Annotated in this window: 64 protein-coding genes, 1 tRNA gene and 1 pseudogene; 49 read left to right on the top strand and 17 right to left on the bottom strand. The window is 47.1% G+C overall.

What is annotated here, in order from left to right; translation table 11 throughout:
* The coding region (locus Q7V32_RS04890) for a hypothetical protein (protein ID WP_304895860.1) at window positions 1-296 on the bottom strand (296 nt) is incomplete at its 3' end.
* A 1,302-nt stretch (window positions 297-1,598) separates the two neighbouring features.
* Here Q7V32_RS04890 and Q7V32_RS04885 point away from each other — a divergent pair.
* From Q7V32_RS04885 to Q7V32_RS04805, 17 genes are all read left to right on the top strand, one after another.
* Complete coding sequence (locus tag Q7V32_RS04885) at window positions 1,599-2,255, top strand: ankyrin repeat domain-containing protein (RefSeq protein ID WP_304895859.1); 657 nt, start codon at window positions 1,599-1,601, stop codon at window positions 2,253-2,255.
* An 884-nt stretch (window positions 2,256-3,139) separates the two neighbouring features.
* Window positions 3,140-4,639, top strand: coding sequence for a type VI secretion system-associated FHA domain protein TagH (tagH, locus tag Q7V32_RS04880; protein WP_304895858.1), 1,500 nt, complete (start codon window positions 3,140-3,142; stop codon window positions 4,637-4,639).
* Between the two features lie 107 nt (window positions 4,640-4,746).
* Window positions 4,747-6,084: a type VI secretion system baseplate subunit TssK gene (gene tssK / locus Q7V32_RS04875; protein WP_304895857.1), complete on the top strand. Its 1,338-nt coding sequence runs from the start codon at window positions 4,747-4,749 to the stop codon at window positions 6,082-6,084.
* Entirely contained in the window at window positions 6,084-7,445 is a 1,362-nt protein-coding gene (icmH, locus tag Q7V32_RS04870) for a type IVB secretion system protein IcmH/DotU (protein WP_304895856.1), read from the top strand. The genes tssK and icmH overlap by 1 nt, the downstream gene beginning before the upstream one ends.
* 17 nt (window positions 7,446-7,462) lie before the next feature.
* On the top strand, window positions 7,463-11,029 hold the full coding sequence (gene tssM / locus Q7V32_RS04865; RefSeq protein WP_304895855.1) for a type VI secretion system membrane subunit TssM: 3,567 nt from the start codon (window positions 7,463-7,465) through the stop codon (window positions 11,027-11,029).
* Between the two features lie 8 nt (window positions 11,030-11,037).
* The gene (tagF, locus tag Q7V32_RS04860; protein ID WP_304895854.1) at window positions 11,038-12,615 is read left to right on the top strand and encodes a type VI secretion system-associated protein TagF; all 1,578 of its coding nucleotides are present in this window, start codon (window positions 11,038-11,040) and stop codon (window positions 12,613-12,615) included.
* Between the two features lie 54 nt (window positions 12,616-12,669).
* Window positions 12,670-13,716, top strand: a complete 1,047-nt coding sequence (tssA, locus tag Q7V32_RS04855) for a type VI secretion system protein TssA (RefSeq protein WP_304895853.1) — start codon at window positions 12,670-12,672, stop codon at window positions 13,714-13,716.
* A gap of 49 nt (window positions 13,717-13,765) precedes the next feature.
* Entirely contained in the window at window positions 13,766-14,284 is a 519-nt protein-coding gene (gene tssB / locus Q7V32_RS04850; protein ID WP_159653899.1) for a type VI secretion system contractile sheath small subunit, read from the top strand.
* Window positions 14,285-14,287: 3 nt separating this feature from the next.
* Window positions 14,288-15,784: a type VI secretion system contractile sheath large subunit gene (gene tssC / locus Q7V32_RS04845; RefSeq protein ID WP_304895852.1), complete on the top strand. Its 1,497-nt coding sequence runs from the start codon at window positions 14,288-14,290 to the stop codon at window positions 15,782-15,784.
* Between the two features lie 172 nt (window positions 15,785-15,956).
* Window positions 15,957-16,448, top strand: a complete 492-nt coding sequence (locus tag Q7V32_RS04840; RefSeq protein ID WP_304895851.1) for a type VI secretion system tube protein Hcp — start codon at window positions 15,957-15,959, stop codon at window positions 16,446-16,448.
* Between the two features lie 119 nt (window positions 16,449-16,567).
* Window positions 16,568-17,368, top strand: coding sequence for a type VI secretion system accessory protein TagJ (locus tag Q7V32_RS04835; protein ID WP_304895850.1), 801 nt, complete (start codon window positions 16,568-16,570; stop codon window positions 17,366-17,368).
* A 3-nt stretch (window positions 17,369-17,371) separates the two neighbouring features.
* Entirely contained in the window at window positions 17,372-17,872 is a 501-nt protein-coding gene (gene tssE / locus Q7V32_RS04830) for a type VI secretion system baseplate subunit TssE (protein ID WP_159653893.1), read from the top strand.
* 3 nt (window positions 17,873-17,875) lie between these two features.
* Window positions 17,876-19,756 (top strand): type VI secretion system baseplate subunit TssF, encoded by a 1,881-nt coding sequence (gene tssF, locus Q7V32_RS04825; RefSeq protein WP_304895849.1) that lies wholly within the window; start codon window positions 17,876-17,878, stop codon window positions 19,754-19,756.
* Window positions 19,720-20,739, top strand: a complete 1,020-nt coding sequence (tssG, locus tag Q7V32_RS04820) for a type VI secretion system baseplate subunit TssG (RefSeq protein WP_304895848.1) — start codon at window positions 19,720-19,722, stop codon at window positions 20,737-20,739. The genes tssF and tssG overlap by 37 nt, the downstream gene beginning before the upstream one ends.
* 28 nt (window positions 20,740-20,767) lie before the next feature.
* Complete coding sequence (gene tssH, locus Q7V32_RS04815) at window positions 20,768-23,485, top strand: type VI secretion system ATPase TssH (RefSeq protein WP_304895847.1); 2,718 nt, start codon at window positions 20,768-20,770, stop codon at window positions 23,483-23,485.
* Between the two features lie 100 nt (window positions 23,486-23,585).
* Window positions 23,586-24,233: a hypothetical protein gene (locus Q7V32_RS04810; protein WP_304895846.1), complete on the top strand. Its 648-nt coding sequence runs from the start codon at window positions 23,586-23,588 to the stop codon at window positions 24,231-24,233.
* Between the two features lie 242 nt (window positions 24,234-24,475).
* Window positions 24,476-26,416, top strand: a complete 1,941-nt coding sequence (locus Q7V32_RS04805) for a type VI secretion system Vgr family protein (protein ID WP_304895845.1) — start codon at window positions 24,476-24,478, stop codon at window positions 26,414-26,416.
* Between the two features lie 15 nt (window positions 26,417-26,431).
* On the opposite strand, the gene Q7V32_RS04800 is transcribed toward Q7V32_RS04805, so the two are convergent.
* Both Q7V32_RS04800 and Q7V32_RS04795 read right to left on the bottom strand, forming a co-directional pair.
* Window positions 26,432-26,641 carry a cation:dicarboxylate symporter family transporter gene (locus tag Q7V32_RS04800; RefSeq protein ID WP_304895844.1) on the bottom strand — a complete coding sequence of 70 codons (210 nt, stop codon included), beginning with the start codon at window positions 26,639-26,641 and terminating at the stop codon, window positions 26,432-26,434.
* A gap of 48 nt (window positions 26,642-26,689) precedes the next feature.
* Window positions 26,690-28,582 carry a serine/threonine-protein kinase gene (locus Q7V32_RS04795; protein WP_304895843.1) on the bottom strand — a complete coding sequence of 631 codons (1,893 nt, stop codon included), beginning with the start codon at window positions 28,580-28,582 and terminating at the stop codon, window positions 26,690-26,692.
* Between the two features lie 286 nt (window positions 28,583-28,868).
* Between Q7V32_RS04795 and Q7V32_RS04790 the strand changes: the two genes are divergently transcribed.
* Complete coding sequence (locus Q7V32_RS04790) at window positions 28,869-30,176, top strand: autotransporter outer membrane beta-barrel domain-containing protein (RefSeq protein ID WP_304895842.1); 1,308 nt, start codon at window positions 28,869-28,871, stop codon at window positions 30,174-30,176.
* A gap of 506 nt (window positions 30,177-30,682) precedes the next feature.
* Window positions 30,683-31,267, top strand: a complete 585-nt coding sequence (locus Q7V32_RS04785; protein ID WP_304895841.1) for a hypothetical protein — start codon at window positions 30,683-30,685, stop codon at window positions 31,265-31,267.
* Between the two features lie 58 nt (window positions 31,268-31,325).
* On the opposite strand, the gene Q7V32_RS04780 is transcribed toward Q7V32_RS04785, so the two are convergent.
* Complete coding sequence (locus Q7V32_RS04780; RefSeq protein WP_304895840.1) at window positions 31,326-31,448, bottom strand: hypothetical protein; 123 nt, start codon at window positions 31,446-31,448, stop codon at window positions 31,326-31,328.
* Window positions 31,449-31,484: 36 nt separating this feature from the next.
* Here Q7V32_RS04780 and Q7V32_RS04775 point away from each other — a divergent pair, with 36 nt between their 5' ends.
* The 3 genes from Q7V32_RS04775 (at window position 31,485) to Q7V32_RS04765 (ending at window position 36,085) form a co-directional block, all read left to right on the top strand.
* Complete coding sequence (locus Q7V32_RS04775) at window positions 31,485-31,778, top strand: PAAR domain-containing protein (RefSeq protein WP_304895839.1); 294 nt, start codon at window positions 31,485-31,487, stop codon at window positions 31,776-31,778.
* 477 nt (window positions 31,779-32,255) lie between these two features.
* The gene (locus tag Q7V32_RS04770) at window positions 32,256-34,805 is read left to right on the top strand and encodes a chemotaxis protein CheB (protein ID WP_304895838.1); all 2,550 of its coding nucleotides are present in this window, start codon (window positions 32,256-32,258) and stop codon (window positions 34,803-34,805) included.
* The gene (locus Q7V32_RS04765; protein WP_304895837.1) at window positions 34,802-36,085 is read left to right on the top strand and encodes a nitrogen regulation protein NR(II); all 1,284 of its coding nucleotides are present in this window, start codon (window positions 34,802-34,804) and stop codon (window positions 36,083-36,085) included. Before Q7V32_RS04770 ends, Q7V32_RS04765 begins: the two co-directional genes overlap by 4 nt.
* A gap of 364 nt (window positions 36,086-36,449) precedes the next feature.
* Here the strand turns inward: Q7V32_RS04765 and Q7V32_RS04760 are convergent, their stop codons facing one another.
* Together Q7V32_RS04760 and Q7V32_RS04755 are read right to left on the bottom strand one after the other, a co-directional pair.
* Window positions 36,450-37,061, bottom strand: a complete 612-nt coding sequence (locus tag Q7V32_RS04760) for a response regulator transcription factor (RefSeq protein WP_304895836.1) — start codon at window positions 37,059-37,061, stop codon at window positions 36,450-36,452.
* Window positions 37,058-38,896, bottom strand: coding sequence for a PAS domain S-box protein (locus tag Q7V32_RS04755; protein WP_304895835.1), 1,839 nt, complete (start codon window positions 38,894-38,896; stop codon window positions 37,058-37,060). Before Q7V32_RS04755 ends, Q7V32_RS04760 begins: the two co-directional genes overlap by 4 nt.
* A gap of 353 nt (window positions 38,897-39,249) precedes the next feature.
* Here Q7V32_RS04755 and Q7V32_RS04750 point away from each other — a divergent pair, with 353 nt between their 5' ends.
* Window positions 39,250-39,837, top strand: coding sequence for a hypothetical protein (locus tag Q7V32_RS04750; protein WP_304895834.1), 588 nt, complete (start codon window positions 39,250-39,252; stop codon window positions 39,835-39,837).
* Window positions 39,838-39,970: 133 nt separating this feature from the next.
* Window positions 39,971-40,810, top strand: a complete 840-nt coding sequence (locus tag Q7V32_RS04745) for a helix-turn-helix domain-containing protein (RefSeq protein WP_304895833.1) — start codon at window positions 39,971-39,973, stop codon at window positions 40,808-40,810.
* A 121-nt stretch (window positions 40,811-40,931) separates the two neighbouring features.
* On the opposite strand, the gene Q7V32_RS04740 is transcribed toward Q7V32_RS04745, so the two are convergent.
* On the bottom strand, window positions 40,932-42,584 hold the full coding sequence (locus Q7V32_RS04740; RefSeq protein WP_304895832.1) for a diguanylate cyclase: 1,653 nt from the start codon (window positions 42,582-42,584) through the stop codon (window positions 40,932-40,934).
* A gap of 744 nt (window positions 42,585-43,328) precedes the next feature.
* Window positions 43,329-43,415, bottom strand: a tRNA-Leu gene (locus Q7V32_RS04735).
* A gap of 162 nt (window positions 43,416-43,577) precedes the next feature.
* Here Q7V32_RS04735 and rnr point away from each other — a divergent pair.
* Together rnr and rlmB are read left to right on the top strand one after the other, a co-directional pair.
* On the top strand, window positions 43,578-45,818 hold the full coding sequence (gene rnr / locus Q7V32_RS04730; protein ID WP_304895831.1) for a ribonuclease R: 2,241 nt from the start codon (window positions 43,578-43,580) through the stop codon (window positions 45,816-45,818).
* On the top strand, window positions 45,815-46,555 hold the full coding sequence (gene rlmB, locus Q7V32_RS04725) for a 23S rRNA (guanosine(2251)-2'-O)-methyltransferase RlmB (protein WP_304895830.1): 741 nt from the start codon (window positions 45,815-45,817) through the stop codon (window positions 46,553-46,555). The genes rnr and rlmB overlap by 4 nt, the downstream gene beginning before the upstream one ends.
* A gap of 27 nt (window positions 46,556-46,582) precedes the next feature.
* Here the strand turns inward: rlmB and Q7V32_RS04720 are convergent, their stop codons facing one another.
* Window positions 46,583-46,777 carry a hypothetical protein gene (locus tag Q7V32_RS04720; RefSeq protein ID WP_304895829.1) on the bottom strand — a complete coding sequence of 65 codons (195 nt, stop codon included), beginning with the start codon at window positions 46,775-46,777 and terminating at the stop codon, window positions 46,583-46,585.
* A 659-nt stretch (window positions 46,778-47,436) separates the two neighbouring features.
* Here Q7V32_RS04720 and Q7V32_RS04715 point away from each other — a divergent pair.
* Together Q7V32_RS04715 and Q7V32_RS04710 are read left to right on the top strand one after the other, a co-directional pair.
* Window positions 47,437-48,081, top strand: a complete 645-nt coding sequence (locus tag Q7V32_RS04715; RefSeq protein WP_304895828.1) for a carbonic anhydrase — start codon at window positions 47,437-47,439, stop codon at window positions 48,079-48,081.
* Between the two features lie 205 nt (window positions 48,082-48,286).
* A pseudogene (locus tag Q7V32_RS04710) lies at window positions 48,287-48,592 on the top strand (ISNCY family transposase); the annotation flags it as partial.
* Window positions 48,593-48,839: 247 nt separating this feature from the next.
* Here Q7V32_RS04710 and Q7V32_RS04705 read toward each other — a convergent pair.
* From Q7V32_RS04705 to Q7V32_RS04690, 4 genes are read right to left on the bottom strand one after another with little or no spacing between them, the layout of a single operon-like run.
* Window positions 48,840-49,568, bottom strand: a complete 729-nt coding sequence (locus tag Q7V32_RS04705; RefSeq protein WP_304895827.1) for a response regulator transcription factor — start codon at window positions 49,566-49,568, stop codon at window positions 48,840-48,842.
* A complete protein-coding gene (locus Q7V32_RS04700; RefSeq protein ID WP_304895826.1) occupies window positions 49,549-51,168 on the bottom strand; it encodes a HAMP domain-containing sensor histidine kinase in 1,620 nt (539 codons plus the stop codon). Before Q7V32_RS04700 ends, Q7V32_RS04705 begins: the two co-directional genes overlap by 20 nt.
* A 3-nt stretch (window positions 51,169-51,171) precedes the next feature.
* On the bottom strand, window positions 51,172-51,765 hold the full coding sequence (locus Q7V32_RS04695; protein ID WP_304895825.1) for a hypothetical protein: 594 nt from the start codon (window positions 51,763-51,765) through the stop codon (window positions 51,172-51,174).
* A 22-nt stretch (window positions 51,766-51,787) separates the two neighbouring features.
* The gene (locus tag Q7V32_RS04690) at window positions 51,788-53,341 is read right to left on the bottom strand and encodes a sensor histidine kinase KdpD (RefSeq protein ID WP_304895824.1); all 1,554 of its coding nucleotides are present in this window, start codon (window positions 53,339-53,341) and stop codon (window positions 51,788-51,790) included.
* Between the two features lie 378 nt (window positions 53,342-53,719).
* On the opposite strand from Q7V32_RS04690, the gene Q7V32_RS04685 reads away from it, so the two are divergent.
* The 12 genes from Q7V32_RS04685 (at window position 53,720) to Q7V32_RS04630 (ending at window position 71,672) form a co-directional block, all read left to right on the top strand.
* Window positions 53,720-57,304, top strand: a complete 3,585-nt coding sequence (locus tag Q7V32_RS04685; RefSeq protein ID WP_304895823.1) for a hypothetical protein — start codon at window positions 53,720-53,722, stop codon at window positions 57,302-57,304.
* Window positions 57,305-57,627: 323 nt separating this feature from the next.
* On the top strand, window positions 57,628-58,350 hold the full coding sequence (locus Q7V32_RS04680; RefSeq protein WP_304895822.1) for a hypothetical protein: 723 nt from the start codon (window positions 57,628-57,630) through the stop codon (window positions 58,348-58,350).
* Window positions 58,351-58,945: 595 nt separating this feature from the next.
* On the top strand, window positions 58,946-60,367 hold the full coding sequence (locus tag Q7V32_RS04675; protein WP_304895821.1) for an undecaprenyl-phosphate glucose phosphotransferase: 1,422 nt from the start codon (window positions 58,946-58,948) through the stop codon (window positions 60,365-60,367).
* A gap of 12 nt (window positions 60,368-60,379) precedes the next feature.
* Complete coding sequence (locus tag Q7V32_RS04670) at window positions 60,380-61,480, top strand: polysaccharide biosynthesis/export family protein (protein ID WP_304895820.1); 1,101 nt, start codon at window positions 60,380-60,382, stop codon at window positions 61,478-61,480.
* Window positions 61,481-61,590: 110 nt separating this feature from the next.
* Window positions 61,591-63,963: a polysaccharide biosynthesis tyrosine autokinase gene (locus tag Q7V32_RS04665; RefSeq protein ID WP_304895819.1), complete on the top strand. Its 2,373-nt coding sequence runs from the start codon at window positions 61,591-61,593 to the stop codon at window positions 63,961-63,963.
* A 3-nt stretch (window positions 63,964-63,966) separates the two neighbouring features.
* Window positions 63,967-65,208, top strand: coding sequence for an O-antigen ligase family protein (locus Q7V32_RS04660; RefSeq protein WP_304895818.1), 1,242 nt, complete (start codon window positions 63,967-63,969; stop codon window positions 65,206-65,208).
* Window positions 65,209-65,227: 19 nt separating this feature from the next.
* On the top strand, window positions 65,228-66,565 hold the full coding sequence (locus Q7V32_RS04655; protein ID WP_304895817.1) for a lipopolysaccharide biosynthesis protein: 1,338 nt from the start codon (window positions 65,228-65,230) through the stop codon (window positions 66,563-66,565).
* A 316-nt stretch (window positions 66,566-66,881) separates the two neighbouring features.
* Entirely contained in the window at window positions 66,882-67,826 is a 945-nt protein-coding gene (locus tag Q7V32_RS04650; protein ID WP_304895816.1) for a class I SAM-dependent methyltransferase, read from the top strand.
* Window positions 67,827-67,830: 4 nt separating this feature from the next.
* A complete protein-coding gene (locus Q7V32_RS04645; RefSeq protein ID WP_304895815.1) occupies window positions 67,831-68,613 on the top strand; it encodes a glycosyltransferase family 2 protein in 783 nt (260 codons plus the stop codon).
* 5 nt (window positions 68,614-68,618) lie between these two features.
* Window positions 68,619-69,473, top strand: a complete 855-nt coding sequence (locus Q7V32_RS04640) for a glycosyltransferase family 2 protein (RefSeq protein WP_304895814.1) — start codon at window positions 68,619-68,621, stop codon at window positions 69,471-69,473.
* Between the two features lie 62 nt (window positions 69,474-69,535).
* Complete coding sequence (locus Q7V32_RS04635) at window positions 69,536-70,738, top strand: glycosyltransferase (protein ID WP_304895813.1); 1,203 nt, start codon at window positions 69,536-69,538, stop codon at window positions 70,736-70,738.
* The gene (locus tag Q7V32_RS04630; protein WP_304895812.1) at window positions 70,731-71,672 is read left to right on the top strand and encodes a glycosyltransferase family 2 protein; all 942 of its coding nucleotides are present in this window, start codon (window positions 70,731-70,733) and stop codon (window positions 71,670-71,672) included. Before Q7V32_RS04635 ends, Q7V32_RS04630 begins: the two co-directional genes overlap by 8 nt.
* A gap of 224 nt (window positions 71,673-71,896) precedes the next feature.
* Here the strand turns inward: Q7V32_RS04630 and Q7V32_RS04625 are convergent, their stop codons facing one another.
* Window positions 71,897-72,772, bottom strand: a complete 876-nt coding sequence (locus Q7V32_RS04625; protein ID WP_304895811.1) for a LysR substrate-binding domain-containing protein — start codon at window positions 72,770-72,772, stop codon at window positions 71,897-71,899.
* Between the two features lie 364 nt (window positions 72,773-73,136).
* Here Q7V32_RS04625 and katG point away from each other — a divergent pair, with 364 nt between their 5' ends.
* Window positions 73,137-75,359 carry a catalase/peroxidase HPI gene (katG, locus tag Q7V32_RS04620; protein WP_304895810.1) on the top strand — a complete coding sequence of 741 codons (2,223 nt, stop codon included), beginning with the start codon at window positions 73,137-73,139 and terminating at the stop codon, window positions 75,357-75,359.
* A 466-nt stretch (window positions 75,360-75,825) separates the two neighbouring features.
* Here the strand turns inward: katG and Q7V32_RS04615 are convergent, their stop codons facing one another.
* The 3 genes from Q7V32_RS04615 to Q7V32_RS04605 form a co-directional block, all read right to left on the bottom strand.
* Window positions 75,826-76,335, bottom strand: a complete 510-nt coding sequence (locus tag Q7V32_RS04615; RefSeq protein ID WP_304895809.1) for a hypothetical protein — start codon at window positions 76,333-76,335, stop codon at window positions 75,826-75,828.
* A 304-nt stretch (window positions 76,336-76,639) separates the two neighbouring features.
* Window positions 76,640-77,410 (bottom strand): hypothetical protein, encoded by a 771-nt coding sequence (locus Q7V32_RS04610; RefSeq protein WP_304895808.1) that lies wholly within the window; start codon window positions 77,408-77,410, stop codon window positions 76,640-76,642.
* 6 nt (window positions 77,411-77,416) lie between these two features.
* Window positions 77,417-78,145 (bottom strand): phenylacetate--CoA ligase family protein, encoded by a 729-nt coding sequence (locus Q7V32_RS04605; RefSeq protein ID WP_304895807.1) that lies wholly within the window; start codon window positions 78,143-78,145, stop codon window positions 77,417-77,419.
* Window positions 78,146-78,383: 238 nt separating this feature from the next.
* Here Q7V32_RS04605 and Q7V32_RS04600 point away from each other — a divergent pair, with 238 nt between their 5' ends.
* From Q7V32_RS04600 to Q7V32_RS04565, 8 genes are all read left to right on the top strand, one after another.
* Window positions 78,384-79,070 carry a HupE/UreJ family protein gene (locus Q7V32_RS04600; RefSeq protein ID WP_304895806.1) on the top strand — a complete coding sequence of 229 codons (687 nt, stop codon included), beginning with the start codon at window positions 78,384-78,386 and terminating at the stop codon, window positions 79,068-79,070.
* Window positions 79,063-79,611: a hypothetical protein gene (locus Q7V32_RS04595; protein ID WP_304895805.1), complete on the top strand. Its 549-nt coding sequence runs from the start codon at window positions 79,063-79,065 to the stop codon at window positions 79,609-79,611. Before Q7V32_RS04600 ends, Q7V32_RS04595 begins: the two co-directional genes overlap by 8 nt.
* Before the next feature lie 1,209 nt (window positions 79,612-80,820).
* Window positions 80,821-82,950 carry a hydrogenase 4 subunit B gene (gene hyfB / locus Q7V32_RS04590; RefSeq protein ID WP_304895804.1) on the top strand — a complete coding sequence of 710 codons (2,130 nt, stop codon included), beginning with the start codon at window positions 80,821-80,823 and terminating at the stop codon, window positions 82,948-82,950.
* Window positions 82,950-83,894 carry a respiratory chain complex I subunit 1 family protein gene (locus tag Q7V32_RS04585; RefSeq protein ID WP_304895803.1) on the top strand — a complete coding sequence of 315 codons (945 nt, stop codon included), beginning with the start codon at window positions 82,950-82,952 and terminating at the stop codon, window positions 83,892-83,894. Before hyfB ends, Q7V32_RS04585 begins: the two co-directional genes overlap by 1 nt.
* Entirely contained in the window at window positions 83,894-84,571 is a 678-nt protein-coding gene (locus Q7V32_RS04580) for a formate hydrogenlyase (RefSeq protein ID WP_304895802.1), read from the top strand. The genes Q7V32_RS04585 and Q7V32_RS04580 overlap by 1 nt, the downstream gene beginning before the upstream one ends.
* On the top strand, window positions 84,568-86,031 hold the full coding sequence (locus Q7V32_RS04575) for a hydrogenase 4 subunit F (RefSeq protein WP_304895801.1): 1,464 nt from the start codon (window positions 84,568-84,570) through the stop codon (window positions 86,029-86,031). Before Q7V32_RS04580 ends, Q7V32_RS04575 begins: the two co-directional genes overlap by 4 nt.
* Window positions 86,028-87,614 carry an NADH-quinone oxidoreductase subunit C gene (locus tag Q7V32_RS04570; protein WP_304895800.1) on the top strand — a complete coding sequence of 529 codons (1,587 nt, stop codon included), beginning with the start codon at window positions 86,028-86,030 and terminating at the stop codon, window positions 87,612-87,614. The genes Q7V32_RS04575 and Q7V32_RS04570 overlap by 4 nt, the downstream gene beginning before the upstream one ends.
* Before the next feature lie 9 nt (window positions 87,615-87,623).
* Complete coding sequence (locus Q7V32_RS04565; RefSeq protein ID WP_304895799.1) at window positions 87,624-88,136, top strand: NADH-quinone oxidoreductase subunit B family protein; 513 nt, start codon at window positions 87,624-87,626, stop codon at window positions 88,134-88,136.
* Window positions 88,137-88,365: the final 229 nt, after the last annotated feature.

Raw genomic sequence — 88,365 nt, 5'->3', positions numbered from 1 at the left:
TAATCGGGAATAACAACCAAGTAACCCCTGGCAGTCAAAGCCTGAGCGACAAAAACATAGTGTTCCTTGGTTAAGGTTTTACAACCACCCCAGCATCCACCATAAAAAAAAACGACGACCGGCAGCCTTTCTGGCTGACCGGACATCTTTTTGATTTCCGGCACATAAACATCCATGACATTCTGCTTTTCAGCGCCGTACGATAAATTTTCGTAAACATGATAATTATCAAAACGGGCTAGCAGGTTGACTACCAATAAGCCCGCACTGTTGCAACCAGGCAAAAGTGATAGCATGAAGAGTATTGCGAATGATCTGGTCGCCATTTTTATTGAATGAATGAGAAACGTTATTTATGTTAAAAAACAAGAAACAATTCAACTTATTTCTTTTATCGCTGGTGCGTTGGTGTTCAAGAAACTGCTGTTCGTGCTGCGCGATCAATGTTCTTAGTGAGAGAAAACCGTTAGGGTTCCCTAACCGGCATCTCATTTTACGAAGCAATTGACTGGTTTGGGACTGCTGAACTTAGCGACGAGTAGCCGCTTTCCGGAGAAGAATCTGAAGAGAAGACGGCCGCTTGGCGACTTCACCCTATCTATGACCCAGTCGACTGTCCGGTATTCGGCGAGCTAATTGACATTATCACTGAGTCATTACGGCCAAAACCGGCCACTGAGGATGCTAGCGAAACTTTTCATCCCTAAGTCCTGCGAATGGCAGCTTTTCGGCAATCAATTTTGCGTTTTTTTTTGCTAGACCCGGTCCAAAGCGCACGACTGCATTTCGGCCATCAGTGACAGCAGATGAATGCGTATCTGCTTGTCAGTTTAGCTATGGATGCTTGATTGTAAGACCTGGCCCTGGCTTTTACCGGTAACAGTCAACGCGGAGTAGGTTTCAACCGAAGATATCGACCCAAAGCTAGTTGAGCGCTATTCGGGCATGTGGTTTGCCCCAGGAAGCCTATACAAGAGCATGGAGAAAACGTTATGGGCTATTCGTTATGCTAGGGAAAACAATATCCACTGCTTTGGAACCTGAGGTGAGCTTCAACATCGTTATCGAATACGCCCGTAAGGTCCTCGGGTTCAAAGATGCTCAACATGCTGAGTACGACCCATACTCCTCAAAGCTATTCATTTCAAAACTGGGGGTGCTAATTAACAAAAGGCTCTAAAGTATCATGAGATTTATCCGCGAATTCAGCTATGATAACGACAACAACTGGCTGTACACTTGCCAACCGCGAAATGCAGCTAAGTTTTGTGCCGGGATCTCAGGTGGTTGCAATCTTCGGCGGTTTGTCCGCGACGGAACACTACTACTTCAATTTCGGTGTCAATCCAGCCTGCATTCGTGAGTTGAAGCGAGGACCACACTGAACGTTACCGGTGCAGGCATCGAAGGCGAAGTCCGTGTCTTGAGTATCCTCTCACCTGTTTTATTTGTACGTTGTTAGTGCCTCAGACACGCTCCAAACCTGAAATACTATCCGCGCTGGTTACTGCATTTCTTGGGGTTGTAGTTGGCCGTTTAGCCAACACTACGCTCGAGGCGCATCAACTTCATGTTAGTCACATCAAGGCAAATTTATTATGAAAAGCTGGAAAAACATAAAGCGCATGAATACACATCATAAATTGCAGATATTAATTTTCATGGTTGTGGGATTTAGCACTTTAACTACGACTGTGCAAAGCGATACAAACCCAGAAGAAAAAGAAAAAAAGCTTTTTATTGATGCTGTTGGAGAGGGCGATTGCAATGCTGTAAAAGCTTACCTTCATTCGGGAGTATCGGCAAACACAAAATTCTGTTCCTATGACGGTCGTGAAATTACTGTACTTATGTTCGCTGCATCCCAAGGGCATACGTGTACCGTTAGCTATTTGATTGCAGCGGGGGCAAATATAAATGTCATCAGCCATCCTTCAAATATCGAGTACGACACTCCACTGACTATGGCAATTAAGCGTGGTGGACTCGACACCGTTGATTTGCTCATCAAATCTAATTCTCGGATCGATGTTGCTGATGGCAAAGGACAGATTCTTGCGACTCAAGCACTAAATAATGCCGACGAATGGTCAGTGCTTCCTGGTCACCCTCCTAAGGAAGATGTGCAGAAAATGAGATCTTTGATTTTAGAAAAACTGGGTAAAAATCCACATACAGGTATCGAGTGGAACGCGATACAAGATGCGCAAGTACTAGGTCGTTGCGCCTCGTCTACACCTAAACAGGCTAGATAGTGGGGAAAGTCATTCGCTGAAAATAGTTGAAACGGAGCGTCAGCGAGTGAAGATTTTCCGCGTAGCTCCGATTAGCAATAGAGTAATCAGAGGAATGTCGACATTCGTAATGTGCTATTACATGAGCTAATCGCACCTACATCGGGAATGACCGCTTATATGCCGTTTCCTGTCACACCAAATTAAATTATATCTGTCAGCTCAGAGGCGATTGAACTAGGTGACAAATGGTCGCTTTCAGGAATCGGAATTCAATGACAGCTTTAAAATGGAATGAGTGGCAGCGTTCGTCTGGAATAGGTGGCAGCTTTGGACCGGAATACGCAGCCTGAAAAAAGACCTGCCTAAAGCATGGCATTTCGTTTTGGCATTATCTCCAGGATCGACTGCTGAGCGAAAACAAAATTCTACCCTTATCCGAGGTGATTCGGACTGCGGCTGCCTATGGCTAATGAGAAGTTACTCAGATGTGGGACTAACGTTCTGAATGTTCTATCAAATGCCTAAAGGACAAATTCATCCTGCGGTTGAGCTGAAGCATCTTGCTAATCAGGATTTAATATCGCATATCTTAAACGCATAACTCTTATACGCAAGTCAGTATCATGAGTTCCCAGTTGATTGCAATTCATTGATTTATAGCTCTTCCGCCACGATTTGAGTGGTATTATGATCCGAACCCTCCTAATATTACTATTGCCTCTTTTGAATTTTCCTTCCACATAAATCGATTGGCCTTTTTTTAAATAGTCTTGCACAGTTTCTATCTGTTCCAAGCGGGTAAGTCGCAGTAACCTCATAATAATATTTTTCTGGCAAAAGGTGAGTAAGCACATATAATCAATGCTTCTTAATCATCACGCTTTCAATAAGAGACGATTGTTATGGCTTTATCGCTGACCTTACTCTCGTATAAAGGACAACCTCTGGCTGAATCAGTCACCGTAACGGTGGACGAAAGAGGTGGGTCCATCGGACGATCGGAAGATAATGATTTAGTCCTCAGTGATCCTGAAAAATTTGTTTCCAGGCATCATGCACGTATTTCCTTTCAGCACGGTGCCTATTATCTGACGGACACCAGTCTCAGCGGCGTCTATTTCGACATGAACACCGCACCGCTGCAAAACGATACTCAACAGTTGTTTAACGGAACTCATTTACGTGTTGGGGAATATGAAATCAGTGTGGCCATTACTGCTACAGCGGTCTCAAAAGAGGCTGATTCGCCATTTTTAAATGAATTTTTGGAAACACCGGCACAGCTTCCGGTTCATGAACCGGATTTGTTTTCGCCGCTGCTTGATGACCCATTTGCTAACCGCTTATTGGTAAATAGCGATGATGCGTCTGTTGAGCATTCAGACCTGATCAATTCAGGTGAAAACTTCAAAGAGGTTGAATTTCAGAGTCATTTGCCGAATTCCGCTTCACCACTGTTTGACAGTTTTGTGGCGCCCGACATCTTGTCAGCTCCCGCTGAACCGGTTGACATGCCTGTTATTTCAAGCTTTGAAGATCTTTTTGGAGACGCATCCGCCCCTTCATGGGAGCCCTCAAAGCCGGCTGATCCAGGCCATCAACCCTTGGATGCCTTGTTTGATTTTAAAGATCCTTTCGAGGAAGAGTCGCTTGAACTCGCAAAAGAGGCTGAGCATTTAGATGAACAGCAGCAACCCATACCTGTTTTTGTTGCTCCGGAACCCGAAGTTCCCGGCAGTTTGCTGGATATTGTTGAAACGCCGGAAATTCAAGCCAAACCCGAACGGTTGGAAACACTCAAGCCGCCCGTTCAGGAACAAACTCAGACTTCAGATGCATTGTTCGATGCTTTTTTGTCCGGTGCGCAACTGGATCAAAGCATAAAAAGCGCCGAACCGGCTGAAGTTACTTTTAACCGAATCGGCCGGATGTTCAGAAAAATGGTCGATGGAACTGTCGCTGTATTAAGAAGCCGGGCAAAATTTAAAAGCCTGTTTCGCGTCAATATGACTGTCATCAGAGCAGCCAATAATAATCCGTTGAAATTTGCAGTGACAACGGATGATGTGCTCAAGCAATTGATTCAAAACAGGGAAGGCGGCTTTTTAGGATCAGTCGAAGCCATTGAGCAGGGCTTCGACGACATCATGAATCATCAATTGGCTATGCAGGCAGGCATCCAGGCCTCTTTGAATGAATTATTAAAAAAATTTGATCCAAAGACGATAGAAAAACAATTTGAGCAAGGCATCGTTTTACAAAAGAAAGCCAAGTGTTGGGACAAATACCAGGAGTCTTACGGTGTTGCCGCAGAAGAGGCCATAGAAAACTTTTTCGGTGACGCGTTCGTTGAAGCTTATGAAGCTCAAATGAGCGCACTGACTGCGGCGAGAAAAAAATAAAAACTTTTAGTCTATGCTGAAGGCTGGAATTTGATAATTCAGAGCATCCGCAATGCGGAGCTGTTTGAACGCACATTAATGACAGTGACGAGGAGGTGTTAGTTAACATGGCAGAAAACAACAGGACTGTCTGGTCGGAGGGTATGTTTCTTCGCCCGCAACATTTTCAGCAGCATGATCGTTATATTGAAACGTTGATCCGGGAGCGGTGTGGAGGTTTTAACCCCTATGACTGGGGTTTTAAAAAAATCAGGATAGACCCGCGTCTGTTGGCAATGGGGAAGTTTTCATTAACCGAATGTAGCGGAGTTTTTCCTGATGGAACCCCGTTCAATTTGCCTGAAGACGACGATCTTCCTTTGCCGGTTGATATTTCCGTCGATACTCAAAATACGATTATTTATCTGTCGTTGCCGACCCGTCAGCCCGGAAACGTTGAAGTGGATACCGATCAGGTCCGTAACAAACTGGCGCGCTATCACGCTGTTGAATACGATGTCAGAGACCATAACACCGGCACTAATGTCACTTCGCCGGTTACAGTCGGCAAACTCCATACTACGTTGATGCTTGAAACACAGGAACGCGCCGGCCATCTCTGTTTGGGGGTTGCCCGCATCATCGAATCGAGGATAGATAAAAATGTGATCCTTGATGAACAATTCATACCGCCATCGGTTGATTGTAATGCGCTACCGATATTAAAAAGCTTCATCAAGGAGTTGTCCGGTTTACTGCATACCCGGGGCGAAGCCTTGGGGGGCAGAGCAACCGAGGCGGGAAGGGGCGGCGTGGCCGAAATTGCTGATTTTATGCTCTTGCAAATGGTGAATCGTGTTGAGCCTTTGTTTGAACATCTTCAGAACATACCGGCCTTTCATCCCGAAAGTTTTTACCGGCTTGCCGTGCAACTTGCTGGCGAATTGTCTACCTTTTGTAAGCCGAATAAGCGGCCGGTAAGTTTTCCTCCCTATCAGCACGATGATTTACAGCTCACTTTTTCCCGGGTCATGAGCGAATTGCGCGATCTGCTAAGTTCGGTTTTGGAGCAAAATGCAATACCTATTCCGCTGACACCACCAAAATACGGAATTCGCGGGGCCAAAGTGCCCGATCCTCATTTATTGAAAGACGCTGTTTTTGTGCTGGCGGTCAATGCTCAAATCACAAAAGAGCAATTGCGCAGCGGATTTCCGACGCAAGTCAAAATCGGACCGGTTGAGCAAATTCAACAATTGGTTCGATCTGCGCTGCCGGGTATTACTATCCACCCTTTACCCGTCGCACCAAGACAAATCCCTTATCATGCCGGATTTGCCTATTTCGAACTGAACAAACAAGGCGAGCTGTGGAAGCAGATGTATCAGTCCGGCGGTTTTGCCATTCATATTGCCGGAGATTTTCCGGGCCTTGAACTAGAGTTTTGGGCAATCAAAAACGGGTAATGACAGTGAATCAAGACGATCCCTTCGGAAATTACATCGACGATGACAAAACCATACTCCGGCCTAACCCGGGCGGCCGAAAACCGAAACTGCAAGAACCGGTCAGTCCGAAACCGATTGATGTTAGAGCCTCTGAGCCTGTTGCACTTCCTGAAGGGCTGCACGAACAGTTAGGCCATTCGGACGCCAATCCGCTCACCCAATGTGCGTTGTCCTTGCTGTCTCTGGTTGCACAATTACGCAACACGTCATCACATCCTGATATAGCCGGGCTCAGAACCAGCATTATCAATGAAGTAAAACGTTTTGAAACCACTTCGCTACAGCGCGGTGTTCCGGCCGATCAAGTCCAGGCGGCTCGCTACTGTTTGTGTACATTACTGGATGAGACCGTGCTGAATACGCCGTGGGGTAATAACAGTCTTTGGAGCACGCAAAGTCTGTTAATCACCTTTCATAAAGAGGCGTGGGGCGGCGAGAAGTTTTTTCAAATATTAAAAAATATTATGCAACAACCCGGCACGCATTTGCATTTGCTGGAGTTATTGTATTTCTGCCTGTGTCTTGGCTTTGAAGGTAAGTACCGGGTACAAGAACACGGAATGACCCGTCTTGAAGAGGTTAGGGAAAATCTTTACCAAATCATTCAAAGACAACGCGGTGATTACGAACACGAATTATCGATCAGTTGGCAGGGGATCAAAGACAAACGCAATGCATTAAGCCGTTTGGTCCCGTTATGGGTGATTGGTTCAGTGGTCGGTGTGACGCTGATGCTGGTTTTTTTGGGGTTTCTTTACCTGATCAATGCCGCTTCCAGTCCCTTGCTGGCAAAGCTTTATAACATCAAAGACGGTTTAACCTTTCAGGCAAGTGTTACAGCGCCGGTCACTTCCCCGGCACCCGAGCCGCAAGCGTCAGAAGAACCGGCTTATTCACTGTATGACGATATCAATACGTTTCTTGCACCTGAGATAGCGCGAGGTGAAATTGCCCTGGATAGAAAAAACGGAAAACTCATACTGCGAATTATGGGCAAGGGATTTTTCGGCTCGGGCAGCGATAACATAACCACTCGGTATTTGCCTTTACTGGACAAAATCGGTAAGGCGCTCAGTAAAGTTACCGATAATATCCTGATCGTCGGGCATACCGACAGCGATCCGATTTTTTCGGCACGATTTCCATCGAATTGGGATTTATCGCAAGCGCGAGCTCAATCGGTTGCCAAGGTATTAAGCGGCAACGCAGGCATAAACGCGACCATTACATCAGAAGGCCGGGCGGAAACCCAGCCTTTGGTTCCGAATGACAGCGCCGAACACAAAGCCATGAACCGGCGGGTTGATATTATTTTTTGAGGATATAAGGGATAAGCGTGAAAAAAATCATCGATTTCTTCAAGAAACAATGGGTTATTCAATTATTAGGCATCATTGCGATTGCACTTTTACTCTGGTTTTTTGGGCCGCTGATTGCGATAGCGGGTCATACGCCGCTGGAATCGGAAGTGTCCAGACTCATCGCGCTGTTAATTGTGTTTGTGGTTTGGGGGCTGAATAATTCAAGAATTCAGATTAAAGCCAACCGTGCCAATAACAAAATGGTCAATGAACTGGCCGGATCAGGATTACCGGCGGATGCGGTTACTGATCAAACCGAAACCGAATCAAAGGAGGAAATCGGCGTTATCAGCCAGAATTTTGATGAGGCACTGAACACCCTAAAACAGATTAAAACCAAAACAGGCCAGGGCCGCCAGTATTTATACGAGTTGCCCTGGTACATCATTATCGGTCCTCCCGGTTCAGGTAAAACCACCGCATTGATTAATTCGGGTCTTGAATTTCCTCTGGCGGATAAATTCGGTAAAAATGCAATCCGGGGCGTTGGCGGCACGCGTAACTGTGATTGGTGGTTTACCGATCAGGCCGTCATGCTGGATACCGCCGGACGTTATACGACCCAGGACAGCCATGAAGCGGTCGATAAGGCCGCTTGGCTGGGTTTTTTGAATTTGCTCAAAAAACACCGTCCCCGCCGCCCTGTCAATGGTGTTTTGATTACGATGAGCTTGTCGGATTTGATCAAGCAAACCGAAGAGGAACGCTTGCAGCATGCACAAGCGATCAGACAAAGAATCCAGGAGTTACACGAACACTTCGGTATCCGTTTTCCGATTTATATGTTGTTTACCAAATGCGATTTGGTTGCAGGATTCAATGATTTTTTTGCCGACTTGGGTAAGGAAGAAAGAGCTCAAGTGTGGGGCGTTACTTTTCCCGAGGAAGATCAGACTAATCCGTCCGACGTCATTTCCAGAGTGGGCGATGATTTAGATGCCTTGTTGAATCGTCTGAATGAACGGCTTCCGAAAAGACTTCAGCAAGAACGGGATCTGCAAAGACGGCATCTTATTTTCGGTTTCCCGCAACGCATGGCCTTGTTAAAAGGCAACCTGTTTGAATTTTTGAAAGAATGTTATGGCGCCAACCGTTACCAGCAAGCGCCTTTTCTCCGGGGCGTCTATTTAACCAGCGGCACGCAGGAAGGCACGCCAATTGATCGGTTGATGGGTATATTGGCAAGCACTTTCAAGCTGGATCGTGTTTCGGTGCCGATGTTTAGCGGAAAAGGTAAAAGTTATTTTATTACCCGCCTACTGAAAGAAGTGATTTTTGAAGAAGCGCTGATTGTCGGCTTAAATCAACGGGTCGAACGCTATCAGGCTCTATTGCGACACGCCGCTTATGGTTCGGCCTTGGCTCTGACGCTGATAATGGCCGCTTTGTGGACGACCAGTTACACGCGCAACCAATCGGCGCTGACCGATCTGGATGATAAAATTCAACAATTTGACAAGACCGCGGCCAGTTATCCTATCCAAACCGATTTTTCTGCCTTATTGCAGCGGATGAATGCGATGCAGCAGATTGCTCAGGTTTACCCGGAAGTTACGCCTTGGTCCATGCGCTTCGGTCTTTACCAGGGCAGCAAGCTGCAACCGGTTATCAACGAAACTTACGAACAAGTGTTGCTCAAGCAATTTTTACCCTTGATAAAAGAGCGCCTTGAACAACGGATTACCGGCGAGGAAGCCAAAAGTCCGGATATATTGTATGAGCTGTTGAAAATTTATCTGATGCTGGGCGAGCCGGAGAGACTGGATTCCAGATTGGTGCGACCCTGGATTGCTGTCGATTGGGAAAAAAACTATTCCGATGATGTTCAAGTGAAGTTGCTTGAACATCTCGATAATCTGCTTAAATTGAAAATTGAGCCTCAGGAGCTTGACCCGCGCCTGGTCGCCTCAACCCGACAAATTCTAAATAGAGTACCGGTTGCTCAACAAGTCTATTTACGCATCAAAAGTGAGGCTTTGCAGGATAAGAGCCGTGATTACAAGGTGCTTGATGCCTTGGGTCCTAATGCCACGCGGGTGTTTACGTTGGCAAACGGCCGTCTGGAACAACAGATCATTCCTTATTTATTTACACATGACGGTTTCTATCAGGTTTTTTTAAAACAAAACCAGCAGCTCGCCAAGGAAACTGTCGATCAGAACTGGGTCTTGGGTGAAGCCGCCAAAGTTAGTGCGCCGGATCCGGAACGTCTTCAGCAGGATGTTCAGGGGTATTATGATAAAGACTTTATTCAATACTGGAATGATCTTCTGCAGAATATAAAAATCAGCAATATCAGCTCTATCCAGCAATCGATAGAAGTGCTTGAATTTGCGTCTGCACCCGATTCACCTATTCGTCTGCTGCTGTTGGCGCTGGATAATGAAACGTCACTGACTCGCAAACCACCCAGTCCATTGGATGCCTTGACTGCAGCCAAAGAGGGCGTGGAACAGGCAGTGGATGCACGGACTCAAAAGCTGTTGAAAACCGTTAAATCAGAAGACGCTGGTAATCTCCCCGCAGAACCGCCGGGAACTGTCGTTGAAAAGTATTTTCAACCTTTGACCTCCTTAGTCAGAAACGTCGGCGGAGCTGGCGCGCCGTTGGATCAGACCATCAATTTGCTCGGTCAGTTGTATGGCTTTATGATCGATTTGGGAAGTACCTCCGATAGCGGTGGGGCCGCAATCAAGATTGCCGCGCAACGTAGCGAAGGAGGCGGAGGCGGTGATGTGATGACGCGTATGAAGATGGAATCGGCCAGGCTGCCTGAGCCGCTAAAAAGTATGACTCAAACCCTATCCAGCGGTAATCTGAACATAATCATGGGCTCCAGCAAGGCTCAGCTCAATAAGCTTTGGCAGAGCGAAGTGTTGCCGCTTTATAAATCGGGTCTGGAAGGCCGTTACCCTTTCTCCAAACGCAGCAGCCGCGATACGGCATTGCAAGACTTTAGCCGTTTTTTTGCACCGAACGGTATTCTGGATCAGTTTTTCAATACCCATCTCAAGGCTTTTGTTGACACAAGTGGCAGAACCTGGAAGTTGATTGCTCAAAATAATCAATCGATCGGCATAGCGCCGGGCGTTCTGATTCAGTTCCAATATGCCGATAAGATTCGCGAGGTTTTCTTTCAAGGTGGAAGTCAGATGCCTTTGGTCAAGTTTAATCTCAAACCGGTTTCGCTAGATGCCAGTGCGTCCAGATTTTGGCTGAACCTGGAAGGCCAGCAATCGGATTACCGACACGGACCGACTCGAAGCACTCAGTTACAGTGGCCCGGAACAGACGGAAGCGGTTTGGTGCGATTCGGTTTTGACACATTGGACGGCAAGCAAGTCAGCCGGGCAGAGGAGGGGCCTTGGGCCTGGTTTAGAGTGCTCGATAAAGCCGGTATACAAATTACTGCCCAGGATAAATTTTTACTAACCTTTGATATTGATGGACTGCAAGCCGGTTATGAATTAAGCGCAACCAGTGTCGATAATCCTTTTGCACTGAGAGAATTGCAAAACTTTCAATTTCCGCTAAGTCTGTGATGACCGTTATGCAATTGGAACCCGGTTTCTACGGCAAACTGCCCATGTTGGGTGATTTTATTTCGCGCCGTTTACCACGTGACTTTTTGAATCCTTGGGACCATTGGCTTCAAAGTTCAATATCTGCCAGCCGGGAGGAGTTGGGTGATAACTGGTTAAATAGCTATATCAGCAGCCCCATTTGGCGATTCGTATTGAGTCAAGGTGTTTGCGGCCCATCGGCTTGGGCAGGCATTTTGATGCCCAGCGTTGATAAGGTCGGACGTTATTTTCCACTGACGGTTGCAGCCAAAATAATGAAGGAAGGTTATTTACCTGACTTGTTCTGTTCATCGGCCGGTTGGTTTGAGCATCTGGAAGCTGCTGCACTCAGCGGTCTGGAGGACAGCCTGGATACAGAGGAGTTCGATCGCCTTGTTCAAAACCTTCCTGCCGTTCCGGAAGTCAAAGCTATTCAAACTGGCGCACTTCAAGAGACCCAGCATCAATCGGGAAAAAATGCGTTTTATTTGACACTGGACCATCCAGACCAAATGTCTGAAGCCTTTACCGGCCTGAGTGAAGTGCTATTGGATCAGTCCATGCGGGGCTATAGTTTATGGAGTACTCTTGGTTCTGACGAACAGACTTCTGCATTGCTGGTGTGCGAGGGAATGCCTCCTCTTTCTGCGTTTTCAGGTTTGTTGACCGGGATAGTTGGTGAGCGTGGATGGAATATTCAAAAAAAGGTTATTCAGTCGAATCAGGATAAATCAGTTCGATTGCCAGGCAATGAACTCTTGCAAATGGGTTCAAACCAGGACGTCTCCGAATCGGAACAGGATACGGTGCCCCGGTTCCTGCACAACAACGAGTCGCCGGCAATCCTTTGTTCGGGTTGGGCGTCATGGGCGATCACCGATATCGGTAAACGACGAAAGTTTAACGAAGACGCCATACTTGACCGGCCTGACGCACGGTTGTGGGTGGTTGCTGACGGCATGGGCGGTCATACGGCTGGCGATGTGGCAAGTCAAATGATCGTCAATACCTTGCAAGACATTCCACCAGAAACCTCTTTGGAAGCTTATGTGGAAAGTGTTCGTAGCAGCCTGTTAAAGGTGAATGGTGCGTTACGTGACTATGCGGATAGTCATTATCAAGATCGGATTGTCGGCAGTACCGTTCTGGTTTTGATTGGTGATTTAAATCGCTGTGCTTATCTATGGGCCGGTGATAGCCGCTTGTACCGGTTAAGAAATAGCAAACTGGTGCAACTGACTCGAGATCATTGTTACAACGATGATGACTTAGCGCCGGGTTCGGTTTCATTGTCAGGCTGGGGTGTCAAACAGTCTAATATTATTACTCGAGCTGTAGGTGCAGATGATGAGTTGGACCTCGACTGCGAAGTAACGGATGTCTTGCCCGGCGATACGTTTTTATTGAGCAGTGATGGATTGGATAAAGAGCTCAGCAGGGAAGAGATTGAGTCTATACTCCTGACTCACAACTTAAAGGATAGTGTGAGCGCATTAATGGACCTTACTTTGGAACGGGGTGCTCGAGATAACGTCAGCGTGATTGTGGTGAATTTTAATCACTGAGTCTTGAAACATCAGGATCAGGTTAAAGCAATAATTTTAAAAGGAGTCAATTCATTGAGTATCGATATTGAAAAATATGTGCAGGATGTCGATCCGGATAATGTTTGTGGTGACGATCTTGAATATGATCCGGACTTTATAGCGCTGGAAAAAGATATAAAAGGTAAACCCGAACAGCAAATCGGCGATACCTTGGTAGAAGCTGAACCGCCTAATTGGCGAGAGATTAAAAAAAGCGCCGAAGCTTTGCTTGAGCGGACAAGGGATTTGCGAGTGCTGGTTTATTACCTTCGTTCGCTGATCGCTGTCGAGGGTGTTTCGGGGTTTCATACCGGACTTAAGCTGATCGAAACCCTAGTTCAGCAGCGATGGGATAGCCTTTATCCGCGACTGGATCCGGATGATGACAACGATCCCACCGAGCGCGTCAATATCCTGATGTCATTATGCGACCAGGAAACCATTTTGCGGCCATTACAGAGTGTGCCTTTAGTCGAATCCAAAGCCATTGGGCGATTCACACTCAGAGATGTGCTTATCGCAACCGAAAAACTGACTGTTTCGAAAATTGAAAACCCCGTCAGTTTGTCAACCATCGAGGCGGCTATACAAGACACCGATAGCGAAGCGCTTCAACAAAAACAAGCTTGGATTGCACAGGGTCTTGAAAGCCTCAATAGCCTGGAGAAATTTGTCACGCAAGAAGTTGGGATCAGTAATGCGCCAAATTTTGATGAGTTGAGGCATCTGTTAAAAGATATCAAAGGTCTTATGTCAAATTGGCTGGATACACTAGGCGTAAGTGATTCAGTCGATTCTGATGAGACAGAAGTCAGTGATTCCGACGATAAACCGAAGCAACAGGCCGCACAAAAATCCATTTCAGGCGCCATCAATAATAATCAGGATGTCATCAACACCCTCAAATTGATTTGCGACTATTACAAAAAAAACGAACCGTCCAGTCCGGTGCCGATTTTTCTGGAACGTGCTTTACGTCTGGTAGGTAAAAGTTTTATGGATGCGCTCAAGGATATTGCGCCTGACGGCGTTAGTCAGGCTAATTTAATCAGAGGCGTAAGAGATGAAGAGGATGAATAAAAGATTTGAGTAGCACCACTGTGTGTATTTTCAATTGAGGAGATAGTCAATGGCTGAAAGTAGTCAAAAATTTATTGCACGTAACCGCGCGCCCAGAGTTCAGATTGAATACGATGTTGAACTTTATGGGGCAGAGAAAAAAGTTCAGTTGCCTTTTGTAATGGGGGTTCTGGCTGATTTATCGGGAAAACCGGCTGATCCGCTGGCACCGGTTGCAGATCGAAAAATGCTTGAAATCGACGTCGACAACTTTGATGACAGACTGAAAGCAATGAAACCAAGAGTAGCTTTTACTGTGCCCAACACTTTGACCGGGGAAGGTAATCTGAATGTGGATATAACCTTCGATAGCATGGACGATTTTTCTCCGGCAGCCGTGGCAAGAAAAGTGGATGGACTCAACAAATTGCTGGAAGCGAGAACTCAACTGGCGAATCTGGTGACTTACATGGACGGTAAGGGTGGCGCAGAAGAATTAATTGCCAAAGTCATTAACGATCCGGCACTTTTGCAATCACTCACCGCAGCACCCAAACCGACTGATAAAACTGTCGAAGGGGGAGAATAAGCCATGGCAGAAACAGAAAAAGTTACAGAAGCGCAAGTCACTGAACAAGTCGGCGAAGTCAGCGATTTTTCATCGTTATTGAATAAGGAATTTAAACCCAAGTCTGACAGAGCCAAGCAAGAGGTTGAGAATGCGGTTCAAACCCTGGCCGAGTTCGTTTTAAAAGATACTTCGCTGGTGTCGGATGATGCGATTCAATCGATCCAATCGATTATTGCTCAAATTGACAAAAAGCTAACCGATCAAGTCAATTTGATCCTTCATCACGCGGATTATCAAAAGTTGGAAGGCACTTGGCGCGGGCTTCATTACATGGTGAACAACACTGAAACGGATGAGATGCTTAAAATCCGGGTGATGAATATTTCCAAGAATGAGCTGGGCAAGACGCTTAAAAAATTCAAGGGAACATCCTGGGATCAAAGCCCTTTGTTCAAAAAGCTTTATGAAGAGGAATTCGGACAATTTGGCGGCGAACCATTTGGTTGCTTGATGGGTGATTATTATTTTGATCATTCGCCGCAAGACGTGGACCTGTTGGGGCAAATTGCGCAAATCTCGGCGGCATCCCATGCCCCTTTCATAACCGGCGTGGCCCCTTCAACATTGCAAATGGATTCTTGGGGCGAGCTTGCCAATCCTCGTGACTTGACCAAAATATTTTCTACGCCGGATTATGCTGCATGGCGATCTTTGCGTGACTCTGATGATTCAAAATATCTGGGTTTGGCGATGCCGCGTTTTCTGTCCCGTTTACCCTACGGCGCCAAAACCGATCCAGTTGAAGATTTTGATTTCGAAGAAGATACCGAAGCCGCCAACAGCAATAACTACACTTGGTCTAATGCCGCTTATGCGATGGCGACCAACATCAACCGCTCATTTAAGCTCTACGGCTGGTGTTCAAGAATTCGCGGCATAGAGTCAGGCGGTGCAGTCGAAGGCTTACCTGTTCATACGTTTCCGACGGATGACGGTGGCGTCGACATGAAGTGCCCAACCGAAATTGCTATCAGTGATCGCCGTGAAGCCGAGCTGGCTAAATCCGGATTCATGCCGTTGATACATAAAAAGAATTCAGATTTTGCCGCCTTTATCGGGGCGCAATCGCTGCATAAACCGGCTGAATACGATGATCCCGATGCAACGGCCAATGCCAACCTGGCAGCGAGACTGCCTTATTTGTTCGCGACCTGCCGTTTTGCCCATTACCTTAAATGTATCGTGCGAGATAAAATCGGTTCATTCAAAGAGCGTGACGATATGGAAAGATGGCTGAATAGCTGGATCAGTAATTATGTATTAACCAATCCGGGATTAGCGACGGAAGAAGATAAAGCCATTCGTCCTTTGTCTGCCGCCGAAGTGGTGGTTGAAGAAGTCGAGGGTAATCCCGGCTACTATGCGTCAAAGTTTTATTTAAGGCCGCATTATCAGTTGGAAGGCTTAACCGTTTCTTTGCGATTAACCTCCAAACTACCTTCACAAAAAGGTGGCTAAGTTTCTGCTTAACAGTTTTTTTTGATAGAAGGCATAATCAGGGATTGCCTTATGGTTAGAGTGCAGCTTGAGTGTAAAAGGATAGATACTACATTTAAGTGAAATGGGTAAATACCGACTAGGATTTACCTAAAACAGTGATTTTCAGTCATATTATTTTGAGGAGAGAAAAATGATTTTATTAAAATTTGAACCGGAACTAAAAGGTGATTCAAAAACGGCCAAGCATGAAGGCTGGATAACTCTGGACTCATTGCAATGGGGCGTAGGCCGGGCAATAAGTACCAGCGGAGCCGGTGCAGATCGTGATACCAGTAATCCTTCTTTTTCTGAAGTTACAGTCACCAAAAGCATGGACATAGCGTCTGCACAGTTATTTCAGGAAGCGGCTTGCGGTAAATCGCTTACCAAAGCGACGTTTCATTTTATTCAAACGGGCGGCAAAGATGCTGAAGGCCAGGAGTACCTCGAAATTATTTTGGAAAATCCCATCATAAGCAGCTACAGCATGAGCAGTGGTGGCGACAGACCGAGTGAATCGTTTAGCATCAACTATATTGGCATTACAGTGCAATATAACCAATTCGAAAAAGGCGGTACCGCCAAAAAAGGTGAAGCTAAAGGTTATGATTTAAGTGTTAACAAGGTCAAAAATAAAATCTGATAGTGCCCTGTTTTTTTCTAAGTTAGCAGGTTTAAGGATGCTTTAATCCTTATGAATGGGCGGTTTAGGCCGCCCACTTTTTATAGTGATATTGATTTAAAAGAGCCGGTGATAAAGTCATGTTGAACAGTGAACAAGCCTTAAAAGACGGCAATCTTGACCAAGCGTTAGCTGATATTCAACAATCTGTGAGAAAAGATCCGGCTAACGTCAAATATAGAATTTATCTCTTTCAGCTTTTGTCGATTCTGGGTCAATGGGAACGTGCCTTAACCCAGCTCAATGTGCTGGCTGACATGGATGCGGCAACGCTGGCGATGGTGCAAACGTATCGTGAAGCCTTACGCTGCGAAGTATTGCGGAATGAAGTTTTCGCCGGTTTGAAAACGCCGTTGATTTTTGGTGAACCTCAACAGTGGATGGCCTTATTACTCCAAGCGCTAAAATTGACGGCACAACAAAAATATCAGGAAGCAAAAAGTTTGCGAGAGCACGCTTTTGACAGTGCGCCTGCAACAGCCGGTTCGATTAACGGAGAAAGCTTTGAGTGGCTGGCGGATGCCGATGTTCGCATAGGTCCCATGCTGGAAACCATCATCAACGGACAGTATTACTGGGTGCCTTTTCAGCATATCAAAGCCCTTCAACTAGAAGCCCCCGAAGATCTGCGCGACCTGGTTTGGTCGCCCGTACAACTGGTTTGGCAAAATGGTGGCGAAACGGTTGGCTTGATTCCAACACGTTATGTCAATTCAGAAATGCACCCGGACGCTGCTATAAAACTGGCGAGAATGACCGAATGGCAAGAGCCGGACGAGGGACTTTTTATCGGCCAGGGACAGCGCTTACTGAGCACCAATAATAACGATTATGCCTTGATGGATATACGTGAAATCAGTTTTTCTGACACTGCTGATTGAGTCATGGCCGAGCTAACCCAAAAAGAGCGCCTGCAACCTTCCTTACTTGACAGGTTGACTGATGATGAGCCGAATTCTCAGGTTGAATCCAGAGATAAGCGGGTTTTGTCGATGAATAAATTAAGGCAGTCGGTACTGAGAGACGTTTCCTGGTTATTAAATGCGGATTCGTTTGAGTCGGTTACTGATTTGACGGATTATCCCGAAGTGGCCCAGTCGGTTATCAATTTCGGCATAAAACATTTGGCCGGCACTTCGGTGGTGGGCGCCAATCTGTCAGATATTGAAAGAAAACTGAAACAAGCCATCACCGTCTTTGAGCCGCGTATTTTGCCTCATAGTTTAACGGTCAGGGTTTTCGCCTCGGACATGATGAATCAGCAAGCCATCAGTTTTGATATTGAGGCCAATTTATGGGCGCAACCATTACCGATCCATCTTTATTTACGGACAGAAATTAATATGCTGACCGGTGATGTGAATTTACGCGATATGGGTAGCTGAACCATGGATCCAAGATTGTTGAAATATTACAACACGGAATTACACCATTTACGTGAAATGGGTGGGGAGTTTGCTGCTGAATTTCCCAAAATTGCAGCACGATTAGGCATGGACAGCTTTGAATGCGCAGATCCTTATGTTGAAAGACTACTGGAAGGCTTTGCCTTTTTGGCCGCCCGGGTTCAGCTGAAACTTGACGCCGAGTTCCCCCGATTTACCCAGCATTTGCTGGAAATGATTTACCCCAACTATCTGGAGCCCACGCCATCAATGACCGTTGTTCAATTTCAGCCTGACTTGGCAGAAGGCTCATTGAATGAAGGTTTTGCTATCGAAAGAGGCACCGCTTTACGCAGCCAGACGGGAAAAGGCGAACAAACCCCTTGTGAATACCGAACCGCGCATGAGGTCAAACTATGGCCCTTGCAAATTACGCAGGCGGAATATTTACCCAATCTTGGCGCCGTCTCAAATCTGGGTGTGCCAAGCTTAAAGGGGGTGAAAGCAGCGCTTCGCCTTCGTCTGAAAACTTCGGCAGGGTTAAAATTCAATGGGCTTGCCTTAGATTCTCTGCCGGTTTTTTTAAGAGGTCATGGTGAATTGCCCATGCAACTCTATGAACAATTAATCGGCGACTCATTGGCCGTTTGCATGCAATCAACCGAAAAACCTTACACCTGGCAACATCTGGTAAAGGAAAATGCGATCAGCAGGCTTGGCTTTTCCGATGATGAAGCCTTACTAAACTATTCTCCCCGTTCATTCCAAGGTTACCGCTTATTACAGGAATACTTTGCATTTCCGGAGCGGTTTATGTTTGTCGGGTTAAACGGATTTGCGGATGCCGTAAATCACTGTGACGCTCAGGAAATGGACGTGATTGTCCTGCTTAAACGCAGTCATGCAAAACTGATCAGTGCCGTTGATAGTTCGCAATTTGCCTTGTTTTGCACCCCCGCAATTAACCTGTTTCCCAAGCACGCCGATCCCATCCATATCGATCAGAAGTTATCCGAGTTCCATGTCATTCCGGATCGATCCAGACCCATGGATTTTGAGGTGTGCCAGATTAAGGAAGTCATCGGAACCGGGGAGGGTGATGCGACTGAAAAACGGGAGTTTCAGCCTTTTTATCAATACAGCGATGAGCGCAATCATGACAGCTCGCCGGCCTATTACTCTTTGTACCGTCAGCAACGCGTGGCTTCGTCAAAACAAAAACGTCAGGGGCCGAGATCCAGCTATATAGGCAATGAAATTTTTATTGCTCTGGTCGATGGACAATCGGCGCCTTACAGTAAAGGCCTTAAGCAATTATCGATAAAGACCTTATGCAGTAATCGTGATTTGCCTTTGCAAATGCCTTTGGGCGGCGGAAAAACCGATTTCACCATGCAAAAAGGTGCGCCGGTAAACAGTATCCGTTGCCTTTCAGGTCCGACTAAACCCAGGGCGTCCAATGCCTATAGCAATGCAAACTGGAGTTTGATCAATCATTTGTCATTGAATTATTTAAGCCTGATAGACCGTAATGCTCAAGAAGGAGCGACCGCATTGAGGAGTTTATTAAGGCTATACAGTGAATACAACGTTGCGGCCATTACCAACCAGATTGAGGGCTTGTCATCTATTCAGGCGAATGCGATCGTCAGGCGTATCAATACGGCCGGACCTATCGTTTTTGGCCGTGGCCTGGAAATAACCCTTAATTTTGATGAATCTGCTTTTGAAGGCAGTGGCGTATTCTTGATGGGGGCCGTGCTGGAAAACTTTCTGGCCCGCTATATATCCATCAACTCTTTTACTGAAACCGTGGTGCAATCCTCGGATCGTGGAGAAATAATCAGATGGCCGGCGAGAATGGGTCGAAGAAAAATGATTTAGCAGAGGGCTTGCTCAAGGCGCCCTACCAATATGGTTTTTTTCATGCTTTACGGCTGATTGAATGTTGCCATGATGATAAACCTTTAATTGGCCAATCCTATCGGCCCGTTGATGACGCCGTAAGATTTGGTCAAGAAGTCTCCATGGCATTTGAGTCGTCGACACTCAGCCAATTTATTCCGGCGCACGATGGCAAACCGGCCCGATTGAACCAGCGTTTTTTGGGTTTGTTTGGACCGAATGGGGCCATGCCTTTGCATCTGACAGAATATGTGCGAAGCAGGGAGCATAACTTTCACGATCATACGCTGGCCCGGTTTTCAGACATTTTTCATCACCGGATGATCAGTTTGTTTTATCGGGCAAAAGCCAATACTGAACCGGCTTTCAGTTTCGACCGGCCAAATCAGGATCGTTTTGCCGGCTTTTTGGGGTCATTATCCGGTATCGGTGATGAAGCGCTTCAAAAGCGGGACGCCATGCCGGATTTGGCTAAATTACATTACATTGGCTTGTTATCTAATCAGGCTAAAAATGCGGACGGGCTGATAGCCATATTGGCCGATTTTTTTAAACTGCCGGTAAAACTGGATGAGTTTATCGGCGAATGGTTGACGATTGAAGAAGAGGATTTAACCCGGCTAGGGGAGTCACCCAAAACCGGTAGTCTGGGTCTGTCGGTGGTGCTGGGTTCGCAGGTATGGAGTTGTCAGCATAAATTCAGGATTTTATTCGGCCCCTTGATGCTGAATGAATACCTCAGTTTGTTGCCTGCGGGTCAACGGCTGGAGATTTTGATTGCGATTGTCCGAAATTACACCGGTTTTGAGTTTAATTGGGATGTCAATCTGATATTAAGAAAAGATCAAGTGCCTATGACACGTCTTGATGGAAATTCGAGTCTCGGTTGGACAAGCTGGTTGGGGCCGCGTCAATCTGAAGACGATGCTGATGATTTGCTGCTCAACCCATTGCAAAGTTAAGTCAATAATAATGAAGCTGGAGTGAATTATGAGTGAAATAAGCCGTGTCGCATTATTCGGTAAACTGAACGCCGTGTGTTACAAATCCATAGAAGGAGCGACCGTATTCTGTAAAATGCGCGGCAATCCCTATGTCGAACTCGCTCACTGGTTACACCAGATACTCCAGTTGCAAGACTCGGATCTTCACAAAATCATTCGTCAATTTAATATTGACCCATCAAAACTTGCCAGAGATTTTACCGAATCCCTGGATCGGCTCCCAAGAGGTTCTACGTCTATTTCCGATTTGTCGACGCACGTTGAAGACGCCGTGGAGCGGGGTTGGGTCTATGGTACTTTGATGTTCGGCGAATCGCAGGTCCGTTCCGGTCACCTGGTTGTCGGGATTCTCAAAACCAAAGGCTTGACGCATGCTTTGCAAGCCATTTCCAAAGAGTTCGATAAAATTAAGCCTGATCTTTTGACCGAGCGATTTGCGGAAATCGTCAGCGGCTCACCGGAAGAAGGTTTGCGCAGCAGCGACGGTTTTCAGGTGGGTGGCGGCGCGGTTCCCGGAGAAGCCAGCGGGGCAATGTCGCCCGCTCAAATGGGTAAACAGGAAGCGCTTAAACAATTCACTGTCGATTTAACTGAACAGGCCCGACTGGGCAAAATGGACCCTATCGTGGGTCGAGATGAAGAAATAAGGCAGGTGATCGATATTTTAATGCGCCGCCGTCAAAACAATCCCATTCTGACCGGCGAGGCCGGGGTGGGTAAAACAGCCGTTGTCGAAGGTTTTGCCCAGAAAATTGTTGCAGGCGATGTTCCTCCTTCTTTGCAGGACGTGACGCTACGCACGCTGGATGTCGGCTTGCTGCAGGCTGGAGCCAGCATGAAAGGTGAGTTTGAAAACCGCCTGCGTCAGGTGATTGAAGAAGTTCAATCGTCCGAAAAGCCCATCATTTTGTTCATCGACGAAGCGCATACTTTGGTAGGGGCTGGCGGTGCTGCCGGAACCGGCGATGCAGCTAATCTGTTGAAACCGGCTTTAGCCCGCGGTACGCTGAGAACGGTTGCGGCAACAACCTGGGCCGAATACAAAAAACACATCGAAAAAGACCCGGCCTTGACCCGGCGTTTTCAGGTTGTGCAAGTGCATGAGCCCAGCGAGGAAAAAGCTATTCTGATGATGCGCGGGGTGGCTTCGGTGATGGAAAAACATCATAAAGTGCAAGTGCTGGATGAGGCTTTGGAAGCCTCGGTCAGATTGTCACACCGGTATATTCCTGCCCGGCAACTGCCTGATAAATCAGTCAGTTTGCTCGATACGGCTTCCGCTCGAGTAGCTATCAGTCAACATGCCGTACCTGCAGAAGTGGATGACTGCCGCAAACGCATCAATGCGCTCAATACCGAACTGGAAATTATTGCCCGTGAAAAAGCCGTAGGCATCGATATCAAAGACAGGGAAACAGTGGCCATGGAACACTTGGCGAGTGAAACTGAGCGATTGACAGGCTTGGAAGCGCGTTGGAACACCGAACGTGATTTAGTCAAAAATATTCTCGATATACGCTCACAACTGCGCGCATTAACAGGCAAAGTGGAAGGCACTGCAAGCGATTTGGAAAAAGCCGCCGATGAAGCTGCAGGGACTACCGCCGACCCCGTTTCCCGTGAAAAACTGCTGGAAGAACTCAAAGCCCTGCAAGTTAAATTACACGAACTTCAGGGCGAATCACCGCTTATTTTACCCAGCGTTGATGCGCAGGCTGTCGCTTCTGTGGTTGGCGACTGGACAGGCATACCCGTCGGACGCATGGTCAAGAATGAAATTGAAACCATCATTCATCTGGCTGACAACATCGAACAACGCATTATCGGCCAACGTCACGCGCTGGAGATGATCGCCAAACGGATACAAACCTCACGTGCCGGTTTGGATAATCCGAATAAACCGATAGGTGTTTTCATGTTGGCAGGCACCTCGGGCGTAGGTAAAACCGAAACAGCCCTGGCACTTGCGGAAACGCTTTACGGTGGTGAGCAAAATGTCATCACCATCAATATGAGCGAATACCAGGAAGCGCATACCGTATCGACCTTAAAAGGCGCGCCTCCCGGCTATGTCGGCTACGGTGAAGGCGGTGTGCTCACCGAAGCGGTCAGACGCAGACCTTATTCTGTGGTGCTGCTGGACGAAGTTGAAAAAGCGCATCCCGATGTCCATGAAATCTTCTTCCAGGTGTTTGATAAAGGCTGGATGGAAGACGGAGAAGGGCGGGTCATTGATTTCAAGAACACGCTGATTTTATTGACCACCAATGCAGGCACCGAATTGATCAGTAATCTTTGCAAAGACCCTGATCTCATGCCGGAACCCGAAGGCATTGCCAAAGCTCTACGCGAACCCTTGTTAAAAGTATTTCCGCCCGCGTTGTTAGGCCGTTTGGTCGTCATTCCTTATTACCCGCTCAGCGACGAAATGATTGCCGCCATAACCCGTTTGCAACTGGGCCGCATCAAAAAACGTATTGCAGAAAGTCATAAAGTTCCGTTTACCTATGATGAAGAGGTCATCAAGCTGATTGCCAGCCGCTGTACGGAACTGGAAAGCGGTGGGCGGATGATTGACTCTATTTTAACCAATACCCTGTTATCCAGCATCAGCGCCGAGTTTTTAACCCGGATGATGGAAGGTAAGTCGATTGACCGGGTGCATGTCAGTGTGGCTGATGAGGAGTTTGTTTATGAGTTTTGATGGGATTGTGCTTAAAAAGGTGGTTTAGCCTCAAAGGTCGGGTTTTGTTGGCTTGGATGCGGTCAAAACTAACTTAAATTTAAATGCGAAGGAGAAACTGATGGCTGCGAAATACATAAAATCGACAAGCAACTTGTCCCCCAAAAACGTCTGGAACAAGATGAATACTGGGGTATGGTCGTTCGAAGATTGCCCTTGGGTAATAATTGGCAACGTCTATACGTCAGTGAATTTCACGGGCGACGGGTCATGGCAAGAAATCGTTCGGGATTTATATAGTAAAGGGCAAAAGACTTTTACCGTGTTAGCTGGAAGGCATGGGGACCAATTAGGTCAACAAATCGACCTCTCGACGGGGAAATTTATCCCACGCGATGGGAAAGACAATGCTATCAACCCAAACGACGATCTTAAAGTAGCGAAGAGTCTGAACACAAACCCAAAGCTGGCGGGGATTAACGTTATTGTGAATGATGTAGGGAGCGGGACGCATGACAGTGTTGATAAGTTGAAAGCTGAAATCGATAAACAGCTGCTTTCCAACCGGATTGTGATACTGGCTTGGTGTTATTCTTTATTTGCCATGAAGCCAGGGTGGGACAACAACGTGAAGAATGCTTGGCCGCAAGTTTTTAGCGGTCCCGACATGACGCCGATCTCTTTTACCGCGAAGGATTGGGATTGGGTATCTAAATATTCGACGTGCCCCGCATCGATTGCAGCTGAACGGGTAGCGGTTTCCGATTAATTAAATGTCCGAAATTAATGACGGCCGTTCGAGGGATTAAGTGTAGGGTGGATTCGCCGTTAGGCAATCCACAAATGGGCTGGTTGGGATTGTTGTTGTGCATTGATTGGCGGTTTGCTATCGCGAAACCGCCCTACATTAATTCATTTTATGGGCATTTAAACTTTGATTTAGACAAGTCAATAAAACCAATCTGTCAGTCGCCTCTGTTAGGTCACTTTATAACCGGAAACATTTGAATCATGGCTCAAAACAACCGAACCGTTACCGCAACCACGCCGTTGGGAAAAGACCAGCTCATCTTTTATGGAATGACCGGTACTGAAAAAATAGGTCGGTTATTTGAGTTTGAAGTTGAGTTGATTCGCGAGATAAAACTGGGCAGCGTCAAAGCTGACCAGCTGCTCGGTAAGGGCTTGACCGTTAAACTTGAGCTGAAAAGCGGTGATCGTTTCTTTAATGGCGAGATCGTTCAGTTCAAACATACCGGTTTTCGCGGTGACTATATCTACTACCGGGCTACGGTTAAGCCGTGGTTATGGTATCTGAGTTTGAATGCCAACAGCCGTATTTTTCAGGATAAATCCGTAGTCGATGTCATCAAGGCCGTTTTGGCTGAATATGCCTTTGCTGATGTTAAATATAAAATTGAAGGCTCTTACGAATCTTTAGATTATTGTGTGCAGTACCGTGAAAGTGATTTTGATTTTATCAGCCGCCTGATGGAACATGACGGGATTTTTTATTATTTCGAACATCAAAATAACAAACACACATTGGTCATCACCGACTCAAACAATGATTGGCAATCGATTTCCGGTTATCAGACGATTCCTTTTTTTCCGCCCGGCAACATCGGTGTCAGAGAGCGAGATCATATCCATGAGTGGCTCAGTCAAAGTCAGGTAACTGCCGGCAAATATGAACTGAATGATTTTGACTTCGAGACGCCCAGTACGGATTTAACCAGTAAAAAGCATAATCTCAAGGGTTTTTCCAATAACAGTCAGGAAGTCTATGACTTTCCGGGTAAATATACCAAGGCATCTGTGGGCACCAAGCTCACGGAAAAGCGTCTTGAAGAAACCCAAATGGCTTATTCGTTAAAGCAAGGCCAGGGGAATGCCGCAGGTGTGATACCCGGAATGAAATTTAAGCTGACCGATTATTACTTTGCTGAAGAAAATACAGAACATGTGATTGTCTCAGCGTCGTATACCATCATGGGTGATGCTTTGGCGTCCGGTATGGGCGGAGGCGGAGAAATATTTCAGTGTCAATTCACCGCAATCGATGCAAGCCAGGTCTATCGGTCTCAAAGAATCACCCCTAAACCGGTTATTGCCGGTTCTCAGACGGCGATTGTGGTAGGCAAGTCCGGTGAGGAAATCTGGACCGATAAATACGGTCGGGTCAAAGTTCAGTTTCACTGGGACAGGGACGGGCAGTCAGATGAAAAAAGTTCCTGCTGGGTGCGCGTTTCTCAGCCTATGGCCGGTAAAAAATGGGGTTGGATTTCTCTGCCCAGGATCGGGCAGGAAGTCGTTGTCAGTTTTCTTGAAGGTGACCCGGATCAGCCTTTGATAACCGGTCGAGTCTACAACGGCGAACAAATGCCCCCTTACGATTTACCGGCTAACCAAACCCAAAGCGGGATTAAGACGCGCAGTTCCAAAGAAGGCTCTGCTGAGAATTTTAATGAATTGCGTTTTGAGGATAAAAAAGACTCGGAAGAAATTTATATCCATGCCGAAAAAGACTTCAATTGCGTGATCGAAAACAACGAGACCCGTAAAATCGGTCTCGATAAAAAAGACAAAGGCGATCAAACGATTGAAATTCAAAACCACAGAACGGTGACGTTAAATGAAGGCACTGATACGCTGACGGTCAAAATGGGGGATCGCAAAGCCCAAATTGATCAAGGTGATGACTCTACTCAAGTAAAAGCCGGAGATCATTCCGTCAAGGTAGACGTTGGCAAAAGTACCATTGAAGCCATGACCTCAATTGAATTAAAAGTCGGTGGGAACAGCATTAAGATCGAGCAATCCGGGATTACGATAAAAGGCATGATGGTAACGATTCAGGGCGACACCAAACTGGACGCCAAAAGCCCGATGACCACCGTTAACGGCGACGGCATGCTCACGTTGAAAGGCGGCATCATCATGATCAATTGAGCTCTTGCTGTGCTTTCATCTCGTAGTTATCGTCGGCCAAAACAAAACCGTCATTGCGCAGTTGGGGTGAACGTTTAACGCTGTCAAAATCGGATCGACAATAGGATCGATGGCAATCAGCAGGATGATCGCAACGCTGGTTGGCAAGCCAAGTGGATCCAGCGTAAATGCGATCGTGCTGAGGCCGATAACGCTAGGCGCACTGGACGATGCGATTCCTGCCACACCAGAAGGTTTCAGCTTCAGGTGAATTGAAACACCCGTCGAAAGAGTTTAGAACAAGCTGATGGTTTCCGATGCGTCTTTGCGCAAATACGTGTAATTTACAATGATTTTCCAGCTGAATTCGCCATCGAATTTGACAGAATTCCAGGCGGCAATTTTGTAAAACTCAGTATTGCCATCAATAAAACTGTAGTAGCCGATACTGTCATCCTCCACTAACGTCAGTCGGGCGAATGCCAGCAATGAAGGCGAGCTCCAAATGCCTTGATCGATAAAAAGATTAGTGCCGACTAATTTAGAATTCGCATCATACAATATCAGGCCATCGCTACGCATGATCCAAATGTCTCTAGGGCGATCAACCGATTTTAGAACGGTAGGGAAAAAATCAGGAAATACTTTTTCCGGATACATGACGGCCTCGATATAGTTGACGATAGTGCCGTTTTCAGAAATTGGGCTGCGAAAAATCAGTGACAGGTGATCATTTTCGACATTGACGGTGGGAGCCTGACTGTTTTCATCGGAGGCTGAAAAGAGGGAGAAGACTTCAGAGGCTTTTCGTAGGGAGAACGAGTCGAATCGGGGGTAATGATTATGCAGTTCTTTGAGGACTGCCTGCTCTGAATTGCTGTCAGCGCTGATTTTATCAGCGGCTTGTTTCATATCTGAAATCAATCGGGCTGATTTTGAGGCGATGGCGGCAGCAACCGTTTTTGCTTGATGCTGTGATAGTTCGCCGTAAGCCGTAACCAGGCTTAATGCTTGTTCGGCCTCTGTTTTGGCGCTGTGCATTTGCTTCGCATAATGGACAGAAAAACCCGCGCCGGCGGCGACGGTCAAAAAGAGCAGGGCAGTCATGATGACCGTAAATTTATTCTGCGCCAGAAACCTGCGTAATAATTCCTGTTTTGAGTAAGCATAAATATTGACCATCCGGCCATCGCGAAACGCTTTTAACTGTTCGGCCAGTTCGCCGGCATTGGCAAAACGTAAGGCAGGATCTTTATGAATCGCCTTTTCACAAATAGCGATTAATTCGGGCGGCGCGGATGGATTAAATTGTTTTGGGGACGGTGTCCGGTTGTCGCTTTTGATTTGCTGTTCAATTTCATCTAATGGACCCCGGTAGGGTAACGTGCCGGTAATGATTCTGAATAAAATGATGCCCAGGCTGTAAACATCGCTGGTTTTTCCGGACATACCGTTGAATTGCTCGGGGGCCATATAGGCAGGGGTTCCCAAAACTTCTGTCGAGGAGCTGTCACTAAGCGTATGTCTTTGATGGGTTAACGCTTCACGGTAAAAGTAAGTATTGTCATCATCGTCAAACACTTGGGCCAATCCCCAGTCCACCACGATGGTTTCACCAAAATTACCGCTGATGACATTGCCGGGTTTTAAGTCACGGTGAATAACGCCTTTAGCATGCGCATAGGCCAGCGTGTTGCAAACGTCGATGAGTATGCCCAATAATTTTATGCGTTGACTGAAGGTGTCTTCTACGTCGGACTGGGGCGTTTTTCTGAGCTGTTGTTCCAGCGTCTGACCTTTGATATAGCGCATTGCATAATAAGGCCTGCCATCCGCCTTACGGCCCAGTTCATAAACCGGCACAATGCCTGGATGCTCCAGTTTGCCGGTGATTTTGGCTTCATGGACAAATGAGTTTTCAATTTCGGTATCGGCGGGATTCTCGGGTGTGTGGAATTCTTCCAAAAGCTCTTTGACCGCAACCCGTCTGCCGATCGTCTCATCGTAAGCCAGATAAACCCGGCCGACGCCGCCTTCACCGATAATATCGAGAATCGCCAAATGGTCAGAAAAAGCGGGATTGGTTTTATTCGACGCTGATTTATTGAGGCTTGATGGCTTTTTGCTTAATCGAGTTGCGTCATCATCGAGCATTTCTTCTGCTGAATTGGATGGATCGACGTTCATTACGGCCTCAATAAATCGGATGTGGAGCCTTCATTATAGTATTGACTCCTTATTTAGATTGACAGCCGCAATTGTAATATTGAACAATCCCTCAAAAGGCTTACAAATCAATCAAGCAGTGCATTGGGCAAATATAATCCGATCAGATTTTTGAGCTAGAATTTAATCCTTACAAACCTTGCCGGTGCCATTGCTTTGAGTGGTAATTAAGCCCGGAAAGCCAGGGATAACGAATATTTAAAATTATAATTCCGGGGGGAATATGAAGAAAAAGTTGAGCAGTAGGATGGATAACCTAAGTATAAGTTATACGGGTTTGATCGTGATGGGAGGGGGCTTGTTGTTTTCATCGGCGCTATCAGCGGAGTCCTTAGAATTGGATCCAACACTATTCAATAAAACCCAGATCAATTTGTACAATGCGGTTTCATCCGCTTGTTCTAATGAAATTAGTTCCAGTTCCAGCTTGTGCAGCAGATACTTTGAGATATTCGAGAACGAAATTAATATCAATTCAGCAGAAGGTCTCGCAATCTTTCAAACCATTTCTCCCGAACAAATCATTCAGCAAGGCACCCAGGCTACCCGGGTGACGGCGGGTCAGGTCGGTCTGGTGGATACCACGATCAAAACCCGTATTTCCAATCTTCATGCCGGGCTTAACGGCGGCAATACGCAATTGGCGGGCTTGCAGTTTTATCAAAATGGCAGGCCTGCAGGTGGCGCGGCAGGCGATGATTTCGGTTTGGGCGGTAAGTTGGGTGTTTGGTTGAACATGAATATCCAGGTAGGCGATGTTGACAATAGTTTCGATCAAGTGGGATTTAATTTCGACAATTACGGGTTTACCGGCGGGGCCGATTACAAACTGACTGATGAGCTGGTGGTAGGGGCTGCGTTCAGTTATTTGAGTTCCAATTCCGAATTTGGCAGAAATCAAGGTAATACGACGACCGATACCTATACCGGATCGATCTATGGAACGTACTATTTCTGGGATAATTTTCACCTGGATGCCATCGCGTCTTATGGCGGAAGCGACTATGAAACAACCCGCAAAATCACCTATTTGTCAGTCAATACTCAAGCCAATGCTGCTCCCGGCGGTAATCAGCAGTCCTACAGTTTAGGCATCGGTTATGATTTCGCGTTTGGGGCATTGACCGCAACACCTTATTTTAGAGGTAATTATCTCGGTGTTGCGGTGGATTCTTACCGTGAAACCGGCGGTCAAGGCTGGGGCATGGCGTTCAGTGATCAGACCATCGATTCATGGACAACGACTTTAGGCGCTGAATCCTCTTATGCTTTTAGTTTGCCGTTTGGTGTCGTATTGGCTCAAGTCAGAGCCGAATGGCATCATCAATACAAAGACGGAAGCCGTAATATCGGTGCCAGTTTTATCGATGATCCCAGCGGGCAGCGCTTCAATGTGGTGACACAAAGCGGAGATCGTAATTTCGCGACACTCGGCACCGGACTTTCAGGCCAGTTTGCCGATGGGCTATCAGGGTTTGTTTCTTATGACGTGATGCTCGGCTATCAGGATATCAGTAGTCACAGCATTAATTTAGGCGCGAGAATGGAATTTTAAGTGCCATTATTGCGGGTAGGATAGTGGCTACCCTTAGGAGCAATACCGTTAAGTTTGGCTTCTTCCCCCCTTTAATAAAGCACTGTTCGCGTTAGTAGTTGAAAGTAAATCAACGCCGTCATTCCGGCATGGATTGCCGGAGCCGTTAGACCGCGTAAGCGAATCCAGGTCACAAGGATGTGAAAGCCCAACGCCATCCATGGCTTCTGGACCCCGGCAATCCCTGCCGGGGCGACTCCTACTATTAACGCGAACAGTGCCTTTAAAAAGGGGGATCGAGGGGGATTTATTCATATAATCTCCCCCAACCCCTCTTTTTCAAAGAAGAGGGGCGGTTAGTAAAATGCTTAACTTAACGGCATTGGGTCTGGCATTGTGGGTCAAGCCGGGTAGCTTGGATAAGCCAATAGCTTTAAACTGACTATGTTGAATGACAACGAAAAATGAAAGTGTCCGCTTTAGGGGCATATTCACTGTTAAAGATGGACATAAGCCGAGATTTATAAATGTCTGAAAAGAACCTGGTTAAAATCAAGCACCCAACGGCAGCTGCTGTCTGTTTAGGTCTTGAATTGGAAGGCGAGGCATTGCAGTTATTAAAAGACGATACTGCTCCGGCTGACTTTTTGTCACAGTTGATAGAAAAAGAGCTTTATCCTGACGCGGTTCGGTTTTTGGCTGGCGCGTTACCGAAACGTGAGGCGACCTGGTGGGCTTGTTTGTCGGCTCGTAAAGGCCTGAATGAAAACTCACCGCTTACCGATACTCAGGCAATTCAACTGGCAGAGGCTTGGGTGTATAAACCGACCGATGAAAACCGGACGAAGGCTTTAGCGGCAGCCGAAGCTACGCGGCTTAAAACGGCTGCAGGCTGGGCTGCTATGGCGGCATTTTGGAGCGGTGGAAATATCTCACCGATTGAAGGAACGGTTGTACCGCCCGCCGATGAGTTAAGCGGCAAGGCGGTTGTCGGTGCGGTGATGCTGGCGGCGGTTCAAAACGGGCCTGAGCACGTTAAAAGCAATTATCAGTGCTTTTTGAAGCAAGGTATCGATATCGCGGCCGGTGGTGACGGCCGCGCTGTCCAGTAATAACCATTCCAATTTTCACTAGAAACTAACTCCTGATTATAAAGATCAATCAGCTCAGTCAAAAGACGTCATCTCGGCAGGGATTGCCCAGATCCAGGTGCCATGGATGGCGAGCGCCGAACACATCCTTGTGCTCTAGATTCCGGCAATTCCTGCCGGAAAGACGTTGTTGCTGAAGCATCTTTATAATCAGGAACCTAACTTAACCGGAGGAATAATGGGACAACCCGCAGCCAGACTGACCGATATGCATGTTTGCCCTATGACTACCGGCCCCGTTCCTCATGTCGGCGGACCCATTGCTGCACCGGGTGCGCCGAATATACTCATCGGCGGGCTTCCTGCGGCCCGGGTCAGCGATATGGCGGTTTGTGTGGGGCCGCCTGATTCCATTATCAAAGGATCGGCAACTGTCTTGATAGGCGGAATGCCGGCTGCCAGAATGGGTGATTCGACCGCCCATGGCGGGACCATTATCATAGGCTATCCAACCGTACTGATTGGCGGTTGAATCCGGCCCCTATACTTTTCATTTCGTTTTTAACAAGGATTCGGTTTAGAATGGCGCGGCGAAATGGCGGGTCATGCTTGAAAAACCGTTGGTTAGGCCCGTTCCCTATGCAAATCCTTACTATTTACTTCCTGTATCCATGCATGTTAATTCAAACAGCTTCTGCTTACTTCTGGCGAGTCCTAGTTAAAAATCAATCGTTATCCTGAATAAGGCGGTGTCTCTAGTGGTTCTTCAATTTGTTTCTAGCGGGTCCAGCGGGGTTTCTCAATTAACCGCTGATGTCAGCTACGAAAATCAGGTAAGGCGGAAATAACCTAGCCCCCTGACTTTAGCTGTCATGGATCCATCAGTATCGAACTCAAAGCGCTCTCGTTTTTTTCGTGGATCTACTGATAATTCCAGGATCAACGCTGAGCGGTCAAGATTTTATTCATCAATGCAATTTAATGTTCAGGATTGAAAAGGCCAAAGAGTGTGACTAATCCAACGCGTAAAAACCAGGTTAGAGACAGCAGTTCGCCACCGATTGTCGGAATAGGTGCCTCGGCCGGTGGGCTTGAGGCACTGGAAGCGTTTTTTTCCCATGTTCCGTTAGAAAGCGGACTTGGTTTTGTGGTCATACAGCATCAGGATCCGACTTATAAAGGGATGTTGCCCGAGTTACTGCAGCGATCTACGTCCATGAAAGTCGTCCCTGCAAGCAACCGTGTCAAGGTCAAGCCGGATTGTATTTATGTCATTCCGCCCAATAAGGATTTGTCGATCTTGCACGGTAGCCTTTATTTGCTGGATCCTGTTGATCCCCGCGGGTTACGGTTGCCTATTGATTTTTTTCTGCGGTCATTGGCGGAAGACCAGCGCGAACGAGCGGTCGGTGTCATTCTTTCCGGTATGGGCAGCGACGGCACGTTTGGTTTACGCGCCATCAAAGAAAACGCCGGGCTGGTTTTGGTGCAGGAACCGTCAACAGCCAAGTTTGATGGTATGCCGCGTAGCGCCATCAATGCCGGTTTGGCCGATATTATTGCCCCGGCGCAAGATCTGCCGCAGCGACTTACGGCTTATTTTAAACATTCTCCACGGGGTTTACAGCAAGAACCGGAGCCGATTATTGAGCTTAAGTCTCAAAGTGCGCTTGAGCAGATTATCATTTTACTGCGTGAACACACCGGTAACGATTTTCTGCTTTACAAGAAAAATACTATCTACCGGCGAATCGAACGGCGTATGGGTTTGCATCAGATCCACACCATTGCCGGGTATGTGCGTTTCCTGCGCGAAAATCCGCAAGAGCTGGATTTGCTCTTCAAGGAACTTCTTATCGGCGTAACCAGTTTTTTTCGCGATCCGCAGGTGTGGGAACAACTTAAAAATGAGGCCATCCCTACGCTTCTGGATGCTTACCCAAAGGGAAAAGAACTGCGCGCCTGGGTGCCGGCCTGTTCAACCGGTGAGGAAGCCTATTCTCTGGCAATAGTGTTTAAAGAGGCTTTAAAAGAAGCTAAACCTCAAGCCGAATTCTCGCTGCAAATTTTTGCCACAGACCTTGACGAAGATGCGATTGAAAAGGCGCGGCAAGCGTTTTATCCCGGCAATATCAGCGCCGATGTTTCCCCGGAACGGCTGGATCGTTTTTTTACGGTTGAAGATAACGGTTATAGGATTAATAAAGAAATCCGGGAAAAAGTGATCTTTGCACCGCAGAACATTATCATGGATCCGCCTTTTACCAAGCTGGATATCCTCAGTTGCCGTAACCTGCTGATTTACTTGGGGCCGGAATTACAAAAAAAGTTGATTCCGTTATTTCACTATACGCTGAATGAGAAAGGTGTATTGATGCTCGGCAATGCCGAAACCATCGGTGGATTTACCCAATTATTCAAGCCGGTGGAAAATAATTCGCGGCTGTACTGGCGTATTGATAATCCGCTCAAAATGCTGCAAGTCGATTTTCCTATCAAGTATTTCCCTGTCGCCGCGTTGGCAAGAGATGAGCCGACAAACAATCGCCTGATGACTAATCATCCTCTCTTTAATTTGCAGGCCCTGGCGGATCAATTGATTCTGCAAAACTTTGCGCCTGCCGCCGTTATGATTAATGCCGAAGGGGATATTCTTTACATCAATGGCCGTACCGGCCTGTATTTGGAACCGGCAGCCGGAAAAGCCAATTGGAATATTTATGCGATGGCGCGCGAAGAAATTCGCTATGATCTGGCCGTCGCATTAAAAAAAGCAATGCAGCAATCCGAGCCTGTGCATGTGCTTAATTTGACGTTAACCAGCAATGGAAGTCCTCATGTTATCAATATGATCGTACAGGCCATCCAAAAACCCCAAGCGCTGCGTAATATGATTATCGTTGTGTTTCAGGCGGTCCCTGAAACCGTAACAGGCAAGAAGAAAATAAAAACATCCAGCGCAATACAAAAAATGCTGCAGGAGGAGTTACAACAGGCCAGAGATGAATTGCAAGTGACCCGGGAAGAAATGCAAACCTCTCAGGAGGAGCTTAAATCCGCCAATGAGGAGCTGCAATCCACCAATGAGGAATTGACGACCTCCAAGGAAGAAATGCAGTCCTTGAATGAAGAGCTGCAAACGGTCAATGCCGAGCTGCAATCCAAAGTCGATGATCTGACCTGGGTTAACAATGACATGAAAAATTTGCTGGACAGCATGGAAATTGCCACGGTGTTTTTGGATAACTCGTTGAATATACGCCGTTTCACCACTCATGCTACCCATCTTTTCAAACTGATTCCGGGGGATGTGGGGCGTCCGCTCTCCGATATCGTGACTGAACTTGATTATCCGCAATTATTAACGGATGCCCGAGAGGTGCTCAGAACTTTGGTTTATTCTGACAAGCAAATAATGACCCACGATGGTCGATGGTATAAAGTGCGGATCATGCCCTACCGGACGCAGGATAATGTCATCGACGGCGTGGTCATTACCTTAATTGATATCTGTGAAACCAAGCGATTGGAAGCGGAATTTCGAGCTGCGAAGCCATGAAAAAAATGCCCGGAATCGCCATTAAAAAAAACAATTTACGCAAGCGAGCTGAAATGCTGCTTGCTGCAAAGCCCAAAAGCGAACTAATCAAGCTCAAAGACATCAATAAATTGTTCCACGAGTTACAGGTCTATCAGATCGAACTGGAAATGCAAAATGTCGAGTTGCTGGCATCACAAGCGCAAGCCTCGGAGGCACTGGAACGCTACACACAGCTCTACGATTATGCCCCCGTCGGTTTTTTTACACTGGATAAAAACGGTGTGGTGAAGGAAATCAATCTGACGGGCGCAGCGATGCTGGGCAAGGCTCGTCAGTTTATTATCGGTTATTCGCTGGTTACGTTTTTGCCTTCCCGCAAGCTGTTCAGAGACTATTTGAAAGAGGTCTGCAGGACCCGTTTTAACGTCACTATCGAGTTGGAAATCCTGCATGCGGATGGGAAATTGCTGGATGTGCAACTGGAAAGCCGAAGAATCAAGAACGGTGATGAGGAGAACTGCTTCATTCACACCATTATGACGGATATTACCAGACGTAAATCCCTGGAAAGAACGTTACAGCAACAACGCGCCAATATGGAATATCTGTTACAGCAACAGGTAGCTGCGCAGACCGCTTCGGCTATAGCGCATGATCTCAATCAGCCGCTCAATGCCATTTCCGTCTACAGCGAAGTTGCGGTCCGTTATTTAAATAGTGGGTCTGAAAATTCCGATCAATTAAAACGCGCACTCATAGGCTGTATCGATCAGGCACATCGGGCCGGACAAAGCCTGCATGAATTGCTCGATTTTTTGCATAAAGGCGAACTCATATTCGAGCCGATTGATTTGAACCGTTTGGTAGAAGAAGCGGTAATCGTGGCTAGAAATGACGGTTTTGGCGGATTTCAGCCCGAGCTGGAGTTGGATTATTCGTTACCGTTAGTCCTTTGTAGCCAGATTCAAGTGAAAAAAGTACTGGTCAATTTGTTGCGCAACAGCGTCGAGGCGATGCGTGAAGCAGGCCTGTCCGATGCCTCGATTATTATCAGGGTAAGTACCCGGGCCGGCTCGAACATGGCCCAGGTTACGGTTCAGGATAATGGGCCAGGTATGGATGCTGAAACGATCAAACATATTTTCGACCCCTTTTTTACCACCAAGCCAACCGGTATGGGCTTGGGGCTTGCTATCAGCCGATCACTGATTGAAGCAAACGGCGGAAAGCTTTGGGTTGAATCCTGTGCCGGTTCTGGCGCTATATTCCTTTTCTCGCTGCCATTTGCTGACGTGTAGGCAAACCTCATCCTGTTATAAAGATGCATCAGCAACAACGTCTTTCCGGCAGGGATTGCCGGAATCTAGAGCACAAGGAGGTGTTCGGTGCTCGCCATCCATGGTATCTGGATCTCGGCAATCCCTGCCGAGATGACGATTTTTTGATCTTTATAATCAGGACAATCAATAGTCTGTATCTTAGGCTTTCGCCTACCCTCCAAGCCACATCAAAAGTTCAAACTGGGTATTGCTAGAGCAGATACATTTTTTGTAACTTTCAGCCGAACAACAAAACAAAGGTGCTGCACCGAGTAGCTTGAGGTTGGCGATAGCCAACCCAACACTGAATAATGACAAGAATTGATGATCAGTTACTTGCTTTTCATGCAGCGGTATCCGCAACGATGCGCGCCAGCTCAAGCAAATTATCGACACCTGTTTTTTGCAATACTCTGGATTTGTGAATTTCTACCGTTCGGTGACTGATACCTAACTCAACCGCGATTTGTTTATTTGCTTGGCCATCCAGCGCCAGCTTCATCACTTCCATTTCCCGATCGGTCAGTGTCGACAGCAAGTTTTGCGCGTGTTGCCGGGTTGCCTGCCTGATATGCCAGTTTTTACATTCCTCAAAGGCTGATTCAATACACGTCATCAATTTATCCCGTTTGACGGGTTTGGTGAGAAAATCAGAAGCCCCACTTTTCATTGCTTTGACACTCATGGGAATATTGCCGTGCCCGGTGAGAAAAATGACCGGTAGCGGAACATTCAGCTCAATCAGCTTTTGTTGCAGATGCAGTCCGTCAATTTCCGGCATTTTAATATCAAGAACGACACAACCCAACATGCCGGGATGGTAGTAGTCCAAAAATGCGCGTGCGCTGTGGAAGGCCTGAACATTCAATTCAGCCTGTTCAATCATCAGCGTCAATGAATCCAGCACTGCGACGTCATCATCAATGATAAAGACGGTCATAGTCTGCTCGTTCATACAGCAAAAGGTAAGGTAAAGTGAAAAATAGCGCCCGGGTCGTTCTTTAAATCAAACCAGAGATGACCTCCATTTGACTCAATCAGAGCCCGGCTAATGGTTAATCCCATTCCAATGCCTCCTGTTTTAGTTGTAAAAAAGGGTTCAAATATGCGCTCTACTGCTTCTTCTTTCAAGCCAGGACCGTTGTCTTGCAGCGTAATTTGCACGCAATCTCTTTCAGCGACTGATCGCACGGTAAGCGAAATAGCGCCTGGCGCCATATTGGCCTCGCGGATAGCTTCTATGCTGTTGCGTATCAGGTTGATCAACACCATTTCAATTTGAAGCCGGTAACCGGTAACAGGGAGCATACCGGTTTCCAGTTCAAGTTCTGCGTGAAATCCGTCGAAACCCTCCGTTTGAATTAGGGTCAAAGTATCTATGATCAGCGCATTGATATCAATGCGTTCAGGATTAATGCTTTGGGTATTCAATACATTGAGCAAATCGTGAAGGGTGTGGCCCACACGGTGAGCTTGCTCAATACAGCCTTGCAGCGCTTTGTTTAATTGATAAAGATTAATGGTTTTGCTTTGTAATGCTTGGAGAGCAACTTCGCTGTATGCAGAAATGGCTGTCAATGGCTGGTTAAGTTCATGCGCGATGGCGGATGCGGTCTGGTTGGCGACTTGCTGCTTAAGCAAAGCACCCATTGCAGTCCTGTTTTTCTGGCTTTTTTGTTCGCTGAGTTTGCGTTTGCTAATATCCTGAACTATGCCAACTAACCGGCTAGCCTGTTGGCCCTCAAAGAAAATATGACTGTTGATTGAGATCCAGGTTTCATGGTGCTTTTGTTGATGTATCACCCGGTATTCGATTTCATATTCATGGCTGCCATTTTTTAGCGTTTCCGCAAAGATCCAATCTCTGGCCGCCCTGTCTTCCGGATGTATGGCGGCCAATATTTTTTCATAATTTAGCGGTTCGTCGGGAGCAAAACCCCAAATGTCGTAAATGAGGCTATCACACTGGATTTTATTTTGGATCAAATCCATATCAAAAATACCCAGTTTTGCGGCGTGTTTGGCGAGTTGTAAGCGCTGTTCACTGGTTTTTAAGGCATGGCTCGCTATGGTGCGCTCGGAAATATCCATCACAACCGCTACGGTGCCCGATGGACATCTTAATGCGTCGCTTATTCGCGAAACTGTAAGAGTGACCCAGGCCGAGTCTTTTTTGTTGTGCTGATAACGCGTTTCTAAAGTAAAGGAGTCATCATGCTTTACCAAACGTTGAAAAAGTTCAACATGCCTTGAATGGTCATCGGGATGACTAAGCGACAGCATGTTCATGCCGAGTAAGTCGTCTTTGCTGAGATGGGTGATAGTGCAAAAACAGTTATTGGCGAGGGTGATATTGCCCTCCAGATCCGTACGAACAATGCCGACGATGGCTTGATCGATCATTGCGCGTTGGCTTTCTGCATTTTCACTCATTCTCTGAATTTGCGGCCAATGACTGGATATGTCATCCAGCGTAACCAGAATGTAAGCTGTGCTGGGCGTCTGCAGGTCGGTTGATCGGATATCTATCTGAAACTGTGAGCTATCGCTGCGTTGGCCGAAAAGCAGCCTTCCCTGGTCGGTCAGGCGCTTGTCTTGCGAGTCTTGATGTTCATGCCAGATACGATGAGCGAGGTAATAGTCGGGTATCAACGACTCAATCCTGAGTCCTGCCATTGCCTCGCCGCTATAGCCAAACATTTTTTGAGCAGCGGAATTTGCCTCAACGATAACGCCCAGCCTATCGGTGAGTAACAGCGCATTGGGAATAGCCGCAAAAAGCGCTTGCATATCAGAACCTTCATGCAAATTAACCAAATGAGCTCCGGGTCCTAGCTTTTAAGCTGAGTTAATTGTCTTGTGCGCATGATAAGGGTTTTTACTTATTTGGCATATAAGTAAAAGCCCTTACGTGTTTGCGCGAATATTCTTTTCTAATTATTCAAGTTAGATTATCTCCCGTCAACTTTGGGCTTTCTAGTTTGATGATTTGAAAATTAAAGTTAAGGCGAGAAAAGAAGGGGGAAGAATTAGGCCTTGAAATTTTGATGCGTCCTACATTACGGCTTGGTCAAACGGTGATATTAGAACTTAAGTATAAGGTTTATGAGCCGGAAAAAAATCGGTATGAAAGAGGATATTCAATGAGAAAAATAGTTCAACTCGATCACCGATTAGACAAAAAGTCGGTGGTTTTAAACAGTCGTCAGGTTGTTGTCTGGGGCGGGCAGTCGGCGAAAAGAAGGGGTGCAGGCGGCAATGAGCAGGAAATGACCGATCAATTAGTGCAGAGATTAATTTCAAAAAGTGTGCCGGAGTGTGAAAGTGTGAGGAAAAATAATAACGTATTAGGCAAATGGACAGCCGCTTCAGCTGAAATTGGAGATATCGGGCAAGATGTCATTCATTCAGAAAATGGGGTGCTAATACTGGATGATCAATCTGTAATTCAGCATTGCAATAGAAAGTGCAGTGAATTGTTCGGTGCTAATGATAAAAGCCTGATCAATCATCATATTGCTACAGTACTTCCACATTTGGCTGACATGCCATTGATCTGCAATGAACAAATTAACCCGAGGTTACGCTTTCTATCTCGAGCCGGTCATTATTTTGAAGCAGTCGGGAATGATGGTGTTCACTTTAAATGCGGGTTGATATTTAATCTCAAACAATATCAAGAAAGGGATTATGTGCAAATTATTATTTGTCCAATACCTGCTGATACGTAGCGAATGCAGTAAGCTTTTTGCTGAATTTTAATAATGGTCATTGTTAAATATCGTTTTCAATCATAACTTGATTGATAATCTATTTTTCAGTAATTATTTAATTTTATTGTCAATAAATTGCATAGTTAATAATATGAAAAAAAATAACACTATAGTTGTATTTGATAATGATAGATATTTTTTGTCCATGTTAAAAGGTTACTGTTATGCTAATAATTTGTCCGTAACAGAGCTTGATTTAAATACAGATAGAATTAATTTATTAAAAGAATTAAAACCGATGTTAGTCATTATTCCTCTCAACTTTATAAATGCTGATGATAAAGAAGCGGAGCGAGAGTTGCTTGAAAAAGTCTGCCTGGATTATGATATTAAAGTGTGCGGCATTAATAAAAGTGCTTCGGGTGTGATATCGGGTCTAACAAAGTGGTTCGACAAAATAATTGATGATCCATTCGACATCATTGATATTGACAAATGTTTTAAGGATTTAATTTTGAATGAAAGTGCAGAGGAACAAGAAAGAAGGCATAGAGAAAGACGCTCCTATATAGAAAGACGGAATATGAATTTTAATCAGGATAATGGATTTTCAAAATATAATAATTCAAGTTCGGTTAATTCTTATCATGTCATAAAACACAAATATAATGAATTTGAAATTGACTATCGCAACAAATGTGTTTATTTAAAAGGGCATAAAATTGATTTAACGCGCAAGGAATTTGAATTGTTTGAGTTGTTGGCAACCGATGTTGATAGAACATTTATGGCGGATGAAATAATAGATCATCTTTGGCCTGAAAATAACCGTGCAACCAAATCTGATCTCTATCAATATATGTACTTGTTAAGAAAGAAAATTGAAATAGATACTAATAACCCGCAATGGATTATAACGGTTAAAGGTTTTGGCTATAAGCTTAATATAGATCATCATGAAGAAGCACACGAGCATGAATTGTGCGCATAAGCATTTGAATGGGAAAAGCACTCACTGACTGACTGCCTCCGTTCAACCGGTCATACTTGGTTTCGCAGGCAAGAGCCTAAGGGTGCTGTAAGAACGCTTGGCGGGAGTCGTATCTGACGCCCTACTTGCATACCCGATTACGGCCTGCTGATTTTGCCCGGTAGAGCGCTTGATCAGCCCGATTTAGCAAGTCGTTAATATTCCCATTGTGATCTTGTAGTGTGGTAACCCCGATAGAAACACTAATAGACAAGGGTAATGCTCCCGATTCAAAAAATATCGGGCTTTCAGCAATGTAGCTTCTAAGCCGTTCGGCAACCTCAACGGCTTTCTCTAAGCCTGTTTCCGGCAACAAGACGGCAAACTCCTCGCCCCCCAATCTCCCGGGTATATCAGTTTCACGCAGGAAATCCGCAAATATACCGCCGACTCTTTCCAGTACGCGGTCGCCAGCGGTATGCCCATGATTGTCATTAACCTGTTTGAAATGATCGATATCCAGCATGAATACGGATAAGGCGCCGCCGTATCTTGCGGTTCTTGCCAATTCCATTTCTGCCTGTGCCATAAAATAACGGCGATTGGCTATGCCTGTTAAATAGTCCAGTTGTGCCTGGCGTTCCAGTTCGGTTTGTAAGGCTTTGCGTTCGCTGATGTCTCGTACAAATCCGCAGTAATATTCCTCACCTTCAAACAAGAGATAATTGGCAGATATATCTACCGAAATTTGTTTTCCTTGCTGAGTCCGGTAAATGGTTTCAAGATTAATAGCGCCCTTTTCCTTGAGTGTCTGCCAATGAAAAACCCAGCTTTCGGCAGAATAGAGCGCGTCGATATCTGCCACTGTGAGGGTTAGCAGCTTTTCACGGCTATAACCTAAAAACTTACAAGAGCTGTCATTCACATATTTGATATGACCATCAGCACTGATCCAATATAAAGAATCGGCACAATGATTGACTGAAAATTGCGTCAGTTGAAGCGTCATCTCGGCATTTTTGCGATGGGTCACATCGTTGAAAACGACTGCAACTTCACCATTGGGTAATTTACAGACATAATTTTCACGCCACTGTGAAATGTGATTTTCAGTTTGAATGGCCATCGTATGCGTTTCGGTCAGACCTGTTTCTGAAACACGCTTCAGCACATCATGAAGTCCTGCTTGGGCGGAGAAGGGGAAAACCGATGATAGTTTTTGTCCAATAACCTCTTTACGGTTAATGTTTTCGATGCGTTCGGCGGCCTTGTTTAAGTCGGTAATGATAAAATCATTGGCATCGTCGATGAAGCGATACACAGCAATGCCGTTGCTCATGTTTTCAAATAATGCTGTCAACCGCGCTTCATGATCACCCGTTTTTTTATTTTCATGAATGAGTTGTGCATTTGTTTGGACAAGTCTGAGGGCTCGCTCCTCAATGCATTGGGTGAGTTCGTTCAGTTCATCGGAGGATTTTTTAAAGAATGGCTCATCTGCATTATTGGCCAGGATTGGCGTGAGCTGATTATAAATCTGCAATATCGGCTTAAGTTGCATCTTTGAAATGGCCGGTATCGCAGTCAGTTCCATTAAGCTGTTAATGCATTGGCTCATTGCAAAAACTTCGCACATGAGTATGCAGGCCATCGGCTGCGTTTTGGCCATCGCACAGCTGGAGCATTTTTTTGTAAATTTGTTAACCGTTTTCGGTGGTTTAGCCCGGTTGCGGTTCAGGCTGTCATAGTCGCTTATCAAGTGCGGCAAGCCGATAGTCCGGCTTAGACTGTTCATTTTGTGTCACACAATGGTAATGACGAGCTCAGTTTCATAGATTTTGGCAAGGTGAGTTGCCAGTCAAAATCTCTCATTATTTTGCCTGATTGTTTCTTTATCATTATTCCGGAAAGATCAATTCCGAATTTAATCACTCGTTGTATACCAATCGTAGATCGAAATTTGGCATCGGAGTGCTCTTCAAAGAATGCCGTAAATACATCCATGTAGGCTCAATGCCAGCATCCATTCAGGCATAGCCTTTGCCGAACACCTCGCTACCTCCTTAGGCACTGACGAAATTTGAAGTGCGAAAGGCATATCTAATGGGGAATTTATCAATATTTCGTTTTAAGTGTGTTTGATCCAGTCTTGTATTGCCATAAAATCGACATCAAATTTCGATCAAAAAAAAAGAGTCCGGTTTGGATCTTAAATCACGTAATCAGTGCTTTTGGTCAATCTGCTGATCATCGTATATTTGTTGAATTCGGGCGCGGGTAATACGGAGATTTGTTAAAAATAACAAAAAGATATTTCAAACAATGACATAAGGAATATTTTACGATTTATTCAAGCGGCTTAGGCGTAAAATTTCTGGATAAAAGGGATGAATTTCGTGATAAACTTCAAAAAAATAAATAGATGTTCAGGCTTTGAAAAGGGATGAGGGATCAATCATTAAAAAACAGCTGATATTTTCCAGATAAATCACGCAGTAAAAAGCAGTTATAGGAATGTAAATCTGATGTGTTTTGTTAATGGTGCCGAGGAGAGGACTTGAACCTCCACGCCCTTACGAGCACTAGCACCTGAAGCTAGCGTGTCTACCAATTTCACCACCTCGGCAAGAGGATTGCTGTATCAGCGAAGTGAGCGCGCAATATACGGATAACGTTCTTAATTGTCAAGTGTAGCAGGCGTCATTTCATTTTTATTATTGCCATGAGATTGTTAAAATGGCGGTCAATCAAGTTACTTTCTTTTTTAATCATGAATCTTTAGGAACACATGACATTGAAGTCCAAAAATAAAAAAACTACGTTTAAAGCGTCCAAAGACCCGTACGCGGCTAGAGAAGCAGCCAAGTATGAAAATCCAATACCCAGTCGTGAGCTGATACTCGAGTTAATCGGAACGATTGGCAAGCCCTTATCGCGCGAAGAAATATCCGGGGAATTCGATCTCGCCGATGAGGAGCAGGTTGAGGCTCTTCGCCGAAGACTTCGAGCGATGGAGCGCGATGGCCAGCTTATGTTTAACCGGCGGCAAAAATATTTTCTGGTCGATGGAAAAGATTTAATAGCCGGACGCATCCTGGGCCACTCCGATGGCTTCGGTTTTTTAAGACCGGATGATGGTTCGCCCGATTTATTTTTATCACCACGAGAGATGCGGTCATTAATGCATAATGACAGAGCCTTGGTCAGAGTTTCCGGTGTTGACAGAAAGGGCCGAAAAGAAGGTACTCTGGTAGAAGTGCTTGAAAGAAACACCAAGCAGGTCGTAGGCCGCTTTTTTCATGAACGCGGCGTCAGCTATGTGGTTCCAGAAAATAAAAATATCGCACAGGATGTGTTGATCCCACACACCGATATCGGGGCTGCCGAGAAAGGTCAGATCGTTGTTGTTGATATTATTGAGCAACCATCAAGAAGCCGTCAGCCCATTGGAAAAGTGGTTGAAATTCTGGGGCGTCATTTGGCGCCGGGTATGGAAATCGAGATGGCGGTGCGTTCCCATGAATTACCGTATCTCTGGCCGGATGCTTTGCTAAAAGAAATCGAGTCGCTCAGCGACCAGGTGCCTGAGTCGGCCAAAGCCAATCGAGTCGATCTGAGAGCCTTGCCTTTGGTCACTATCGATGGCGAAGATGCCAGAGATTTTGATGATGCTGTGTTTGTCCGCAAAACCAAAAACGGCTGGAAACTCTGGGTCGCTATTGCCGATGTTTCTTACTACGTCCAAATCAACAGTGAATTGGATCAGGAAGCAAAAAACCGTAGTACGTCGGTTTATTTCCCTGAAAAAGTGATTCCCATGCTGCCGGAGATATTATCTAACGGCTTATGTTCTCTTAATCCTGATGTTGACCGCCTGTGTATGGTCTGTGAGTTGGTTATCAACACTGAAGGTGATGTGTTGAGATCCAGTTTTTATGAGGCGGTCATGCGTTCTCATGCCAGATTAACCTATACCGAAGTGGCTCAAATTCTCGTTGAAGATAATCAGGCGCTGAAGAAGAAATATAAACAGCTGGTGCCACATCTCAATGAAACCTACTCACTCTTTAAGGCAATGCGTCAAAGAAGAGAGGAGAGGGGGGCAATGGATTTTGACACCCAGGAAACAAGAATCCTGTTTGGCGCTGAGAGAAAAATTGAAAAAATCGTTCCAGTCGTCCGAAATGATGCGCATAAGCTGATTGAGGAGTTCATGATAACCGCGAACATGGCTGCGGCGCGGTTTTTAAACAGAAAAAAGATCCCCAAATTACTGAGAATTCATGAAGGACCGGGTCCTGAAAAGTTACTGGCACTCAAAACTTTTCTGGGAGAATTGGGGCTTCACCTGTCTGGAGAAGCGCAACCGACACCTTTGGATTACATGAAATTGCTGGAGTCTGTCAAAGACAGGCCGGATGCGCATTTAATCCAGACCGTTCTGCTTCGCTCCATGTCACAAGCCGTTTACAGTCCTGAAATTAAAGGTCATTTCGGTTTGGCCCTGGATGCGTATGCGCATTTTACTTCGCCCATACGCCGTTATCCCGATCTGTTGGTTCACCGAGCGATCAAACATGCGTTGCAGAATAAACCGCCTGAAAGTTTTTTCTATGGCATTTCGGACATGGTTGCGTTGGGTGAGCACTGTTCATCGTGCGAACGCAGGGCCGATGAAGCGACTCGAGACGTGGTCAATTGGCTGAAATGCGAATACATGATGGATAAAGTCGGTGACGTGTTTCCGGGCATCATATCGGCCGTAACTTCATTCGGGTTTTTTGTTGAATTGGTTGATATCTATGTCGAGGGCTTGGTTCATGTATCCAATCTGGCGCAGGATTTTTTCAAATTCGACCCTTCCAGTCATCAATTGATAGGCGAACGAACCGGCATGCGTTACCGGCTGGGTGATTCTGTGCAGGTCAAAGTTGTCAGAGTCGATCTGGACGAAAAGAAAATTGATTTCGAGCTTTTTAAAAAAACCGGAACAGCGATTAAAAACAAAAGGAAACGGCGCTCCAAGTGAAATTAACAAAAATATACGGGCTCCATTCGGCTCAAGCGGCTCTTGATTATTCAGCGGAAAATATTTTACAGGTGTGGGTCGATGGTCACCGCCAGGATAAACGTTTATCTGAAATCATCAAGCAAGTGAGCGACTTAGGCTTAAATACCGAAAAAGCGGATCGTAAAAAACTGGATCGATTAGCGGGCGGCCCTAATCATCAGGGCATTGTGATAGAAATAGAAATGCCCGCTGCTAGATCAGAAGATCAATTGAAAACCGATGTCCTGAATATAACAACGCCGCCTCTTTTTTTGGTGCTGGATAATGTTCAGGACCCGCATAATCTGGGTGCTTGCTTACGCACGGCCGATGCTACAGGTGTGAATGGCGTCATTATCACCAAAGATAACGCAACTGGAATTACTCCCACTGTTTGTAAAGTGGCCAGTGGTGCGGCTGAAACGGTTCCTGTTTATCAAATTACCAATCTGGCCAGAACACTTCGCTGGCTTAAAGATCAAGGGCTTTGGATTTTGGGGGCGGCTGGGGACGGTGATCAAACGATTTATCAGGCTGATTTAAAAGTCCCCATGGCCTTGGTCATTGGTGCTGAAGGTAAAGGACTTAGACGTTTGACCCGGGAAGAATGCGACATGCTGGTCAAGCTGCCCATGTTGGGCAAGATTGAAAGTTTGAATCTTTCGGTAGCGACCGGCGTGTTTCTCTATGAAGTGGTAAGACAAAGAATGATTTAGGGTTTATTACTTCAGTATTTGTTCGATTTAGTCGACTTGCTTATTGTAGATTTTCAGGTTAATGGCGTTGGTTTGCCGACTTTGCCAGTTCATTTCGTAGGCTTCTGCTTGCATATGCTGGCACCACAGGCAAACCGGATTAGCCTTAATTTCAATTTCCTCTTCTGTATCAAGATCGTCTCCGCATCTGGAGCAATAGTTGTATTGGGTGATCTTTTTCATAACACATCCTTACTGGATTGAAGATAGGATCACAGGTTAACCCGGATTTTGAAGAAAAAATGTGAGCTATTCACTTTTTGTCTTTAAAAAACGGGCTTCTCGGTATTTCTTCTCGTTTTTTTAGTACTAACCATCCCGGCAAGCCCCTCTTCGATGACAAAAACGGGAAGGATTCAATTTTGCAGGAATGTCGGCAGCGGGATCTTTGCCGTCAATCCTCGATGGATGGGGCGGCGGTTTTCCTCACAAGACTCAGTCAGTTTAAAAAGTACAAACTGGGAATGGCTATTAACCAATGCCGTTAAGTCAAGGCCATCATAATGAATCGGTAAGCCCTATTGTAGGAGCGGGCCATGCCCGCGATTAAACCATCTTAGGCCGCGGGTAGGCCCCGCTCCTAAAAAATGAGCTTAACTTAATGGCATTGCTCCGTATATTTAGCGCCCTATTTTCAAATAACACGTAATGGAAAGGTTCGTGTAAGGTTTCGTAAATACAATGGCCCTCAAATAAAGTATCGATTAAAAACTAATTTTTAGTTAATAGTGTGATCAATGGCTTTGTTTGAATAGTGATTCATAACATCGGATTGATAGGTCCAACTTAAAAAACGTGTCTGAATCCTTTGTATTTTTAAGGCTTAGCAAGAAGGAGCCATTATGAAATCGTTTGAAAAACTCCTGTCAGGAAATAAAGCTTGGGCTACGGAAGTCAAGACAGAAAATCCTGATTATTTTAAAAACTTAGCCAAAGAACAAAAGCCGGAATTTTTATGGATTGGGTGTTCCGATAGTCGAGTTCCAGCTGAAATCATTGTAAAAGCAGCACCTGGTGAGATGTTTATTCATAGGAACATAGCCAATCAGATGATTTCTACCGATTTTAATTGTCTCAGCGTTTTGCAGTATGCGGTTAATGTACTGGAAGTAAAGCATATTATCGTTTGCGGTCATTATAATTGCGGTGGTATTAAAGCGGCTTTAAATAAACAACACCCTGATTTAATGATTACTAATAAATGGTTGCTCCATATTAAGGATATTTATCGTCTGCATAAAAATGAAGTTGATGCGTTGCCGACTGAAGAACAGCGAGTTAACAGACTGGTGGAGTTAAATATCATTGAACAAATCAATACGCTGGCTTACACCTCGATAGTGCAAAAATCCTGGCACGAACATAAGCGTCCCATTTTACATGGGTGGGTGTACGGATTATCGGATGGCTCGATCAACCCATTGATAACGCTGTATCCTGATTTCGAGGTCGAAAATATATATAAATACGATTTTAAATATGCTTGAATTTTAAGTCCGATCGAACGGGAACAACGGGTTTTTGCTGTTTTTTCGATCTCGCGATCCCCTCGCTGTTTTGCCATCCACAGTGATCAGTTCACTCTCTGTTTGCGTGTTCACGCTTTGTGTCCAGCTGATAAAGCAGTCTTGGAAAGCTTTAGGTGACAACCTTGATATGACCTACGCGATACAGTCATGAGAAGGTATGCCGATTAAAGAACTGCTGAAGACTTTAGTGCTGCCCAAGAAAGGCCGACGGTCTGAAGCCGATAAAGCCCACGCATCGGCCCCGGAGTTCATCCGTCTGCGCCGACAGCACTCCGCCCTGGAATCGGCCATAAATGCTTTGGGCGTTCAACGCCTGGATCAATGCCCTGATCACGGTATCGACGGTTTCAAGCGTTATGTTGCCCTCGCCATTGCGGCGCGCAACATCCAACGGCTGGGTGCCGTTCTCCGCGAACAAGCACAACAACAAGCGAATCGACGACGAGGACCTTACCAAAAAGCCGCCTAAACGTCAGGTCGAGAGATAACAAATGAAGGGTGTACCAAGGAAAGGTATGCCCTGAAATTGGCGCAAATAGGAATATTAGGCGCAATCAGAGTGTCTGATCGTTCGATCTGAAGGCAAAAATCCCGGAAAATCGTCATCAAAGCAGCGGCGAAATTATAAAAAATCGAGTTTTCTTTCAGGCACTAATTAATTGAAATTTAAAAGTTTTTAAATTGGGCTATTAAAGATAAGTTAAGGCATACCATTTTTATGTAGCGTCCATTTTGTAACCGTACCCGCGCACAGTCTGGAGAAGTTTCTGATCATGGCCGTCATCTATTTTGCGCCGTAACTGGCGTATATAAACATCCACCACGTTCGTTAACGGATCTGCACTGTAGCCCCAAACCTGTTCCAGAATCCGGGTCCGGCTCAACACCTTGCCCTGCATCCGCATAAAGCATTCCAGCAAGGCAAATTCTTTCGGAGTCAGTTCTATCAATACCTCGGCGCGTTTCACTTCATGGGTTTCCTGGTTCAATACCAGATCAGCAAGTTGCAATTCCTTGGCTTCCGCTTGTATTCCACCGCCGCGGCGTCGCAATAGCGCCTCGATTCTGGCGAGTAGTTCTTCAAACGCGAAAGGTTTGGTCATGTAGTCATCAGCGCCGGAGCGAAGCCCCGACACTTTGTCCTGCACCGTGTCTCTGGCTGTCAACATCAGAATGGGTGTGTCAGTACCTTTGTTGCGCAAACGCTCGCACACTTCCCGGCCATTCAGATCGGGTAAGCCCAGATCCAGAATGATCAACTGAAATTTACCTTCTGTGCCCATGACTATGGCATCCTGGCCGCAATCGGCCACTTCAACGGTATAGCCTTCAGCCTTTAGGCCTCGCTGCACAAAATCGACAATCCGTTTATCGTCTTCAACCAGCAAGATATGCTTGTATCCGCTATCCAAAGCCTTGCCGGAATTAAGATATCGCTCGTTCATTTGAAAATGTATCCTGTTCTATAGAAACCAGTGGAAGTGAAGCCGTAAATAGCGAGCCTGAATTTTCGGTGCTGGACACGCTGATGTGTCCGCCATGTGCTTTTAAGATCGATCTGGCCATGGGCAAACCCAATCCGGAGCCATCATCTCTTGATTTGAGGGCATTCTTGCTACGAAATTTACGGTCGAAAATACGCTCCAAATCTTCCGCCGGTATACCTATTCCCTGATCGCTGAGGCTGAAGTTGGCTTCGTTTGCGTCTGCCCATAAAGTAACCTCAATATGTCCGCCGGGTTTCGAATATTGGCAGGCGTTGTCGCCCAGAATAAACAACACCTGTCTAAGTCGTTGTTTGTCGCCTCTGACCCAAAGAGGTTCGTCCGGAGCCATTAGCGAAACAGTAATCGAATTTTCCTGAGCCATTACCTGAAAGTCCTCAACAGTACTTGCTATCAAATCAGTCAGATTCAGGTAATCCCATTCAAATTGCAGGTTGGCGGTATCGGCGCGGGCAAGAAACAGCAAGTCATTGACATATTTACCCAGTTGCATGGCGAGCTCAACGATACGTTGCAAAGCATCCTTATAATCATCGGCATCGCGTTCGTGACCGCGCAGAGTTACCTCGGCCTCCCCACGAATCACTGTAATCGGTGTGCGCAGTTCATGGCTGATATCGGCTAAAAGCTCACGCCGCGCAATATCCATATGCTTTAATTCTTCATTCAACTGATGCAGTTCAAATGTTCGCTCAGCCACCTTTTTTTCCAGCAAGGCACGACCCTCTCGAAGTTTTTGTTGCTGCATTCCAAATTCCTGCGCCATTTGGTTAAAGTGAGCCGCGAGAAAAGAAAATTCATCATTTGAATCCAGATTAATACGGTAAACCAGATTGCCGGCCGCTATCTCGTCGGTTCCTTTCATCAAGGCTTCTATGGGTTTCTTGACCCCTCGGAGCAGCAACACGCCGGAAGTGAGACTAAACAGCGCGGCCAGTGATGAAACTCCAATGGCTATCCAATGCGATTGTGCCACCAAAGCCTCCAGTTCCTGCTTGGCTTTGGCGGCTCTTTCTCGTTCGGCGTTGATGGCGGCATCAATCAGCGGCTGGAACTTTCCGTCGATTTCTTCTGCGGAGAATTTCGACAGCATTTGCAGCGCAAGGTCGTGTTTGCCTTCCTGATGGACGCGTTCGACTTCGTCAAACTGGTATTCGCTGGTTTCCAGAAAAGCGGTGAAGCGCGCCACTCTTTCCAGTTCGGCCGATTTATCAAGCCATTTGTCGCTGGGGTTACCCGCAGAGGGCGTGTTGACCACAACCGTTCTCAACTCATCCATGGCATCGTAGAGGCGATCTTTGGATAGTTCCAAGCCAACTTCGGTAATCGGGCTGTCAATAATCAGCCGGTCCATGCGATGTTTGAAATAACGATAGGCTTCCAGCGACAAGCGCTCATAGTGGTCGAACGTGTCGTAAGCACTTTGGCTACGCTGAAAATACAGGGCAACCTGATTGGAACCCCAATAAAGCGCAACGCCTAGAAATAATACAAAACTGAACGAAAAAACGATGACTAATGCCAGCCTGAAGCGAAACATGGGCTATTGACTTCCGTCGCCGCTTTCATCCAGTTGCTTTTCCATGGATCTGATGGCTTCCAGCTTTTCACGCAAAAGACGATTTTCATCCTGATTCATCGGCTTTGTTTCGTTGGCGTCTTTCGATTTGATAAGCGGTTTAGCTTTTTGGGAACTGCGCTCAATACTGCTGCGCTTTCCAGGGCTATAATCCATGCGTTTTAACGCTTCCGTATTAATGGAAACCAACCTTTGCAATCGTGTGTCGGACAGGTAATCCGTAGGGATAGCCCTTATTCCTTCCAGAATGCTGGGAATCGAGCCGCAGCTGTCGGAAAGCAGACGGCCAACCATAAGATGCAATTGAATGCCGGCATCCTGTGAACTTTTTTGACGCATCAGTAACGATTTACACAGTTCAGCGCGTGATGCGGCCGGCACATTGGCCATGTTTGCACCAAAACTCAGCAGTTCATCAACGTCTATTTGAGTGTAAGGGTCATTATTGAAATGGGTTGGAAACCGGTTCTGCCAATAGCTGGAATGGGTTTGTGTACAACCGGTTATCAAGGCTAGAGTAAGCGTTAACGCTATGCGTCGTAGAGTATTTAAAAACATAGTAAAGGTAATTCCATGATCATCAGACTTCTTCGGTCAGCGGTATTTGAACCCTGAAACGGGCGCCATGCTGGTCTTGCCGTGAATCGATAATATCAACTTTGCCCTGGTGGTTGGCAACATATTCTCTGACGATAGCCAAACCCAGTCCTGATCCTTCTGCACCGTCAGTGTTTTCAGCGGTTTTGCCGCGGTAAAAAGGTTCAAAGACATGCTCGCGTTCGTCAGGGTCAATCCCCGGTCCTTCATCTTCAATTTCCAATTCCATCTGTGTTCCCGAGTCGCGGAGCATAATGCGAATTTCGCCGTTCGTGGGTGAATACTTGACGGCATTGGCAAGCAACTGCTCGATAATGCTGCGCAATTGCTCGTCAATTCCGGAAATGCGGACCGGTCGGACCAACTGTTTCAGGCTGATGGATTTAGCCTCCAGATCGCTATGAAATTGATCGATCACCGACTCAAGCAGATCTTTCATGTTGATGTGTTCTTTAAGTTTCATTGCCGGTTGGGAGTTGATCTGACTGTATCGGATCAACTCTTTAGATACAGATTTGAGCTTTTCGATGTTGGCACAGAGGTTTTTTGCAATGTCTTGACGCGGTGCTAGGGGGTCCTGTTCGGCTTCGTTTGCAACCCGTTGTGCGCTTTCCCTGATCTGTTTCAGCGGCAGCTCAATCTCTTTGGCAACATTGTTCATGAATTGCTGTTTTGAAACCTCCAGCGTCATTAAATGTGTTCTTAACCACTCAAGTCTATCGCCTAAATAGCGAAGATCGGCAGGGCCTGTGACTGCTATCGGTTCGGCGAGGTCGCCGGAACCGAGGCGGCGAATCGATGCATCCAATTGCCGCATTGAGCGTGAAAGCGTAATCAATAAGGCCACTATGAAGATAATCGAGATGATCAACAGAATGGTACCTTTGACCAGCAGTCCTTGCTCCAAGGACTCCGACTGCCTGCGTAATTCATTAAATTCATGCTCAACATGCTGCTCGAATTGACGGGAAAGATTATTGGAGGATTCTCGTAATCCCTGAAAGGCCTTATCGATGGGCATAGAGATGGTCGTATTATCCGTCGAGCCGATAATTTGCTGGTAAATCAGGTTTTCCTTTTCCGATAATTCATTGACCAGCAGAGCAATTTTATTATCGACATGAAGTTTTAACAATTCATCCAAGGCCTGTTTAAATGCGCCTCTCACGGATTCATACGATTGCCGTTCATAAGGTTGACGTAGTGCAGGATCTGACAACAACACAAAAAGCCTGGCTTTGCGTTCGATATCGGACGCCTTTTGTAAAACCTGACGAATCGTCTTGGTTTGTTCAAAGACCTGAAAGTTCAAGGTTCTGCCTAATCCGGCCGTTTCGCGCATCGCAAAAGAGGCATACATTACGCCTAAAAAATGCGGCATCACGGCAATTACAAAGCCCAGGATAATGAGTGATTTTAACGATAATAAACGGGTGAAATAAATACGCATGGAGGGGGGTGTGATTCCTCTCCAAGGCATCGAAAAATCAGGGTTTCTGAACAATTTCAGAAAAAAGGCAGTCTTTTGTCCTTTCATTGATTTCAGTTTGGATAGGAAAATGAAGGGCGGGCTAAATGAAACAAAACGCAATTATTGAAATTTACACCGGGATACCTAAAAAGCAAAATATGCAACTAACTCTGAATAGTACACTAAGGAGCGCGAATTTTATAACTTCAACCACTGGTTTGTCTGCAGTGAGTGTGATATTCCAGCAATTTCCAGTTTGATATTCCAGCGACATTTTGGGCAGGGGAAAGCCATTCTAGGAACGAGAGAATCCCTTTCATGGGGGCTTGTCAACAGCATTTAGGCTTCGATCTTAATTTAATCCTAATCAAACTACCCGGTTTATTTTCATATTGCTTCGGTAGAGTAATCTCAACCGCAACGACATGAAAGGCAAGTTGTTTGATGAACTTTTCGACCCTTTTTCCTTTCCTTGAAAAAACATTTTGGCTGGCATTAGTGATTTTATCGGTTTCAGGCTCTGACGGATTTACACAATTACCGGTCCCAGATACAGCGCACAATCCTGAAATTCTTCTTGAGTTGGGCAAGGAGTCTTCATTGCCTGCTGTTCACGATCATTCCAGAATTGTGTTTAACGGGCAGGTTTCAAACCATGACGAAACCACATCGATTCAGGAAGGAAAGGATGAGATTAGCTCTTTGCATTCCGGGTTTGGACATTGGACGGTCGGTTTTCGTTTTAACATTAATCCCGGCTTATTAACCAAACCTCACCGTTTTAAAGCGCGTTGGAAGCAGGGGGGAGAACCGGATGTCTGCGTGCAGAGTTTTGAAATTTGGGCGGGGCCCGAATCGAAAAGGTTGGAGAAGCGCTCGGTAGTAACGATAAAACCAAAAGGTTGGGATTATGCTTGGCTCAGTGCCGATGAGCCGATAATTTTCAAAGCGGATGATACCGTCATTGAGGTGCGTAATAGCGGCGCGGGTCATGATGCCAAAGTCTTCGATGCCTTCTTGCTCAGTCCTGTTCTGCCGATTCAGGGATCAACTGACAATCCTCTGGTTTTACTGGAATTAGGCAGCGCACCCTTTTTTGCGTCCATGGAAAAGGACCCTGCAGTGCAGGTTCAGACAGGGACGGCCGCCAAAGGTCCAGGAACGGAGTCACTGCTGACCGAAAGGGATGAAGTTCAGGTATTTCATCAGGGCTTTGGAACCTGGAATGCAGATTTTCGTTTCGAACTCACACCCGCCGTTATGCCGGGGCTTTATCAATTCTTTGCGCGTTACAAAACGGGTGGAGAAGTGTCTCAGGTCAGTCAAAAATTCACGATTAAGGCCGGACCCAAGCCCGATGATCTGTCCATGCGCGGCGATTTTGTGTTGATCAACACTACGCCTTGGGAATACCAGTGGATAAAGGCCAATGGCGGATTCAACTTGTTTCCGGGTGATCGCTGGCTGGAGATCAGAAATAGTGGTAAGGCCGATGTCGCTAAAGTTTTTGACGCATTCCTGCTCCAGAAGAAATCGCAGTTGGATGATTGGATGGATACAGATCAGGCCCAGGCCAGACATCGTTTCCTGGCATTGATTCAGGCCGTTCCGGATGCTCCGCAACGCCTTTATGTGCTTGACGGTAAGGACAATGAGAATGACGTTTTGTTTAGCGGTTTGGTTGCCTGGGGTGTCCGTCAAAGCTATAAAAATCTTGCAGTAACCTATCTATCGGGACAATCTGCCGAAATCATGGCTCAAAGCCTGAATCTTTCCTCTTTGCCTGCAGCGGTAATGACGGATGATCATTACAGCATTTTGGGTGTTCTGACCCAGCCTGAAAATGAAGCGGACGTGGCGCATTTTCTTACTGATCCGGCTAATTCTGGCATTTTGCCATCGCCAATAAAGCTCAAACAATCAGCAGCGTCAACGCTTAGCGAGGGCGCGCCGGTTGCCTGGTTGGTTGGCGGTTTACAGGCGGGTCTTGCGGGTGTTTCAAATTTTGGAATAGATAACGAAACCGTGCTACGCCCTAATCCGGATCAACCCTATCTAAGTCTGCAAATGATGGGCGGAGAAATGAAGGCTTGGCGCATTGCCCGGACGCAAGCCGGTGGTGTTGCAGATATCGAGACTTTAACCGGACATTCCTACCTTTGGTCTCGCGGCAGCGGCTATGCCCAGCTGTATCTGCATGCCGACAAGGCCACAACAACGTTGCTGCACTTGAAACAATCGGGCATTGTCAGCCAGGGCTGGCTGGACGGAAAACCGTTCAATTTTACTGGTGATCTCGATACCCCGTCGGGGGTTTCGAAGGTCCAGTCCGGTTCATCCCAAGTTGCTGAACTGCATTTGCCCCAGGGATGGCATAGTTTACTGATAAAAATGGTGATGCAGCATGAACAAGGTCAACGCTTTAATTTCGCTGCTTTATTCACCGATCAGAGCGGCAGACCTATAAACAATATGCTGACACAACTGACTGATCCCAACGCTGATCTCGAGTTAAATAAAATCGCTACAAGGCTGCGCCCGCTAATCTTTGTAGAAGCGCCTGCAAATCTGCCCCATCCGGGCGAGATGATCAAACTGCGCGTAGACATGCGGTGGCATCCTATTTTGGAGGAAACCAGCTTGCCTGTGCCGCTACCTAGATTCAAGGCACAGTTGCGTTTGCGCTTGGTCGACTACAGCGGAAACGATGTTGCCGTTCGGGAAGTTGAAGGTTTGTTTCCGGGGCAAATTGAAGTTGATTTCGGCAAGCTTGAACACCCCGGTTACTATGCCGTTTATTCATCGTTACATACGCCAGATGGCCGCTTGATCATGAATTATCCCGCCGATGGGTTTTCAGTCGTGCGTGGCAACGCCGCTCAGAAACTGAGATTGGAAAGGAAAAAGTTATGGAACAACAATTATTATGCCTTGGCTGACGGCGATAAGAGCTTTATGCAGCAAGGCGGCTATTTTTCATGGCTGGAACGGATGGGTATCTTTAAGAGTGTCGGCAGTTATCCGGGTTTTGATACGAAGTATAAAGATCAGTGGGAAGATGCCAAACAACGCGGCCTGGTCTTGTTTGCCGATTCTTCGGGCGATAGCCCATGGCTTAATGATCATCCTGAAGAAGCTAAAAATTTCATTAATCAGGCGGGAGCCTTTACGCGGTTTTTCAAATCGACCAACGAGATCGATATTCGACTAGAACCTGAATGGCAAAAGTTGCGTGACCCTGCTCATTGGGTGGAACGAGCCAAGCGAGAATATGAACAGGCTCATCAGCGGCGCAGTGATGCCCATTACGTCGGCGGTAGTTTGGTCAGGCCTGGCGATAAGGAAGGTGCTGGGCAGTGGTTCAGGCAAGTTTTGCAGTTAGGGTTGGATCAATATCAAGACGCTTGGGATATTCATGCTTATCCTCAAAATGCGCCACGTTTTGAAGGGCCCATTGGCAATAGTGACGTGGAAGACGAGTCAGGCGTTCTTGCTGCTTATGCCGATCTGGGCAGCAAGAACCGCTTGCCTTTCTGGCTGGGAGAAACCGGTGCGAAGGCCATGCATGGATCAACCGGACGGCGCTGGCAGGCAGAGCAGGTTGCAAAAATGATCGCCTGGGTCAACAGTCGCAGCAATTACCTGGGTTTGGCTTTTTGCATCGGTCACGAATACGATCTGGCTTATGGCCGAATCTGGGATTATTCGATGGGACATAAACCGGGCGAGGCGGCTTTATATACGGCCGGTGCTTTAATCGACGGTTTATCCTATACAGCGATAGACACTAAAGACGACCACATTCAGGCGGCTTATTTTGGCGAAACCTTCATGATTTGGCGTGCCGATGAAGTCTCTTCTACTTGGCAACTGCCGCTCGATGAAGCTAAATCCTGGGTACTGGTGGATGTGGTTGGCAGGCAGCAGGCATTAACAGTTAATGCCTCAGGCCTTGCCGACATACCGATTTCTTCCAGCCCGGTTTATGTGCTGACGCGCTCGGACTATGATCGATTGACACAGTTTTAAGCTTCGATAATTACACGATTTGTAATTATTCAGCGTAGGTTGGATTGCCTTTGTTTTGTTGCTCCTCTGAATAGGTGCCATGATTTTTTGGTGTATCTGCTTACCTTCAATTCCAATAGGGGGGTCGTTATACCCATCGTAGATCGAAATTCGGCACCGGGTTGCCCGTCAAAGGACGCCGTAAATACATCCATGTAGGCTCTATACCAGCATCCATGCTGGCAAAGCCTTTGCCGAACACCCCGTTGCCTCCTTAGACACTGCCGAAATTTGAAGTGCGAAAGCTATACTTTATGGGAACGATTGGACAACGTGGAGCAAGCATGCAAGCGCAACATAATGAACGACTTATCTGTATTGAATCATTTAACCAACGGAGTGCTTTATTTTTCCTGGTATTGCTGCTTAGCGCAGATATCATTTTTGTCGTGTTGCATTGTCTTAATATTGTCGTGCCAGGACTCAAAGTTCCTTTGCTGAGTTTGGAGACGGATCAAAGCTATGCGGAATTTTATCAATACATCAAATGGCTGTGGATTATCATCACCCTGGTCTTTATTTCATCAAAAATGGCTTCAAAGCAGTATCTTGCATGGGTAGTGGTTTTTGCCTACTTTCTTCTTGACGATGCTTTGCAGGTGCATGAGCGAGCAGGAGACATTATCGCCGGCAAGCTTGATTTTATGCCGCGGCTTGGACTTCAACAGCAGGATTTAGGTGAATTGGCGGTCTCAGTGATGGCTGCTGCAATACTGATTATTCCACTCTCATGGGCTTATATGACTGGTTCCAGGGCTTTTCGCAAGGTTTCAGAAGACATTGCGTTGCTGATTCTGGTCTTGATATTTTTTGGAGTTGCCATTGATATGGTGCATAGCGCGATTAATTTAGGCACTGTCATCGGTTTGCTGATAGGCCTTATTGAAGACGGCGGTGAAATGATCACTGTCAGTCTGATTCTTTGGTATGTCTTTCTGATGCTGGTTCGTGAAAGCGAGCCTGATCGTTATCTATGCGATTGTTTGAGGAAGTGGAAGGCGCAATAATTAACAGCAATTCCCAGTTTGATATTGCTGAATAATTAACCCTGATTTGTTATTGTCACGCTACTTTGTTAAAGCTTATTTTGCCTTGTAATAAGATTGCGATCCGTTCTTCAACAGTTTTCCGAAGGACCAGTGACTGATGGTTTGACAATCCGAGCATGACCGAAGGACTGGTCTTCAACGGCTTTTTAAAGCGTCCTCTCAACGCTCAGTAGCGATTTTTTTCGTAAGACTTACTGTTGGCCAGTTTGCAACCGGTCATAATAACCGTCAGGCTGGGTAACAAAAATGTCCTTATTACCAGATAGTCATCGGGATTTAATTCCTCTTACCACAGGTTCAAGCATCTGCGAATGGGCAGGATGCTTAAGTTGCTTGCCCATCCTATGCAAACCATTGCTTGCCGGGTTTTCACGCACTATTAATCCGATCTTCATCAAATCTTAATCAAACCTAAAGGTTTTCTCTCATCTTGCCTCTGTAATCTATCCCTCAATCGAAGCGATTTATGCAATACGCAGGTCGCGATGACTTTGGCGATGAAGGGTTTTAGCTCTTTATCATTGATCACAGACAGAATAGGAGTTTAACGAATATGCCACTCGGTTTGAGCAACATTTTCAACGGGCTCTTCAAGCAATATGGCCATACAGTAATCCTTTTGTTGCGTATCGTCGATCTGGCGATGCTGCTGGTTGCGGCTTGGGTGTCTCATTATTTTTGGCTACGGCAAGTGGTGATCGATCAGGATTACCGGATTGTGATTGCATTAGGGCTTTTGGCGGCCATTATCTTTTTTGAAATTGGCCAGGTTTACCGACCCTGGCGTAATGATGTCATGCGCGGAGAAATCGCACGTATCGTCAGAGCCTGGATATTTGCCGTCGTCTCGGTGATTACGATAGTGGCGTCGATACGGCTGCATTTTTGGTTCGGCTCCAGTTATCGCTGGATCATCACCTGGTGGTCGCTGGGTTTACTGTTTATTCTCACGGCTAGAGGACTTCTTTCCCAATTACTGCACTGGTTACGCTCTCGTGGCTGGTCTCAGGGTCGCATCTTGCTGGTAGGCCTGAATCAGATGGCAGTTGCGGTCAGCCGTCAATTGAATAATTCGTCCTGGGCAGGATTACAAGTGGTCGGTTATGTCGATGACCGGTCCGAAAACAGGCAATCGGTGGGCGATTTATCGCTGCTCCGGCTCGGTGAATTACAAGATCTGAACGCGATTGTCATTAGGGAAGCCATTGACGAAGTCTGGATTGCCTTTCCAGGCGAATCACTTGCCGAACGAGCGCAATATCAGTTGAGACATTTACCGGTCAGTATTCGTTTAGTGATCGATTGTTTTGCTTTCAAGCACAGTAAGTTCCTCAGTTTAAACACGGTGGCCGGTATTCCGACTTTGGATTTTTCGGTGTCGCCCCTCGATGGTATTAATCGCTACGTCAAAGAAATCATGGACAGATTGTCGGCATTAATCCTGCTCGTGCTGATCAGTCCTTTACTGTTATTCATCGCTATCGGCGTCAAGTTGAGTTCACCAGGCCCTGTGTTTTATCGGCAGGAACGGGTGGGCTGGAATAATCATTCATTTACGATGTTGAAATTCCGGTCTATGCCGGTTAATGCAGAAGCAGCAACCGGCGCGGTCTGGGCAAAACCCGGCGAAAACCGGGCGACTCGGTTTGGCGGATTCTTGCGAAAAACCAGTCTTGATGAACTGCCGCAACTGATCAATGTGCTCAGAGGGGATATGTCGCTGGTAGGGCCTCGTCCGGAACGCCCTGATTTTGTCGAAGTGTTCAAGGACCAGATACCAAATTACATGAAGAAACATATGGTCAAAGCAGGTATTACCGGCTGGGCACAAGTCAATGGCTGGCGCGGTGATACCGATTTGAACCGGCGCATAGAACACGATTTGTATTACATCCAGCATTGGTCGGTGTGGTTTGATCTGGAGATCGCTCTGCGCACCGTGTTGACCGGTTTTATCAATAAAAACGCCTACTAAGGAAATCCTGCCATGAATCGATTACTTCCATTGATGTCGGTTTTACTGCTGCCGGCCTGTTCCCTGACGCCCGGCATGACAATGCAAGCCGATAACAACTTATCGAATCTTGAGGTGCCGGTTATGAAAGACGGCCAGATGGTCAAGGCAAAAACCCGGATAGTGCCTATTACCGCAGATTTGATCATAGATAGGGAAAACTCCAGGCGCCAGGCAGTCAATAATCTGCCTCCGGTGGACATCAGTCAGGCGACTTACCGGATCGGTCCGCATGACAGATTACTGATTACCGTTTGGGATCACCCCGAGCTGAATGATCCCGGCGGTGAAAAGATACTTCCCGAATTGGCCGGAAAAGTCGTTGATGACGATGGCCAGCTCTATTATCCCTATGTCGGCACACTTCAGGTTGCCGGAAAAACGGTCAGCGAAGTCAGAAGTCTGCTGACCAGAGAGCTGTCCAACTATTTTAAGAGAGTCAAACTCGACGTTCGGGTGCTTTCTTACCAGAGTCATCGTGCTGCTGTGGTCGGTGAAGTCAAAATGCCGGGGATTCAGCCTTTAACTGAAACGCCATTGACGGTAGCAGAAGCGATCAGCCGGGCCGGTGGTGTGACCCAAGATGCCGATATGAGCAATGTATCGCTGGCCAGAGATGGCAAATTATACAAAATCAATGTGCTGGCGCTTTATGAACAAGGCAATACCACCCAGAACCTGCTGCTTAAAGCCGGTGATGTGCTGAATATTCCTGACAGTAAGGATAACAAGGTTTTTGTTATGGGCGAAGTCGGCAGGCAGCAGGCATTGCCTATCAATAAGGGCAAGATGTCCCTGGCACAAGCGCTGGCAGAAGCCTATGGGGTCGACTTCAATATGTCCAGGCCGGAAGAAATTTACGTGATTCGTTCAGGAGATATGAATCCTGAAATATTCCAGCTGAATGCCGAATCTCCCGACGCGTTGATTCTTGCCGATCAGTTTGCTTTGGAACCGCATGATACCGTTTTTGTAGGTACCGCCGGGGTGACACAGTGGTCCAGAGTGCTGAACCAGATTTTACCGTCATCCTTTACGGCTATCATGTCGCAAGCCGCAATGATGGGGCTCTAATGGAATTTAAAGGCATGAGACATCACAAAAAGTACGTATCCGGTAGGGTCAGCACTGTAGCGATTGACTCGCCAGTTGCGGCTTTTCAAACGAGTGAGGCATGAAAGACTATGTATCATAAAAATCAAGCAAGCACGGAATTACCGCCGCTTAATCCGTCCAGATTAGAGGAGCAGGGTGTCAGTATCAGAGACTATGTCGATTTATTGATAGAAGGTAAAAAGACCATTCTCAAGACTTTATTCTCAGTGCTGTTGATCACCCTGATCTATTTAGTCTTGGCGCCTCGCACGTATAAAGCCGATGGCTTGTTGAGAATTGACAAAAACAAGGCTTTATTGGCTGCGCCACTTCGAAGCGACACGAACGGAGCATCGGCTGAAACTGAAAGTCCCAGAGCGCAGCGCGAAGTGGAAATTCTCAGGTCACGATCGGTACTGGGTAAGGTAGTGGATGATTTGAATTTGGTGGTTGAATATACTCCTGCTTACTTTCCGGTTATCGGTGAGACATTGGCCAGGGTGCATAATGCCGATGACGGCATTGCCGAGCCATGGTGGGGATTCAATCGCTGGGCCTGGGGTGGTGAAAAGTTAAAAATAGCAACCTTTACCGTGCCTGATCGATTTTTGAATAAAGAGTTTACGCTGGTTGCTCTGGAATCAGGTCGTTTTCGCTTGCTCGGTCCGAAGGATGAAGCGCTGGTTGATGGATCTATAGGCGATACTGTTTCAATCAACATCGGAGAGACTGAGCCTGTCGTCATCAAGATTATTGAGCTTGAAGCCAATCCCGGCACCCATTTTGAATTGAGCAGAACCACCACGCTGGCTGCCATCGAAACATTACAAAAAGCCTTTACCGTTAGAGAGGTTTCCAAAGATACCGATATTCTCAGTGTTGAATTGAAGGGCCGGGATCCTGAGCAATTGGCCAAGTCCGTCAACGACATCGCCTCTTTCTATGTCAATGCTACGGTCAATTGGGAGTCTGCGGAAGCCGGTCAAAAGCTGGCATTTCTGGAAAGTCAGTTGCCGGTTGTCAAAGAACGGCTGGAAAAGGCAGAGCAAAGTTTGAGCGCCTACAGGCAAACGCATGGCGCCGTCGATATTCCGGCCGAAGCTGAAATATTGCTGAAACAGGCCGCCGAGATGGAGACGCTGAATATTCAGCTTAAACAAAAGTACGAACAGCAAAATCAGCATCTGGAAGCAGCTCATCCGGACATGATTGCTACGAAGGCCCAGATCAGACGCATTGACGCTAAGTTGGGCAATCTGGAAAAACGGATTAAAAATTTACCGCGCACTCAGCAACACATGGTCAGCTTATCGCGGGATGTTCAGGTCAATACCGAACTCTATACCTCGTTGTTGAACAGCGCTCAGGAACAGCGTATAGCGGCGGCAGGTTCCTTGGGAAACTCACGTATCATCGATTACGCCGTGACCCCTGAAAAACCGTATTGGCCAAAACCCGGTTTGATGCTGGCGATTGCAGGATTACTGGGATTCACAGCCGGATCGGCGCTGGTGTTTTTGCGCTATTCATTGCAACGCCACGATAATTATCCGGCTTTGTTGGAATATCAGGTGGGATTGCCGTTATATGCCGCTATTCCGCACAGCAAGAAGCAACACCGTCTGGCCAAACTCATCGGTCAGGGCAAGGATCGTCAGTCCGGTATTCTGGTCAGCCAGGATCCGCTTGATATTTCTGTCGAATCCTTGCGCAGTTTTCGGACCAATCTTGAGGCAACACTGGCCAGTAGTGAAAGCAAAGTCATTATGGTCGGCAGTCCCGCACCGGGCATGGGTAAGTCCTTTGTCTCCAGTAATTTGGCGGCCCTGCTGGCCAGTATCAAAAAGCGTGTGTTGATCATTGACGCCGATATGCGTAACGGCCGTTTGCATGAGACTTTTTCCATAAAAAACCAACCGGGATTGTCCGATCTTTTGGCCGGCAAGGCTTCACTGGGCGACATTATCGTCAGCCTACCGGATGTCGGCGTGGATTTTATACCCAGGGGCAGTATGGTGATGAATCCTGCAGAATTGCTGGTGATGGGGAATCTGGAAGAAACGCTGGATCAGCTGAAAAGCTTTTACAACCATATTGTAATTGATTCACCGCCCATTTTGGCGGCTACCGATGCGGCCATTATCAGCAAGCTCGCCGATGCCACATTTTTAGTCGTCAAGGAAGGGCGCTATACGGCGCAGGAATTGGAAGTCAGTTTTAGACGATTCCAGCAGGTCGGTGTCAAACCGAACGGATTTATTATCAATGATCTGAAAGAAGGCTCGTCATACTATCCCTATTATGGCTATGCCTATAACCGTGCCGGTGAAGATTCTAAAAGCGTACCGCTTTGGACGGCCAGTTATCAGGCGATGGGTGACTGGTTCGGCAGGAATAAGGATCCTGATTTTCTGCTGGCTTCAGGGATTGATGAAAATCCCGATGAGATAGCAGAGGTCTAAACGATGAGAATTAGCTTTGAAAAAGATTTACCGGTTCTCTTGTTCGCTCTGGTCAGCGCATCGACCCTGGCTTCGTTGCCGCAGGTCGAGTCTGCGTGGAATGGGGTGAAGGAAGTGTATGGCGAACAGGATTTTGGTTTGCGTATCCTGCGCGAACTGATGCTGGTTGTTTTGATCGGCTATGCATTTGTTGAACCCCGGTTGCGCAAAGGTGTTCTGACGGGATCGGTATTTGCTTTTTTGGGAATCCTGATTACTTATGTCTTGTTTGAAGTGGCTTATGCGCTGTATCTGGACCTGCCGCTGGTAGTGCCCATGGCCGGACTGAGAGTATTTGAATACCTGCCTGTCGCTTTGATCGGTTTTGCGGTCAGCCGTTTGGGGGCGGGTGAAACCGTGATCTACCGCTTTGCGTATTATCTTCGTTATTACCTGGTTCTCCAGACTGTCCTGGCGATAGCTCAGGCGTTGTGGGCGCCGCCTTTATTTGGTGTGTCAATTATGGGGGGCGGGCGCCCGTTTGGGACTTTTGTCAGCCCCAATCTTTTTGGCGCAACCATGGCGACCTGTGCGCTGCTGTTTTCTCTGGTTCCGTCTATGCGTAAATGGATGGCGGTCAGTGTATTTTTGGCCTTGTTGAGCGGTTCACGTACGGCGTTAATCAGTTCTTTGCTGGTCATCTATTTTCAGATTTACGCGGCACTTCGCCCTCGCGACCGCTGGGCCATGATCATGCCTGCGCCACTGCTGGCTGTGGGTGCGCTGATCATGGCGTCCAGCCCTTTGCTAAGTGGTCGTGATGATGCCGATCCTACCCAAGATGGACGCATCGATCTTTGGCAACGGGTGTTTTCGGAGCAAATCCATGGGCCTGCGGATTTATTGTTCGGCTGGGGGCTGGGCTTGAGTTCCAATACCATCAACATTCTTTTTGGTGCCGAACATTTTCATGGTCAATTCGATTCCGACAGCCTTTATCTATTTCTTTTGAACGGTTACGGATTGCTGGGGCTGCTGGCTTATCTGGCATTTCTTTGGACAACGGCAACGCTATCGGTTCACCCCAATAAAGTCCTGGTCGTGATGTTTATTTTTGTTGCCGGGCTCACTTTTAACATGTGGGAATATTTCCCCCAAAACGCAATGCTGATGTTTCTGTGGGGAGCGGTATTAGGCACGGGATACCGGCCGAAAACTCAGGCTTGGCAGGCTGTCTCCGGTTCGTATTACCCCAGATCGTCCTGATAATACGGTATTTTAGAAAATGAAACTGTTCCGGTTTTTAAGAGAAAAACAACTATTCGGCGATGCCTTCTGGGTCATTTTGGGCCAAATAGTTTCGGCAATTGCCTTACTGGCCGGCACCCGAATGCTGACCGAACTGGTAAGTCCTGAAATATACGGACAGGTTGCCTTGTTGAATGGTTTTGTTGCACTGGGTGTTGCTTTGTTTTCTTACCCTTTTATTTGCGCGGGCATGAGAATAGTGCCTGAATGCCAGAATGAATGGGAACGTGCCGAGTTGTACCAGGTTGTAGCAGGCTATGCGGCCCGATCAACCGCTTTGGCGGTAGCACTGCTGCTCGTTGGAGGCCTAATCTACCGTCATTTTTATCACAGCGATTTTATTCTTTATCTGCTGGCCGGTTTACTTTTGATCGTGACCGTGCGGCGAGAATTAGGGATTCAGTTACTCATCGGAGGCCGCAAACAACGCAGCGCAAGTTTGTGGCAGACCACTGACAGTCTTTTACGCCCTCTGTTGGCGATTTCGCTGGTCGTGTGGGGTGGTCAAAAACCGGAATGGGTATTGTTGGGGTATATCCTGGCGAGCCTGATTTCCAATCGGGTCTGGTCATTTGTTCATCGCAGTAAAACCAGGAAACAGATGCGCCCGTCCAGGATCCGTAATTTCAAAGCCGATATCTGGACTTATGCGTTGCCGTTGATTCCCATGGAATTGTTATTCTGGGTTAACGGCATGGGTGATCGCTATGTGATCGGTTATTTATTGTCGGCGGCGGAAGTCGGTTTATATGCAGCGACTTACATGATCATCAACGAAGCGTTTAATCGCAGCGCGATGGTTTTGTTACGTATCTTTCAGCCGGTTTATTTTCAGTACTGTTCCAGGAATCAGGCCAGGGAAGGTTTCAGAATTTTATGGATCTGGATAGGGTGCGTTGTCGCATTAGGGATCATCGGCGTGACCTTATTGCTGTTGTCCAAAGGCTGGGTGACCACCTGGTTGCTTGCCAAATCTTATCATTCTTCAGTCGAGTTAATACCCGCTATTGCAGTTGGGTGCGCGTTACACGCTTTGGGGATGGTGTTGTCTCAACCGCTGCTGGCAAACAAACAGACACGATTGTTATTGTCCGGACGCTTATGCGGCGCCTTGACGGCGGCAGTCAGTATTCCGTTGATGGTTATACATTACGGTTTGCCGGGCGCCGCATTCGCCAATTGCATTTATTTCGGCGTTGAAGCGATAGTCTTGGCAATGCTCGCCAAACCCTGGCGGATGACCGGCGGTTTTGAAACTGGCGATGGCAAAGATCGGGTGGAAGAGGCGGTGAATGGGTGCAAAGTTTCAACGTAGAAAAGGTGACACTTGTCAATCGACCCAGCCTGTCCAACATTAAAATTGAAGAGTTATGGGTTACTAAATTTATAGAGGCATTTATCGGCATGGTTTTTTAATCAGCACTGTTCGCGTGAGTAGTTGAAAGTACATTAACGCCGTCATTCCGGCATGGATTGCCGAAATCCAGGTCACAAGGATGTGAAAGTCCAACGCCGTCCATGGCTTCTGGACCCCGGCATTCCGTGCCGGGGCGACACCCACTTTTAACGCAAATAGTGACTTTTAATTCATTACTGGGTCAACACGTTTAAGAGGAATCAAGGGGATCAATATGACGACTGTATCAGCCGTTTCAGCACAGTACGGAGATGTTTTGCATGAATGTGTGGCCTGTAAGGCTGAGGAAATCAGCTATTGGCGCAGGAAAAACTTCCAGTATACGGAAAACGCCAATCACGAAGCATTTCATATCTACCGGTGTAATTGCTGCGGAACCGGTTTCCTGAATCGGCCTCCGCACCTGGCATGGTTACAGTCCATCTATCAGTATTCGGGGCAGGCCTTGACCCAGTCCATTACGCTTGAAGACGTATTGGCAAGAGAAGCCGAGTTTCCTAACTGCACCGTTGATGCAGCAAGAATGAGTCGGCAGGCTGACAGTTTCAACCATTCGGGAAATGTTCAGGCGCTTGATATAGGTTCAGGATTCGGTTTTTACACCCAGGCACTCAGACAGTTGGGTTACCGCACCGTCAGCATCAATCCCGGCACTTATGAAAACGCGGTATTCAGGGATTTGAACGGTGATGACCCGTTGCCGGTGATGTTTGAAAACTACGAAGCGTCCGGGCAGTTTGGCGTCGTGATGATGTCTCAGGTATTAGAGCATCTTCTCGAACCGGATAAAGCGATCAATAAGGTCTCCCGGATGATGGTGCCGGGAGGCGTATTGGCCTGCGCGGTGCCCAATTACCATTCGTTTTTAGTCAAACTGCTGGGAACAAAGGACAACGCCTGTTTATGGGTGCCGGAGCATGTGAATTACTTTTCCGGGAAAGGCTTAAAAGCCCTGGTCGAAAGCAATGGCTTCCGGGTTGTCAAGATCGAGCAAATCACCCGAATTCCTTTTAATGCATTATCCAAACGAATGGGGCTGAAGGGAAGGGTGGCGTCTGATATTGATCGTCTGGTCAACTCACTACAAAGGCCGTTTGCCGCTTTAATGCATCGCTTCGGTTTAGGCATTTACATCAATTTATATGCGGTGAAGGAGTAATCCTATGCTGACAATTGTAATTTTGACCAAAAACGAACAAAGCAACCTGCCGGCATGTCTTGCGGCTATCCCTGCACGCTATCCGATTGTCATTGTCGATTCAGGAAGTACCGATGATACGTTGGCTCTCGCGCAAAACCGGGGATGCCGCATCTTTAGCAATCCATGGCCGGGTTTTGCCGAACAGCGCAACTTTGCCATAAGGCAATGCGCGATCAGCACACCCTGGATTTTGTTTGTTGATGCGGATGAAATCTATCCTCAGACTTTTTACGACTGGTTTGAAGATGAAATGACCCGTAACGATGAACTGGATGTGATTATGGTGCCTTCGGTTCTTTATCTTAGAGGAAAGCGGCTCAATTACGCGCCGGGTTATCCCATTTTTCATCCCAGACTGGTGCGCAGGGCAACAACCCGCTTTGTTCGAAATCATACCGGGCATGGGGAAGCCGTTATTGATTCCTGCCGGATCGGTTATTCCAAGATCGCCTATGAGCATTATTTTTATCAGGGTGAAATCATAGAATGGATGCACAAACACGTTGATAAGGCGGCGCAAGAAGTCGTTCTGCAACCGGCAGCAGGCGCAGTGATGACGCGTCGCGGCCGTTTAAGCGTATTTCTGGGGCGTTCCTGGTTAAGAATTATGGCCCGGTTTTTATACCACTTTGTATTTCGGGGTGGTTTTTTGGATGGTTTTGCGGGCTTGGAGTTTGCGTTGATGTTTACCTGGTATGAGGCAACCATCTATGTGCAGGCCAAAGCCAAAACTCAGGAAAGGTGATTGATATGAAAGTTTCACTGGTTTTAGCAACATTGGGCAGAGACCGAGAGCTCAAGGATTTTCTGGAATCTGTCCGTGAGCAGACTTATAAAGACTTTGAGCTGATCATCATCGATCAGAACACGGACGGCAAAATTGATGCCATCGTTGAACCCTTTAAACACAGCCTCACTATCAAGCATGTCAAAGTCGATTTTACCGGGATTGCCAGAGCCAGAGATTATGGAATAGGCCAGGCTCAAGGCAGAATCATTGCCTTTCCTGATGATGATTGTGCTTACGACAAAGAGGTGCTTTCGAAAGTGGTCAATGAGTTTTCAGTCAACGAAAACCTCGCCATTCTGGTTGCCGGGTCCTATCAGTTTTCATCCAGCCGTTTCAGTATCGGCGTTAACAGTCCCAAAGCCTGCTACTTTTCCCGGTTCAGAATGATGGGTGTGGAGTTTACCCAGTTTTTTGACCTGAACCGGATTGACCGAACCCAGTTCTATTTTGATCACGACTTTGGTATTGGTTCCAAATACTCAGGCGCGGAAGGTTTTGAGCTTTTGTACCGCTTGCTCAGGGCTGGCAGTAAGGCCTTTTATAACCCCGACATTAAAATCTATCACCCGGATAAAGATCACTACAAACTGGGAACAGGGAGAATGTTGATCTATTCCACGGGCATTGGGGCTTACATAAGAAAATTCGCCAATCAGAAGGATGGGTTCATTCTTTATTACATTGTCCGCAAGATGTTTGTTGCGCCGCTGTTAAAAATGATGCTGGCTTTGCTGCTATTGAACCCCAAAAAGCTGGCTTATTCTTTTTACAATCTTATCGGTATCTGGCGCGGGTTCCTGGCTTATGGGCGTTAACTCGATCAAGACAATCATCTACCGATTTTTATTTATTCACAGTCAGATTCAGGAGAATTAGTATGGATGTGGGAGTAGTGGCTACACATATACCACCGGCCAAAGGCTACGGTGGTGTTTCAGTTACCGCAGCCGTCTTGAGCAAAGCATGGTCTGAGGCCGGTCATAAAATAATGCTCGTTGCGTCCGATGAATCCATTGAGGGGCGATTGCGGCCTGAACAGGTTCAATTGGGTGAGCATGTGGAAGTTAAACTTTATAGGTGTTACGGATTCAGGCGTTGGGGCTTTGGCTTGGGCGCGATGACTGCGTTATTCAAATTATGTCTAAAGGCACCGGTGGTTTATATTCACGGGATTGCGACCTGGCCGTCTACACTTGCCGCTGTATTTTGTGTTTTGCTGCGCCGACCGTTTATGGTGGCCGTTCACGGCGGATTGATGCCCGAACACGTTGACCTGATTCGGAAAAAAAAGCCTCATAAATGGCTGTTTTATAAAGGGTTGACCTTCCCGACGTTAAGCCGGGCTATCGCCGTGCATTGTACCAGTGAAACAGAGGCGGAAGGTGTTCGTAATGTACTCGGAAAAAATGCCCGGATACTGTTGGTTCCAAACGGCATCGGCAGCCGTGACTTTTCGGTAAGCGACTATCCTGAAGGAGAGGGCTTGAAGTTATGCTTTTTGGGTCATGTGCAGCAGGAAAAAGGCATAAATGCCTTCATCAAAGTCTGGCTGAAAGTGCGCAGACCGGCTGATCGGCTGGTGATCGCAGGGAGAAGCGTTGATGGCGACTATTTTGAAGAGTTTCAGGATTTGGTTGAAGAGTCTCAAGGCGCCATCAGCTATCGGGGTTATCTGGAGCGCGAAGAGGTTAAAGAATTGCTGGCCTCCAGTCACTTTTTGGTATTGCCGTCCGGATTGGAAGAGGCCGGTGGTATGCGGGAGAACTTTGGTAATGTGGTGGCAGAAGCTATGGCTGCAGGTCGTCCGGTATTGGTGGCAAGAGGCCTGGCCTGGGACCATCTGGAAGCACTGAACGCCGGTTTGGTTTTTGAAAGAAACGAAGCTTCGGTAGCTGAAATACTTCTTAATGCCCAGTCCATGACGCGCTCGGATTGGGAACGGCTATCGCTGAATGGACGCCGGTTTGTTGAGCAGCAACTCGATCCGGTTAAACTGGGTGAGCAGGTATGGCAGGTGTTGACCCAAAAGGCTCCCACTCACCTGCAGCAGCCTGCAGCCGAGAGATCCTCTTATGAATAAGGTCGGCCTGATTGTGCCCACGCTTAATGCGGGCCTTCTCTGGGAGGACTGGCTCAACAAGTTCGAACAACAGACCCGCAAGCCGGATTACTTGTTGGTGATCGACTCTTCGTCTACCGACAATACGGTGGCCATGGCGCTTGCTCGCGGTTTTGCCGTAAAAGTCATTGCCAAGGCCGAGTTTAACCATGGCGGCACCCGACAGGCAGGGGTCAGTATGCTGCCTGATCCGGATATTATTGTTTTTCTGACTCAGGATGCTTTATTAGCCAGTCCCGATGTCTTAGAAAGATTGTTAGCCGCATTCGATGATGACCGTGTCGGAGCAGCCTACGGGCGCCAGCTTCCACATCAGAACGCCGGGCCCATTGCCGCTCACGCCCGCCTTTTCAACTATCCGCCTGAAAGTCAGCTGCGAACTATGGAAGATAAAAAACGGTACGGACTGAAAACAGTTTTCATATCCAATTCATTTGCCGCTTACCGGCTAAACGCACTGATGATGGTGGGCGGATTTCCCGTAGATACGATCATGAATGAAGACACCTATGTCGCCGGAAAAATGCTGACTGCGGGCTGGAAGATAGCCTATTGTGCGGATGCTCAAGTGTTTCACTCTCACGATTATCGTTTTGTAGACGAATTTAAACGTTATTTTGATATAGGCGTTTTCCATGCCCGTAGTTCATGGTTGCAGCAGACCTTTGGCGGTGCCTCCGGTGAAGGTTTACGGTATGTGCTTTCGGAAACCCGTTATTTGATCAGACACGCGCCCTGGCTGATTCCTTCGGCTCTGTTCAGGACAGGCTTGAAATGGCTGGGATTTAAATTGGGCGCTCTCCATTTATCAATACCGTTCCCCCTTCGCAGTTGCTTTAGCCTGCATAAAGCCTATTGGCTACGCAAGAGGCCAGTCCAGTCGAACAATGGTTAGCCCGCATGTATCTGCTCACCCCTTCCTATTTTATTGGGTGTAGGTGCTTGATTTCAAAGGACGCATGAATACATCCATGTAGCTCTCTGCAACATCCCTGTTGCAGAAGCCTTTTCAATCAATCACCTACACCTTCTATTTCAAGTGGGCGAGTAGTTACGCCCGCATTAGGTTTAATCAGGCTGATTATGGACTTGCTCATTTACCGAACTTCAGAAACGAAGCTAGGGCAGTGGTTTATAGGCCAGCAGCTTGGCCAATGTCTCAAGAATCAAGCTTCGAGGATGATTCTGCTGCCAAACCAGTGCAATAGTCCGACTGGGTCGCTGACGGATGTTGATATAGCGAATGTCTTTATCGTCCGGCTGAATCGCTACGGAAGGCATCAGCGTCACCCCGACGCCGTTCTTGACCATGAAACGCAAGGTTTCCAGGCTGGAAGCCCGGAAGTCATGCTCCACGAATCGGGAGGGATCGCACAGCTTCAAGGTCTGATCCCGCAAACAATGGCCCTCATCCAGTAACAGCAAATTCTCCTTAGCCACCCTGTTGAGGTCTACTTCTTCCTGTTGAGCCAGAGGATGGTCATCGCACACGGCCAAGGTAAACGGGTCGTCAAACAGCATCCGGTACTCCAGAGTCTCGTGTTCCACAGGTAAGGCCAACAACGCCGCATCAAGTTTTTTGTCGAGTAGTAATCGAATCAGTGAATCGGTTTTTTCTTCGACCAGTTGAAGTTTTAGTTCAGGAAAGTGTTGCTTGATTCGAAATACATATTCCGGCAGCACGTAACTGGCCAGAGAGGGAAACGCGCCGATGGATAACTGGTTTCGATGCCGGTCACCGGCGTGGGCGGCGATTTGTCTAATGGTCTGAATATCGACGAGTACTCGTCTCGCAATGGGCAAAATCTCTTGGCATGTATCCGTCACCTCTACGCTATTTTTCTCGCGCAAAAATAAGTCTACGCCCAGATAATCCTCAAGCTTTTTGATCTGTGTGCTCAAGGTTGGCTGACCGATTGAACACTGTTCGGCTGCCTGACTGAAATTTCTTAAATCGGCTACCGCGACGAGGTAGCTCAAATCACGCAAGTTCATCGATTCTTAACCGCTTAAATGAGAGTTGATCGGCAAATAGCCAGACTATCCCGAATGATAACATCTTAAGACTATGCCTTATTGATTTGAAAAATAGCGCTATCGATGAAATCAATTTCAAAAATCATGCGTTATCCGGTTCAATACATTCGCCGAAATAAGCATTTGTCAGTGTCTAAATCCGCAAATTTGAAACGTAGTAAAGACACTACTTCATAAAATAAAATGTTTTGGACAGGTGAGATGTTATCGCCACGATAACCAATTGTTTAGCCGTGATAGACTCTATTCGGAAGCGGTACCTAAACTGAACAAATACAGCATGCTTTTTCGCATCACCCCAACAAGGAACAAGAGGTACATTATGAATATGAAACAAACTTTCCTGGTTTCTGCGTTAGCAGTAGCCGTTTCAGCGGTGTTGACGGGCAATCCGGCTTTGGCCGAGACACAACCGACAATGAATAGTTTTTGGTGGCCGGATCAGCTGGATCTGAAACCGCTTCGCCAGAATACAGCAGAATCCAATCCGTTGGGTCAAACATTCAACTATGCCGAACAATTTAAAACCCTCGACCTCAAAGCGGTGAAAATGGACATCGCAACCGTACTGAAAACCTCCCAGCCTTGGTGGCCGGCAGACTACGGTAATTACGGGCCGTTTTTCATCCGCATGGCATGGCACAGTGCCGGCGTATACCGGATCTTTGACGGACGCGGCGGCGCGTCCGGTGGCCAGCAACGCTTTGAGCCTCTAAACAGCTGGCCGGATAACGTCAATCTGGACAAAGCCCGACGCCTGTTGTGGCCAGTGAAACAGAAATACGGCAGCAAACTGTCTTGGGCTGACCTGATGGTGCTGGCCGGCAATGTTGCTTTAGAAGATATGGGTTTCAAAACGATAGGCTTTGCGGGCGGTCGCGCAGACGACTGGGAAGCCGAGATCGTCAACTGGGGATCGGAAAAGAAATTTCTTGCCGATGAGCGCCATGACACTCAAGGCGAGCTGGCCAAACCGTTGGCTGCCGTGCAAATGGGGTTGATCTACGTCAATCCGGAAGGTCCGGGAGGCAACCCCGATCCGTTGGCGGCTGCCAAACATATCCGGGAAGCCTTCGGCCGTATGGCGATGAATGACGAAGAAACGGTAGCGCTGATTGCAGGCGGACATACCTTCGGCAAGGCGCACGGCGCGCATAAGCCGGAAGAATGTGTAGGCAAAGAACCGGCTGCCGCAGGCATTGAAGAACAAGGCCTGGGTTGGGCTAACAAATGTGGCACAGGTCATGGCGTAGATACAGTCAGTAGCGGACTGGAGGGTGCTTGGTCAACCAATCCGACGCGCTGGACGCATGATTATCTGACCTGGCTTTATTCGTTTGAATGGGAAACCACCAAGAGCCCGGCCGGTGCGACACAATGGATTCCCAAAAACGGCCAAGGCGTCAACTTTGTTCCGGACGCGCACGACCCGAACAAGCGCCACACGCCGATTATGTTTACGACCGATATCGCATTGAAAATGGATCCCGAGTATCAAAAAATTTCTAAGCGTTTCCTGGATAACCCCCAGGATTTCGAGCTCGCGTTTGCCAAGGCCTGGTTCAAGTTGACCCACCGCGACATGGGGCCCAAGGCGCGCTACGTGGGTACCGAGGTACCGGCCGAAGACTTTATCTGGCAGGATCCTATCCCTAAAGTCGACCACAAGCTGATCGATGATAAAGACATAGCCAAACTGAAGTCGGCTATCCTGGCCTCCGATTTAACCATTCCGGAGCTGGTTAGGACGGCGTGGGCTTCTGCAGCGACGTTCCGCGGAACGGATATGCGCGGCGGTGCGAACGGGGCGCGAATTCGCCTGGCTCCGCAGAAGGATTGGGAGATCAACGACAGTGTTGAACTTATGAAGGTGTTGAATCGACTGGAAAGTATCCAGAGCGACTTTAATCGCTCACTGAAAGGCGACAAGAAGGTGTCGCTCGCCGATGTGATCGTACTGGGCGGTTCCGCAGCGGTCGAAGAAGCCGTCAAAAAAGCCGGTTCCAAGGTACAGGTACCCTTCCGTCCGGGCCGGATGGATGTCACGCAGGAACAAACCGATGCCAACTCTTTTGCGGTCCTGGAACCCAAAGCCGATGGTTTCCGCAATTACTTCGGCAAGGAAAACTCACAGTCACCGGCGGAAATGCTGGTCGAGCGAGCCAACTTCTTGACCTTGAGCGTGCCTGAAATGACAGTGCTGGTCGGTGGTATGCGCGCGCTGGATGCGAACGCCGGCCATTCCCAACACGGCGTATTCACCAGCCGGCCAGGCACCTTAACCAACGACTTCTTTGTAAACTTGCTAGACATGGCTACCCAATGGACCCAGTCATCATCAGCGGGTATTTATGAAGGGCGAGACCGAACAAATGGACAGGTCAAATGGACAGCTACGCCGGTCGACTTGATCTTCGGCTCCAACTCCGAGTTGCGTGCGGTTGCGGAAGTCTATGGCTCTGACGATGCCAAAGAAAAGTTCGTTCAGGACTTTGTCAATGCATGGAGCAAGGTGATGAATTTGGATCGTTTTGACAAACTCTGATCGTATCTGCTAATCCCTCGCATTTTATTGGGTGTAGGTGATTGATTGAAAAGGCTTCTGCAACAGGGATGTTGCAGAGAGCTCACGCCGCATTTATTGGGTTAAAAACGCCAGAAGTGGTGTATCGGATGGCTGCGGGCGGTGGTGCCACGATTGTGGATAAATTTAACGAGGCGACGGAAGCGTCAGTCCCCGTTTAGAAGAATTGGGACGGCGCTATTCAGCTGGAGTGGGAACAGGGCTCTATCTTAAACTCAGTAATAATTTGTCTGGACAATGGGGTTCACTTTGCATTATGAGACGATAAAAAACGAAACAGTCAATCGAGGGGGATTAAGCGACAAGCAAAATCTTTTCCTATACTGACTGTGCCACGAAATGTAAGTTACTTAACGCTTTTTATGTGTTTGTGCTCTTTTGAACCAGCTGTGTTGGTTTCATTGTTGCGAAGTTTATAACTGTATTATCAACGAGCGCCGGATGCTTCATCTGGCGTGTCCATAATGCGGTTTAACAGGTTAGTCTGTTGCGATACTCTATCGGCTTGAGTTAAGTCGATCATCGTTTTAAGTTCTGCAAAACGTTTCTCTGCTTCTTTCAGGTCTTCGGTTGCTTTAGCCAAATTGCCGCCTTTTACAGCGCCTCGGGCTTGTTTCAAATAGCCATTAGCGCGGTTACGATTCCGGTCAAGCTTGTCATTAGCATTGATTTCCTTACTCAACTTCAAGGCATCTTTGATGTTTACGATAATGGGATCCTCGCCAGCTTTAACGCTGTCTGTTGCACCGCCGCTTTTTCTTATCTCAATGGCTTTCAATGCTTCAGTAATTTGACCCAAAGTAGCATCAATTCCTTCAATCGGAGTCATTCTGTTATACATACAGGCCATGCCTAAACAGACATCAGCTGTAGCTGAAAGTGATCCTAAAGAAAGTGCCAATGTAGTCGCTACGACAGCAGTTTTTAATAATTTCATGTAAAGTCAGCCTTATTGTATTTATTATTATTGTTAGGTCTGCAACTGCCTAAATATAAAATTATTCAATCAGTTCCAAGACGGATCAAACTTTATCATAACTTTTGTGTATATCACAGGAGTCCCAGCAATTCTCAATTTGAAGCAAAAAAAGGGCTGGGGGAAGCTTTTTGAGGATGTCGGCAGCAGGGATGCTGCTGTCAAGCCCCCATGGAAGGGTTTACGGCGTTCCTCGAAAGGCTTTTTCTAACCCAGAATGACGCTGAAACCCTCAAGCTGGGAATTGCTGATTACCGGTACTTTGCTATTTTCGGGTATAGCGATGTTTTACGCCGGCAGGGAAATACTCGGGGTCAGCAAAAGCATGCAGGCTAACCTGAGGCATTTGTCGTTCAGTGGGTGTGTAATGGGCAAATTCGCTATTCAGACGTAACAGCTCTTTGCGTATGGACTCGGCAATCATCGGCGCCATGGTTTCGTTTGCTGCCATACCGGGTAAAAGCTCTACGGCAATGTGCAGAATCTTATCGCCATCGCCGGATTCCCGTGTTTCCAAAACGAATTTACCGGTGACCCAACCCATAATGTCAGGATACTCTAAGCCAACACTTACATTTTCCGGATAAATATTGGCGCCGTAGTAAGACACCGTAAAGTCAGCTCGGCCGAATACATAGACAAAGGGTAATTCTCGAGGTTGAAAATCGTTGGGCAGATCTAATTGGTTCAAAGCCTTTACACCTTGTGACTCAAGGAATGCCCTCATTTCATCGAAACGAATTAAGCCGCCCTTGTCAGCAATGTGATAACGCAGCAAAGGTACGCTGTTTTCGCCGGACACGACCAAAGTGCCTTCTTGTGTTTCGAAAAATCGGCTGACAGGATCATACTGTACCAACGTCGGCAAACGCGATTCACCGAACAGTTGTCGTGCGGCGGCCGGATGCCTGGCGAACCAGCGGCGAATGGCGATACTCAGCGGCGTTTCGTTGCCGAGTACCCCGCCATCAGCCGTGCCATAGAGCGATGCGGAATCAAAACACGGCGCTGTCGATCCGGTGCGCTGGCCGATCAACTCTCGTCATTCCTCACTGAACACTTCGCCGGCAAAGACCAATTTGACGTGGAAATTGTGCCAGTCAATGTTCTCGGCGATACCGGCGTCGATCACGTCTTTGACAAATGGCGGATAACCCAACAGCACCGTCTGATCAAAATGAGGCGCTAATTCGCGGACTACGCGAAAAATCTCGGACTTATTATTGCCCGGTGTCGCCACCATCAGCGGATAACCTTTCTGAGCCAAATGCCAGCAGCAGGATGTCGTAAACAAGCCTCCTACCCAGTTACCCAGAGCAAAACAAACGATTGCCAAAGTGCTGCGTTCGTGAGCGCGAAAACTGTCGTGAAACACCTGTTCGAACCGGAGCGCCACATCCAGTTCATAAGTTGCAGAGCGAGGCCAGAACGTCGGCTGACCGGTAGAACCGGAAGAAACGGCCACCCGGTCAGCACCCTTTAGACTGCCGCCGAAGCAGCGATCCGGTAACGGATACGTTTGCATGTAATCGCTTTTACCCATCAGCGGCAGATCGAGGAATTTCTGATAGGTCGTTATGTCAGCCGGATTGATTTGTCGTGTGGCAAGAAAGTGGCGGTAAGCAGGCACCTCGACCGCACAGCGTTGAAATAAAGCCAATGCATGGTCTTCCGCATTGACAGCAAGGTGTTCTGCCAACAGTTCATCCAGTGATGAGTTGATAAAGCGGTTGAAAATACCGTTAGGGGGTGGCTTTAGCAGGGTGGTCATAAATTAGCTCTCCGACCGTTGGACCTAAATGTCTCACTGGATTCATTATTATCGGCTTTCGCGTGACTTGGCAATCCTAAATTGGCAAGGCTTAGCTTGATCTGAACAGTATTTACTCAACCGGCAAACGGCAACGACGGAGATGCTATTTATATCAGCGTAAAAATGCGTTATGGCATCAAACTACAGATAGAGCGACAATCTTATTCCAATTACTTAAAAACAGGATTTTTTAACGATGACACCCTTAACACGAATTGGCCTGCCATTTCTGATATTTTTGCTGAGTTTCGGTGTTCTGGCTCATGGCGTTGATGTCAATACTGAGCGTTTTTTATTGGCTAACCATGGAACAGCCATAGGGCCTTTTCTTTATATCGGCGCCAAGCACATGGTAACCGGTTATGATCACCTCCTTTTTCTTATTGGCGTGATTTTCTTTTTGTTCCGTACCCGAGATGTATTGATTTATGTCAGCTTGTTTACCCTGGGGCATAGCTTGACTCTATTAGGGGGTGTGTTAAACCAGATCGCGGTGAATCCTTTTGTAATTGATGCCATTATAGGACTCTCAATTGTCTACAAAGGTTTTGATAATCTGGGCGGCTTTCGGTGTTTGTTCGGCTTTCAACCCAATACAAAAATTGCGGTGCTGATTTTTGGCTTGTTTCATGGATTTGGTTTAGCGACCAAATTACAGGACTTTGACTTGCCGCAACTGGATTTATGGACAAACTTACTAGCTTTCAATGTCGGAGTGGAGTTAGGCCAGTTTATCGCGCTACTTTTTATTTTGATCGCACTCAATTTTTGGCGCAGACATGAAAGTTTTTATTCGTTTTCAACTGCAACCAATACCTTTTTAATGACAGGCGGACTTGTTTTGTTCGGTTACCAAATGACAGGGTTTCTAACCAATGGCTAAATTTATGAAGGATACTTATCCTCCGGCTCAATCAGTAAAGTCGCTTGTTTTAGCCAGCACGCTTGCGATGCTGTTGGCGTTCATTGTTTTAATAACCGCGGTATTGCCCGCAGAATATGGCATTGATCCAACCGGATTCGGGAAAATGATGGGCTTAAGCGCATTGTCAGGCTCTTCCAAGGGCCGTCCTGTAGTGGCTTCCTGCAAAGACCAGTTGGCCGAATGGTCCGATTCGGTCACACTTGTGGTTCCCGGTCACAGTGGTTTGGAATATAAGTTTCATCTGCTGAAAGGCGCTAAATTGGATTATGCCTGGAAAACAGAGGGCGCTCATGTCTATTTCGATCTTCATGGCGAACCAAAAGGGGATAAATCCGGTTACTTCAAAAGCTTTAAGATCAGTACTGAAAATCATTCTGCCGGAACATTAACCGCTGAGTTTGAAGGGCCACATGGCTGGTATTGGGAGAATAAATCGCAATCACCCATTACTATCATGTTGAACACACAAGGGGATTATCGGATTTTGGGCTTGATGTAATGACGTGAAGCCTCTGTTTTATTGACGGAAGCCGTTTTACCTGTTGCCGTACTTAAAATCGATCCCTCGATCGCCAAAGCAAAATTAGGGTCTTCCATGAGCCAAGAAATCAGCTCAAATTACCATTAAAATAGTTAATCGACTTTAAACCCAGCTTGATAATTGCCCATTGACCTATTGGGAATGAAAAGCTGATGCACCGAATAGGTTGCGGTTGGCGATAGCCAACCCAACATTTCAAGGCCATGGTATTAATTGTTGAGCTGAGAAATGCAGACAACCCAATCAAAATTATACTTTGCACGGTCATGTTTGCGGCTTTTATGGCAATGCTATTTATACTCATCGTAGATCGAAATTCGGCATCGGGGTGCCCGTCAAAGGACGCCGTAAATACATCCATGTAGGCTCTATGCCAGCATCCATGCTGGCAAAGCCTTTGCCGAACACCCCGTTGCCTCCTTAGGCACTGCCGAAATTTGAAGTGCGAAAGGTATAGTTCGAGAGCAAGGCGCGGAAACAGGCGCATAGCAAGCTATGTAACTGTTTTCGCAACGCCGCTATCGGACAAAATAGCGCGTCAGAAATCCGCAAATGTGGCCACGCGAAGTATACAGATAATCTTACGCCTCCATTCAGTCTGGATCTGACCCTTCTCGCTCGCTGTTTTGTCTTATAAATAATGTGTTATTACTGAAAAACCGTCTGGTATCCGGTCTGTTTGGTGAGATGTCGGCAGCTTGGAAGCTGCGGTCAAGCCTCGCGTGGACGGCTGCTTTGACAGGCATAGCCTGCACCTTTAACCAAGTCGACCGATTTTTCAGTAGGAGTAACAGAGTTAGAATACTATTTAAATAATAATAAAGTAGATATAATACTATTTTAATAGTAAAAAATAACCAGAAGTGTCATTCGGTTTTTAAAATTCCAGTAAGCGAATGCCTTATGGGGCATATTGACAGCCTAACTGCTAACGTTCTGAGGGGAATCGATGGGTAATCCGGTAGTGCAAGCGTCTACTTCGACATGCGGCTTGGCCAAGCTGAACGCAAATTTGCATAGCGGACTTGGATTCCTAACCGGATTTCTGGTCCTGCTGAACCATCAGCGGTTATGTTCGTTCTTGAAAAAGGGTGCTATTTCTTTGTCGTTCAGCACAAGCAGTTTGCTTGAAGTTGATTTTCGCAAATCGCCGCAGAGCTCAAAACCATGATGACCATGATACTTGCCTATAACGCCGTATTACTCAGTTTTGCTTCCGGCTTGTTAGCTCTGTTGTCCAATCAGCGCGCGATGCTAATGGCCTTGAGTCAGCGTTATTTAACTTCGGACTTCCATTATCCACGCTGCCGAAAATTTCTGGATAGAATCCTTGAGGAAAATCGACATGCGTCTTTGCACAGGCGAGCGGTGTTTGTTCTGCTTGGCTTATCCGGAGTTTTTGCCGTGCTTGCCGGTCTCGCCGTTATGATGGGGCAAGACAGTTTAACGGATCAAATCGGACTGGGTCTGCCTTGGTTGCCGTGGCATGTTCGCTTTGACGGTTTATCGGGTTTTTTCTATTTGATCATCGGTATTGGGGTCATTGCCGTCAGTTTATACGGTCCGGCTTATGTTGCCTTCTATCAGGAAAGCCAAAATCCCTTTGCGGTGCTTGGCTTGTTTACCGGATTGTTTGTAGGTGGAATGTTATTGGTATTGTTGGCGGACGATGCCTTCTTTTTTATGATTGCCTGGGAATTAATGTCGGTTGCCAGTTATTTTCTGGTCGCATTTCAGCATGAACACTCGGCTAATCGGCGTGCCGCGTTTATCTATTTATTGATGGCGCAAGTCGGCGCTTTAGCCATCATCCTGAGTTTTGGTGTCTTGGCCAGTTTCAGTGATGGGTTTACTTTTGATGCATTACGACAGGCCACTTTATCACCAACCTGGGCAAGTATCGCTTTTGTGTTGGCTTTACTCGGCTTTGGCATGAAAGCAGGTATAGTGCCGGTGCATGTCTGGTTGCCGGAAGCCCACCCGGCAGCACCTTCGCATATTTCCGCATTGATGAGTGGCGTGATGCTCAAGGTGGCCGTTTATGGCCTGATCCGGTTTTGCTTCGATTTGCTCGGTGAGCTGCAATGGCAGTGGGGCGTCGTGCTTTTAGTGCTGGGAACGGTATCCGCAGTGGGCGGCATTTTATACGCGATGATGCAACCCAACTTGAAAAGACTGTTGGCTTACAGTTCCATCGAAAATATCGGCATTATTTTCATGGTGCTGGGATTGTCCATGATTTTCATGGCTAATGGCCATCCTCAGCTTGCCGCACTGGGTTTTCTTGCTGCGTTGTTTCATGCCTTCAATCATTCTCTCTTCAAAAACCTGCTCTTTTTAGGCGCGGGGATACTGCAGCATCAAACCCATGATTTGAATATCGACACGATGGGTGGACTGATCCAGCGTATGCCGCAAACCAGCTTTTTGTTTTTAGTGGGGTGCATGAGCATTTCGTCATTGCCCTTATTCAACGGCTTTGTCTCGGAATGGCTGGCTTTCCAGACCGCCTTGCAGGTCGATGTGCTGGACAACGGGGTACTGCGCAGCCTCATTCCAGTATCCGCAGCGGCTTTGGCCTTGACTGCGGCCCTGGCTGCGGCCTGTTTTGTCAAGGTGTTCGGCATGATTTTTCTGGGTTTGCCGCGTTCGCGCAACAGCGAAAAAGCTCAGGAAGTCAAAGATAAATCGATGTTATACGGTCCTGCATTGTTAGCCGGTTTGTGCTTCTTTTTCGGTATTTTTCCCAACCTCATCATCAATTTATTGAATGGCGTTGCCAAGCAGTTGCTGGGTCAATCTCTACCTAACGATACCGCATTGAGCTGGTTGTGGTTGGCGCCGGTTTCTGCGAATAAAGTTTCCTATTCTCCACCTATGGTCTTGGTGGGCGTATTAATTGCCGGAGGCATCAGCTTTTGGTATCTGCGCCGGAATCTGGAAACTAAAACCATGCGGCGAGCGGCTGCCTGGGATTGCGGTTTTGGGGGCTTAACACCCCGCATGCAATATAGCTGCAGCGCATTTACCATGCCGTTTCGGCGAATTTTTGCCAGGGTCTGGCTGATAGATGAACGTGTTGATAAAGAAATGCAGGGGGCGATGGATATGGAAGTCAAAGCGGTCCATTATCATTTGCAGGTTCAGGATCACAGCTGGCCAAGGCTTTACCAGCCCATTACGCATGGTGTCAATCAACTGGCCAAACAGGTAGGCCGGATTCAGACCGGAAATATTCGTGTTTACTTGGGCTATTCGTTTGTCACATTAATTCTTATGTTGTGGGTGATCAGCTGATGACATGGTTACTCGCGATCTTTCAGACACTTCTATTTGTAGCCTTGGCACCGTTGTTGGCCGGTTGGTTGAAATGGTGTAAATGTCATTTACAAAATCGACAAGCCCCCTCATTGTTGCAGCCTTATCGGGAGTTATTAAAACTGACCCGCAAACAACCGGTGGTGGCGGAACACGCCTCGTGGATTTTTACCCGGGCGCCCTATATCATATTTTCCGCGACGGTGCTGGCTGCCTCGATAGTGCCGTTGATCGCAGTTGATTTACCAACTGCCGCCATAGCGGATGTGATCGTTTTGGTGGGCTTTTTTGCCTTCGCCCGGTTCTTCCTGGCCCTGGCCGGGCTCGATATAGGGACCGCATTCGGCGGTATGGGATCCTCGCGTGAAATGACCATTTCCTCACTAGCTGAACCCGCGATGTTGATGGCCATCTTTACCCTGACCATGACGGCCTCGACCACTAACTTATCTTTTGCCATCGTACATGTTCTGAATGAAGGCTTGGTGCTGAGGCCTTCGTTTGTGTTTGCACTGTTTGCGCTGATGCTGGTAGCCATCGCAGAAACCGGACGGATTCCGGTCGATAATCCGGATACCCATCTGGAACTGACCATGATTCATGAAGCCATGATACTTGAGTACAGTGGCCGTCATCTCGCATTGATCGAATGGGCCAGCCAGGTGAAGCTGATGCTTTACGGCGTATTGATTGCCAACATCTTTTTTCCCTGGGGCATTGCCCAAGGTTTTTCAATTCAAGCCCTCGCTTACGGATTGTTGGCAATCATAGTCAAGTTGGCCTTATTGGCCATTCTGTTGTCAATCTCCGAAACCTTACTCGCGAAAATGCGCTTGTTCAGGGTGCAGGAATATCTCAGTTTTGCCTATTTGTTGGGGTTGTTGGGTATGTTAAGCCACATCATTCTGGAGGCTTCGCGCTGATGAATATCGAACAACAGGATTTTTATACTCAAGCGATCTTGTCGATGGCCGCCTTGATTGGACTGGCTTCTTTTTTGATGCTGGGGCAAGGGCGCTTATTACGACTCATTTTTGTGTTTGCTCTACAGGGTTTGTTATTGACCCTGACCGCGGCACTGTCTGCTTACAGCCTGGATAATCATCATCTTTATATTTCGGCAGGGCTGACGCTGGTGCTTAAAGTGATGTTTATCCCCTGGATGCTGAGACGGCAGGTCTTGGCCATGCACATGAACCGGGATGTTGAAGCACTGGAAAACAAGACCTTGGTGATGCTGGGCGGGGCCAGTTTGATGGTGTTCAGTTATTATGTCCTTCATCCGATTGTCCAAAGCTCTTCAACCATCATGGTCAACGCACTGGCGGTCAGCTTATCGGTAGTCTTGCTGGGTATGCTGTTAATGATTTCTCATCGGCAGGCGGTGGCCCATGTGGTGGGGTTTATGTCTATAGAAAACGGTTTGTTTTTCGCGGCCATTGTCGCTACCAACGGCATGCCGATGGTGGTCGAATTGGGTATTGCCTTTGATGTGCTGGTAGCGGCCGTACTGTTTGGTATCTTTTTCTTTCATATCCGGACCAGCATTGATTCGCTGGATGTTGATCGCTTGAATCGTCTGAATGAGATCGATCAATGATCGCTGCCTATGTGCTGCTGTTGGTGCCGTTTCTGGGTATTGCCTTTTTCGGTCTGACCGGACATCGTGACGATACCGGCAAGGTCAATATTGGCCTTAATACCTTCAGCTTTCTGGCGTCGATCTGGTTGGCGGTCAAGGTGCTAAACGTCGGCAGTCTTTACTCGGCTGACCAGGCATTTCTGATCGATTCGTTCAATGTTTACCTGATCATGCTGACCGCATTCGTGGGTTTGACCACCTCGATTTTTTCGGGTCCGTACATGGCGCACGAAAAAGAATTGGGCAAACTAAACGACCGGCGCTTGAAATTGTATTACTCGATGTATCAGGGCTTCATGCTGGCCATGTATCTGGTTTTGACGACCAATAACATGGGCGTGATGTGGGTGGCGATGGAAGGTGCGACGCTGGCGACCGTTTTATTGGTCAGCCTGTATCGAACCCCTGAGTCGATAGAGGCGGCCTGGAAATATTTTATACTTTGCGGCGTCGGTATTGCCCAGGCACTTTTCGGTACGATTTTGCTGTATTACGCCGCCGTGCAAATCGGTGACAGCGAACATGCCTTGCTGTGGTCCGTGCTTTACGAAAATGCCGATAAACTCAATCCTGATATTTTAAAGATCGCTTTTGTATTTTTGCTGATCGGCTACGGCACTAAAATCGGTTTGGTGCCATTGCATAACTGGCTGCCCGATGCCCACTCCGAGGGTCCGACACCGATGTCAGCCGTATTGTCCGGCTTATTGCTGAATGATGCCTTATATGCAGTCGTACGCAATAAAATGCTGGTCGATGGCGCTACACAGAATAATTCGGCCGGGCTCTTGATGATGGGTTTTGGTTTGTTGTCGTTTCTGGTGGCCGCAGTGTTTTTGCATCGCCAGAAAGACATCAAACGGCTGTTCAGCTACTCCTCCATCGAGCACATGGGCATCATGACTTTTGCCTTCGGGATGGGCGGACCGCTGGCAACATTTGCGGCCTTGCTGCACATGACCGTGCATTCACTGACTAAATCAGCCATTTTTGTTACAGTCGGACACGCCGCTCAAGTGGCCGGCACTCAAGATATTAAAAAGATCCGCGGTCTCATCAAAACTCAGCCCAAGATAGGCTGGGGCTTGTTAATAGGGACTGTGGCGATTGCAGGCTTTCCTCCCTTCGGCGTGTTTACCAGCGAGTTCTTAGTCCTTTTGGCGACTATGCATAGTTATCCCTGGTTAGCGCCCGTATTGTTATTGGGCATAGGCATCGCCTTTGCCGGATTGTTCAGACATATCCAGCCCATGGTCTTCGGCGAGCAGCCTGAAGGTCAATTGCCGGTCAAAGCCAATCTATGGCCAGTGTTCATCCATTTGGGACTGGTTTTTTGGTTGGGTTTAGCCATTCCGGATTTTCTCGCTAACTGGTTTTCACAGGCTACCTTACTGATCTCGGGGAGTACGCCGTTATGAATGCGTTAAACTGGACTGAAACGCTACGCCAGCAACTTGAAGAGGCCGGTATTGTCGTTGATCAGCAAGAACTCACTCACAGCCAACCCGCTGTATTGTGGGAGATTAGCGCCAAAGACTGGCACCCACTTGCTGAAGTATCCATGCTTCAAGGCTTGCGTTGGTCGGCAGGTTGGGCTGAGCAAAACGGTGAACAATTCACGGTCCATGCCTTGTTTGAAAAACAGGGCATTTTTCTGCTTGTACGCACCAGGATAGGCTGTAAAAAGCCCGAATTACCCAGCCAGGCCAGTATCTATCCAGCGGCGAGTCGAAGCGAACGCCATACTCAAGATATGTTCGGCATCAAATTCATTGGGCATCCCGATAAGCGGCCCTGGACGCGGCATAAAGCCTGGGATAAACACACTCATCCATTACGTAAAGATTTTCCGGCACAGGGTTCTCCTGAAAATATTACCCCGCCCGATATGGATTACCCTTTTATCAGATCGCATGGGGCAGGGACTTATGAAATTCCTGTGGGTCCGGTACACGCCGGGATCATCGAGCCCGGCCATTTTCGCTTTCAGGCAGTGGGCGAGCTGATTCTGAATTTGGAAGAGCGCTTAGGCTATGTGCATAAAGGTATAGAAAAAATAGCCGAAGGCAGAACGCCGCAAGCTTTGGCGCGTTTAGCCGGGCGGGTATCCGGCGACACCACGGTAAGCCACAGTTGGGCCGCTTGCATGGCTATGGAACAAGCCGCAGCTTTATCAATACCGGGTCGGGCGGCCCTGATTCGCGGCATTCTTGCCGAACGCGAACGGGTGGCCAACCACTTGGGTGATATCGGAGCCATTTGTAATGATGTGGCTTTTGTGTTTGCTCAAATGCAATTCACCCGCGTACGTGAAAACTGGCTACGAACCAATGCGTCAGTGTTTGGCCATCGCTTGTTGATGGATTGCGTGATTCCGGGCGGTGTTAAATCCGATATCTCGGATTCAGAGGGTCGCCTGATCAAGCAGGATATTATCCAGCTCAGAAAGGAACTGACCGATATCATCACCGCACTGGATTTGAACTCATCACTGGAAGACCGCGTTTACACCGCAGGTTTTTTGCCGGAACACATAGCCACAGCTTACGGCACCGTCGGATATGTCGGCAGGGCCAGCGGTCAGGATTTTGATGTGCGAAGAGACTTGGCTTATCCGCCTTATGATCAAGTCAAATTTAAAGTCGCGGTGGAAAGCCAGGGGGATATCGCTTCCCGATTTTGGATACGTTATAAGGAAATAATGGCGGCACTAAAACTGATTGAGCAGTTTATTGACTTGCTCTCTCCCGGAGAGATTCTGAATGACTGGCAAGTCCCTGTTGCCGGAAGTGAAGGATTGGGTATTGTTGAAGGGTGGCGCGGCGAAATCGTTACATTTCTCCGTTTCGATGCGGACAATAAAATTTCGCGTTTTTATCCACGAGATCCCAGCATTCTGAACTGGCCGGTCCTGGAAAAACTGGTGCTGAACAACATTGTTCCGGATTTTCCGGTATGTAACAAATCCCTGAATGGCTCATATTCAGGGAACGATTTATAGGGAGCGGGCATGCTAAGACTGTTTAAGAAAATTCTTACTACCGGGATTGTTACCGAGCCAGTCAAGGTGCCTAAGGATGCTGAACTGGAACATTTGGGTATAGCAATCAAACGCCATATAGACCTGAAGTTTACCGGCAGCATCGCGATACGCCAAATCGATGCAGGTTCGTGTAATGGCTGCGAGTTGGAAATTCATGCTTTGAACAATCCATATTATGATATTGAGCGCTTCGGCATACATTTTGTCGCATCACCCCGTCATGCCGACGTTTTGCTGGTCACCGGGCCGGTTTCCAGGCACATGCAAACAGCCTTGCTTCGCACTTACGAAGCCACATCTGATCCGAAATGGGTGGTTGCGGTAGGTGATTGTGCTGCCTGCGGAGGTGAGTTTGGCGTTTCTTATGCCAGTTGTGGTGCAGTATCCAATGTCATTCCGGTAGATGCCGTCATTGCAGGTTGCCCCCCAACACCTCTGGCGCTTTTACAAGGTTTACTGTCCTTGTGCGAAAAGCACTGATAACCAGCAATTCCACGGTTGATGATAAAAAAAGGGGGCGTAAGCTTTACGGGAATGTCGGCAGCAGGGATGCCCGTCAAAGGATGCCGTAAATAGTGTCTGAAAGAAAACTCAATTTTTTATAATTTCGCCGTTGCTTTGATGACGATTTTCCGGGAATTTTGCCTTCAGATCGAACGCTCAGACACGCTGATTGCGTCTAATTGAGAAACATTCCTATTTGCGCCGA

The organism is Methylicorpusculum sp. (genome assembly GCF_030651835.1).
In the GTDB taxonomy this organism is placed as follows: Bacteria; Pseudomonadota; Gammaproteobacteria; order Methylococcales; family Methylomonadaceae; genus Methylicorpusculum.
The sequence above is the reverse complement of the archived record's forward strand: the minus strand, read 5'-3'. Positions and strand labels throughout refer to the sequence as shown.

Excerpts from the sequence above, each read along its gene's own strand:
- tagH (WP_304895858.1), top strand. The coding sequence starts at position 3,140 with ATGGCTTTATCGCTGACCTTACTCTCGTATAAAGGACAACCTCTGGCT.
- Q7V32_RS04700 (WP_304895826.1), bottom strand. The coding sequence starts at position 51,168 with ATGTTTCGCTTCAGGCTGGCATTAGTCATCGTTTTTTCGTTCAGTTTT.
- Q7V32_RS04675 (WP_304895821.1), top strand. The coding sequence starts at position 58,946 with ATGCCACTCGGTTTGAGCAACATTTTCAACGGGCTCTTCAAGCAATAT.
- Q7V32_RS04760 (WP_304895836.1), bottom strand. The coding sequence starts at position 37,061 with ATGAACGAGCAGACTATGACCGTCTTTATCATTGATGATGACGTCGCA.
- Q7V32_RS04750 (WP_304895834.1), top strand. The coding sequence starts at position 39,250 with ATGAGAAAAATAGTTCAACTCGATCACCGATTAGACAAAAAGTCGGTG.
- Q7V32_RS04745 (WP_304895833.1), top strand. The coding sequence starts at position 39,971 with ATGAAAAAAAATAACACTATAGTTGTATTTGATAATGATAGATATTTT.
- Q7V32_RS04805 (WP_304895845.1), top strand. The coding sequence starts at position 24,476 with ATGGCTCAAAACAACCGAACCGTTACCGCAACCACGCCGTTGGGAAAA.
- tssB (WP_159653899.1), top strand. The coding sequence starts at position 13,766 with ATGGCTGAAAGTAGTCAAAAATTTATTGCACGTAACCGCGCGCCCAGA.
- Q7V32_RS04835 (WP_304895850.1), top strand. The coding sequence starts at position 16,568 with ATGTTGAACAGTGAACAAGCCTTAAAAGACGGCAATCTTGACCAAGCG.
- Q7V32_RS04755 (WP_304895835.1), bottom strand. The coding sequence starts at position 38,896 with ATGCAAGCGCTTTTTGCGGCTATTCCCAATGCGCTGTTACTCACCGAT.
- katG (WP_304895810.1), top strand. The coding sequence starts at position 73,137 with ATGAATATGAAACAAACTTTCCTGGTTTCTGCGTTAGCAGTAGCCGTT.
- Q7V32_RS04575 (WP_304895801.1), top strand. The coding sequence starts at position 84,568 with ATGATCGCTGCCTATGTGCTGCTGTTGGTGCCGTTTCTGGGTATTGCC.
- Q7V32_RS04600 (WP_304895806.1), top strand. The coding sequence starts at position 78,384 with ATGACACCCTTAACACGAATTGGCCTGCCATTTCTGATATTTTTGCTG.
- Q7V32_RS04645 (WP_304895815.1), top strand. The coding sequence starts at position 67,831 with ATGCTGACAATTGTAATTTTGACCAAAAACGAACAAAGCAACCTGCCG.
- Q7V32_RS04565 (WP_304895799.1), top strand. The coding sequence starts at position 87,624 with ATGCTAAGACTGTTTAAGAAAATTCTTACTACCGGGATTGTTACCGAG.
- Q7V32_RS04885 (WP_304895859.1), top strand. The coding sequence starts at position 1,599 with ATGAAAAGCTGGAAAAACATAAAGCGCATGAATACACATCATAAATTG.
- tssG (WP_304895848.1), top strand. The coding sequence starts at position 19,720 with ATGGCCGGCGAGAATGGGTCGAAGAAAAATGATTTAGCAGAGGGCTTG.
- Q7V32_RS04680 (WP_304895822.1), top strand. The coding sequence starts at position 57,628 with ATGCAAGCGCAACATAATGAACGACTTATCTGTATTGAATCATTTAAC.
- Q7V32_RS04570 (WP_304895800.1), top strand. The coding sequence starts at position 86,028 with ATGAATGCGTTAAACTGGACTGAAACGCTACGCCAGCAACTTGAAGAG.
- tssC (WP_304895852.1), top strand. The coding sequence starts at position 14,288 with ATGGCAGAAACAGAAAAAGTTACAGAAGCGCAAGTCACTGAACAAGTC.
- Q7V32_RS04695 (WP_304895825.1), bottom strand. The coding sequence starts at position 51,765 with ATGTTTTTAAATACTCTACGACGCATAGCGTTAACGCTTACTCTAGCC.
- Q7V32_RS04635 (WP_304895813.1), top strand. The coding sequence starts at position 69,536 with ATGGATGTGGGAGTAGTGGCTACACATATACCACCGGCCAAAGGCTAC.
- tssK (WP_304895857.1), top strand. The coding sequence starts at position 4,747 with ATGGCAGAAAACAACAGGACTGTCTGGTCGGAGGGTATGTTTCTTCGC.
- Q7V32_RS04595 (WP_304895805.1), top strand. The coding sequence starts at position 79,063 with ATGGCTAAATTTATGAAGGATACTTATCCTCCGGCTCAATCAGTAAAG.
- Q7V32_RS04670 (WP_304895820.1), top strand. The coding sequence starts at position 60,380 with ATGAATCGATTACTTCCATTGATGTCGGTTTTACTGCTGCCGGCCTGT.
- Q7V32_RS04665 (WP_304895819.1), top strand. The coding sequence starts at position 61,591 with ATGTATCATAAAAATCAAGCAAGCACGGAATTACCGCCGCTTAATCCG.
- Q7V32_RS04790 (WP_304895842.1), top strand. The coding sequence starts at position 28,869 with ATGGATAACCTAAGTATAAGTTATACGGGTTTGATCGTGATGGGAGGG.
- Q7V32_RS04655 (WP_304895817.1), top strand. The coding sequence starts at position 65,228 with ATGAAACTGTTCCGGTTTTTAAGAGAAAAACAACTATTCGGCGATGCC.
- tagF (WP_304895854.1), top strand. The coding sequence starts at position 11,038 with ATGCAATTGGAACCCGGTTTCTACGGCAAACTGCCCATGTTGGGTGAT.
- Q7V32_RS04810 (WP_304895846.1), top strand. The coding sequence starts at position 23,586 with ATGGCTGCGAAATACATAAAATCGACAAGCAACTTGTCCCCCAAAAAC.
- Q7V32_RS04795 (WP_304895843.1), bottom strand. The coding sequence starts at position 28,582 with ATGAACGTCGATCCATCCAATTCAGCAGAAGAAATGCTCGATGATGAC.
- Q7V32_RS04580 (WP_304895802.1), top strand. The coding sequence starts at position 83,894 with ATGAATATCGAACAACAGGATTTTTATACTCAAGCGATCTTGTCGATG.
- Q7V32_RS04685 (WP_304895823.1), top strand. The coding sequence starts at position 53,720 with ATGAACTTTTCGACCCTTTTTCCTTTCCTTGAAAAAACATTTTGGCTG.
- Q7V32_RS04740 (WP_304895832.1), bottom strand. The coding sequence starts at position 42,584 with ATGAACAGTCTAAGCCGGACTATCGGCTTGCCGCACTTGATAAGCGAC.
- rnr (WP_304895831.1), top strand. The coding sequence starts at position 43,578 with ATGACATTGAAGTCCAAAAATAAAAAAACTACGTTTAAAGCGTCCAAA.
- tssH (WP_304895847.1), top strand. The coding sequence starts at position 20,768 with ATGAGTGAAATAAGCCGTGTCGCATTATTCGGTAAACTGAACGCCGTG.
- Q7V32_RS04625 (WP_304895811.1), bottom strand. The coding sequence starts at position 72,772 with ATGAACTTGCGTGATTTGAGCTACCTCGTCGCGGTAGCCGATTTAAGA.
- Q7V32_RS04765 (WP_304895837.1), top strand. The coding sequence starts at position 34,802 with ATGAAAAAAATGCCCGGAATCGCCATTAAAAAAAACAATTTACGCAAG.
- Q7V32_RS04585 (WP_304895803.1), top strand. The coding sequence starts at position 82,950 with ATGACATGGTTACTCGCGATCTTTCAGACACTTCTATTTGTAGCCTTG.
- tssF (WP_304895849.1), top strand. The coding sequence starts at position 17,876 with ATGGATCCAAGATTGTTGAAATATTACAACACGGAATTACACCATTTA.
- Q7V32_RS04660 (WP_304895818.1), top strand. The coding sequence starts at position 63,967 with ATGAGAATTAGCTTTGAAAAAGATTTACCGGTTCTCTTGTTCGCTCTG.
- tssE (WP_159653893.1), top strand. The coding sequence starts at position 17,372 with ATGGCCGAGCTAACCCAAAAAGAGCGCCTGCAACCTTCCTTACTTGAC.
- Q7V32_RS04605 (WP_304895807.1), bottom strand. The coding sequence starts at position 78,145 with ATGACCACCCTGCTAAAGCCACCCCCTAACGGTATTTTCAACCGCTTT.
- Q7V32_RS04650 (WP_304895816.1), top strand. The coding sequence starts at position 66,882 with ATGACGACTGTATCAGCCGTTTCAGCACAGTACGGAGATGTTTTGCAT.
- Q7V32_RS04705 (WP_304895827.1), bottom strand. The coding sequence starts at position 49,568 with ATGAACGAGCGATATCTTAATTCCGGCAAGGCTTTGGATAGCGGATAC.
- Q7V32_RS04785 (WP_304895841.1), top strand. The coding sequence starts at position 30,683 with ATGTCTGAAAAGAACCTGGTTAAAATCAAGCACCCAACGGCAGCTGCT.
- Q7V32_RS04775 (WP_304895839.1), top strand. The coding sequence starts at position 31,485 with ATGGGACAACCCGCAGCCAGACTGACCGATATGCATGTTTGCCCTATG.
- icmH (WP_304895856.1), top strand. The coding sequence starts at position 6,084 with ATGACAGTGAATCAAGACGATCCCTTCGGAAATTACATCGACGATGAC.
- Q7V32_RS04715 (WP_304895828.1), top strand. The coding sequence starts at position 47,437 with ATGAAATCGTTTGAAAAACTCCTGTCAGGAAATAAAGCTTGGGCTACG.
- Q7V32_RS04720 (WP_304895829.1), bottom strand. The coding sequence starts at position 46,777 with ATGAAAAAGATCACCCAATACAACTATTGCTCCAGATGCGGAGACGAT.
- Q7V32_RS04630 (WP_304895812.1), top strand. The coding sequence starts at position 70,731 with ATGAATAAGGTCGGCCTGATTGTGCCCACGCTTAATGCGGGCCTTCTC.
- Q7V32_RS04840 (WP_304895851.1), top strand. The coding sequence starts at position 15,957 with ATGATTTTATTAAAATTTGAACCGGAACTAAAAGGTGATTCAAAAACG.
- hyfB (WP_304895804.1), top strand. The coding sequence starts at position 80,821 with ATGATGACCATGATACTTGCCTATAACGCCGTATTACTCAGTTTTGCT.
- Q7V32_RS04615 (WP_304895809.1), bottom strand. The coding sequence starts at position 76,335 with ATGAAATTATTAAAAACTGCTGTCGTAGCGACTACATTGGCACTTTCT.
- Q7V32_RS04640 (WP_304895814.1), top strand. The coding sequence starts at position 68,619 with ATGAAAGTTTCACTGGTTTTAGCAACATTGGGCAGAGACCGAGAGCTC.
- Q7V32_RS04780 (WP_304895840.1), bottom strand. The coding sequence starts at position 31,448 with ATGCTTCAGCAACAACGTCTTTCCGGCAGGAATTGCCGGAATCTAGAG.
- Q7V32_RS04690 (WP_304895824.1), bottom strand. The coding sequence starts at position 53,341 with ATGAAAGGACAAAAGACTGCCTTTTTTCTGAAATTGTTCAGAAACCCT.